The organism is Gloeomargarita sp. SRBZ-1_bins_9 (assembly GCA_039794565.1).
In the GTDB taxonomy this organism is placed as follows: domain Bacteria; phylum Cyanobacteriota; class Cyanobacteriia; order Gloeomargaritales; family Gloeomargaritaceae; genus Gloeomargarita.
Genome location: JAUQVX010000009.1, coordinates 1 through 85,583 on the forward strand (window position 1 = coordinate 1; position 85,583 = coordinate 85,583).

Genomic DNA, 85,583 nt, shown 5'->3' on the forward strand with positions numbered 1-85,583 from the left:
AGTTCATCCGCCAGCTCCTGCAGCACCCGGATCAAAGCCATCCCGGGCCGGTTCGTGGGCGCCGTTGCATCCCCTTCCTCCGGCACCGACACCGTCTGGGCCCAATGGGGATTGCGACTCACCGGCATACTGGCGGCCCGACTAACAGCATTCTGCATCTCCAGCACCCCAATCGGCACATCCCGACTAAACTGGGGTACTCCATCCACCACAATATTAATCTCCGTGTTGTCGTAACCGATATCCACGACCGCCGCCGCCTCCCGTTCTGTAAACGTCTGGCGCAATTGCTCCCGCAGCACCCGCAACAGGGCAAAACTGGTAATCTCGACGCTGCGGACCGTCAAGCCAGCCTTCTGGGCCGCCTCCATATAACTATCAGTCGTTTCTTTACGGGTGGCCGCCAGCAGCACCTCTACCAGCTCCTGGTCATCCTCCGTTCGGGACAACCCCAACCTCTGAAAGTCCAAGTCCGCTTCCTCGCGCGGGTAGGGCAAAAATAACGCCGCCTGCTCGTTCTCCACATTCTCCCGCAACTCCGCATCATCCAGCTCCGCCGGCAACTTCACCAAGCGGGTGACCGTCCGGTGAGCCGGAATCGCCAGAGCCGCCCGTTTCGCCCGCATCTTGTGCTCCTGCAGCAGACTCTTAATCAGCTCCCCCACCCCGTCCGTATCCACAACCAAACCATCTTCCACGTAGCCCTCTGGCATAGGTGCACTAGCCAAAGCCACCAGCTTCAAACCCTGCCGTGACCGCTGCAACTGAGCCACCTGCAACCGTACCGGGGCTATTTCAATCCCTACGCCAGCCGCACTACCCCTGAAAAGAAACGATGTCATACACCCTCAACCATTAACCTAAATTTAACCTGACGTGTGAGGGCAATAACCTAATTACTCAAACCAGGCACCAGACCCGTAAATGCTAGCTCCTAAAAGCTGTAGGGAACGGAAAAACTAGGCTCTATTATTACATAAACCTTGCGGTTGCTGTAAAGTCCCTCGTAGCAAATTCTCACATCCCTTGTGCCGGTCCAGCAACCTGCATGGCGTCGGTGGTTGTGTTAGCTACAATGCTGCCAGTGGTTTCGTCCATGCTGGTCAGTGGCGGTTTTTCACTTACCCCCCGATTGGCCCACCACCCCTGAGGCCGCCCAGGCGTTACAGGCCCAATTGGCTGCCCAAGTACGCACCACCGACGATTTGCCGCCGATTCATACCGTCGCTGGCGTGGATGTGGGGTTTGTGGAGAACAACCAAGTTGCCCGGGCCGCCATCGCCGTCCTCCGTTACCCCGACTTGCAACTGCAAGACCAGGCCATCGCTTATTTGCCGGTGGACTTTCCCTACATTCCCGGGTTGCTGTCCTTTCGGGAAATCCCGGTCATTTTGGCCGCCCTCAACCAACTTACCCACCTGCCCGACCTGCTTTTGTGTGACGGTCAGGGCATCGCCCACCCCCGGCGCTGCGGTATCGCCTGTCACCTGGGGCTGATCACGGACATTCCCGCCATCGGCGTGGCCAAATCCCGTCTGGTGGGCCATCACGCCCCCGTTCCCGACCGCCCCGGCGCCTGGCAACCCCTGATCGACCGCGGGGAAATCATCGGCGCGGCCCTGCGCACCCGCCCCGGCACCAACCCGCTGTACGTTTCCCCCGGTCACCGCATTAGCTTGACCACCAGCATCGCCCACGTCCTGAACTGCACCCGCCGCTACCGCCTGCCGGAAACCACCCGCCTGGCCCATAAACTCGCCTCCCGCCGCCCCACCCAACCCTACCAATGTGAACTTTTGTAACAAAAATGCCGTCAAACCGGCATGCCAGCTTGACGGTTGGGGGATGGGGGGCTAAAGTAGCAATACCCGGGTATGAGTTGACTATGTCAGACAAACACAAGGTAACGGTTTATCTTTCTCCCGAACTCCATCGCCGGTTAAAGATTCAGGCGGCGGTAGTTGCGGAACCGATGTCGGCGATTGTGGAGCAGGCGGTGGCTTTTTACCTGTCCCATCCCCAGGTGGTGGAGGGCCATGGTGGTCAGACCCATGTGGTGCATCACTGTCCGGAGTGTCAAACGCCGGTGGTGTTACGGGAGGGGAATTTGGTGTCGGTCCAGGGTATGAGTGAGGCGGTGTTGCCGGACCCGGTGCCCAGTTTTGTTCCCCGCGAGGTGTTGATTCCCTGTTAAGTTCGCTCAGGCGAGGCGCGTATGTTGGATGAGTTGGTGACGTTGCTGAAGGCGCAGTACCCACTAATCTATGTGGTTACGCCGGAGGAGGAGCGGGCGGAGCAGTGGATTGTACAGGCGGCCCAGGAAACGCGGGCGGTACAGCGGGTTTTTACCTGGACGGTGACCCATGGTTTGTTGGAGTACGGTCACCCCCGCCACGCCAGTCAGCACCACAACACGGTTTCGCCGGAAACGGCTTTGGACTGGGTGATTCGCCACAAGGAACCGGGGGTGTTTATCTTCAAGGATTTGCACCCGTTTTTGGATTCGCCGGCGGTGAATCGGTGGTTGCGGGATGCGGTGGCTAGTTTCCGGGGCACCCGCAAGACGATTATTCTTCTGTCGCCGGTGTTGCAGGTGCCGGTGGAGTTGGAAAAGGAAGTGGCGGTGGTGGATTTTCCCCTGCCGACGCCGGAGCAGTTGGCCGAGGTGTTGAACCAGCAGTTGGTCCAGATGAAGCAGACGCGGCTGGACAAGGCGACGCGGGAGAAATTGATTGCGGCGGCCCAGGGGCTAACGCGGGATGAGGCGGAAAAGGTGTTTCGCAAGGCCCAGGTGGTGGGGGGAGGGCGTCTGACGGAGGCGGAAGTGGGGATTGTGGCGGCGGAGAAGAAGCAGTTGATCCGGCGCAACGGCATTTTGGAGTACTTGGAGGCGGAAACGACGCTGGATCAGGTGGGGGGGTTGGAGGAATTGAAGCGGTGGTTGCGGCAGCGGTCCCAGGCGTTTACGGAGCGGGCGCGGCAGTATGGTTTACCCCAGCCCAAGGGGATGTTGATCCTGGGTGTGCCGGGGTGTGGGAAGTCTTTGATTGCCAAGACCACGGCCCGGTTGTGGGAATTGCCCCTGCTGCGGCTGGACATGGGGCGGGTTTACGACGGTTCGATGGTGGGCCGGTCGGAGGCGAATTTACGCAGCGCCCTGAAGACGGCGGAGTCCATTGCCCCGGTGATTCTGTTTATTGATGAGTTGGACAAGGCCTTTGCCGGGTCGGCGGGGTCAGCGGATAGTGATGGCGGCACTTCTTCCCGGATTTTCGGCACGTTTTTGACCTGGATGCAGGACAAGACGTCACCGGTGTTTGTGATGGCGACAGCCAACCGGGTGGACAGGTTGCCGGGGGAATTCCTGCGTAAGGGGCGTTTTGATGAGATTTTCTTTGTGGATTTGCCCAACCTGGAGGAGCGCCGGGAGATTTTCCGTATCCATCTATCCCAGCGGCGGCGCGATATTGACCGGTTCGATTTGGATCAGTTGGCCCAGGTGACGGAGGGGTTTTCTGGGGCGGAAATCGAGCAGGCGGTGGTTGCGGCGATGTACGAGGCCTTTGCCCAGGACCGGGAGTTTACCCAGTTGGACATTATTGCGGCGGTGAAAGCGACGTTGCCTCTTTCGCGGACGATGATGGAGCAGGTGACGGCCCTCCGGGATTGGGCCAAGCAGCGGGCGCGGCCGGCAGCGGCTTCAGTGGCGGAGTACCAGCGACTGGAGTTTTGACAGGCTTTTGGTCCTTCGGGGCCAGAAGGCTCGCCACAGCGAGCAGTAAACCCAACCAAGATGATCTCAGGAGGATAATCTCATGTCTCACTTCAGCACCTTGCGGACCAAAATCACGGACGCCGAAGTGCTCAAGCAGTCCCTGCGGGACCTGGGCTTCCAGGTGAAGACCAACGCCGACGTGCGGGGCTACAACGGTCAACGGCTGCGGGCGGACATCGTGGCCGTGTTGGAAGGTGAATATGACCTGGGTTGGTCTCGCAACGCCGATGGCACCTTTGACCTGATCGCCGACCTGTGGGGGGTGGCCAAAAAGTACAACCAAACCGAGTTGATCAACTCCATCAACCAAAAGTACGCCATTAACAAGACCCTGGCGGAAGTGAAGCGGCCTGGTCTGCAAAACGCCAACGTGAAGCTGGTGGTGCAAAAGTAACCATCACGGGCGTTCCCAAAGGAAGCGGGTTGGTTTTCCAGGTCCAGCCCGCTTTTCTTTTAGGCACACAAAAACGTCGGGGAACTGGCCTGGATCAGGCTCCAATTAACTATGGGGGCGGGCTAGTCGGTGGTTGCCAACTCCAAGATGCTGGCGGCCCCCACGTGAAACACATGGTCCTAAGCGGCAAACCAGGGATACTCCCAACTTATCCGGCATGAGCAAAATATCGCAGGCATCGAAGTGGAACCATTCCCGGTTGCGCACCACCCGCCGTCCGGTGTAATCGGGTACCCCCGGATGGCTCTTCATCCACTCGTCCACCGGGTCGTAGAGAACTGCTTGGTCCACAACAAACCGGCCAGCGCTTGCCGCATGAGGTTTTTCTAGTCGTCGGGGATGGTGGGGGAGATTACCATATCATAGAGTTCATCCGCTTCCCGGCGGCGCTGGTCAAACAGGGCCGATCCCTGTTCAAGATGGAAGAGTCCCGGCTGGTCCCTCAAGGGCAACAGCACCTGCACCAATCCCTCCGCCAGCACATCCATCGAATAATGCACGCAGGCCTTAGTGCCCATCTGTTCCGGATTCACCGCCCGGCTATCCCCCTTGTAGCGATGAAAGGCATCTTTGACAAAGGGTTGGGGGCTGATCCGCTCGAAGCTGGTTTTGTTCTCGGTAAACGGTCAGTGGCCCCCCGTTGGCGCCGCTAAGTAGTCGGTCTCTAGCAGAGGATGCTCGGCCATCACCGTTTGGTGATTCAGTCCTTTTGAGTCCTTTGATCAGGGGCCGGCGTTGGTCTTGGGCCTCGGGCCAACTCCAGGTGTTGCGGAACCAGAGGGTCGGCATCAGGTGAATAGGCGCCGCTTCAGGACCCCGGTTTTCCGCCCGGATTTTGATCCAGATGTCCCGCGGCCCCGCCTTGACGTACTCCACAAACCCATCAAAATAGCGGTCGTCGTTAAAGATGCTGGTGTCGAGCAGTTCATATTCCGGCTTAGAGGTCGAACGATGCCGGTTGGTGTGCACCAAATCTGCGGAGGGGAAAGGCCGCTGGGGATACTTGTAAAGGAATTTCATGTGGGCATGAGTTCTTAAGTAATACTCCTTGACGTCTTCCCCGTGATTGCCTTCGCCGTTGGTCAAGCCGAATAATTGCTCCATCAAGATGGGGTCTTGCCCGTTCCACAGGGTCAGGGCAAAGCAGAGTAACTGCCGGTTGTCACAGATACCGCCTAACCCATCTGCCCCCCAGCGATAGGCGCGGGAGCGGGCCTGGTCATGGGTGAAATAATCCCAAGCGTTGCCCGTCTCACCGTAATCCTCCCGCACCGTGCCCCACTGCCGTTCTGCTAAGGTCCCCACTATTTCCAGGAGGGTTCTGCTAACCATTGCGCCTCGGCGGTCATGATGGACTGTCCTTTTCTCTTAGGGGATTAGAAATTCCGAGCAGAATATAACCAATTTCCCGCCGAGATGCTGTAAAGAGGAGATTCAGAGTCGTGGGGTCTAGGCCGGGCTATAATGAAGGGGGCCAGCATACATCCTAGTTATGGATTTGGCGCAGATTTTCGGCACGGCCCACCCGGTCATTGGCGTGGTTCACCTGCTGCCGCTACCGACATCGCCCCGCTGGGGGGGGAGCCTACAGGCGGTGATCGAACGGGCGGAACAGGAGGCCAGTGCCTTGGCCGCGGGGGGGGCTGACGGTATTATCATTGAGAACTTTTTTGACGCCCCCTTTACCCAGCACCAGGTGGACCCAGCGGTGGTCAGCGCCATGAGTTTGATTGCTCAACGGGTGCGGGCGCTGGTGGATTTGCCCTTAGGGATCAATGTGCTGCGCAACGATGCCCTGAGCGCCATGGCCATTGCCACCAACGTAGGGGCGCAATTTATCCGGGTGAATGTGCTCACGGGGGTGATGGCGACGGACCAAGGGTTGATCGAAGGGTGCGCCCATCGCCTATTGCGCTACCGGCGGGAGCTAGACAGTTCGGTAAAGATTTTTGCCGATGTCCTGGTGAAACACGCCCGTCCCTTGGGGACCCCCAATTTGACGACGGCGGTGCAGGAGACGATTCACCGGGGGTTGGCGGATGGGATTATTCTGTCGGGCTGGGCAACGGGGCATCCCCCCACCCGGGAAGACTTGGAACTGGCCCGAGCAGCTGCAGGTGCGGTGCCGGTTTTAGTTGGGAGTGGCGCCAACCCGGATAATGTGGCCCATTTGTTGGCGGCGGCCGATGGGGTGATTGTGGCCAGTTGTCTCAAACGCAAGGGCCAAATCGATCAGCCCATTGACCCCCAACGGGTGAGTCGTTTTGTCCAGGCGGTGCGGCGCTGTCTGGAACCGCTCGATTCGCTGTCCAGTCATGCTTCCTCAGACCCCTCATTTACCCACACCTATGAGCAAGTTACGCAACCGTCGCCGTAGTACCCCCTGGTGGCAACGCCATTCCCATCCCATGATGGGCATCCTTGCCAGTATTGGGGCGGTAGAAACGGCCTATATCACCATCACCCACTGGTTGGGCGGCAGCGTGATTTGCCCGACCACTGGCTGCGACCAGGTGCTCAAGAGTGCCTACGCCCAGTTGTTCGGCATTCCCCTGTCCCTGGTGGGCTTTGTGTTTTACGGGGCCGTGGCGGTGATTGCCTTTTTTTTGGCGCCGAAACAGGATGAGGATTTCCCCTGGGCCTGGGCCTTATTTGCTCTGACCACGGCCATGCTGGTCTCCAGTGGTTATTTCGTGTATTTGATGGCCTTCCCCATCGGCGCTTGGTGTGTCTACTGCGTGACGTCGGCCATTTTGAGTGTTTTGCTGTGGTTTTTGGCCACCTTTGGTCGCACCTGGCGGGATGTCGGGCAATTGTTGACCACGGCGTTGGTGGTTGGAGTGGTCGCCCTGCTGGGCATCCTGGCTGCTTACAATGGTGTGGAGGCGTCTCCTGGTCAGGTCGGTCAAGCGCCGCCGCCGGTAACCACACGCTCAGGACCAGCGGAGATCGCCCTGGCCGAACACCTACGCAGGGTGGGGGCGCGGGAATACGGGGCCTACTGGTGTCCCCACTGCCATCAGCAGAAGCAACTGTTTGGCAAGGAGGCGGCGGCCAAAATTGATTACGTCGAGTGCGACCCCAGGGGTGTTAATAGCCAGGCGCAACTGTGCCAGGAAAAGGGCATCCGGGGCTATCCCACCTGGGAGATCAACGGTAAGTTGTACCCCGGTGTCAAACTGCTGGACCAACTGGCGGATTTGACGGGCTATCGCGGGCCGCGCAATTTTATCAACCAACCGGTGCTGTTGCGGTAAGGTACCCTATGACCAATAGCGAATTAGGCGGTATTAACGGGCGGCTGGATAGGTCGGAAACGGATGTCCGGGACCTGCAGCTGGAACTGAGAGCCGACCGGAAGAGCCTCAACGGCATGGTGCCTACGGGAGACTGACTGTCCGGTAACCTGAACCCATGGTTTCATCCTTTCCCCAAATCAGCCTGGGCCTGGTGTTGATCCTGACACTGGCGGGTTGTGCCGGCACGAACTGGGAGCGTTCCCTGGCGCCCGACCCCCGCCTCACCCCTACCCCCAGCCCTTCGCCAGTTGTTGAACCGAGTCCCTCACCGTCGCCGGAACCGGTGGCCCTCGCTGGTCTAGACCGCATTCCGGCAGCCCTGCAACCTTTGGTGCAAGATGTGATCAACCTGGGGGTCATTCCCGCCGGTGAGGTGCAGCTCGACCAGCCGGCGACCCGCCGCCAGTTTGCCCGCTGGTTGATGGCCGTGCAGCAGCGCCTGTACCGGGACCAGATCGAACGCCAAGTGCGCCCTGCCACTTTTGGCACCACACCGGTGTTTGCCGACGTGCCCCGTTCCGACCCCGATTTCACCCTCATCCAGGGGCTGGCCGAAGCCGGCATTATCCCCAGTCGTTTGACCGGAGGCAGTAGCGGACCCCTGCGGTTTGAACCGGACCGGTTCCTCACCCGGGAAACCCTGATCACCTGGAAGGTGAGTTTGGATATTCCCGGCAAATTGCCCACGGGCACGGTACAGGCCGTCACGGAAACCTGGGGTTTTGGGGATGCGGCGCAGATTTCTCCCCTGGCCCTGGGGGCGTTGGTGGTGGATTACCGCCGGGAGCCAAGCACTGTGCGTCAGGTCTGGGGCCGCACCCGTTTGTTTCTGCCCGATAAACCCGTCAGTCAAGCCCAGGCCCTGGCCGCCCTGTGGTTTTGTGGCACCGGTGATGCCCTGGTGACCGCCCGGGAGGCCCTCAAATAACGCCGCGAATTTCCTGCACTACCCCATCCCGCAGCACCACCTCCACCTGCATTTTTTCGATCAGGTTCTCCCCGACTTTCACCGTGAAATAGCCGTCTAGTTGACCTTGTAAAACCTCCTGTTCCATCTCCAGGGTTTGCACCTGGGTTAATTGGGTGAGAATTTGATTTTTTTGGTCCAGGAGCTTGCTCTTTTCGTCATTGGCCTGGAACTGAATGGAATTGATCTGTTCAGTCAACTGGGGACTGGCGGGTTGTTTTTTCAATTCGGTGATGGCCCGTTGCACCTGCATATCAATCTGTTGGGTGCGGGCGTCAATTTGATTGATTTGGGACTGGAGAATTTGCAAGGTTTCCTCTTTCCAGCGGGGGGTCACGATTACCTTAATGTTGACTGACCGTTTGAGAATCAACTCTTGTCCGTCTGCCATCGTTCGACCTAATCATGGGAACACCTGCCATCTTACCCCGAAGTGAGCAAGCCCGGAAATTGCAACCGGTAGAGGTGGGCATAGAGTCCCTGGCGCGCCAGCAATTCTTCGTGGGAACCGGACTCGATGATCTGGCCGGCCTTGAGCACCAGAATGCGGTCCACCGCCCGAACGGTCGCCAGCCGATGGGCAATCATCACCACCGTCCGCCCCTGGGTCAGGGATTGCAGGGCCTGCTGGAGCAGGGATTCGGTAGCCACATCCAAACTGGCCGTCGCCTCGTCAAGCACCAAAATGCGCGGTTGGCGGATGGCAATGCGGGCAAAGGCAATCAGTTGTTTTTGGCCGGTGGAAAGATTACTGCCCCGTTGGCGTACTGGTGTGTGGTAGCCCTGGGGCAAGCTGGTAATCCAGTCGTGAATCCCCAACTGCCGGGCCACCGTTTCCACCTGCGCCGGGGTATAGGTTTCCCCCAGGACGATATTGCTGTAGATATCGCCGCTGAACAGAAACGGCTCCTGGAGGATCACCCCCACATAGCGCCGCAAATCCCGCTGGGCCAAACAGCGAATATCCACCCCATCAATCAGAATCCGACCCACCTGGGGTTCATACAAACGACACAGCAAACGGATGACCGAACTTTTGCCTGCCCCCGTCGGCCCCACCAGCGCCACTTTTTCCCCCGGGTGGATCACCAAGTCCACATTTTTTAATGCCCATTCACCGGGTTTGTAGCCAAAAGAAACCTGTTCAAACCGGATTTCCCCTCGGCCATCCGGGGGCAAGGTCAACGGTTGGGCCGGGTCTTGAATACTGATGGGTTGTTCCCGGATTTCTTGAATGCGTTCAACCGCAATAAACCCCGCCTGGATCAGCGTAAACTTTTCCGCCAGTTCCCGCAGGGGGTCAAACAACCGCTGGGCAAACAGGATAAAACTAGCCAGCACCCCAAAGGTGAGCTTATTCCCCAGCACCAGCCCCCCCCCTGCCAACAATACCCCGGCAATGGCCACCAGAGCTATCCACTCCAAAGTCGCGGAAATGGCCGCATCGTGAAAGATGGTTTTATCCACCTCGCGGATATAGCGGCGGTTCACTTGGCGAAACAGCCGAGCATTGTAGGATTCCCGGCCAAACAATTGTACGATGCTAATGCCCTGGATGTTTTCTTGAATCAGGCTATTCAGGCGGGATAATTCCTCGCGAGACTGATAATTAGCTCGGCGAAATTGGGTCTGGAAATAGGTAATCAAGCCCGCCACCGGCACCAGCAAGGTCAGCAGCAACAGCGCCAGAAACCACTGCTGTTGAAACATCATGACCCCTAGGGCCATCAGGGTCAAGACATCAATCAAAATCCCCACGGCACCGGTGGCAAACACATCCCCAAGGGCCTCCACATCACTGGTTAAACGGGTGATCAGTTTGCCGACGGGTGTGCGGTCAAAATAGGCCATCGGTAAAGCTAGCACATGGTCAAATAAGTCCTGGCGAATTTGGGCGGTGATGTGCTGACCAATTTTTTGCACCAAGTAGCTCTGGACCCCCTGTAAACCTAGGCGCAAAGCAATGGTGATAAACAAAACAACCAGCAGCAGTTGTAAACCCTGCTCAAGGGGCAATTGGGCCAGAAAGGGGGGGAGCGGTTCCTGACGAATCAGGGAGATGACTTGTCCGATGAGGACCGGCTGCACGGCTCCGGCAAAGGAAAGGGGCAAAAGTAAAAAAATAGCTAGCGTCAGCCAACGCCGGTAATGGCCCGCATAACGACCGATTTGCTGCAATAATTGCCAGTCATGACGCCGCCGCCCGACCTCCTTCACCATTGACGTAATCCCAGATGCACCCTTTTCTAGTATGGGACAGACGCCCGAATCCTGGCCGGAAACAGATTTGTTAAACTAGCGGTCAGGTTGGGACTCCTGATAGGGGTGTGGGGTGATGGTGACTTCCTGGCGCTGGCGACGACGACCACCCACCAACTTGTGGTTATACGGGGGACTTTCCTTGCTATTGCACAGTGCAGTCCTGCTGGCCCTGCGGTGGGTGGAGGCGCCGACCGAAACTGCCCCTGTCGCCGAGTTGCCCCCCATCGAAATTGTGGAAGCGCCCCCGGTGGTCCAAGAAGCTCCCTCTCCACCTGACACGGCCAACCGCGCCGCCCAAAACCTGGTGGACCAGGGGAGCGCGCGCCCGGATTTGCCCCTAAGTGCAGAAATGACCCGTCGCGGCCCCGACCGCCCGGCCAGTCAACCGACACCGGCGGCATCCGACCACCAGGAGACCGTTTCGCAACCTGCACCCTTGGTCCCGACAGAACCTTCACCGCAGCCAAGGCCCGTCCTTCCCCTATCTCCCCCGCCTGAACCGCTGGCCCAAGAAACGCCTGCGCCCCAGCCGACGCCTAGCCCGGTGGTTCGCCAGCAACCTGCCGTGGCGCCAGAACCTGTTGCCCGACCCGCGGTTACGCCGGCCCCGACCCCACCCGTGGCACCTACATCTGATCCCCGGCGTGTCGCCCGCGCGTCCGAACCGGCATCGCCAGCATCGTCTCCGCGCCCGGCCCCACCACCCAAGGGCAATGCGGGTCTCCTGGGGGGACCGATCCATCGCGGTGGTTCCCAGGCTTGGTTTGACCAGGAGGCCAATAGCACCCGCAATGCCCCCGGTCCGACGCAACTGGCTGCACGGCAGGATGTGGACTTGGGACCCTATCTGGCCAACCTGCGCCGCCGGGTGCAGCAAAACTGGCGTCCCCGCACACCCGACCGGCAACGGCAAACGGTGGTGGGTTTTACCATTGACCGCAGTGGTCAGATTGGCAATTTGCGTGTGTTGCGTTCGTCGGGTTCCCCCCAGACGGATGCGGAGACCCTGGAGGCTATTCAGCGGGCGGCGCCCTTTGGTCCCTTGCCGGAAAACTTTGCCTACAACCAACTGGAAATCGAATTCACCTTCAACATCTATGTCAATAACGTGGTGATTCAACAGCCCCGGAGTTGGTATGGTTTTTAGGGGGGAAGGAGGCAGAGCATGGAAGTGGTCCGTCGTCTGTTTGCCGCCGGTGGGGTCGTCATGTGGCCGTTGCTGGGGTTTTCCATCTTGGCCCTGGCGCTGGTGCTGGAACGCCTGGTGTTTTGGGTGCGGGTGATGACAACGCAACCCCAGATCGTCCAGGAAACCTTGTCCCTTTACGAGCGCAGCCCCCGCTCGGCCATGATCTTGCTCAAACAAAACAGCCATCTACCCCTAGCGCGGATTTTTTTGGCTGCCCTGGAGCTGGAGGACCCCACGCCGGAGGAGTTTCGTTTGGCTTTGGAAACGGCCGCCCAGGCGGAATTACCCCTGATCAAGCGCTTCAATACGGTGTTTGAGACGATCATCAGCCTATCGCCGCTGCTGGGGTTGCTGGGGACGGTGCTGGGATTGATTACCAGCTTGGCCAATTTGCGTCTGGGGGAGGCGGGGGGCACGCAAGCGGTGGCGGTGACCTCAGGCATCAGTGAAGCGTTGATTTCGACGGCGGCGGGCCTGGTGGTGGCGATGATTACGTTGCTGTTTGCCAATATGTTTCGGGGGCTATACCAGCGCCAGATTGCTTTAATCCAGGAGTACGGGGGGCAGTTGGAGTTGCTGTATCGCCATTACTACGAAAAAGGAGGGGTCCATGCGGCTGCCCGAGGAGAGTGAACCCCAGGCGCACATCAACATCGTACCCATGATTGATGTGATTTTTGCCATCCTGGTGTACTTTATGGTCAGTACGCTTTCCCTGACGCGCCTGGAAAGTTTGCCGGTGAATCTGCCGGGGGCGACGACGGGTCAGGTGCAAAATGCGCCGCCGATCACGGTGAGCCTAGACCGCCAGGGGCGGGTGGCTGTCAATCGGCAGGTGGTACCTTTAGAGCAGGTAAAACCGCGGGTGCAGGCACTGGCGCCCCCAGGGAAAAGTACGGTGGTGGTGATTTCGGCTGACCGGGATGCGAGTTATGGACAAGTGGTGGCGCTCATGGACCAATTGCGGCAAATTCCGGGGGTGCGCCTTGCGGTGGCCACTCAGCGTCCTTAGCGCCTTGGTGGTGGGGGCGGTGACGGAGATGGCCTGGGCGCAGGAGCGGAAACCGGGGGCGGCGGATTTACCTACCCGGGCGCGCACCACCGGTCAGGTGACCTTTGGGACGGGGGGACCGATTCCGTTGGAACTGCGGCAGACGCGACCCCGTTGGCCCTTGCCTTTTGAGATTCAGGTGGGGCCAGGACTCAGCGGGGGCGATCCGGGGGCGGGACCGGCGGCCTACGGGGCGGATGCTATTCAGGTGGAAATCGTCGTGCCGGTGAACTAAAGTGGTGGCTATGGGCAAGGTGGTGTTGCCGGTGATTTTGGGGACAGTGCGCCAGGGACGCCTGAGCGAGCAGGTGGCCCGCTGGCTCGTTGCTCAAATCCAGGCGCAATACCCGGATGTGGTGACGGAGTTGATCGACATTCGCACGTTGCCGATCCGCACGGATGACGCGGGACCGGCGATTAAGTACCCCCCGTTTGCGGCCAAGGTGCAGGCTGCCGACGGTCTGATCCTGGTGGTGCCGGAGTATAACCATGGCTATCCGGGAATGCTCAAGCATGTCCTAGACAGCAATTACCCGGAGTATCGGTTCAAGGCGGTGGGGTTGTGTGGGGTGTCGGTGGGGGGCTTTGGCGGCACACGGGTCATCGAAGCGCTGATTCCAGTGATGCGGGCCTACGGTTTGTGCATGACCCCCATTGATTTGCAGTTCAGCTATGTGGACCGCCTGTTTGATGCCCAGGGCCAGTTTTTGGCGGCTGAGGAGTATCAACCGCGCTTGACCCGGTTTATGGATGAGTTGTTGTGGCTGGCGCGCACGTTGCAATGGGGACGTACGACGATACCCTTGCCCTAGGGAATGAGCGTTTTTGCACCCAGACGGGGCTGCCGGTGCCGACGTTGAGCCGGGGACAGGTAGAACGCTGGTGGCGTCTGGTGCAGCAGGCGGGTTTGACGCTGGAGGCCCTGGTGGAAACGGCAGGGCGCAGTGCGGCCATGTTGACCCTGGGATGGCTGGGGGAGAACTGGGACACGGGTCGGGTGGTGGTGCTGGCCGGGTCAGGGGTCACGGCAGCTGTTGCTTTGGGGGCGGCTCGCCACATGGCCAACCGGGGGGCGAATGTGCGGCTATGGCCCCAGTCCCTGGAGTTGCCCATTGTGCAAACCCAGTACCGGCTCTACCGGCAAACCGGGGCGCAGGTAGTAGATGCCAGCGAACTAGTGGGCGAAGGGGCGGCTGTGGTCTTAGCCGGTAGTGAAACGCCGCTAACGGCGGAGCAGCAACAGTGGATTGCCACCAGCGGGGCAGAGGTGGTGCGCATTGGGGAAACCCTTGATGCGGTGACGGCGGCGGCGACGTTGGTGCTGGGGCTACCGGTGGCGGAGGCCTGCTACACGGGCCAAGTCTATTTGGCGGATGTGGGGGTGCCCCTGGCGGTGTATGAACAGGTGGGGCTATATCACCGCTTTGTCTTCGGTCAGCAATACATCATTCCCCTGTACCCGCGCTAGCCCATATCGCCAATGCGCAGCGCCCCCGTGTACACCGTCCCCCGCGCTACATCCAGAGTAATGATGGCCCCGTCGCGAATGATTTGGGTGGCGTTTTTGACCCCCACAATCACCGGCACCCCCAGGCGCAGCCCGATGACGGCGGCGTGACCCGTTAAACTTTCGTCTTCGGTAACGATACCGGCGGCCCGGCGCATGGGTTCGACTAAAGACGCATCGGTCTGCTGGACCACCAAAATCTCGCCGGTCTGGAAATCCGTCAGCCGTTCCTGGGGACGCAGGACCCTGGCCCGGCCACTGACCAAACCTTGGCCGACCCCCACCCCCTGGGCAATCTGGGCGCTGACCATCCCCACTTTAATCAAATCGGTGGAACCGGCTACTCCCGGCAAGGTGCCTGCGGTCATTACCACCAGGTCCCCTTCCTTGAGCCAACCCCGCTCCTGGGCCATGGCCATCGCCACCTGAAACGTCTGCCCGGCAGTGGGCAACTCCAGTACCAGCAGCGGTCGCACCCCCCACACCAACTGCAACTGGCGGGCCACTTCGATGTGGGGCGTCACAGCAATAATGGGCGTGCGGGGCCGGAACTTGGAGACATTGCGGGCGGTGGCCCCGGTTTTGGTCAGGGTCAAGATGGCGCCGGCGGCCAATTCACTGGCTACATCGCTGACGGCCTTGCTAATGGCATTGGCAATCGGTTGCCCCCCCGGCTGGAACGGGCGCGAATAGACCCCCTGCATCCCCGGCTGTAAACACTCCTGCTCCATATGCCGGGCGATTTTATCCAGGGTCTGCACTGCCAGCACCGGATATTTCCCCGTCGCCGTCTCGTTGGAGAGCATAACGGCATCGGTCCCATCTAGGATGGCATTGGCCACATCAGAGACCTCGGCGCGGGTGGGGCGGGGGGAATGAACCATGCTATCGAGCATCTGGGTGGCGGTGATCACCGGAATCCCCAGCCGATTGGCCGTGGCAATCAGGCGCTTTTGCAACAGGGGCACCTCTTGAGCCGGCATTTCCACCCCCAGGTCTCCCCGGGCCACCATCACCCCATCGCACACCGACAGCACCGCCTCCATTTGGGCAATGGCCTCGTGTTTTTCGATCTTGGCGATCACCGGCACCCGGCAGCCCCGCTGGGCAATGATTTCCTTGAGTTCCAGGACATCTTCGGGACTGCGCACAAAGCTCAGGGCCACCCAATCCACCCCCTGCTCCAGACCGAAGAACAAATCCTGCCGATCCTTTTCCGTTAGGGGTTTCACCGACAAAGACACACCCGGGAAATTCACCCCCTTGTGGTTGGAGAGCACTCCCCCGACCGTCACCCGGCAGTACAACTCCTTCCGGTCCCGCCGCACCTCCTCCACCACCATCTCCACCCGGCCATCGTCCAGGAGAATGGTTGCACCAATGGGCACCTCCTCCGCCAAGCGCTCATAGCTGACATAACCCCGCTCCGTCGTACAGGGCACCGGCTCGCTGGTGAGAATGTAGGTACTGCTGGTGGGCACCACCACACTCCCTTCAGGAAACGTACCCAAGCGAATTTTTGGCCCCTGCAAATCCTGGAGAATGCCGATGGGTCGGTTCAGTTCAAAAGACAACTGGCGGATCAGGCGGATATGGCGTTGGTGGTCGGCGTGGGTACCGTGGGAAAAATTCAGGCGAAAAGTATTCACCCCCGCTTCAATCATCGCCCGCAGGACTTCCGGTGTGTTACAGGCAGGACCCACAGTGGCGACGATCTTGGTGCGGCGAAACGGGACCTCCATACCCACCCCAGACGGATACACGCAAGGGATTGTAGGCAATTGTAAACGGAAATTTACCCTCAAGGCACCAGGAAACGGCGGGTTAAATCCTGGTAGCTATCAATACGCCGGTCCCGCCAAAAAGGCCACCCCTGCCGCTGGGTTTCGATGTGGTCTAGGGATAGGGTTACCGTCAAGACCGCCGCCTGGTCTACTGGTCCCCGCACCAGCACCTGACCATCCGGCCCGCAGACAAAACTTTGCCCCCAAAAGACAATCCCCTCCCCTTGACCATGGGGGGTCGGTTCCCAGCCCGCTCGGTTGACCGCCACCACAAAACAGCCGTTGGCGATAGCATGACCGCGCTGGATAGTTTCCCAGGCCTGGTGCTGCGTCGTTCCCAGCGTATCCCGTTCCGCCGGATGCCAACCAATGGCCGTGGGATAAAACAGGATGTCCGCCCCCTGCATGGCCGTCAGGCGCGCCGCCTCCGGATACCACTGGTCCCAGCACACCAGCGTCCCGACCCGCCCGTAGGTGGTGGCAAACACCTGGTAACCCAAATCCCCCGGCGTGAAATAGAACTTTTCGTAATACAGGGGGTCGTCGGGGATATGCATCTTGCGGTACTTGCCCAAGTAACCCTGGCGCCCGTCAAGCACCACCGCCGTATTGTGGTAAAGTCCCGGCGCCCGCCGTTCAAACAAACTGGCAATAATGACAATATCCAACCGCTGGGCCAAGGCCTGCAACCACGCCGTTGTCGGACCCGGCACCAGTTCGGCCAGGGCAAACGCCCCGTAATCCTCCGTCTGGCAAAAGTAACGACTGCGAAAAAGCTCCGGCAGACAGACAATCTGCGCCCCCTGGGCCGCCGCCTGCTCGATCATCGCCCGCGCTTGGGCATCGTTCACTTGGGGGTCGGCGTCACACACCATCTGCACCAACCCCACCGTCACCCGTCCCATCGAGCTACTCCCGGTTGCCTACCCCCCCAATGCGGAACCCGAGACTCGAACTCGGAAGCCTTGCGGCACTAGAACCTGAATCTAGCGCGTCTACCAATTCCGCCAGTTCCGCACGACCTGCAATCTTTAATTATCCCCTCTCTATTTTAGAGCGTCAAGTTCGTAACCGAACAGGCGCGGGTCCACCTCCGTCAGCGCCAAATCCGCCAGGCCGTATTCTGCCCAGCGCCGGGTCACCCGAGCGGCAATCTCCGGGTCCGACGTCAGGGGGGGACTCCAGGGGCGGTCCGTCTCCGGCGGGATTTTGGTCGTCGCGTCAATCCCCATGCGGCTGCCCAACCCCACCTTGGGACAGGCAAAGTCCAAGCTATCAAAGGGCGTCTCCGGCAGGATGAACACATCCCGCTGCGGGTCCACTTTGGAACTGAGCGCCCAGACTACTTGCCGGGGGTCGCGGATATTGATGTCCTTATCCACCACAATCACAAATTTGGTGTAGGTGAACTGGGGCAGGGCACTCCAAAAGGCCAGGGCTGCCCGCCGCGCCTGACCCGGATAGGCCTTATCAATGGCCAGAATCGCCACCTTGTAGCTCAGGCCCTCCATGGGCAGGAAAAAGTCCACGATCTCCGGCACCTGTTTGCGCAGGATGGGGGTGTAGATCCGGTTTAGAGCAATAGCAATGAGCGCCTCTTCCTTAGGGGGCCGCCCACTAAACGTCGTGGCGTAGATGGGGTGATGGCGGTGGGTGACACAGTGGATGCGAATCAACGGCGATTCCTCCACCCCCCCGTAGTAGCCCATGTGGTCGCCAAAGGGGCCATCGGGAACCGTCTCCCCCGGCGTAATCGTTCCTTCCAAGACAATCTCCGCGTGGTCCGGCACCTCCAGGTTCAGGGTTTTACAGCGGGCCAGATGCACCCCACTGCCGCCGTACAGCCCAGCAAACAGCCACTCCGACAACTCCACCGGAATTGGGGTTGCCGCCGCCAAAACCAGCAAGGGGTCCACCCCCAGGGCAATGGCCACCTCTAATTTTTGCCCCCGTTGGGCCGCCTTGCGCAAATGCCGCGCTCCACCCCGCACCGATAACCAGTGGACCGACAGGGTGTTGCGGGACTGCAACTGCAACCGGTAAATCCCCACATTGGGCGTACCCGTCTCACAGTCTTTGGTGATCACCAGCCCCAGGGTGATAACCTTGCTCGCATCCCCCGGATAGGGTCGGATCAAAGGCAGTTGGGTCAAATCCACCTCATCTCCCCGTTTGACCACTTGCTGGCAGACTGGGAAAAAGCTGGTCACCGGTTTGGCCTTGACCACGTCCCACAGCAACTGGCCGAACGCCAAAAATTCCCCTGGCGTTTTTGGGGGTTTGGGCTGCTGCAACTGGCTGAGTTTTTCACCCAGGGCTTCTAACTCCTGGGGATGCTCTAGGTGCATAGCCCAGCAGACCCGCTCCAGCGTCCCCAGCAAATTAATCGCCACCGGGATAGACGACCCCTGGACATTCTCAAACAATAGGGCCGGCCCTCCCGCCTGCAACACCCGCTGGGCAATTTCGGCCAATTCTAAATCTGGGTCCACCGGGGCCTTGATGCGCCGCAATTGCCCCCGCCGCTCCAAAAGCTGCAAAAAGCCCCGCAAATCCCGCGCCATAGTTCCATTGTAGTGGGCGGTTACTGGCCCGGCGACCAGGCCCCCCGACGGGTGACCACCCATTCCCGCCGCCCCGTCAGTTGGTGATACACCGCCGCCAGGGACACCAAATTTTTGAACAGCCCATAGACCGGCAGCGCCACACAGTACAGCAACGAATCCCAGGCGTTCCAAGGGGAAAGGGCGCTGCGTCCCTGGTAGGCCACAAACACCTGGTAGGGGCCGCTCACCAACAGCAGGGCCGTAATCCAACTCAGCCATTGCACTGCCGGCGCCGGTAGGGAATCCCAATTCACCAGCTCCTGCACCAGCACCAGGGGGTAGTAAAGAATCGTAAAGTGCAGGGCAATGCCCCCCACCAGCATGCAAAGTAAATAGATTTTTTGTCCCAATCCCAGGTAGGGCGACCGGAGAATCGGCCAGGCATATTTCAGGCCCACCTGCAGCCACCCCTGCGCCCAGCGGCGGCGTTGGCACCAAAGCGCTCGTCCATCCACCGGCGCCAATTCCGTAGCTATTACATCCCGGTCGTGGATGATGCGGTAGCCCTGCAGCAGCAACTTCACCGTCACGTCAATATCTTCCGTGAGCATTTTGGGGTTAAAGCGCACCCGCCGCAGCACCTCGGTACGCCAGTAGCCGTTGGAGCCGCCAAAAATCCCCAAATCCGCCAGCAGGGACCGGGCCGGATGACTCACCCCGTACAGATGCTCAAACTCCACTGCCACCACCCGGGTTAAGAGATTATCGCGGGCGTTGCGGATGATGTTGCGCCCCTGCACCACGTCGTACTGTCCCCCCGCCAGCCAGCGCCAGGCCCGCCGCACGCTCTCCGGCAGGGGTTTCAAGTCGGCGTCTAATATTAATGTCATTTCCCCCGTCACCCAACAGACCGCCGCATTGAGATTTTCTGCCTTGGATCGGCTCCCTTCCACGTGCAACAGCTTGAGTTCCGGGTAGGCCTGGGCCAGGGCTTGCAATTGGGTTTCGATGGGCAGGGGTTGGGGGCGGTTATAAGCCAGGATGATTTCCAGGCCCTCCTTGGGGCGGGGTAGGGTGGTGAGCAAATGGGTGAGCGTATCCAGAATAATCCCCTGCTCATTGGGCAAATAGGCCACCACGATCACCGAATAGCGGGGCAGTTCGGCATAACGGCAGCGGGGTTGCCGGCGCAGACGGTAATAGGTGATGGTGCGGTAACCTAACCAGGTGGCAGTGGCTTCGACAATACCTAAAAGGGCGGCCAGGAGAAACAGGATGGTGGTGACCCACGCTAGGCCGGACATAACCTCCTCCCCCTTGGCCCACCGTCCTTATGCCGACCGTCCATGCCCTATGGCTCCGTTTCACGTCCTCACATCCGTATTTACCTTAACAGATTGCCTTTCCGGTGCATACCGGGATAGGATGAACGGCGGGCTGACCCTGTGGTTATGTCATCGCCATTACTGGAGCTGGCACGTTTATTTGGGGTGTTGGGCACAGTGGCCTTTGGTGGTCCGGCCGCCCACATTGCCCTGATCCAAAAGGAAGTGGTCGAGCGGCGGCAATGGCTCACAGGGGAAGAATTTTTGGACATGATGGGGGCGGTCAATCTCATCCCCGGACCCAACTCTACGGAAATAGTCCTTTTGGTGGGGTTGCGACGAGCGGGTTGGGCAGGTCTGTTGGTGGCAGGCACGGCGTTTATCCTACCGGCGGCCTTGATCACTACTTTTTTCGCTTGGGTTTATCGGGAATGGGGAACGTTGCCGCAGCTGGCACCGGTGCTGGCGGGGATGCAGCCGGTGGTGGTGGTGTTGATTGCCCATGCTGGGTGGCGCCTAGGGAAAAAGGCGGTGAAAAGTGCCTGGTTGCTGGCGGTGGGCTTGGTGACAGCGGGGTTATCGGTGCTGGGGGTGGGGGAATTGCCGGCGTTGTTGATTGGGGGTTTGCTGGGAATACTGGGGCGACGACGGTCGGCGGGGGTTTTGGCCTGGTGGCCCCCACTGCCCCTGATGACCACAGCACCACCCGCGCCGGCACCCGGCTTGTGGTCCTTGGCCCTGTTTTTTCTCAAGGTGGGGGCGGTGCTATTCGGCGGGGGGTACCTGCTGATCGCCTTCATTGAAAGGGACCTGGTGGAGCGCTATGGCTGGCTGACGCAACAACAGTTACTCGATGCGATTGCAGTCGGGCAATTTACACCCGGTCCAGTGCTATCTACTGCTAGTTTTGTGGGGTTTTTGATTGCCGATTGGCCGGGGGCACTGGTGGCAACGGTGGCTATTTTTTTGCCGTCTTTTGGCTTTGTAGCTCTGCTGAATCCGCTAATTAGCTGGTTGCGGCGTAACACCTGGACGGGGGCTTTTTTGGATGGCCTAAATGTGGCGGCAGTGGCCTTGATTGGGGTGGTGGCGGTGCGGTTGGGCTGGCGCTTAGGGACGGCGGCTTTGGGAACCTCCTGGGGGTATGGGCTGCGGATGATGGGGATTGCCCTGGTAGCGGCCGTCCTGATGGGGTGGCAAAAGGTGCCAGCGCCCTGGTTGGTTGGATTAGGGGCAGTAGTAGCCGGCGCGGTGAGCTATAGGGTCGGGATGATCCCGGAGCTACAAGGCCAAATCCAGGGGTAAGTTGCGACCAATACATACCACCTGGGTACGGCGGGGTTCGTCGGGACGCCAAGGTCGGTCGTAGTAGGTTTGCAGGCGCGTGCCCACTCCCTGCACCACCAAACGCATGGGTTTCCCCGCAACAACTGCCCACCCTTTGGCCCGGTAAATCTCGTACTGCTGAACCAGGGCCGTCAGGCGCTGCACCAGCCACTCCGGGTGGGGAATGTCGTCAGCCGTAAGCACTACTGCTCTCAGGCTGGGGTCGTGGTCCTCTTCGTCGTGGTCCTGGTCGTGGTGACTGGGGCGCTCGGCCAGGTGGTCTTCCACCGCCATCCCCAAATCCAGCAGCACGGACACCGGCACTTGGCCGTACTGGCAGGGGAGGATGCTCACCCCCGGTCGCACCTGGGTTTTGAGCCAGGCCATGAGCTGGGTTTGTTGCTCCGGCGTCAGGGTGTCCACTTTGTTGAGCAATACCAGGTCGGCGCAGGCCAGTTGGTCCGCCAGTAGCTCCCCTAGGGGGGTGTCGTGCTCAGTCAGGGGAACACCCTCCCGGTAATAGCGGGCGAGCTGACCAGTGTGCAGACTTTCCCCATCCACTACCGTGATCACCCCGTCGACTGTCGTGCGGGTGCGTATCCCCGGCCAGGTAAAGGCCTGCACCAGGGGCTTGGGCAACGCTAGTCCTGACGTTTCGATGACAATGGCGGTGGGGGGTGTTGGGCGGTTGAGCAGCATCTGCATAGTGGGCAAAAACTCCTCCTGCACCGTGCAGCACAGACAACCGTTGGTAAGCTCCACCACCGGCGTATCGCAACAGTTCGACAGCAGGGAGCCGTCAATGCCCACTTCGCCAAATTCGTTCACCAGCACCGCCAGTCCTTGGCTTTGAGGGGATTGCAGGAGGTGGCGCACCAGGGTGGTCTTCCCGGCCCCCAGAAAGCCCGTAATCACCGTCACCGGAATTTTCCGCATCGGCTAACCTCCTGTCGTCACCGGCGGCACCCGACCCAGCACCCGGTCTTTGAGCAGTTCCGGGCGTTCGGCGTAGGGGATAAATCCATCTTCCTTTTGCTGGTGCAGTTGGGTGAATGCCACTAGGGCCTGTACCGTGGCGGGGCGCTGGTCTCGGGCGGGCAGTTGCCCCAGGATGTAGGCAAATTTCCCCGGCGCGGTAATGGCCACGGCACAGGGATTCACACAGGCGCTGAGACATTTCACCGGTTGGATTTGCGCCCCCGTCTCCGCCAGAGCTGACTGCAAATCCTGCAGCAAAAATTCCCCGGCGCTGGTGCCCACCCGCTGGCCGTTTTCCCAGGTGCTCCCACAGGTCGTACACACAAATAACGTCGAGTGAACCGTCATCGGATTGTTCCTGCTTGCTTTTGTGCAGCTAAACGTAAAACGCAATGAGAATAGCTCGTGACAGGCAAGGGGCCACGATTTTGCCTATCGAGCATGGGCTGGCACGCAAACTTAGGGTGGTGGCCCTGGGGCATGTTGACGCATACGCTCTGTACCTCGCAGAGACTGGGACTACACCGGCGGGCATCCTGACTGAGCCATCTCCAAAGGATGGGCATCACAGTTGCGGGACAGCGGTGGATTCGCACCACACTTTCCCCGTTACCTGGCTGGGCTGGTCCCCCAACCAACCGGCTGTGTCCGTTATAGCATGGAGGACGACCAGTGGCAGTGATAGACCGGCTATGAAGTTTTCCATCGTCACGCCCTGCTACAATGCGGTGGCCCTTCTACCGGAAACGGTGGCCTCCGTCCTCGGGCAAAGGGCTGTGCAATCGGGCCAGGTGGAGTTGGAGTACTGGATTTGCGATGGGGGTTCCACGGATGGGACGCTGGAATGGCTGCGCCGTCACCCCCACCCGGCGGTGCGGGTCATCTCGGAACCCGACCAAGGGATGTACGACGCCCTGGCGAAAGGGTTGTCCCGGGCGACCGGGGATGTGGTGGCCTATCTCAATGCCGGTGATATTTACTACCCCCAGGCGTTTGGGGTGGTGGCCGAAATCATGGCGACAGGACAGGTGGATTGGCTCACGGGCTACCGGGTGATTTACAACCAACATTCCCAGGTGATTCAGGTGGATTTGCCTTACCCCTATCGCCGGGAATTGTTCGCCTTCGGTCTTTACAACCGGGCCTGGTGTCGGGTGCAGCAGGAATCCACCTTCTGGACCCAAAAGGTCCACCAAACCCTGGACCTCCGGCAGCTAAAGACCTGGCGCTATGCGGGGGATTATTTTTTGTGGATGCAGTTGGCCCAGGTGACGGATTTGCAGGTGGTGCAGAGTTATCTGGGGGGGTTCAAACGCCACCCGGGACAGCTGTCGCAACAGCGGGAGGCCTATAACCGGGAGGTGGCCCAGATGACCCAACCGGTGCCCCTGTGGGCCAAGGGTGCCCAGGTCTGGGACTGGTGGCAATGGCGTTGGCGTCGAACCTACCCTGGCGTCTGGCGGTTTGACCCTAAGATAAATAAATGGCGTCGCTGGTAGGGGTCCATGAGTCGGGGAACGTTGTTTGATAAGGTCTGGGCGGAACATGAAGTGGCGGTGCTGCCCTCGGGACAAACGCAACTGTTTATCGCCCTGCATTTGATTCACGAGGTGACCAGCCCCCAGGCGTTTGCCATGCTGCGGGAGCGGGGATTGCCGGTGCTGTTTCCCCAGCGCACCATCGCCACCGTGGACCATATTGTGCCGACCGACCAGCGCCAACGCCCCTTGGCTGACCCCCTGGCCGAAGAAATGATCGCCACTTTGGAAAAAAACTGTCAAGAGTTCGGCATCAAGCTGTACAACTTGGGGTCGGGGCACCAGGGGATTGTTCATGTAATCGCGCCGGAGTTGGGCCTGACGCGCCCAGGTATGACCATCGCCTGCGGGGATAGCCATACCTCCACCCACGGGGCCTTTGGCACGATTGCCTTTGGAATCGGCACGTCCCAGGTGCGGGATGTGCTGGCAACCCAAACCCTGGCGGTTAACAAACTCAAGGTGCGCCAGATTCGGGTGGATGGGCTGCTATCACCGGGGGTCTATGCCAAGGACGTGATTTTGCACATCATCCGCACGCTGGGGGTCAAAGCGGGGGTGGGCTATGCCTACGAGTACGCCGGTAGCACCATCCAGGCCATGAATATGGAAGAGCGCATGACGATTTGCAATATGTCTATCGAAGGGGGGGCGCGCTGTGGCTATGTCAACCCCGACCCGGTGACCTATGCCTATTTGCGGGAACGACCCCTGCGCCCGGTGGATTGGGAAGCGGCGGTGACCTATTGGCAGCAGTTCGTCAGCGACCCAGATGCGGAATACGACGATGTGGTGCAGTTTGACGCCACCCAAATTGCGCCGATGGTGACCTGGGGTATTACGCCGGGCCAAGGGATTGGGGTGGACGAGCGCATCCCCAAGCTGGAGGACCTGCCGCCGTCGGAACGGGAACTGGCCCAGGAAGCCTACGCCTACATGGGAGTGGAACCGGGACAACCCATTGCCGGGATGCCGGTGGAGGTGTGTTTTATCGGCAGTTGCACCAACGGACGGATTACGGATTTGCGGGAGGCGGCCAAGGTGGTCCAAGGGCGACGGGTGCAACCGGGGGTGAAGGCCTTTGTGGTGCCGGGTTCGGAGGCGGTCAAACGTCAGGCGGAAGCGGAAGGACTGCACGAGATTTTCTTGGCGGCGGGGTTTGAGTGGCGCTCGCCGGGGTGTTCGATGTGTTTGGCCATGAACCCGGATAGGTTGCAGGGGCGGCAAATCTGTGCGTCCTCGTCCAATCGCAATTTCAAGGGTCGGCAGGGGTCAGCCACTGGGCGCACCTTGCTGATGAGTCCGGCGATGGTGGCGGCAGCAGCGGTGACAGGCCGGGTGACGGATGTGCGGGAACTGCTATGAATTCCCTGTATGAAGCGGACTTTTATGCCTGGACCCAGGCGCAAGCCCAAGCCCTGGCCCAACGGGATGTGACCAAGCTGGACTGGCCCCATTTGCAGGAGGAGATTGCAGCGTTGGGCCGGCAGGAGTATCGGGAACTGGTGAGCTGCCTGACGGTGTTGATTGGCCATTTACTGAAGTGGGACTATCAACCGGATCGGCGCTCCCGCCGTTGGTTTTTGACGATTCGCGAGCAGCGGCGGGCCATGCGGCGTCATCTGCGGCGCAATCTCAGTCTCCAAGCGTTAGCCGATGCCGCCATGACGGATGCCTACGAAGCGGGGGTGGACCTGGCCCTGCGGGAAACGGATATACCTTTGCGCATGTTTCCTGAAACCTGCCCCTACAGCTTCGCCCAAGCCCTGGCGGATGATTTCCTGTGCGACACCAGCGGCGATTGGTCCGGTAACGCTTCTTTTCGGCCGAGGGCTTGTTGTATGTGGACCAGTGCCGACTTGGCCTTGCTCCCGGACAAGGGCAAGCGCTATGAGATCGTGGATGGGAAGCTGTTGGTGACACCCGCACCCCACTGGAAACATCAGAAGGTCTTGGCGACTCTGCGGTCGGTTGTTTGCGCTACTGGACGCCTGGTCCGACGGGGTGCGGCCAAGCCGGCCTCGGCACCAGTTCGGTTCTGGGTGAGTAGGATGACGTGATCCCGGATGTGGTGTGGGTCAGCCAGGAACGATACCGTTGGCTCCTGGATGAGATGGGCCATCTCCGGGGAGCACCAGAGCTGGTCAAAGACGTGACTGGCAGGTCAAACGCAAACTCTACTCGGCGCAGGGTGTCCTGGAGTATTGGCTGGTGAATTGGATTTTGCCTGCCTGGTTCAGCACGTCTTTGCCTATACCGGCCTATAACCCCGCCTTGGTGTGATGTTGCCCATCAATGCCCATTGGCCGGCGCCGGTATTGGGGTTTGTGCCCTGGCGGGATATAATAAAAACCATCGTCAAAGCCCTATGCCGTCTATCACGCACTGCGCATTGAGCGTTTGTACTGCACCTGCGTTGGTCCTGCTGGTGGCGGGGGCAGGCTGGCAGCAGATGAATCATCTATTGGGGCAGTGGGCGCAGGAGGTGTTTCGGGGGGAACGTCTGCCCGTGTTGCCCACACCGGTGCCGGAATAGCTGCGCTCAGGAACCAGTCACCGGGAGAGGCTCCATGAGTACGCTTTTGAACCTGGGGACAGCAGAGACGACGGAATGGCGGGCAAGGACGACCTTTCGCCATCTGCCGCTGGTGGAATCCTTGCTGGAGTCGGTCCTGCGGGAAGAAGGTGGCCAGCACCTGGTGGATTTGCTGCGCCAGTTGCAGTCGGTATGCCTACTTGAAGGTAAAGCCCAAAGCGTCGCCAGTGCCGAAGCCGCAGCCTTGGTGGAACAACTGGATTTGCAGGCGGCCATCCGGGCAACCCGGGCCTTTGCTCTGTATTTTCAACTTATCAACATCGTGGAGCAGTACCACGAGCAGTGTGAGAAAAAGCGGCGGCAGTCCCTGCACAGCACGTTGGATAATGGCCATGCGCTGTCCTACTGGGAACTGGGGGAGGCCGTTGGCAGCCTGCGGTGGCTGTTCCCCTACTTGAAACGCTTGAATGTGCCACCGGGACGGATTCAAAAAGTGATTGACCAGATGGAAATCCGCCTGGTGTTTACGGCCCACCCCACAGAAATCGTGCGCCATACGATTCGGGACCGGCAGCGGCGGATTGGTCACCTGCTGGCGAAATTGGACTGGGCGGAGGCGGGCCTGACAACGGGGGTGACGGCGCCCTGGGAGGTGGAGGCCATCCGGGGGGAATTGCTGGAGGAAATCCGACTCTGGTGGCGCACGGATGAACTACACCAAATCAAGCCCACGGTCCTGGATGAGGTGGATTACACGCTGCACTACTTCCAAGAGGTGCTGTTTGACGCTGTACCGCTGCTGTATGAACGGTTTTGCCAGGCGTTGCACAGTGCGTTTCCCCTGTTGCGGCCGCCCAAGTGGGACTTTTGCCAGTTTGGCTCCTGGGTGGGGGCGGACCGGGATGGCAACCCGTCGGTGACGCCGGAGGTGACCTGGCAGACAGCGCTGTTCCAACGGGAAATGGTCCTGAAAAAGTACTTGCAATCGGTGGAAAAACTCATTAGCCTGCTGAGCCTGTCACTGCACTGGAGTAATGTGCTGCCGGAGTTGCTGGAGTCCCTGGAGCAGGACAAGTTGCAGATGCCGGAGGTCTATGACCAGTACGCGGTGCGCTATCGCCACGAACCCTATCGGCTGAAATTGGCCTATATGCGCCAACGGTTGCAAAACACGCTGCAGCGCAACCGCCAGTTGACCCATCCCGACTGTACGGTGCCGGCAGAAGGGGCCTATTACGCCACAGGGGCGGAGTTTTTGGCGGAGTTGGATCTGCTGCGCCGTAGCCTGCAGGCCAGTGGCCTATCCTGCCGAGCGCTGGACCATTTGCTGATCCAGGTGGCGACGTTTGGGTTCATCCTGGCGCGGTTGGATATTCGCCAAGAAAGCACCCGCCATGAACAGGCCTTGGCGGAAATCGCTGACTATGTGCAGGCGTTGCCCCGCAGTTACCTGGAGTTGTCAGAGGAGGAGCGGGTTGCCTGGTTGCTGAGCGAGTTGCAGACGCGGCGGCCCTTGATCCCGCCCCGCTTGCCCCTATCAGAAGAAACGCGGGAAACGGTGGCCACCGTCCAGATGCTGGCCCGGTTACAGCAGGAATTTGGGGTGGAGATTTGCCAGACGTACATCATTAGCATGAGCCATTGCCTGAGTGACCTGCTGGAGGTATGGCTGCTGCTAAAAGAGGCGCAAATCTATGACCCGGTGACCCATCGCAGTACGGTGCAGGTGGTGCCTCTGTTTGAAACGGTGGAGGACCTGCAACGCTCACCCCAGGTGATGGAGGCCCTGTTTCGCCTGCCCTGGTATCAAGATTACCTGCGCCAGAGCACGGATTCGCTCCAGGAGGTGATGCTGGGCTATTCCGACAGCAATAAGGATTCAGGGTTTCTCAGCAGCAACTGGGAGATTTACAAGGCGCAGCGGGCGTTGCAACAGGTGGCGGCCCGTTACGGGGTAACGTTGCGGTTTTTCCACGGGCGCGGCGGGTCGGTCGGGCGGGGGGGTGGCCCCACCTACGAAGCCATCCTGGCCCAACCAGGAGATACGGTCAACGGCCGCATCAAGATCACTGAGCAGGGGGAAGTGCTGGCATCCAAGTACTCCCTGCCGGAGTTGTGTTTGTTCAATTTGGAGAATGTGAGCACGGCGGTGTTGCAGGCCAGCGCGCTCAAGCAGGGCTTTGATGAAATCCTGCCCTGGCATGAGATCATGGACGATTTGGCCCAGCGCTCCCGCCGCCATTACCGCCAGTTGATCTACGAGCAGCCGGATTTTTTGGACTTTTTCCATCAGGTGACGCCCATTGAGGAGATCAGCCAATTGCAGATCAGTTCGCGACCAGCGCGGCGCAAGGGCAAGCGGGATTTTGCCAGTCTGCGGGCGATTCCCTGGGTGTTTAGCTGGACGCAGATGCGCCTGTTGCTGCCGGCTTGGTACGGACTAGGGAAAGCTTTGGAGGAGTTCGTGGCCGAAAACCCCACCGAACATCTGAAGCTACTTTGCTGTTTTTATACCAAATGGCCCTTTTTCCGCATGGTGATTTCCAAGGCGGAAATGACGCTGGCGAAGGTGGACCTGAAAATGGCCCGCCACTATCTGGACCAACTGGCGCAACCAGAAGATAAGACCCGGTTTGAACCCCTGTTTGAGCAGATCGTGGCCGAGTACCACCGCACCCGGGCAATGGTGCTGACGATTACCGGGCACGAGCAGTTGCTGGCGGGGGATGTGGGTTTGCAGCAGTCGGTGCAGTTGCGCAATCAAACGATTGTGCCCCTGGGGTTTTTGCAGGTGTCGTTGCTCAAGCGGCTACGCCAGACGCAAACCAACGGCCTGACCTCCCGCTATAGCAAGAGCGAGTTATTGCGGGGGGCGCTTTTGACCATCAACGGTATTGCGGCCGGGATGCGCAACACGGGCTAGGTCACCCGCGGGCAAAATGGCATCGGTCAGGTCGGCTCCGTCGGTGAGCACCTCGACCCAGTAGGCCTGGTAAAAGTTAGCGCCCTGGAGATTGGCCCCGCTCAAATCCGTGCCCAGCAACCGCGCACCTTGGCAGTGGCTCTGGCGCAAATCTGCTCCCTGCAGGTTGGCTCCCGTCAAATCCGCTTCCACCAATTGCGCCCCCCCGAATTCCGCCCCGATGGCCACACACTCCCGTAAATTGGTGCCGAAGCAGCGCGCTTGATGCAGCAGTGCCCCGGTTAAATCGGCGCCCTGGAGACAGGCTGCTGCCAAATCGGCTTCCGGCAAACGCGCCCCCCCCAACTGGGCCTCTGTCAAATCCGCCCGCACCAGGTCCGCTTGGTCCAACGCCGCCCCCGTCAAATTCGCCTGCCGGAGATAGGCCCCACTCAAATTGGCCCGCCGCAACTTGGCCCCCCCCAGGTTCGCCCCCTGCAAATTCGCCCCCACCAAAATCCCGTCGCTCAGGTCAATTCCTCGCAAATCCTGGCCCGTCAAATCGGCAAAGCTGAGATTGAGACCGGTAAAGTGGCGTTGTCCGGTTTCGTAGGCCAGCAACAGGTCCATGACATTCATATCGCCAAAATAGCCTGGTTATCGCCGGGGGGGCGGTCGCTGCAGGCCTCAAAAAATTCCCGCACCGGCGACGGCAAATCCGGGAACTCGAAGTAGGCATCCCCCCAGGCGATGTCCGGCCAGAAGTGGGCCAAGCGGGGCGCCAGAGCTGCGGCTTGATCCGGCGGCAGGTTCAAGGGCGGGTGCGTCAGCAACTGGGCGATAAATTGGGGGGAACGGCGTTCCATCCAGGCCCGGGCATCCGCCAGCAGGTGGGGCGCTTGGGGCAGGGCCGTCACCCGTTCGGTGGTGATGTGCATCGCCCCTTCCTCCCAGGTTACCAGGCGGTAGGCGTGGGGATAGGCCGCCAGCGAACCCGTCGTCACATCAAAAAACCCCTCCTCTTCGGCAATGTCCTGGATGTGCAAATGTCCCGTAAACACCACCCGAATCCCGTGCCGCAACAGCAACCGGCGCAACGCCTGACGGTTCTCCAGCAAATAGCGCCGCCCCAACAGACTGCGGGCCTGGTTGGGAATGTGCTCACACACATTGTGATGCACCATGACCAGCGTATGCCGCCAGGGGGACTCCCGCAGCACTTGCTCCAGCCACTGCCACTGCTGGGGGTCAATGCAACCAAGCAGTTCCCCCTGGGCATCGAACTGGTTGGAGTTCAAACCGATCAACCCCACCCCCGGCAGGATTTCCTGGGCGTAGTAGAGCCGGTCTGTGTGGCGATAGCCCTGTTGCCGGTAGTACTCGGGAAATTCCGCCGGGGCAATGGCGCCGGGGTCAGGGGGAATGTCGTGGTTCCCCGGAATCACATAACAGGGAAAGGGCAATTGACTCAACCGCTTAGAAAGCCAGGTATGGTTAGCCGGTTCCCCGTGTTGGGTCAGATCGCCGGGGATGAGCAAAAAGTCCAACTCGTAACCGCTCAGGCGCGCCAGGACCGTTTCCAGCACCGGAATACTGTACTCCAGGCGGTGCAGGCGATGGGGGTAGTAGCGAAACGTCTCCGGCGTGGTGACGTGGGGGTCACTTAAAACGGCAAAACGACAGATGGGCCTGGTCATGGGGACGGCTAAACCTGGGTCACTTCTACTGTAACCGTTGGCGTCACGGGTAACAAACAGCGCGGCTCGCCACCGCTCAAGTCCTGGTAGTGGTGGTTGCGAATCGCCGTCAGTTCCGTCTGGATTTGCTGCGGGGGTACCCCCAGGTCCGCCAACAGATGACTGCACAAGCCCAAACTGGCCTCAAAGTCCGGATGAATCACCCGCGTCGCGCCCAACCGGTAGAGACACTCAATATGTTCCTTGCGGGGGGCGCACACCAGCACCGGCAACCGCGGAGCCAACTGCAACGCTCGCTGCAAACACAACCGAATACTCACCAAATCCGGCAGGGTAATGACCAGCGCCCGCGCCTGGGGTAAATTCACCCGCTGCAAAATGGCCCACGCCGTCCCATCTCCCCATATGTAAGGAAAATTCCGCTGGCGTGCCTGGGCCACCGCCCGTTCCGACTGGTCCACCACCACCAACGGACAGCGGTGCGCCGCCAACACTTGAGCCACATCCTGCCCGATTTGCCCATAGCCGCAGATCACCACATGATCCCGCCAGGAAGACTCAGCATCCCCCACAAGCAACGGTCTTTCTTTTTCTCGCCCCTCCCACCAGCGCACCGCCCAGGGCAGCAGCACCGGACTCACCAGTAAAGTCATCGCCGTCGTACTCACCACCAACAAGTAGTGGTAGCGGTCGATCAGGCCCCACTCCTGGGCCGCCGTCGCCAGGATGAACGAAAACTCCCCAATCTGGCTCAGCCCACACCCTATCAGCACCGCCGTCGGCCAGCCATAGCCAAACAAGCGGGTCACCGGCGCCGCCACCAAAAACTTCCCCCCCATTACCAACAACACCGCCCCAGCAATCCAGGGCGCTTGTTCCCAGAGAAACCCCGGGTCCATCAACATACCGATACTGGCAAAAAACAGCGCCCCAAACACATCCCGCAGGGGTTCGACATAATCCAGCGCCTGGTCCGCGTAGTCCACCTCCGCCATCATCAACCCCGCCACAAACGCCCCCATTTCGCTCGACAGCCCCAGCCGTTCCGTCAGCAAGGCGATCCCCACACATAGGCACACCACCCCCAGCAAAAACAACTCCCGGCTTTCCCGCTGCGCCAGAAACCGCAGTAAGCGAGGCATCCCCCAGCGACCCAAAGCCACCGCCCCCCCACTAAACAGCAACAACTTCAGCAGGGACTCCCCCAGAGCCGGGCCAACCGCTTCCCCCCTAGACGCCAGCGCCGGCAACACCGCCAAGATCAACCCCACCGCCAAATCCTGGACGATCAAAATCCCCAGCATCGCCTTACCCGCCAGGCTATCCGTCTGCCCCGTAGCCGCCAGGGACTTCAGGGCCACCGCCGTCGAAGACAAGGCCACCGTTGCCCCCAACACCACCCCCGCTTTAGGGGACAACCACCCACTCGCCGCCACCCCATAGGCCGTCACAGCCATCGTCAGCCCCATTTGCAGCAGGCCACCCCCCAGGGCAAAGGTCCCCACCTGCCGCAGCTTGGCAAAGGAAAACTCCACCCCCAAGGAAAACAACAGCAACGTCACCCCCAATTGGGCCAGGGTCTCCACCTGCACCACCTCCCGGATCCCCCCCAGGCCCGCCGGTCCCACCAGCACCCCCGCCAGGATGTAGCCCAGCAACGGTGGTTGCTTGAGCAGCGCCGCCAGCGTTCCCCCCGCCAAAGCCGCCGCCAGCACCAGCACCAAATCAACGATCAAACGCCCATCCGCCTGCATGGTCCACCCTGCCGATTGACTTTTCCACCATAGCGATTTTTACCCTTCCGCCGGATGAAAGTAGCGGTAAATCTGCTCAGCCAAACGGGGTCCAATTCCCGGTGCCTGGGCCAGTTGTTCCACCGTTGCCGCCTGGATTACCTCCAGGGAATGGAAATGGGCCAGCAACTGCCGCTGCCGCCGTTCCCCCAACCCGGGGATTTGCGCCAGGGTGGAGTAACGATAGCGCCGCATTCGTTGCTGCCGGTGAAATTTCACCGCAAACCGGTGAGCCTCATCCCGCAACCGCCGCAACAACTGCATTCCCGGGCGTTCCGGGTCCGCCACCAACGGTTCACGCTGCCCCGGCAGGTACACCTCCTCCTGCCGTTTGGCCAAGGCCATCACCGTCAGCTCCCCTCTCTCCCACCAGGGTTGCAGCACCTCCAGCACCGCCGACAACTGCCCCTTGCCCCCATCAATCAACACCACATCCGGCCAATCCAGGTCCCCCACCGTCGGTCGTTCCGGGTTTTCTCGCCAGGGGGCAAACCGCCGGGCCATCACCTCCGCCAAACTGGCAAAGTCATCGCTGTGGCCGGGGCGCACCTGGGGGCTGTGGATGTGGTAGTGCCGGTAGTGCTGCTTCGCCGGTTGCCCCCCGATAAACACCGCCCGCGCCGCCACCGCATTCGTCCCCTGCAGATGGGAAATGTCGTAGCCCTCCAGGCGCTGGGGTATATCCGGCAACTGCAACAGCTCCGCCAGGTCCGTCAGCGCCAGCAGGTGGGATTCCCTGGCCCGTTGTCGCCGCTGTAGCTCCAACTGGGCATTGCGCATCACCAGGTGGAGCAGTTCCGCCTTTTGGGCGCGCTGGGGTGTGTGAATCCTCACCTTTCCCCCCCGCTTTTCACTCAAAAAATGACTCAACCATTCCCCATCGGGCAGCTCATGTTGCACCAGGATCAAAGGCGGAATTTCCACCCCCTCCACCTGGGTGTAATGTTCCTCCAGTACCCGCTGCACAATCGCCCCCGGTTCATCCCCCTGCCGTTGGGTAAAAAAGCCCAATTGCCCCACCAAGCGCCCCGCCCGCATCTGAAACAGTTGAATACACACATCCCGTTCATCCATCGCCAGGGCCACCGCATCCAGCACCGCCTGGTCATCCGGCAGATTCACTTTAGGTTGTTCCCCCAAACTCTGCAACCGGCGGATTTGGTCCCGCACCTGGGCCGCCGCCTCAAACTGCATCGCCTCCGCCAACTGATGCATTCTCTGGGTGAGTTTAGCAATCAGCTCCTCCGTGCGCCCCTGGAAAATCATCGCCACCTGGGCCACCGTCTGCCGGTACTCCTCCGGGGAGATCAGCCGCTGGCACACCCCTGGACAGCGCCCAATCTGATAGTTCAAACAGGGCCGGTCGGGAAACAGGGGCCTAGGCCGCTGGCGCAAAGGAAACAACCGGTAAATCAGCCCCAGGGTTTGCCGCAGTTGCCACGCATCCACATAGGGGCCGTAATAGCGGTCCTTGGGGTTCGCCAGCCCCCGTTTCCGGGTGATGAAAATCCGTGGGTACTCCTCCGACCAGGTGATGCAGACATAGGGATAGGTCTTGTCATCCTTAAGCAGAATGTTGTAGTAGGGCTGGTGCTGCTTGATGAGATTAGCCTCCAACACCAGGGCCTCCGTTTCCGTGTCAGTGACGATGAAAGCAATATCGGCCACCTGCTGCACCATCAGGGCCATCCGGGGACTCAAACGGGCGTCGGCCCGGAAATAGGACTGCACCCGGCTGCGCAACCGCTTGGACTTGCCAATATACAAAATGTTGTCCTGCCGGTCCTTGAAAAAATACACCCCCGGCTCTAAAGGCAACTCCGCCAAGCGCTGCTGTAACTTCTCCGGCTGCTGGAGCAACGGACCATCCATCCCCATATACCCATCCCGCCTAGGCAAGGATCGTAGCAACCCCCACCCAAACCCTTCGTCAAACAGCTTAACAAATCTTTACATTTGTTTATCTCATGTCGGGTAAGGCCGATGGGGTCTAGAAAAACGGGGGTTATGGTTCTAGGCGCAGTCATGATTCGTAATTCTGATTACAGCCATAAGTGGGGTGGGGTGCTATGGTAGAGGCGAAAAGGTCGGGTTTTAGTAAGCAAATGATGAGCCAGATTCTTGATCCCCCACCAGTGGAAGCCACGGACTGCCTTATTTGTTGTTATGTTAATGCCACCAGTCAGATTCAGGTGGTACGGATTACAAATGTGCCAAATTGGTATTACGAGCGGGTGGTTTTTCCGGGTCAACGGTTAATTTTCTCGGCGCCGCAGACTGCTCATTTGCAGGTGTATGCCGGGAGTATGGGGGAGTTGGATGAGGTGATTCCCTGCCAGGAGTTACAGGTATTGGCGGGTGCCCCGGAGCCGGCGTTGGTTTCGTCCTGAAGGCCCCATTAACCATTGCCCTAAAATAGAAGCTAGCGGCTGGGCAAGCAATGGCAGGGGAATGGTCACACTACCATGGCGCCAGGGGGCACCCCTAATTCTCGTGGTAGATGATGACCGTTCCATTCGTGAGTTGCTCCAAGGGGAGATGGAGCGAGAGGGCTACCGCACTTTAACCGCCAGCAACGGGATCGAGGCGATTGAGATTTGTCAAAAAACGCTACCGGATATTGTGTTGCTGGATGCGGTCATGCCCCAGATGGATGGGTTTCGCTGTTGTGCGGAGATTCGCCGCTGGCCGGCCTGTGAGAATTTGCCGGTATTGATGATCACCAGCTTGGATGATGAAGAATCGGTGGCGGAGGCCTTTGCCGCGGGGGCGACGGATTACATTATTAAACCGGCCAGACAGATTCACTGGAGCGTTCTGCGGCAGCGGGTGCGGCGGTTACTGGAAGCCTACGCGGCCATGCGGGAACTCCAGCAGCGCAGTGACCAAGACCGCAAGTTGACGCAAATCACGGCCCAGGTGCGGCGGTCACTGAATCTACAGACCATCCTGCAGACGACGGTTCAGGAAGTACGGGACTTGTTACAAGTGGATCAGGTGGCCATTGGTGAGCGGTATGAACCCGCCGGTTGCCGATTTACGGCCGAATCCACTGCCCCCGGTTGGCCCTCGGTGATCCAGGCGTCCATTCCAGTCCCCCCCTCGACAACCTGTAGCGCCGATTGGTTAGTGCAGGTGAACGATAGTGACACCGTTGACCCGGCGACCTGGTATGGTCAAGTGATGGGGCGCTGGGGCATGCAGGCGTTTTTAGCGGTGCCGGTGCTTTTGGGGGAAGCGGTCTGGGGGTTGTTGACGGCGCACCACTATTCCGCCCCTCGGCTCTGGTCGCCCCACGAAGTCAACATGCTGCAACAGTTAACGATGCAACTGGCCAGTGCTATTCAGCAGGCCCAGTTATACCAGCAGTTGCAGGCGGCCAACCGGGAGTTGCAGCGGCTGGCGGCGTTTGATGGGCTAACCCAGGTGGCCAACCGGCGGCGATTTGATGAGTACCTGGCCCAGCAGTGGCAACAATTGGCTGCCGAGGGGGCTAGTCTCTCGCTGATCCTGGCCGATATTGATTTTTTCAAGCGTTACAATGATACCTATGGCCATCTGGCGGGGGATGACTGCCTGCGGCGGGTCGCCCAAACGATCGTGCAGGTGGTGAACCGGCCAGACGATTTGGTGGCCCGCTACGGGGGGGAGGAGTTCGCCGTGATCTTGCCCAGGACTATCCTGTCAGGTGCCGTGATGGTGGCGGAACGGATACGGGCAGCGGTGGAGCAGTTACGGATTCCCCATCCCTGTTCAACTGTTCACGACTGGGTGACGTTGAGTTTAGGGGTCACGACGATGGTGCCGACGACCCTCAATAGCCCTGCCGAACTGGTTGCCGCGGCGGACCATGCCCTGTACCAGGCGAAACAACAGGGCCGCAACTGTGTCGTTCCTTACTGAGGTCCTATGGTGTGGCGGTGGTGGGGGCGACCCCGGTGTGTGGCCAAGGTGGAAATTAACGGGGTTATCAACGGCGCAGTGCGCAAGCGGGTGCTAAAGGCCCTGCAGGTGGTGAAAGCCAAGAAGTATCCAGCTCTGTTGGTGCGCATTGATAGCCCTGGCGGCACGGTAGGAGATTCCCAGGAGATTTACAGCGCCCTGTGTGATTTGCAATCCCGCACCCAAATTGTGGCCAGTTTTGGCAATATCGCCGCGTCGGGGGGAGTGTATATCGGCATGGGCGCACCCCACATTATGGCCAATCCCGGCACGGTCACCGGCAGCATCGGTGTGATCCTGCGGGGGAATAATCTAGAGGAGCTGCTGAAAAAAATCGGTGTGTCCTTCAAGGTGGTCAAGTCCGGGCCGTACAAGGACATCCTGGCCTTTGACCGGGAACTGACCCCTGAGGAGCACCAAATTTTACAACAGCTCATTGATGTCAGCTACCACCAGTTCATTACTACGGTGGCAACGGCCCGGCGTTTACCCCTGGAGCGGGTGCGGGAGTTTGCCGATGGCCGGATTTTCACGGGTGAACAGGCCCTGGCTTTGGGGGTAGTAGACCGCCTGGGCACGGAAGAGGACGCCCGCCGCTGGGCCTGTGAGTTAGCCGGTCTTGACCCGGAACGCACCCCGGTCCGTACCATTGCCGGTCGGCCCCGTTCTCTCCTAGCGCGTCTGAGCCAGCAAGCCCTCCTGTGGGACTACGCCGGCATTCCCCTGTGGCTGTACAGCCCATGAAAAAACCAGCCGCGAAGGCTGGCCCTGACTGCTGTGTTGAGAGGAGAAAAGATCATCCAGTGCTGACCTTTGCTCTGTAAACAAATGTAAAGCAATGGCGACCGAAAAACAAGCCCTAGGGGTAGAGACGGTTGAGGGCTTGCCAACTCCGGCGGGCCAGTTCCGGCAGGAACTCTTCATCGGCGCTATAGGCCGGGTCGTCCCCAAACACCACCAGGATAAAGGCCATACGACCGTCGCTGCGGCGGATGATCACCCCGTCATGGCGACAGGTACTGGTGTGGCCCTCTTTGCCGAGCACCTGGGCATCGGGCGGCAAGTTGGCCCCCAAAAAACCCGGCAGGGGAGAGGTCCGGGTGATCCAGTCCTGGATTTTTTGACTGGCTGTCGGCGACACGGCTTGCAGGGTGTAGATTTCGTAGAGCAGGCGCGCCGTTTGCCAGGTGGTCAACCGGTTACGGCTGGGTTGTTGGTCACCCCCCCGCAGTTGCCATTCCCGACCCCAGGGTTCCTCATAGCCATAGATAGGAAAATTTTTATGCATCAGGTTGAGGTAACCGTAGCCCGCCCCCCGAAAAAAGTGGTTGATCTGTTCCCGTTTTTGTTTCCACTGGGCAAACTCTGCCGGCCCTAGGGCTTCCCCCGATTCCGTTCCCGTAAGGGCATCCACCACCCGGCTGGCCGCATCGTTGCTAGACAGTTGCATCATCGCGGTCAACTCGGCAATCGGCACCGCCTCCCCGGTCAATAAACCCGCCTGTTGATAGGCCAAAAACATCACCAGCCAAAACAACTTCACCACGCTGGCGGGATAGCGCAACTCCTGTTGCTGATACCCGGCAATTTGCGGCGTTTCGGGACGACTGACATCCATCAACGTGATAGACAGCGCCGCCGTGGGCAAACCCCGAGCTTGCACCCAGGCCACCATCTGCTGCACCACCGCTTGCAGATCCGGGTTGTACACCGTAGGGGGCGCCGTACGGACATTGTAGATCAGGGGCGAGGCGACTTCCGCTTGATCCTCCTGTTCATCGGTAGTTGCAACCCATTCAGAATTTGAATTTAAGGTCTGGGGTTGTGCCCACCGTAGCGCCAGCCACCCGCCTGCCAAAAAACCGAGGCTACCGGCCCCCACAAACAGTAGCAGACCCAGCCTAGGCCATCCCTGCACCCGCCATGCCTGCTTGCGTCCCGGCACCCATTCCTCACACCGAGCTATGTCCGACTAGTATATCAGTATCGGCAAAGAAGATAGGCCCCGTTATCCTACAAAAAAAAACCATCAGCCAAACCATGACTGACGGGCTTACCTGTCCTCAAGGATCATCGGAACGAATTCCAGTATAGCACGAACGGCCCTCTGGTGGGTGAGGCCGATCACATATCCTGGGTAGCCGCCGCCAGGAGACGAAACAGTTCCGGGTCGAGCTGGTACCCCAGCACTGCCGCCATCTGGGTCAATTTCCCCTCCCAGGCCCAGCCCCGCTGCCGCAGCCAGCGATACAGGTAAAACACCCGCCCCATGAGGAAGATATCCAGCGCCTCCGGGTTGAATTGAATTCCCTCCCGGGGACTGAACTGGTGCGGTACCAGCATGGCTACATAGCGGGCCAACTCCTGCTGCCAGTCTAAAAACAACGGCAACCAGGGGTAATGGGTATCTAGCCAGAGGAACCACAGGCGCACCTCCGGCACCTCCGAGAGTTCCCGGGGGTCGGTGGGGTCGCGGGGGAAATCAATGGCAAACTGCACCTGCAAGTCCGGCGATGGCAGTTGCTCCAGCGGCAGCACCCGTTGCACTGGTCGCAAATCCAGGCGTTCGATCACCGGTCGCGACACCGCAATGGTCACCAACCCCATTGCTCTAGAAATTCCGGTCCGTGAGAATCTCGTACCCCGTCGCCGTCACCAACACCGTGTGTTCGTACTGGGCCGACAGCTTGTTATCCACCGTCACCGCCGTCCACCGGTCCCGTAGGATACGGGTTTTGGCCGACCCCTGGTTAACGATTGGTTCAATCGCCAGCGTCATCCCTGCCCGCAACTTCACATTGGGCAACTGGTTAGTGCGGTAGTTAAACACCGACGGTTCCTCATGCAGATGGCGCCCCACCCCGTGGCCCGTAAAATCCTCCACCACCCGGTAGCCCTGGGCGCGCACGTAATCCTCAATCGCCCCAGCAATATCCATCAAGGTATTGCCCTCTTTCACCTGCTCGATGCCCTTGTAGAGAGCCGTTTCCGCCACCTGCATCAGCCGTTGGGCCTCCGGCGACACCTGCCCCACGGCAATCGTGATACAGGAATCCCCGTGAAACCCCTGGTAGTAGGCCCCCGTATCCACCTTGAGAATATCCCCTGGTTTGAGCACCTTTTTGGCGCTGGGGATGCCGTGCACCACTTCGTGATTGACGCTAGCGCAAATCGAGGCCGGAAAGCCGTGATACCCCTTAAAGCTAGGCGTAGCTCCCAGTTCCCGAATCCGCTGCTCGGCGTACTGGTCCAGTTCGAGGGTCGTCATACCCGGTTTGACCATCTCGCTGATTTCCCGCAACACCGTCGCCACAATCCGCGCCGCCACCCGCATAATTTCAATCTCCCGGGGGGATTTGATGGTGATCGGGCGTTGCTGGGGACGAGTCGCTTCCGCAGCCGGACGGCGTAGGGGAACCGTTAAGGAACTGAGTACATTCATGCCAGCGCCACTTTAGAAAGTGCAAAGTTTCTCAATCTATGGTAGGACAGTCACCCCCCCCCTGCCAAATTAGCACTCTCCCCGGCCGAGTGCTAAAGGATGTTACTATAGGCGATGGAGTGATTGGGGCAGAGCGTATGGTAAAGCTAGTCAGTTTTGATGAAGCAGCGCGCCAGTCCCTAGAGCGGGGGGTCAATGCCGTCGCTGACGCCGTGCGGGTGACCTTGGGGCCCCGTGGTCGCAACGTGGTTTTAGAGAAAAAATTTGGGGTGCCGGAGGTGGTCAACGATGGGGCCACCATTGCTAAGGAAATCGAACTGAGCCATCCCATGGAAAACACCGGCGCCCAACTGCTCAAGGAGGTGGCGGAAAAAACAGCCGATGTCGCTGGGGACGGCACCACCACCGCCTGTTTACTGGCCCAGGCCATGATTCTCGAGGGGATGAAAAACGTCTCCGCCGGCAGCAACCCCATCAATCTCAAACGGGGCATAGACCGGGCCGTGCAGTATCTGGTGGAAAAAATCAAGGAAGTCAGTCGGCCCGTCGAAGGGGAAATGGTCAAGCAGGTGGCCACCATTTCTGCCGGCAACGACGCCGAAGTGGGCCAGATGATTTATGAGGCGATGGAAAAAGTCACCAAAGACGGGGTGATCACGGTCGAGGAATCCAAATCCCTGCAAACTGAGCTGGAAGTCGTAGAGGGGATGGAAATTGACCGGGGTTACATTTCCCCCTACCTGGTGACCGACCAGGAAAACATGGTGGCCGAGTACGAAAACGTGCGGCTGTTGATTACCGACAAAAAAATCAGTGCGGTGGCCGACCTCATCCCCCTACTGGAGAAAATCAGCCGTTTGGGGCAGCCCCTGTTGATTATTGCCGAGGATGTGGAGGGGGAAGCCCTCGCCACCCTGGTGGTCAACAAGATGCGGGGCGTGTTGAATGTCTGCGCCATCAAGGCCCCTTCCTTTGGCGACCGGCGCAAGGCCATGCTGGAGGACATCGCCATCCTCACCAACGGTCAGTTCCTGTCGGAGGATTTGGGCTTTAAGTTGGACCAGGTGCAGCCGGATATGCTGGGGACGGCCCGCCGGGTTACTGTCAGCAAAGACCGCACCGTGATCGTGGCCGGTCAAGACACCCAGCGGCAGGTCCAGGCCCGGATTGCCCAACTGAAACAAGAACTGGCGGAAACCGACTCGGAATTTGACCGGGAAAAGCTACAGGAGCGGATTGCCAAATTGGCCGGCGGCGTGGCAGTGATCAAAGTGGGGGCCGCCACTGAAACTGAACTTAAGGAAAAGAAATTGCGCATAGAAGATGCCCTCCATGCCACCCGGGCTGCCGTAGAAGAAGGCATCATTCCCGGGGGCGGTGCCACGCTGGTGCATGTAGCCAAGGGATTGCCCGATCTGGCCGCTTCCCTACCTGACGCGGAAATGCGCACGGGGGTGGACATTGTCGCCCGCGCCGTGACCTATCCCCTGCGGCAAATCGCCGACAACAGCGGTGTCAACGGGGCCATTGTAGTGGAAAAGGTGCGGCAACTGGACTTACCCATGGGCTACAACGCCGTGACCGGCAACTACGAGGACCTGATCGCCGCCGGCATCATTGACCCGGCCAAGGTCACCCGGACCGCCCTGGAAAACGCGGCCTCCATCGCCGGCATGTTCTTGACCACGGAAGCCCTGGTGGTGGAAAAGCCCGAACCCAAGCCGGCCCGCAAACCTGGTCCAGGGGGGGATGACGACTTCTAAGCTCAGGAGCTAGGATAGTCCTTTGGGACGGTGGGTGACTGGCGCAACGGTAGCGCAACGGACTCTTAATCCGCTGGTTCAGGGTTCGAATCCCTGGTCACCCATCAGCAATGGGGGCGGTAGGGTCAGGTATGGACTACGACCCAGGACCCAACGCTCCACCACCAGGCTAGAGCCAAATGTAAACTTGTGTTTGCCAGTCAGGGGGAGAGTACTGCCAGCAGACCATAGTTATGAATTACTATCAGCCCTTGCTCATGGGGTGCCTACGCTTCACGACAATCCGCGCATTGGCATTCTAACTATGCACTGGAATTGGTGATGGGTGGGGGCAAATTCTTCTGACACCCTCGACTACCGCTTGAGGAAATACCAACCGTTTACAAACTAGCCGGTAAGGGTCTACGGATGGACACCTACCAAGTGCAACTGGGAATTCCCAGAATCCTGCCTATCAAGGCTAGTTCAACTTGGAAAGCGCGTCTAGCTACTTTACTATCCAGGGTCACTTGGAAGCAGAAGCATTTGGTGCCGTAAGGCCCATCACCCAGATGCTTGCTCTACCATAGGAACAACGGTCTGTTGCAGGAGTGACTTGTGGTTTCCCTGGCCGGTATTCGCCCGGAGATTCAAGCTCTGCAACCACGGTTGGTAGAGTGGCGGCGGGCGTTTCACCGACGACCGGAACTGGGTTTTCGGGAAATCGAAACGGCGGCGCGGGTTACGCGACTGCTGCGCCAGTGGGGCTACCAACCCCAAAGCGGGATTGCCCAAACAGGGGTCGTGGCGGTTTTGCCAGGGGGACGACCGGGACCGGTACTGGCCCTGCGGGCAGATATGGATGCCCTGCCGATTCAGGAACTCAACGAGGTCCCCTATCGCTCGGAAATTGATGGGGTGATGCACGCCTGCGGCCACGACGGGCACACGGCTATCCTGCTGGGGGTGGCGCATTACCTGGCCCAACATCAGCACGACTGGCAGGGAACGGTGAAGTTGATTTTTCAACCGGCGGAAGAAGGGCCGGGGGGCGCTAAACCCATGATCGAGGCGGGGGTGCTGGATCATCCCCGGGTGGAAGCCATCTTTGGCCTGCACTTGTGGAATGATTTGCCGGCTGGGACGGTGGGGGTGCGCGCTGGTCCCCTGATGGCGGCGTCGGATTTTTTCCGGTGCCGGATTCAAGGACGAGGGGGCCATGGGGCCAAACCGGAACAGACGATTGATGCGCTGGTGATTGGGGCGCAGATTGTGGTAGCTTTGCAAACGGTGGTGGCGCGCCAAGTCAGTCCTCTGGAACCGGCGGTGGTCACGGTGGGGGAGTTTCATGCGGGTTCGGCGCGGAATGTGATTGCCGACCAGGCTTATTTCGGTGGTACGGTGCGCTATTTCCACCCGGATTTGGCGCCGGTGTTGCCCCAGAAGTTGGAGGCGATAGTGGCGGGGATTTGCCATGCTTATGGTGCGCGCTACGAGTGGAGCTATGAGTATCTTTATCCGCCTTTGGTCAATGACCCGGCAATGGCAGAATTAGTGCGCTCGGTGGCCCAGCAGGTGGTAGAACCGGACCTGGGGGTGGTGCCGAATTGTCAAACCCTGGGGGGCGAAGATATGGCTTTTTTCCTGCAGGAGGTGCCGGGGTGCTATTTCTTTTTGGGGTCGGCTAATCCTGCTAAAGGACTGGACTTTCCCCACCACCATCCCCGCTTTGACTTTGATGAAACGGTGCTCAGTTTGGGCGTAGAATTGTTAGTGCGTTGCCTGGAGCAGTACCCCGGACGATGAAACTGGCTAAAAGTACGCTGCTGATTCTGGCACTGGCGCTGGGATTGGGGACTGGTGTGGCCCTGTGGGAGGGGGTCTTCAAGCCGCAACGTCAACAGGAGGCTACCCGCCGGGCGCGTTTGTTTAATTTCACGGAAAAGGACGCCACGGCCATCACCATCCGCCAGCCGAACCAAACGCTGCAGTTTGAACGGGTGAAGGCGGGGGAGTGGCGGATGCGGCAACCGGAGAGTAAACCGGCTAATGAGGCGCCGATTGCCTTTTTACTCAGCCAAATGACGACGGCCCAACGGGTGCAGGACCAGGACATCACCATTGCGGCCAAGGAGAAAGGGAAATTCGGCCTGGATAAACCCCTGGCGACGATTGAGGTGACGTTGGCCAATGGCAACCGGCATCGGCTGGTCCTGGGGAATGCGGATTTTACCGGGGTGGCTCTCTATGCCCTGATTGACCCACCGGTGGAGGGGGAGACGTTGCGGGTGGCACTGGTGCCCGTGGATTTGCGTAATGCGGTGGACCGGAATTTGTCCGAATGGCAGGCGGCACCCCCCAAGGAAGCTAAACCCAGCTCGCAACCGTGACGTTGTGGCTCATCGGTGGGACGCGGGAAAGTGCTGAGCTGGCCGCACGGTTGGGGACGGATGTTCCCTGTGTGATTACGGTGGCCAGCGAACGGGCCAGGCGACTCTACAACTGTCTTGCGGCACCGGTGGTGGTGGGGCGTCTCACGCCGGAGCAGCTGGACGCTTTTGTGCGAGCCTACCAGGTCACCCACATTCTGGATATGTCCCATCCCCACGCGGTTCAGATTTCCCAACTGGCGATAACCTGCGCCGAACGGTATCGTTTGCCCTACTTGCGCTACGAACGTCCCCAGATACACAACCCGTCGCCCTCCTGTTTCTACTGGCAGGAGGTGGAGGAGTTGTTTACGCGCTATCCCCTGGGTCGGGAGCGGATTCTGGTCACGGTGGGGTATCGGCAATTGCCCCGTCTGCGGCCCTATTGGGGCGAACATACCTGGTTTGTGCGGATTCTGCCGGACCCCGTGGCCCTGAATACGGCTTTGACGGTGGGATTTGCGCCGGAAAACATCGTGGCTATCTGGCCGCCGGTGAGTTATGCCCTGGAACGGGCGCTGTGGCAACAGTGGCGCATTACCCAGGTGATTGCGAAAGCGTCGGGGGTGCCGGGGGGGGAAGACGTAAAACAGACTTTGGCCCAAGAGTTGGGGGTGGTGTTGCACCTGCTGCACCGTCCGGCTATCGCTTATCCCCGGCAGACGGCTGATTTACAGGTGGCGCTGACGTTCGCTCAGCAAGGGCAGCTTCCACCAGCGCCTGGACCACCGTCTGCAACTGCTGGGCCAACCACCCTGGGCGACGGCGATGAAACAGCTCAGCCAAGCGCTGGTAATACCACAGGGTGCCCGTTTTACCGCCGCTAAAGCGCTCCCATAGTTGCTCCCCTCGCTGTTGGTAGTCGCGCCAGATGGCCTGGGCATTGTGCAGTTTGTCGGCATTGGCGACGAGCAAAACGTCTGCATCAACCTGCTCTAGGTGCTGCAAATAGTGCTCTTTGCGGGTCCGCCAGTCGCGGGTTTCTTGGTGTTCCCGGTCGGTACAGCCCTCAACAATGCGCAGGACGCGCTCGCCAAAGCGAGTAGCAATGTCGGCGGTGATTTGGTCCCGGGTGTAGGGACTATAGCGGGGGCCGTCTTCTAAGCTGTCGTGTAACAGCGCAGCAATGGCTTGGTCCTCATCGCCGCCGTTTTCCAGCACCAGGGCACTCACCGCCAACAGATGGCTGAGGTAGGGAATAGCTGTGCCCTTGCGCACCTGGGATTGGTGTAGTTGGTGGGCGTAGGCTAAGGCTTGGGCAAAACGTTCGCTCAACATCATGACATCAGTCCGCGATGGCCGGTGTTTGTTTGGCTGGCAAAGGCACCACCTGGTCCCCGGCGGCCCACAGCTTGCGCAGGTCCCGGAAGACACAGCGGGTTTTCAATGGGGGGGCAAAGACAACCGCCGCTGCTGCCAGATCATCGCTCCACCACCCAACCGTGCAAGCCATGACAAGGTTTACTCGGGAACCCAATCTTAAATATTTTATTTATGGATTTATGGCTTTGGTTCCACCTACGAACAGTTATTCCCCGGCAGCCAGCCCCATACCGCCGAAACCCTGGCGACCGCCACCCAATATGTCCAGCAACTGAAGGCCAACCTGGGGGGCACCAAAATCTATCCGGTTTGGGAGCAGACCATCCAACAGGTCAGCCATTGGAGCAGGTCCTAAAGCTGGCGCAGGGCCATCGCAGTCGGGTGCGTGATGCAGCAGTTTGCCCGCATCGCCGTACCCCACGCTGAACGGGTGCATCTCGATGGGGGTGGTTTGCCCGGGTGTTGCCCCCTCTATTCCACGACCAGCGGTGGACCCTAAGTTGGGGTGGCAGCGTAAGCGCCTGGAAACAGTGGTGGCGGCAGGTTGTTTAAACCCCACCTACCACGGCGCAACCGTAGACTTCGACTTCGTGTTTCCAACAAATCCGATTACCCACCGGAATTGGCAAGCCCCATTGGGGTAGAGCGCCTGCCTGACAAGCAGGATGTCGCTGGTTCGATTCCAGTATCGCCCATTACCAATTAAAGTGACTGATAGCCCAGCGGGTTAATTCCGTGCGGTTATTCAGGCCTACCTTGCTCAAGATATTGCTCACATGGCTTTCCACAGTGCGCCGCGACACCTTCAATTCATCGGCCACCTGTTGATTGGTCAACCCCTGGGCCACCAGCCGCAACACGCGCCGCTCGGTAGGTGTGAGATAGACATCGGGTGACGCCTGGGTCAAGGACCCCCCCTGGGCCATCCACCCCAACCGCGCCAGGGAAGCCCGAATTTGGGCCAATAATTCCTCCGGTTCAAAGGGTTTGACCAAATAGACATCCCCCCCGGCGTTCAACCCCACAATCCGGTCGCTGACATCCCCTTTGGCCGACAGAAAAATCAAAGGAATCGAGCGCAGACGGGGATGTTGCCGTAGCCGTTGGACAAATTCATAACCGTCCATCACCGGCATCATCACATCGCAAATAATTAAATGGGGATGCACTTGCTCAAGCAGCTCCCACGCCTCCTGTCCGTTGGCCGCCGTCAAAACGGTGTACCCCCCCTCCATCTCCAGATATTCCTTGGTCAAAAACCGGAGCTGGTCATCGTCATCTATGAGGACAATAATGGGTGTATCGGCCGTCATTGTAAACTCCTAAATGCAAAACGGCGATCCCTAGTAAACGTAGTTTATCCCATCCCCACCAGCTTAGTGGTTAGTCAAATATCAGAAAGGTCCGGCGGTAGGGCTATGGTGGGACGGCGACTTCCCCGTAGAGGTCATAGACATCGGCTCGGGTGATTTTGACCGGGACAATGGTGCCCAGGCTGGCCGAGCCGGTCACATAAACCTGACCATCCACTTCCGGTGAAAAACGGGCAGCCCGCCCAATTTTGACCCCTGTTTCCGGGTTTTCCTGCTCCAGCAACACGTCCACCACCCGACCGATGTACTGCTGGTGCTTGGCCAGGGAAATGGGTTGCTGGCGCTGCATCAAGGCCCGCTGGCGACGACGTTTGGTCCGCTCCGGTACTTGATTGGGCAGGCGGGCTGCCGGCGTCCCCTCCTCCGGGGAAAACGTAAACACCCCCACATGATCGAACTGGTGATGTTCCACAAACCGGCACAGGTGGGCAAAGTGTGCGGACGTTTCCCCAGGAAAACCCACGATAAACGTGGTACGAATCACGGCCTCCGGTAAGGTCTCCCGGATGGTTGCCAGCAAGCGGTCGTTCACCTCGGGCTGCCAGGGGCGGTTCATGGCCCGCAGGATGTCCGGGTGGGAGTGCTGCAGGGGCAGGTCAATGTAGGGCAACACGTTGGGCACATCCCGAAACGCCCGCAAAACCTCCGGCGTCAGACCAGTGGGATAGCCGTAATGCACCCGAATCCAAGGAATGGGCACGTCCCCCAGAGCATACAGCAAGTCGGCTAGGCGGGGTCTGCCGTACAAATCCAGGCCGTAGTTGGTGGTGATTTGGGAAATCAGGATCAGCTCCTGCACCCCCTGGTCGGCCAACTCCCGCGCCTCAGCTACGATGGATTCAATAGAGCGGGAACGCTGGTCCCCCCGCAACCGGGGAATGATGCAAAAACTGCAGCGGTAGTCACACCCCTCCGCGATGCGCAAATAGGCCACCGGTGCACAGGTGGTGCGATAGCGGGGAACCGTTTCATCGGCCAGGTAGGTAGGTTTATCGCTCACTTGCAGAACCCGATCGCCCCGCTCGACTCGCTCAATTATCTGGGCAATGTGCTGATAATCGCCGGTCCCCACCACCGCCACCGCTTCAGGAATCACCTCCAGGAGTTCCGCCCGAAACTGCTGCGCCAAACAGCCAGTAATAATCACCTTCTTGTCCGCCTCGGCCAATTCCACCAATGTCCGTACCGATTCCCGGCGAGCCGCTTCGATAAAACTACAGGTGTTGACCACCACATAATCGGCCTGTGCAGGGTCGCTATCTACCCGGTATCCCGCCGCCGCCAGCAACCCCAGCATGTGTTCCGTGTCAATACGATTCTTTTCGCACCCCAGATGGGTAAAAGCAATTCGCGGCCGCACCCCTGTTAGCTGGTCTCACTGCGTACCCCAGTATAGCTTAGGCCTCCGCCTGCCAGCACCGCTCTAGCCAAGCTGCCTGAGCTGCCCTTGTACTGGTCACCTGGCGCACCACACTCCACACCAACAGGGCCGCCTGGGGTGTATCCACCTCAATCTCTAACGGTCCATAGGCCCCACAGCGACAAGGAACCCCCAACTCCTGCAACCGCCGATAAATGAGCCACCGCTGCGGCTCTATTCCCCCCTGCGCCGGCCTTTCCATATACTGCCGCTGACCCTCCGCGTCCTTTGCTGACAATTATAGTCAATAAGGAGATTTTTGAAAATAGATAGCAACAATTAATTGTCCGACTAAAGGGATAACCCGGACGGGGGGTGGCTCGTTGCACCGTATCACTTTGGGTTACGATGGAGGTCGTAGTCGTGGGGCCTGGTATTTATGGCGCAAGTAGCCATTGTTTACTTTTCTGGGATGGGGCATACGCACCTGATGGCCGAGGCCGTGGCTGCTGGTGCCCAGCAGGTACCCGGAACCACGGTGGAACTGTTGCGGATTACGGGGGAGCAGATTCACCAGGGGCGTTGGCAGGACGAAACCTACCTGGAGCGACTCCACCGAGCGGATGCCATTGTATTTGGCTCGCCGACCTATATGGGGGGGGTAGCTGCCCAATTCAAGGCGTTTTTAGATGCCACCAGTGGGATTTGGTTCCAACAGCGCTGGAAGGATAAGCTGGCGGGGGGATTCACCCATTCCAGTTCCCCCAGCGGCGATAAACAGGGCACGCTGCTGTACTTGGTCGTCCATGCGGCCCAGCACGGCATGGTCTGGGTGGGAGCAGCCGATTTACCCGACGCCACAGGGGTCAATCGGTTAGGGTCATTTTTGGGGGTGATGGGGCAAAGTCCCATGCCGATGGATGGTCAACCCACCCTGGACCCCGGCGACCGGGAAACAGCCGTGCGTTATGGCCAGCGCATCGCTCAGTTGGCCCGGCGATGGACTAAGGCTGTGTAGAACGAAACCCTGTCGCTTTTGCGCGCCCCAGGGAGGCCAAGGCATGGCCCAACTCCATGGGGAAGGCTACTGGCCAGGCCGTTTCCGCTATGAGTTTCGCAGCCTCCACCGTCAGCCCCCAGTGGCGCACCTTTTCCCCCACGATAGCGGCAATTTGCTCCTGGATTTTCTCCCGCTCCGAGAGCAGTTCATCCACAGGGAAGAGGCCCCCACCACGGGCGGATTGGGCGTACAGAGACGTGGCAAAGCGGTAGTCCTGCCCCCGAGTCACCGCCGGCGCCGTCAATTACCACCGGCACATTGTCCCGGCTGATGGCCCGCTGGCGGGGAGTGTTGAGTACCTGTACCCGCAGTCCACAAACCCCACGGTTTCCAGAATGGGTGGGACATAGAACACCCCCAGCCCCCGTACCTCGCTCAAGCGCCCAAAGAATTACCCCCTTTACTCGCACCCCAGCGACCCATGCCCACCAACGCTGTCACCGGCCAGGGCGTCCGTTCGGGAATTTTGGGTGTTCTCCAGGCCAGCAGCAACAATAGGTCGTCCCAGGGGTGGGCATACAGCCGCGCACCCTCTCGCTCCTGAATGATTGTCGGTACCTCTGTGGCAGTTACCATGAGAAGTCGCTAAGACCCGGAATAGCGGGACCCGCGCCACTGTAATTTACTGCTTTTGCTGTCCTTTCCTGTGCCGGCCTCTCGGGATTGCCGCTGATGGGGGAGCTCAAGCGGGAGGTTCGCTGGCGCAAATAGGGGTGGTTTGGCGGCCAGAGAGCGCGGCAGGGGGGCGTAATGACTCACAAGGGTCAGTAACTGCTCCGGGGTAAAGGGTTTAAGCAGGATGTCGGTCACCGTCGGCGAGGAAATTTGCTGGTCCATCGTATCCTCAACGGGGGCCATGAGAATGAGGGGGGTTTCCTGGCAGACCGGCGTTTTCCGCAAAAAATTACACAGCTCCTGGCTGTTGACCGTCGCCAGCCCCTTGTCAATCAAAATGACATCGGGGTTGGCCTCCAGCAGCGCCGTGATTTGCAGCATGGGGTCGGCAATGGCCAGGACGCGATAACCCGCTTGCACCAGTACCGTTTCTAGGTACTTGAGCATCACCGGGCTGGCATCCAAGCAGGCCACGACGGGTTGCCGGGTTGAGGTTTCTAGGTCTGTAAAGGTCGTGACCGGCGCGCTCTGCCCCATCACCGGACTGGGTAAATCCGGCAATAGTTGCAACTCCACCCAGCCCCGTTGCACCCACTGTACCACCGGTCCTACTGTGGCCTTGAGGGGTTTGCGGGTCAGATTCATGATGTCCCACAGGGTGTACTGGCCGCTGAGCAGCATGGGCCACTCTGGACTGGGGATCTGGTGGGTGCGCTGGGCCACTGGTGTCCAGTCGGGGGAAAGTTGCGCGCCGTTCGACAGTTGCCGGACACCGGTGGCCTGCCATTGCTCCCGCAACTGCTGGGCCTCCTGCACCACCTGTTCCACCTGTAAAAGGGCAATCTGGCGCTCCAGGCTCTGCCCCATCTGCAATTGAACCGTGACCTCATCGGCGGCCAAGACGGCAAATAACACCTCTAAAACACTACTGAGAATAACCGCCTTCGCCTGGGTGGGGGTCAAACGGCCCTGGATTGTGCCCTGCACCAGCGCCCAATACTCCCACGGCTGGGTGGCTTCTAAGGCCGACCAATCCGGTTGAAATTGGGGGCAATGGGTTTCTACCGCCCGATACCAGCGGCGCACCCGATGGCTCCCCCCAGTGGCGTACAACAACCGCCCCATAAAAAAATACAGCCACCAGTGCTGTTGCCCGGACTCAACCACTAACGTCCCCGTCACCTGTTGCTGATGCAAAGCCGTCAGCTCACGCCGTATGTCATGGGTGATATTGCTCATGTACCTTCCCCTAGCCTAACCCCCACTGTCGGTGTATGATGGTGTATGATAGCGACCCCCAGACTTCGTAAGTGTTCTTTTTGTAACAGTTCGTAAATGTTCGGGAACTCCTAGACAGCAGCCAATCTAGGTATCGACCACTTGGGGTAGGACAGCACCGGTCAAGTTGGCCCCCTCTAAATGGGTCTGTTCCATCTGGGCTTGCCAAAGGTTAGCGCCAGTAAGGTTGGCCCGTTCCAGGTTGGCCCGATGCAAAACTGCTCCGTGAAGGTTGGTAGCGTACAGGTTGGTTTGCCACAAATCAGCACCGGTGAAATTAGCACCGGCAGCCAGGGCTTCACTCAAATTGGCCCCCCGTAGCCGGCTCTGGGAGAAGTTGGCGGAGCTAAGATTACTGTTGACCAATTGGGCGTTACTGAGGTTGGCCTGGCTGAGGTTGGCCCCGATCAGATTGGCGCCGCTGAGGTTGGCTTCCCGCAAATTAGTTTTGACCAATTCGGCACCCATCAAATTAGCACCCGTCAGCTTGGCACCGGTCAGCAAACAACCGCTTAAGTTCGCCAGCATCAGCTCTGCGCGACAGAGATTGATACCTTCTAGGTTGGCCCCCTGCAGGTTACAGCCAACTAGGCGCATCCCACTGAAATCCCGCTCACCCGCAGCGTAGCGTTCCAGCAGTTGCCGGGCCTGGACATCCGGGTCCTCCAGATGGTCCTCCACCTGTTCCGGGTCCGGGGGGGCTGCAGGGATAGGTTCAAGGGGGATACCAACCTCCCTAGTCATCGGCCGGTGCAAGGGGGCGTAACGACCGACCAATTGCAATAATTCCTCGGGATTCAGCGGCTTTTTGAGGATTTCCGTAACCCCAGCCAAGCGGGCGCGGGTGCGGTTGACAATGCCCTCATGGGCCGTGATCAGAAAAATCGGCGTATCCCGAAAAGTGGATGTTTTGCGTAGTAAAGCACACAGTTCATAGCCGTTGACATGGGGCATCACCCAGTCCATGAGGATGACATCCGGTTTCGCCTCCAGCAGGGCGGCCATCTGGGTCATCGGTTCCGCCAGCGTCATCACCCGATAACCGGCGCGGGCCAGGGTGCCTTCCACAACTTTGAGCATCACCGGGCTGTCGTCCAGACAAGCAATCAGGGGCTGGTCAGGGTTGTCTGGGGTGCGGACAGAGCTAGATTCCTGCACTGGGGCCGGCAAATCCGGTATCACCTGCAGTTCCACCCACCCCTGTTGTACCCACCGCACAATCGGCCCGACGGTCTGCAGCACTGACTTGCGGGTTAACCCAACCAAATCCCAGAGGGTCTGTTGGCCCCTAAGCCAAGCCACCCACTGTTGATCAGGGATACTGTCCGGCCGGCAGGCTATGGGAGCCAAATCAGGGGATAAGTGTTTGGCCACATGCTGCAACTGCCCCCAGCCTGCCGCTTGCCATTGGTGCTGCAACTGGGCGACCTCCTCGAGCACCCGTTCCACCTGCAACAGGGCAATTTGACTGCCCAAACCCTGGCCTGCCTGGAAACGATAGGTCACCTGGTCCTGGGCAAGGATGGTAAACAACACCTCCAAAACGCTATTCCAGATGACGGCTTTGGCCTGAGCCGGCGTCAAACGTCCCTGCTTGGTTCCCTGCACCAACGCCCAATACTCCCACGGCTGGGTGGCTTCTAAAGCCGACCAATCCGGTTGAAATTGGGGACAGTGAGCCTTCAGGCTACGATACCAGCGCCGCACCCGGTGGCTCCCCCCGGTGGCGTACAGCAAGCGGCCTAGGAAGAAATACAACCACCATCGCTGTCCCCCCGCTTGCACATGCAGGGTGCCCGTTGCTTGCCGTTGCTGACAGGCCAGGAGTTCCTGCTTGAAATCTTGGTTCACACCAACCATCCCACCTTGAGGCCCTCTCCCTTCTTAGCGTAACGGTTTTCTAAACCGGTTTACTATGTCCCAGTTCCTGGGCAGAGTGCGCACGGGCCGCCCGGGGCAACTCCAAAACCAACCCCTGGTCCAACAACAACCGCCCCTGGATGCGCTCCACCAGCATCTGGGTGATGGCCAGTCCCATACTGGGTCGCGTCGGCCCCAAGGGATACCACAATTCCCCCAGCTCTAACTCCGGTACACCAATCTGCAAACCACTGCCATCGCGCCAGGAACGCACCTGCACCTGGGCTTGCCCTGGGGTGTGGGTCAAGGCATAGTCCAACACCTGCACCAGAACCGGCACAAGCAACTTCGGGTCCGTCCACACCGGCGGTACATCCTGAATGCGCCATACCACCCGTTCGCCACCCTGCCGTCCCTCCAACTCCTGCATGACCTCCGGCACCAAATCCGCCAGGTACACGGGCCGGAAATGCCCCGGCGTCATCTGCCAGCGGGCCACCTGCAACACCGTCTCGATCAAATTGGTCAACTGCTGCACCTGCCCCTGCACAATTTCCAGAAAGTGACGGATTTGCTCCCGGCTCAAGCGGTCCTGGGCCTGCAACAAGGTTTCGACAAAACCCTTGATGCTGGTCAGGGGGGTGCGCAATTCGTGGCTGACGGTGGCCATGAATTCCTCCTGGGACTGCTCCAAATCCCGACTGTGCTCCGGAATAAAACTCCACACCAACCCGGTGAGGTTCGGCTGGGTGAGGGGCCGCACCGTGACCCGCATCACCAACCAATTGTCCTGCTGGCCTAAACGCACCCGCCCCCCGGCGTCGCGCCAGCGTAAATAGGGCGTCAATTCCGGCCAAAACTCAGTAATGCCATGGCCCTGGAGGCGCTGGGGATCAAAGCAAAACCAATCGGCCATGGCCCAATTGCAGTGCTCAATCCGCCCCTGCTCTGTGGTCAACACCACCCCAATCGGTAGACAATTGATAAGGTCGGCAGCCAAGGTCATCGCTGGGGGACAAGGAGATTAAATCTAGTCTAACGATCCCCGGAAAACCCCCAGAAATTATCATCGGAAAAACTTAATGGCTGCGAAGGAATAGTTAAGGACTTTCTGTTGAGTAAATATACCGATGGCCTTGCCCAAAACAGGTTGCCCGGACCACCCGCCCTTGGCTAAAGGGGCTGACCGGCACAACCTGTCGTCAAGGGAAATACCCCCCGCCGCCCTAGCAGGGACAACCGGCGTGACCACAACCCGACCCCTGGGGATGCCCCTGGGCACAGGCCTCGCTGCAATAGACCTTATCCCCTACCCGGATGGCCGTCGCCGGGTCCACCTGGCACACACACCGCTCACAGTCGCACTTGACCATCACCCAACCTCCACAAGCGAGTCATAAACATACTATACACATACTATATATGAACATACGTTCATGTGCAAAGGGGGGGCGGGTAAAGCTGTAGTTGGTCTTAAGGAGCGGGGGCGACCCGGTTGGCCTAGGCACAATGGAGTAAGGAGATGCAGGAGGGCAGTTTATGGATGCGACCAATCCCCTGTTAGAGATTCCCAAGTACGGGCAGAGCATTTGGATGGACAATTTGAGTCGCAATCTCATTGTCTCCGGCGAGTTGCAGCGGTTAATCAGCAGTCGTGGCATTCGTGGGATTACGTCCAACCCGGCGATTTTCCAGAAGGCGATTGCCGGGAATGTCATTTACGACGCCGATATTGTGGCGGGGGTCAAAGCCGGTTTATCGGTGATGCAAATCTACGAATCCCTGGTGTTCAAGGATGTTCAGGATGCCTGTGACATCTTCCGTCCCATTTATGAGTCCAGCAACGGTGTTGATGGGTATGTGAGTATCGAAGTCCCTCCCCAGTTGGCCCGGGATACGGAGGGTACGGTGCGGGAGGCGTTGCGTTACTTCCAGGCCATCGATCGCCCCAATGTAATGATCAAAATTCCGGGGACACCGGAGGGTTTGGTGGCGGTCGAGCGGGTGATTGCGGCGGGTGTGAATGTCAACGTCACTCTCCTTTTTAGCGTGCAGAGCTATGTGGAAACGGCCTGGGCCTATATTCGCGGATTAGAGGCGCGGGTAGCACGGGGCGAACCCCTTGACCGGATTGCCTCGGTGGCCAGCTTTTTCCTCAGCCGGATTGACACCAAAGTGGACAAACTCCTGGAGGCTATCGGCACGCCGGAGGCCAAAGCGCTCCTGGGGAAAACGGCCATCGCCAATGCCAAGGTGGCCTACGAGCGGTTCCAGGAAATCCTGGCCCATCCCCGTTGGCAAGCCCTGGCCGCCAAGGGAGCAAAAATCCAGCGGTTGCTCTGGGCCAGCACCAGCACCAAAAATCCCCAGTACAGCGATGTGATGTATGTCGAGGAGCTGGTGGGGCCTAATACGGTCAACACCCTGCCGCCGGAGACCATCGAGGCCTGTGCGGACCACTGCCAAATCAGCGACCACCTGCGGGATGGCTTCGACCAGGCAGAGGCGGTCTTGGCCCAGGTGCAAGCGCTGGGGATTGACCTGGACAAGGTGATGGCGGAACTCCTGGAAGAGGGTATTCAGAAGTTCATTGAGCCGTTTGAATCCCTGCTGAATTCCCTGCGGGAGAAGGTGGCGCAATTGACACCAGCCTAGTGCCCAGCCACGAAGACTGGATGCGACTGGCGCTGCAACTGGCCGTCCGAGCCGGGCAGGGGGGGGATGTGCCGGTGGGCGCGGTGATTGTGGATGAGCGGGGGGTGTGTATCGCCCAAGGGGAAAACCTGCGGGAGCGCACCCATGACCCCACCGCCCACGCCGAAATCGTGGCTCTCCGTCAGGCGGGGCAAGCCCTGGGCACCTGGTATCTCACTGGCTGTACGTTGTACGTAACGCTAGAACCCTGTTCCATGTGCGCCGGTGCCCTGGTGAACGCCCGGATCGGCCGGTTGGTGTACGGTGCGCCGGACCCCAAAGCCGGGGCAATTGACAGTGTGATTCAGATCCCCACTAGTCAGGCCTCGAACCATCGGTTTCCGGTGGTGGGGGGCGTTTTGGAGGCGGAGTGCCGGGAAGTGCTGCAAACCTGGTTTCGCCAGCGCCGGGGGCAGCGCCCAGAAAATATGGCATAATAGGCTATGCGCCGTTCAGGGGCTATAGCTCAGTTGGTAGAGCACCTCAATGGCATTGAGGGGGTCAGCGGTTCGAGTCCGCTTAGCTCCATAGGGAAAAGGGGGGAAATAAAAGGGGACTCCAGATTGTTCCTGCTTTCCTGATTGCCAAGTGTTTCCCCAGGGAGAGTCATGTCCGTTTGCCAGTGCCCCTCGTTGAATTCTGTAGGCAAGCGGAAACACGAACCACACTGCCCTAGCTTGGAATCCTAACTGGCTGGCGGCTAGGACACAACCTATCCTAGAGCTGGCCCTTCCGGTCACGTCCATGGGCAGATGACCCACACCGACCCTGACACCGCTGAGCCGTTAGGGTGGTCAAATCGGGTCGACCCGTGAGGGTTAGACGATGTTTGGCCCACCAACCGTACAGGCGGTCCGCCAGGGGTTTTATTAGGGGCCAGCCCGTCCAGGCATACAGCCACCCCAGCCCGAGGACCTCATAAACCCGGCGAAACACCTCCATATCCCGCAGCACGGTTCCGTCAGGCAAGATGGCATGGATCCGGCTCATGGCGGTGGCAAAGTCAATCCCGGCATGGGCCTGGGGGTCGTAGTCCGGCGCGGTAATGTCCACAAAGGCCACCCACCCCCGACCGGCATCCTGGCGCCGTAAAAAGGCCACTTCCCGCAGACACAGGGGGCAATCGCCGTCATAGAGCAACTTGATCTTCCAGGTGGGTTCCATAGCTGTTGGTGTTACACCCGCTTCCATCCTAGCGTTCCCTCGGAGACCCCTGCTGATTTAATATAAATACCTGATATATTCGGGCGGAGACCGAGATGGTGGCTTGGCGGGTACCGGCGGCGATCGGCTTGGGGGCCGTGGCGGGGGCGCTTAGCCGTTATGGAGTGGATGGGTTGGCCGACCAGCTGGGGTGGGGTGTGGCGGTGGCCACGTTTCTGGTGAATATCACCGGCTGTGGGGCGATTGGGCTGATAGCCACCCTGTGCGAGCAACCAGAATGGGCCAGGTATCCCGAGCGGCGGCTAGTTTTGGTCACAGGGTTTCTCGGCTCCTATACCACCTTCGCCAGTTATGAGTTGGACAGCGCCCGGCTATGGGCGGACCACCACTGGGGAGCGGATTTGCTCTACTGGGCCGGCAGTTGTCTGGCAGGGTGGGCGTGTTTGGAACTGGGGGTATGGTTAGCTCGGCGTTGGACCTCCTGAGTCATCCGGCCTGGGTGCCCCTGTGGGTGGCGATGGGAGCTATCCCCGGTGCTCTGGCGCGGCATTATATCCTGACCTGGTGCAACCGTCAGTGGGAGGGGGCCTTCCCCTGGAGCACCCTGGGGGTGAATTGCTCCGGTTCGGTGCTGCTGGGCTATTGCGCTGCTGTGGTGCATCCCCACCTGCCGGGGTTAAATGCCCTGCTGGCGATGGGATTTATTTCCTCCTACACTACGTTTTCCACCTACGCCCTGGAGCTGTCGTTACTGCGCCGGCAAAGGCGGTATCTGACCCTGCTGCTTTACGGGTTGGGGAGTCCCCTGGCGGGGTTCCTGGGGGTGGAAGGGGGAATCGCCCTGGGTGGTGGCCTAGTCTCCCACGGCTAGTCGCTCGCAAACGGGTAGGGTAACGGCTTCCACCGTCGGCAGGGTGCCCAACCACCGTTGCGCTAGGCGTTGAAAATGACCTGGGTCGCCGCTGACCCCTAACCGGACTTCACCCGCCGGTCCGTGGTGCCGTAACCCCAGAGCATCCAGTTCTTGGGCCGCCGCCTGCACCAGGGCCACTGCCGGGTCCACCCGCTGCACATGGGCCGGCACCAGTTCCGCCACCAGGTCGTCCAACAGGGGGTAGTGGGTACAGCCATAAACCAACGTATCCACCCCCACGCTCACTAGGGGGGCTAAGTAACGCCGCAAAAGCTGGCGCATTTCCGGGGTGTGACTGTGACCTTGCTCAATCAGGGGCACCAACTGGGGACAGGGGACTTGCCACACACCCGCTTGGGGACAGGCTTCCCGAATGGCCCGGGGATAGGCCCCACTGGCTACCGTTGCCGGCGTCGCCAACACACCGATACGCCGTCCCTGGGCCACCGCCGCCCGCGCCCCTGGTAGGATTAGCCCCAAAATAGGCCAGGGGAATTCCCGCTGCAACTGATCCAACACCAGCGCCGAACTGGTATTACAGGCCACCAGCACCATCTTGACCCCCTGCTGCCCCATCCAGGTGAGGATTTCCCGGCCAAAGGTGAGCAATTCCGCCGCCGAGCGCGTTCCGTAGGGCACCCGGGCCGTATCCCCCAAATACAGCACCGGTTCCTGGGGCAACTGTTGCCGCAAGGCCCGCAGGACGGTTAACCCCCCCAGCCCGCTGTCATAGATGCCGATGGCGGTCATGGCCGTACCCGCAGATAGCGCAGGATGCCCTGGGCAATCCCCTGAGCCATGGCCCGCCGCCCCTGGGGTGAAGATAAAAAGGCCGCATCCCTGGCCCCCGTTACAAACCCCACCTCCAGCAGGACCGAAGGCATCGTCGGCGGCGTATGGCGAATTACGTAAAACCGTGCCCGCCGGACCCCCCGGTCTGCCAAGCCGCTGGCCTGCAACATGGACCGGTGCAATTCCACTGCCAGGGCATAACTACCGGGATGGAAGTAGTAGGTTTCAATGCCGTTGACATCCGGGCGACTTAGGCTGATGGCGTTGGCGTGAATACTGACGAATATCGTGGCATTCACCCGTCGCGCCAGGGCCACCCGGGGTTCCAGGTCCACCTCCACATCCGCCGTGCGGGTCATGACCACCTGAACCCCCTGTTGCTCTAGTAAGGCGGCTACTTGGCGGGAAATGTCCAATACCAGTTCCGACTCCCGCAGGCCGCCAATACCGATGGCGCCAGGGTCCCGACCCCCATGACCGGGGTCCAAGACCACCACCAGTCGTCCGGGCGTCGGTTGCGGAGGATTCACCGGTGGCGGACTGGGCTGAGGAACCGTGGCAGTGGGCGGTTGGGGACGCCGACTTAACCAGCGTGCTAGGGCCGATAGGGGGGGTTGGTCTGCCGTCCCCACCGGTAACAGTTGCACGGCCAGCACCTGGGGCGCCAGTTCCTGAATCCCAAGCAAGCGCATCTGCTGGGAAGGCCGCCAGAGGAGGGTCAGTTGGTTCCCCGGTCCGGATTCAACGGCGACGGTCAAACCGGGAATCCCCTTGAGGGCCTGTTCTGCCCGTGGCGACAACCGCACCCCCTCCAAAATCATACGCAACGAGGCAAAATTCAAGCCCGGTTCCCGTTCCCAGCTCTGTCTGTAACTGAAGGGTCGGTTGGCCCGCAACACTATCTGCTGGTGGGTGCGGTCCCACTCCACGTTATCAATCACCGGTATCAGGGAGGGCAACAAAGGACGTAACCGTTGTACGGGGGGAGCAACGGCTGCTGCTTCTGGGCCGTAGCGTTGAGCTTTAGGGGAAAGCACCAACCCCTGACCCTGGGTTATCACCTGCCAGTCGGGGCTATTTTCGTCCACCTGGAGCGTCAGGCGGGTGATGGGGGGTTGGTTCTGGACCTGTTGCACCTGAAAGCGTAGGACCCCCAATGACGCTAAATTCAGAGCCTCCGTCTGCCAACGGGCCGCCAGGGCCGCCGGAATGTCCACCCAAATTTCTTGCCGGTTGGGGGAACGCCGCACCTGAGCTTGGGGGATCTGACCCCGCAGGCGCACCAGCAAACCCCCATCGGTAACTTGCACCCCTTCAATCAGGATGGGTGGGGGTTCCTCGACCGGGGGACGGGTCACAGGACTGCGGGCGAGCTGCCGAGGCAAGGTCAATACCCATTGGTTGACCCCCAAGGACTGAACCTGTACCGCCTCCGGGGTAATGCTGTATTCCGGGTACAACTCGAGCACCAGGCGGACCGTTTGTGGGTCAAATTGGCCTAAACGCACCTGCCGCACGGGGGATTCGCGGCCCAACAACGGTAAAATATCCCGGCTTTCCGGGGGCCGCCCCAAAACGGTGCCCGGCAAATCCACCACAACGCGGGGGGGGTCCCTTAACACCTGCACCTGGGGTTGGGTGGGCAGCGCCGTACCGAACTCCAAGCGCTGACCTGTGCGGTCATAGCGCCAGTTGGTCAGGGTATTAGCCCAAGCCGGTACTGCTACCAAACAACAGCCGATTGCCCCCGCCAACCATACCGTCTGTCCTCGCACCATCCCTCACACCCCAGGTCGCTGCCTCAGATTTTAACCAAAAAAGAGTTGGTTGCTAATGGCTCAACCGCAAATGGGGGAGCACCTGTTGCCAAAGTTTTTCCCCATCCAGGGGCGGTCGTAACCGTGTACGCAATGACTGCCAAATCCCCGGCGTCAGTTCCCGTGGGGGTGTCTTTTGCAAATTTTCGACAAACGTTTCCCCGGCCAGATGGGTGACATAAGCGGCGCTCAGGGCCTGCACAGCTCCCCCCAACCCATAGGTTAGCCAATGGGATTTCAGCCATGTACCCGCCCACTGGGTCACCCACTCAATGGTCCCCATTTGCACCAGCACCCGCCCCAGGGCCATCACCAGGTCCTTAGCTTGGGACAAGGTTAGGGGCCGCCGATACACCTGGGCCAAATCCACCAGCATCTGGGCGTTGATGGCTCCCGTCGCCCACAAATCTAAACTCGGCACCGGATTCACACCGGCGGTCACGGCGGCCCACAACCGGTATTTGTGGATGATCCGCTGGGCTTGCTGGGCACGAAATGCCTGCCGCCGTTGCTCTAGGGTGGCCTGAAACGCTTTTCCGCGCCGGATCACCGCCCGATACTGCCAATGGGGTTCCTGCCGCCGCTGGGCTAACCACTGCACCAGTTCATCTAGGACCGGTGGTGGGATTTCCCATGATTCTTCCCATGTCCCATCCCCTTGCAGTCGCCGCACCCAAACCGCCGGGGGTTGCGGGGTGATACTGAGTAAAGGCTGAGTATAGCCGATGTGCTGGAGTTGGGCTTGCACCTCCTGCCGCAGGGTGGGCGGTTGCCAGGGGGCGGTTTGCCAAACCACCTGGACCGGTTGTTCTTGCTGCCGGTAGCGGGTTAGGGTTTCGAGTTGGGCCGTCGCCAGCCGGTCCTGCACCCCATAGATCACCCAGGCCGGATGAGCGTCCGTGACGGCAACAGGGGCATTCAGGGTGGGTAAGGTGGTCCAGGTGCCGGCCCAGGCGATGGACAAGGGTGTATCCAGGGCCTGGTGGAGCGCCTGCCAGTCCTGCTGTAAGTCCGGTTGGGGTTCGCCTAGTTCCTGTTCCAGGTCGGCCAGCTCCTGGCCCAGTTGCGCTAGGTAGGTCTCGACCTCAGGGCGGGTCAGTCTCGGGCTAGCGGGTGCTCCCGCCGGAGTCTTGGCCACCAGGCACCGCCGTCCCCATAACCAAGCCAATGCCAGTCCCCCGACGCCCAAGGTCAGTCCCGCTTCCCAGCCGTGACCCATAACCCACAAACCGGCGCCGACCATCCCCAAACCGATCAACGGGTAACGCCGCAGTCGTCCCCACCACCCGAACATGGCTGCTGCACCGAGAATTGTTCCTTTAATCTACCAGGTTAGTTCAGGGAATCCAAATACCCCCGCATCCGGTTCCGCCGCTTGGGTTGCCGCAGTTTCTGCATGGCCTTGGATTCGATTTGCCGCACCCGCTCCCGGGATAAATTCAACGCCCGCCCGATTTCCGCCAGGGAGTACACATGCCCATCCTGTAACCCGTAGCGCATGCGGATCACATCCCGCTCCCGCGGGGTTAAGTCGTTCATCAGCTCCTGCAAATCCTGTTGCAACGCTTCACTGATGAGTCGTTCCTCGGGGGATAGTTCTACCGCCTCCAACAATTCCCCCAGTTCCGTATCCTGATCACGCCCCACCCGCGTCTCCAGGGACACCGCCCGGGGAATACAGGCCAATAATTCCCGCACCTGTTCCGGCCTCATGTCCATCGCCCGGGCAATGTCCCGCAAACTGGGGGTATGCCCCTGCGCCTGGGCCACCTGCCGCTGGACCTTTTTCAATTTATTGAGTTTTTCGATCACGTGCACCGGCAGGCGAATGGTGCGGGACTGGGTGGCAATGGCCCGGGTGATGCCCTGGCGAATCCACCAGTAGGCGTAGGTGCTGAACCGATAGCCCTTGGTGGGGTCAAATTTTTCGACCGCCCGTTCTAGGCCGAGGGTGCCCTCCTGCACTAGGTCCAGGAGTTCCAGTCCTCGGTTTTGATACTTTTTGGCCACCGAGACCACCAGGCGCAGGTTGGCCTCGATCATGTGTCTTTTGGCCCGCAGCCCGTCCTGCTCGATTTGGTTCAAGGTTTCCACCGACATCCCTGCCAGTTCCGCCCAGACCGCCCGCCCTTGGCTGATCACCTGTTTCAGGGTGGTGGCCGATAAACCGGCGGCTTGCGCCCATTGCTGGGGGGTGGGCCGGTGACCGCACTGGGCCGTCAGTTGGTCCCGCAACTGCACCAAATCGAGATACCGTTGCAGCACGGCTTGTTGCGCAGGGGAGGCTGGGGTCTTTCCTTGGGCCACCGCCTGGGCCAACTCCAGTAACCGCAGGTAGCGCTGCACCCGCTGGGCTTCGGCGACCTCCTCATCCCGCCCCAGCAGTTCCACCCGGCCAATCTCCTGGAGATAAAGGCGCACCAAGTCCTGGGGGTTACCGGTCTCCGGCATTTCCAGCCCTGGCCTCTGTTCTCGATCCATAACTGCGTCCCGGCACTGACATCAAACTACCCCGGTTTTAGCAAAAGTGCGGTGCCCCAGGTTACCAGAAAACCACCTTTCTCACAACCAACGACCATTTTTAACAAAATCCTCAGATTTGCCCGTTGCCGCGACGCCCTCAAGATTAAGATAAAAATAAGAAAACCTCAGCGCGAATATACCAACCATGCTGATGAACATCGTTACCTACTTTGGTCTGTTGGCTGCCCTGGTGGCCCTGGCGGTGGGCGGTAAATTTTTCTTGCAAAAAGTAAAGTTGCTGTAATCATGGGTGGAATGGGGCTGTACCTGTCGCCGGGGGTTGGAGGCGGGTGTACCTATAGCCTAAAAAACTTCATAAAGGTTGCGCTGGTTCTGGCTCCCTGACCTGCTGGTCACCATGAGTCGTTTTCAGGAATTACAGGCTTATCTGCGCCGGCATTGGCAGGAACTGGAGGCAGCAGCAACTATTTTGGTGGTGCCTTCCTTGAGTTTGGACCAGCAGGAGATGCGCAAAATTCCCGGCAGCCATCACTACGAGGAGCGTCTCCTGTTTTCCCTGATTCGCCTGCGGAACCCCCGCGCCCGTCTAGTCTATGTCACGTCCCAGCCCCTGCACCCCAGCATCATTGACTACTACCTGGAGCTACTGCCGGGGATGCCAGCGTCCCACGCCCGCGAACGGCTGTTGTTGCTGTCCACCTACGATGGGTCGAACCGCCCCCTGACGGAAAAAATCCTGGAACGCCCCCGCCTATTGGCCCGGTTACGTCAGGCGCTGCCCCCTGGTCGCTCCTTTATGGTGTGTTTTAACTCCACCCCCCGGGAGCGGGACTTGTCGGTGGCGCTGGATATTCCCCTGTGGGGCCTCGACCCAGATCTGCTCTACTGGGGGACCAAGGCCGGCAGCCGAGAAATTTTTGCCGAAAGCGGCGTGCCCCATCCCGACGGCACCAAATTGGTCTTTAGCGCCCGAGACCTGGTGGAGCAGGCCGCTGAATTGTGGGCACGCCAACCAACTGCCCGCCGCCTAGTGGTGAAACTTAACGAGGGGTTTTCCGGCGAAGGGAATGCCCTGCTGAATTTGCCCCAACCGCCTGGGGAGACCCACGCCGAGCGGGTTCGACAGATTCAAGAGCAACTGCCCCGCCTGCGCTTCCAGTGCGAGACGGAGACCTGGGAGAACTTTGCCCGGCGGATCGAGGAGCTAGGGACCATTGCCGAGGTGTTTATCGAGGGGGAGAACAAGCGATCCCCCAGCGTCCAGGGGCAAATCACCCCCGCCGGTACGGTGGAAATCCTCTCCACCCACGACCAGATTCTCGGCGGTCCTGATGGTCAGATTTATCTCGGCTGCCGGTTCCCCGCCGACCCGGCCTACCAAGCCCAACTGCAAACCTGGGGGCGCAGGATTGGCCAAACCCTGGCGGCCAAGGGAGCGCTGGAGCGCTACGGGGTGGACTTTGTCGCCCGGGAGTTGCCCGACGGCACCTGGGACGTGCAGGCCATTGAAATCAACCTACGCAAGGGCGGCACCACCCACCCCTTCATGACCCTGAAATTTCTCACCAACGGCACCTTTGATCCCGCCAGTGGTCTCTTCCTAACCCCGCGCCAGCACCCCAAGTACTACATCGCCACCGACAACCTGCAACGCCCCCACTACCGGGGTCTGCTCCCCAACGACCTCTTGGACATTATTGTTTACAACAGCCTGCATTTTGACTCCACCACCGAAACCGGCGTGGTGTTCCATCTTATGGGCTGTTTGTCCGAGTACGGCAAGCTGGGGTTGACCTGTATTGGCGATTCGCCCACCGCGGCCCAGCACCTGTTCGACCAGGTAGTGCGGATTCTGGATGAGGAAACTATCGCCACCCCAGCGTTAGGCTGTCCTGGGCCAGGAAGTGATCCAAGTGGGCGGCCCGTTCTTCCGTCTTGAGCAGGATCTGCTCGTAGAGGTAGCGGGTGGCCCGGTCGCCTAGACTTTCGGCTTGCGCCGCCTGCTGCCGCAACAGAGTTATGATTGCCTGCTCCGCCTGCAGGTCGTGGGTGAGCATTTGCCGGCAGGTAAACATCCCATCCGGCTCCGGCGTAAACACGCACAACTCCGCCAGGCGGGCAAAACTGGCCACCGGGATGCCCCCCAAATTGTTCAACCGCTCCCCCAGGTCGTGGGTGTGGCCCGCCACCTGCTCATAACTTTCCTGAAAATACTGGTGGAGCATATAAAACTCTGACCCCTCCACCACAAAATGATGCTTTTGATACTGCAAATACAGGGCCTGGAAACTGGCCAGCAGGCGATTCATCCCTTCGCAGATAGGCGTCGTCACCTGCAACTCCAACCCCAGGGCATTTGGCGCCATCTCCCCAAACGCCCGTACCAACGTTGCCGTCATGGTCTAACCTCCCGGGCAATGACTAAAAAAACCTATCCGTTGCCTTATTCCCAGAGTAACAGCAGATAGGGGAATTGTCAACAATTTTGGCTAGATGAAAGTTGACCGGGAACCCCCTAAAAAAGGTGCTAAATGAACATAAAGTGCAATTGTTTTTGGTCTGTGTGGCTCTGGATGGGAAAAAAGGGAGGCACATCAAGCAGATACTTCTGAATCTATGGCAGCAAGTGGGGTACGCGCAATTGTTATTCGCAATTCATTGGCAACAATTAGGGTAGAGTCCGTGTCGGCAGTGGTCGGAATCCTGACTGCCTGGGGAGAATAGCCTCGAATCAGCCCTAGGGAATGGCTACCCCTGGCCTTGTTCAGGAACCGGAGAGGCCAGCTGTATTGGCTTACTAGTTCAACACCAGCACCTTTTGGGCCGTCAGCCGCTGTAGGGTGTAGAACACCAGCAAATCCAAAGTCACTTTGCGCTCGTCAATCATGAAGGATTCCACCGTGCTGGGGGGTGCGCCGTAACTGCTGTAGGTAAAGGTCTTCAGGCCCTGCAACGTGCCCTGGGTAAAGGTAATGGCAAATTCATGGTTGTCCCAGGTCCCCCGCACCTGGTTCTGCTCCGGCAACCACTGCAACTGCACATCCGCCAGGCCCTTAGCCGCCAACGCTGCCTTGAGGGCCGGGAAAAAATGCTCCTGGACAAACTCCGACAGAGGCTTGGCTTCGAGGGGGGGCGCCTTAGCCGCTGCTTTCTCCTTGGCCCTCTGCGCCTCGGTCACGGGCTGTTCCGCCTCGCTCATGGATTAACCCCCTGCAATCGCCGGTACAATACTCACCTCATCCCCATCCCGCAACGGCGTCTCTTGCCCCTGGAGAAAGCGGATATCCTCGCTGTTGACAAAGATATTCACAAACCGGCGGATCTGCCCCGATTCATCGCACAGGCGATTTTTCATCCCCGGCCATTGCCGCTCCAGGGACTCCACTAATTCTGCCACGGAGGTGGCCTCGCACTCCACCACTTCCCGGTCCTGGGTCAGTTTTTGTAAAGGTGTGGGAATCAACACCCGCACTGCCATCGGCGCTGCTCCTACTCTATTGCCCCGTGCTTGCCCTATCTTACCGCCTGCCATTAGACCTTGGCAACCATCTTTCCCGGCAGGGAGGGTTCCGCCAGGCGCAGTTGATCGGCCACGCTTTTGATCGAACCGGCCACCGGCACGGCGATAAACACCCCCAGTAAGCCGGCCAACTTCGCCCCCAGTAGCAACGACAGGATGATCCACACCGGATTCAAACCCACCACGTTGCCCAAGATGCGCGGCGCGATCAAATGCTCATTCAACTGGGCCAAGAGAATCGCCACCACAAACACCCGCAGGCCCAGCCACGCATTTTGCAGGGCAATCAGTAGGCTAATGACCCCAATCGAAACAGCCCCTCCAAAGGGCACCAGGCTGGCCAACCCCACGATCAACCCAAACAACAGGGCCAAGGGTACCTGCAATAGGACAAAGGCCAGGGTCATCAAACTGCCCAGCACCACCCCAATCGTCGCCTGCCCGAGAAAGTAGTTGTAAAAGTTGCTGTGCAGCGACCGGCGCACCAGGGACCCCAACCGCTCGGGAAACCAGGAGAATATCCCCGTCCAGAGCCGTTCCCCAAACAGCACCAAATACAGCGTCAGCACCAGGGTCACCAGCACCTCCACCACCCAACTGACCGTGTCCACCGCCAGCCCCAGCACCCGCGTGGTCAGGGTCTTCAACTGCCGGGAAAGGCTGGTGGCCAACTGGTCTGCTAGCCCACTCAAATCCAGATTCAGCCGGTGGACCTGCGCCCAGCGCTCCAGACTCTCCAGCTGGTCTGCCCCCGAGGCCAACCAGTTTGGTAAACGCACCACCAATTCGTTCACCTGCTTGACCACCACCGGTCCTAGGGTCACCCCGGCGATGGTTACCCCCGTCAGGGCCGTCAACAGGACCAGCAACACCGCCCAGGAGCGGCGCATCCCCCAGGACTGCAACAGGTTGATGGGATAGTCCAGCAAAAATGACAGCACCGTGGCAATCACCAGGATATTCACCAGGGGCTGTAAATACTTCACCGTGATCAACAGCAGCCAGCCGTTGAGGACCACCAGGGGCAGGACCAAGCCCCAAGTCAGCCAGGGGGGCAACGAGCCAGTTATGCGCATCGGGGCCATGCCTGGGCGTCCAGCCGTTCCAACGTGCGGTCAATCAAAGCCAAGCCTTCCTCTAGGGTCGCCAAGCAGCTGGCCGCTTCCCGAAACTGGGCCGCCCCCGGAAACCCCCGCCCATACCAGGCCAAATGTTTACGCGCCTGCCGCAACCCCGTCTCCCCCTTGTACGCCCATAGGGCCAGCAAATGTTCCCGGGCACAGAGCAACCGTTGGCTGGGCGTAGGGGGGGGCAACACCTCACCGGTGCGGAAAAAGTGGTCAATTTCCCCCACCAAAAACGGATACCCTAAGGTCCCCCGGGAGCACATCACCCCATCGGCGCCCGTCATCTCCAGGCAACGCACCGCCGCCGCGATGGAAAAAATATCGCCATTGGCAATCACCGGAATAGACACCGCCGCCTTGACCCGGCCAATCCATTCCCAGCGAGCAGGGCCATTGTACCCCTGGGCGCGGGTCCGGGCATGGACTGTAATCAACTGGGCGCCTGCCTGCTCCATCCGCTGGGCAAATTCCACAATGTTGATTTCTTGGTCATTCCAGCCCAGACGAGTTTTGACCGTCACCGGCACCGGCGCCACCGCTTGTACCACTGAACGAACAATGGTTTCTGCCAGGTCCGGTTGTCGCAGCAGGGACGAGCCACCGCCGTTTTTGGTGATCTTATTCACCGGGCAGCCCATGTTGATGTCCACCACATCCGCCCCTTCCGCCACCGCCCGTTCTGCGGCAGCCGCCAAAAAATCCGGGCGACAGTCAAACAGTTGAATCCCCACCGGGTGCTCGCCGGGGTCCAATTCCATAATCCGGGGCAATTGACGCATGTAGTGCAAACCGGTGGCGCTCACCATTTCCGTGTACATGAGGGAGTAGGGAGCAAAACGGCGCACCAGCCGACGAAACACCAAATCCGTCACGCCCGCCAGGGGGGATTGGAACACCCGGCTGTGGACCACCAGAGAGCCAATTTGCAGCGGACGCCGCATCCGCTCCTGCAAGGCCGGACTGAGCACCAACATAGGTTTTGCACAGGCGTTGGTGTCTCCCATTATAGGCATTCAGTGAAAGCGCAACTGGAGCAGGCACAGGTCATCGGGCCAGCGCTCTTGTCCACGGGGGATATGGGACAGCAGGGTAGTCGGGGGTTCACCGCTGGCGAGCAGTTGCACCAGGGCCTCCCGTCCCCACAGCCGTCCCGTCGGCGGTATCGGAATTTCGTAGGCGCCATCGCTAAACACATACAACCGGGCATCAGGGGCCAAAACCTGCTGATGCTCCTGATAGGTCACCTCGGGAAACATCCCCACCGCTAAACCCTTCCCCGGTAGGGTGGTCACCTGTCCTGCAGGTTCCCACAGCACCGCTGCCGGGTGGCCGGCGTTGGCGTAGGTTAATTGGCGCGTCTGGCGGTCATAAACGCCGTACCAAGCCGTAAAATATTTGTCCTTGTGCTGCTCCATAGGGAAAAAGCGATTGAGCAGGGCCAGCACCGTTGCCGGTTGGTGTAGCACCTCCCTCAGGGAGCCGGAGCGCAACAAATTCAGCACCGATACCGATAGCAGGGCAGCACCCACCCCATGGCCGGCCACATCTAGGACATAAACCACCAAATGCCGGTCGTCCAGGTCGAAGTAGTCGAAACAATCGCCCCCCAGTTCGGTGGAGGGGAAGTAAACCCAATCGGCGGTGATCTCGCCCTGGCGACGGGGGGCCGGCAGCAGGGAACGGACGTAAGCAGCAGCTTCCGCCAGTTCGTCCTCTAGGCGTTTTTTTTGGTCTTGCAAATCCCGGTTCAACTGGTACAAGCGCAACCCCGCCCGCACCCGCGCTTGCAGTTCGCTGGCGTCAATGGGTTTGACCAGAAAATCATCGGCGCCGCTATCTAAGCCCTGCACTCGGTCGGCCACCTGATCCCGGGATGTGAGCAGGATAAAAAAAGTAGTGGCTAAGGCGGGTGTTTGTCGTAGCCGTTGACAGACCTCCAGCCCGTTGAGTCCCGGCATCATCCAATCGCAGATCACCAGGGCCGGTTGCCAACTCTGGGCCAGTTCCCACCCTTGCAATCCGTCGGCTGCCACAGCCACTTCGTAGCCTTGCTGCTGGAGGTTGCGTTGCAGCACCAGGCGCATGGTGGGGTCGTCATCAATGACCAAAACTTTTGCCATACAATCAAAGATAACGGAATGGGTAGGTTTGCTTGACTGCCGGAATCCCTGAAGAAAAGTCGGTTGCTGGAGCGCTGCGGTGCGACCGGATCGTCGTTAATTCGGATATCCAGGCTTTGACCCAAATTTTGGACTGGTTTGCCCAGTTTAATCAACCTCCCCTGACCTACGAGACTTGGTGGTTTTGCCAGTTGGTCCTGGATGAGGGGTTTACCAACGCCGTGCGTCATGCCCACCGGGATTTACCGGCCAGCACGCCCATTACGGTGGAGGTAGCGGTTTTCCCGGACACCATTGAGATACGCATTTGGGACCAGGGACCGTTTTTTGACCTGCAGGCGAAGTTGGCCAAGCTGGAATATACCCCCCGCGACCCTGAACCGGAAGGGGGCATGGGCTTGATTTTTTTGACCCGCTTTGCCGATGTGGTGGAATACCAACGATACCCAGGGGGCAATTGCCTGTTCTTGCGCAAGCGATTCCCCCCGGTTTCCACTTCCTAGGACCGACCGGTGGCATCCGCAGGAGCCAAATCCTGGGGGTTAAAGGTCACCAGCTTGTCCCAGTTGCCCCCTTCAAATAACACCGCTACTTTACCGTCACTGAGGCGTTGCACCTGGCCTTGGAAACCGTAGTACACATCGCCTGGGTTGATAACCCGCACCGGTGCACCCGGGACAATGGCTGTTGCCTTGGGTTGACTCACGGCCCTCGGTTCTCCTTAACTAGCTTTACTTCCACTGTAGGGAGGATGGGGTGGGTTGACAAGTCAGGTCGGCGGAAATGGCGTATCATGTTTGTATCATGTTTTAAAGGCGGACCTTGCTACTCCCACCAGAGGCCATGGGGCGATTTTGGGAAACATTGGTGGCAGATTTTCAGATCATTTTTGAGCGGGACCCGGCGGCGCGTAACCCTCTGGAGGTAATCCTGTGTTATCCGGGGTGGCATGCGGTGTTGATGTACCGGCTGGCCCATGTCCTGTATCGGTGGGGTATCCCCCTCATCCCCCGCTTGATTTCCCATATCGCCCGGTTTTTGACGGGGATCGAAATCCATCCGGGTGCCCAGATCGGCAAGGGGTTTTTTATTGACCACGGTATGGGGGTGGTGATCGGGGAAACGACGGTCATCGGCGATTATTGCTTGCTCTATCAGGGGGTGACTTTGGGGGGGACCGGGAAGGAGAAGGGTAAGCGTCATCCGACCCTAGGGGACCATGTGATTGTGGGGGCGGGGGCGAAGGTGCTGGGCAATATCACTATCGGCAACCATGTGCGGGTGGGGGCGGGTTCGGTGGTCCTGCGTTCGGTGCCCTCCTATTGCACGGTGGTGGGGGTGCCGGGGCGATTGATCTGTAAAGATGCGACGGTTGAACCCCTGGAGCACGGGCGCTTACCGGATTCGGAGGCTCAGGCGATTCGGGTGTTGGCGGACCGGATTGAGGAACTGGAGCGCCAGGTGCAGGCTTTGCGCCAGGGACAGACGTCCCCCGAACCGCCAGCCCCAACGACGACAGCCCAGCACAAGGCCCTGGAGGAGTTCCTGGACGGGGCGGGGATTTAGAGAAAGTCGGTCCGCCGGGGGGGTGGGCCAAAGAGGGCCTCGATGCGTTTAAGGGCGGTGCGGGCGTTGGGAAACCGTTGTTGCCAGTCGGGGTGGAGTAGGGAGGCCAGAATTTCCCGGAGGGCATCGCTGACTTGCACTTGTCCCTGCCAATCTAGGGTGCGGGTCCGGGGTAGGTGGGGGAGGTTTTGGGGTGACTGACCGGTCAGGGCTTCGATGGCAATCACCCCCAGGGCGTAGAGGTCGCTGGTAAAGTTGGGTTGTCCCCAGGCCTGTTCAGGCGCCATGTAGCCGGGTTTGCCCACCACCACTGTGCGGGATTCGCCACCGAGGACCGACGGCAGCACCTTGACGGAGCCGAAGTCAATGAGCACTAGCTTGCGGTCGCTCTCCCGGCGCAGGATGTTATCGGGGGTGATGTCCCGGTGAATCACCTTGTGTTTCTGCACAAAGTCCAAGATGGCAAGCAGCTCCCACAGCAACCAGACCACGTCTATTTCATCCCAGCGCTGTTGGGGTCCTAGCTCCTGGCTCAGGGGGTGGCCGGCAATGAAGTCCTGCACCAAGTAAAAGTCCTCCTCCTGTTCCAGGTAGGCCAGCAGGCGGGGAATCTGGTCATGGTGCCCTAGGGTTTCCAGGGTAGCGGCTTCCGTGGCAAATAGGCGGCGGGCAGTTGCCAGGGTGTCCGGGTCGGGATTGTCTAGGCGCAGGCGTTTGATGACGCAGAGGGGTTCACCGGGCCGTTGTTGGTCTCGTCCCAGGTAGGTTTCGCAAAATCCGCCACTGGCCAGGCGCCGCTCTACCCGGTAGCGTCCCCCCAGCAGGTGCGTGTCTGACGGCTGACCCGCTGGTTGCCCCACCAGCAGTAAACCCGCTAGGCCGGCATCGGGGGGTAACGGTCGCAGGGTCATACTGCAGGGATGCCACCGCTCATCCCCGACTCGCAAGCGCAAGGATAGTTGGGTCGCCAGGGTCTGGCTTTGCAAAAGGGCCTGGGTTTGGGCATTCACCAACGCCTGCCGGTCCTCGGGATGGACAAATTCCAAAAAATCCCGTCCCAGCACCTGGGGTAAGGTCTGTCCCCACCAACGGGCCAGGGCCGGATTCTGGTAATAGATCACCCCCTCGGGACTGAGGACGGCCACCAAATCCCGCACCAGGGGTTCCAGCACCCGGTCGAGTTGCAGTTCCGACGGCACCTGCGCCAGGGGTTGGGGGGGCATGGGCGCAACAACGGTGGTCTCCTCCTCCGGCAGCGCGGCGGCGGGGGCCAGTTCTGGGGGCAAAACAGCAGTGCGGCGGAAGCGAATGACATCGGGGGGATGACGGTCAAAGGCGCACCCTAGGCTAATTTCTCCTGCGGTGGGCAGACGCACCTCCTCCCCCCGCACATGGAGCACCTGTTCCGGATCGCCCCAGCGGATGAACGTCCCGTTGCGGCTGTCGTCCCGCAGGTAGAAGTCGGGGGGACGGTACTCAATGTGGGCGTGGTAGCGGGAAGCAAAGGTGTTGTCCACCATCAAGTCGCTGGTGGGATGTCGCCCTAAAAGGGCATGGGGACGCATGGGGCCAAGCCACAAATCCCGACCATTGCTGCCCAGATGGAGATGGAGAAAAGTCGCGGCAGGGGTTCCCGTCACTGTCTGTTTTCACAACAGGACTGTTTTCAATTTAACCCGATTGCAGGGTGGGCTAGGGCAAGCCATGACGGACATCGGCTAGCAAATCCCCCAGCATGGGGTTGAACCTGTTATGATCAGGGCGATTAGCCGGCATGATTGCCATGACGACCAAGCAAAAAATCGGCCTAGGGATGCTAGTCTTTCTCCCCCTTTCGTGGCTGGCGGCGGCCTGGAACGGGAGTGAATTATTGATCGGTGCGACGGCCGGATTGGCCATTATCCCCCTGGCCATCTGGTTGAGTACGGCGACGGAAGAACTGGCCCTGGTAACGGGACCGACAATCGGGGGGTTGTTGAATGCGGTTTTTGGCAACGCTACGGAATTGATCCTGGCGTTGGTTACGCTGCGGGCGGGGTTGGTTGAGGTGGTCAAGGCCAGTATCACCGGCACCATCATTGCCAATCTATTGCTGGTGCTGGGATTGGCGATGTTTTTGGGGGGATTGAAACACAAGGAGCAACAGTTCCAAGCCATTGTTCCCCAGGTGAATGCCCCCTCGATGACTCTGGCGGTGATTGCCATCTTTTTGCCGACATTACTGGCCAATACCACTGAGGGCCGCGGGATAGCGCCTGGGGCCATTGAGCACCTGTCTGTTTTGGTGGCGGTTGTATTGATGGCCGTTTATGGACTCACCCTGCTGTTTTCCCTCAAAACCCACAGTTACCTTTATGAGGTGGGGGTGGTGGAGTTGGGGGAAACCCATCCCAAACCCCAAGCGTGGCTGTGGTTGGTGCTCCTGGCGGCGGCGACGGTGGGGGTGGCCCTGGAGTCGGAGTTGTTCGTGGGGGTGATCGAGGAGGTAACGGCACAATTGGGTCTGACGCCTTTGTTTACCGGGGTGATTATGTTGCCCCTGTTGGGGGGAGCGGCGGAGTATGTTACGGCGGTGAATGTGGCGATGAAAAACAATATGGACTTGGCAGTTTCGGTGGCCATGGGGTCGAGCACCCTGGTGGCCCTGTTTGTCACCCCCGTGCTGGTGCTGGTCGGTGCCCTGTGGGGCCAACCCATGGACCTGAGTTTTAACCTGTTCGAGGTGGTGGCTGTGGCCCTCGCGGTAACCGTAGTCAATATGATTAGTCTGGATGGTCGTTCGAATTGGTTAGAGGGCAGCCTGTTGTTGGCCAGTTATGTGGTAATGGGGGTGGCGTTCTACTACCATCCGGCTTGACACGGGGAGTAGGCGTGGATTTTACTGAAGGCGAGGCCGGCTGTTGGCAAAAACATGTTTAGGCGCCTGTGGTGTGGGGTTGCGGTCGTGGGGGGGTTGTTAGGGTTAGGCAACGCGCCCATGCCAGCCCAAATGCCGCCTCTGGATTTGCGTCAAGAAGTTGTGGTGGAAGCCCTGGAGGTGGTGGGCAGTACGGTTTTGAGTGCTGAAGACATTACTCTTTTCACCCAACCGGTGCTGGGGCGGCGAGTACCCCTGCAGCAGGTACAAGATGTAGCGGATAATATCACCCGCTTTTATGTGGACCGGGGATTTACCACGTCGCGCGCCGTCATTGCGCCAGATACGGTCCCGACGGGGCGTTTGCGCATCGAAGTAATTGAAGGACGTTTAGCCGACATCCAGATCAGCGGTAATCGCCGCCTTTTGACCAGCTACCTCCGCGACCGGTTGCAGTTGGTGGCCAAACCCCCTTTGAACACCAACGCCCTGGAGGATCAACTGCGCCTGCTGCGGGCATCGCCGTTTATCGCCAATGTGGAGGCTAGCCTGCGGCCGGGGGAAAAGGTCGGGGAAAGCATCCTGGTAGTGCGCATTGAGGAGGACCCCCAGCCGTTGGTCCTATCCTTTGGCCTGGACAATTACGTGCCGCCGAGTATTGCTCCCCAGCGGGCTTTTGTTTCCCTGGGCTATCAGAACCTGAGTGGCCGGGGGGATGAAATTTTTGGTTCCTACGCGGTAGGGCTCAATTTCAGCGACTGGCAGCGGGCGGCTCTGAATGAATACACGTTGACCTACCGAGTACCCCTCAACGCCAGGGACGGCACGCTGCAATTCCGCGCGGTGGTGACAAACAATCGCATCACTGAGCGTCCGTTTGCCGGGTTCAACATCACGGGGGAGTCCCAGCTCTATGAAGTGAGTTTTCGACAGCCCTTAGTGCGCAGCATCCGACAAGAACTGGCTTTGTCGGGGGCCTTGGCCTGGCAGCAGTCGCAAATTTTTGTCCTAGACGTTGTGAGCACTACCAACCGCAGCAGCGTGTTGCAGTTGGGGGTGGATTACCTGCGCCGGGACCGTAAAGGGGCCTGGCTGGCTCTAGGACGGTTCAACTGGGGATTGCCCATCTTGGGGGCGACGGATATTCCCGATGGCCCTGGCGGTCTGGTCACGCCGGACGGTCGCTTTTTTAGCTTCCAGGCCCAGGGACAACGGGTGCTCAATTTCGGCAATGACCTGCTGCTGCTCCTGCGGGCGGATGCGCAAATAGCGGCCAAACCGTTGCTGCCCCAGCATCAGTTCGTCATCGGCGGCGCCCAATCGGTGCGGGGTTACCGGCAAAACGCCCGGGCGGGGGACAACGGTTTCCGTCTTTCGGTGGAATCCCGTATCCCCGCTGCGCGCGACAGCGGTGGACGGCTGGTGTTTCAAGTGGCGCCTTTTATCGAATTTGGGCGGGTGTGGAACAAGCGCAACAATCCTAACCCTCCCTTACCACCCCAAACGCTGGCGGGGCTGGGCACCGGGCTGCTGTGGAGTCCTGTGCCGGGTTTGGACCTTCGCCTGGATGCCGCCCTGCCTTTGGTGTACAACCGGGACCGGGGCCGCGACGCCCAGGACTATGGCCTCTATTTCCAGGTCAACTACCGGGCTTTCTAGTCACCCCAGCGCCAGGCTCTGCAATAACCAAAACCCTTCCAGGCGTTCGGCTTCCGGGTGGGACTGCACCGCCAGAAAATGCACCCCCCGAGCCTGCTGCTGCTGCCGGGTAAAGGCCTCCACCCCGGGGACCTGCCTGGCAAATAACCAGCGCTCCTCCAGACCGACCAGCCAACAGACGGTGTCGTCTTGCCCCTGGATTTCTGCCAGCTCCAGGCCACTGAGCCAGGCCGCTAAGGTTGCTGCGCGCCCGGAATAGACTACCAGCCCAGGAATCGGCGTCTCCGGCGCCAGGTCAATGTATCGCCAGGGCAACAACTCCCCAAAATCCGCCCACTCCACCGCCCCTTGCCGAATGTCTCCCCACCCCAAGGTCGCCCAGGTCCACCGCTGTCCCCGCAGGGGTTCCGGCAAGGGCTGGAGTGCCGGGGCCACCTTCGCCGCCGGGGGTGGGGTTGCCAAAGGTTGAAAACCGGGCATCTGCCGATAGACTGTCTGCCAACGCTCCTGCAGCCAATGGGCCAGGACCACCACCCGCCGACTAGGAAGCACCGTCACCTGTAGGGGTTCGCAGGCCCGCTGGAGCATGGGCAACATGGGCGCCCGAAAACTGCGCAGATGGGTGATGCCGTACTGCTGCACCAAGGGGGCCAGCGTTTCCTGGAGCCACCGGCTATTCACCTGCTCCGGGGGGCAGACTTGGGCGATACGGACCTCCCCCTGCCGGTCACACAGCAGCAACTCCCACAGCTTTTTGCCCTGCCCATCCACCACCGGGCGGCTGTAGAAATCCACCTCCCAAATTACCCGCGCCATGACCCACTCACGGCCAATTCCCGGTTGGGGGCGTAAATGTGCTGGATATAGTCCTGCACCATCCGGTCAGTATTAAAGCGGGGGATGTTGGTGCGCATGGACGCCTTCATCCGTTGAATCCAGCGCCGGGGCAACCCGTCGGCATCCCGCTCATAGTACATGGGCACAATTTCCGTCTCCAGCAGGTGGTACAGGGATTCACTATCCCGCTGGTCCTGCAATTCCTGGTTGCTGGTGTGCAGGTCCTCGCCGATGGCCCAGCCATTGACCCCCGGCACATAGCCCTCACACCACCAGCCGTCCAACACGCTAAAGTTAATACCCCCGTTGAAACACACCTTTTGGCCACTGGTGCCCGAGGCCTCCAAGGGGCGGCGGGGATTGTTCAACCACAGGTCCACCCCCTGCACCAAACAGCGGGCCGTGTGCATATCGTAGTCCTCGATAAAAGCCACCCGCATCTGTAGGTCTGGGTCGCGGCACCACTCCAACAACCGCTGGATAATGCGTTTCCCTTCCTCATCCGCCGGGTGGGCCTTCCCCGCAAAGACGAATTGCACTGGGTACGCCGGGTTCGTCAGGATACGCTTGGCCCGCTCTGGGTCGCGAATCAACAAATAGGCCCGCTTGTAGGCGCTAAAGCGACGGGCAAAGCCCACCGTCAAGACCTGGGGGTCCAGGCAACGGGCAGCGGCCTCCACGTGTTCCGGGGGTTCCCCCCGCTGCTGGCGACTAGCGACCAGACGGCTACGGGTGTAACTAATCAGCCGTTGCTTGAGCAACTGGTGGCGCTGCCACAGCTCCCCATCGGGAATCTGCTCCACCTGCTCCCACAACTCCGCTTCCATCACCCGCGCCTCCCACTCCGGGTGCACATAGGTGCGAAACAGTTCCCCCAACAGAGGGGCGGTCCAGGTCGGCGCATGCACCCCGTTGGTAATCGCCCCAATGGGCACCTGGTCCACCGGCCGGTCCGGGTACAAAATGGACCACATCTGCCGCGACACCTCCCCGTGCAATTGGCTCACCCCATTGGCCGCCCGGGTCAAACGCAGCGCCAGCACCGTCATATTAAACGGCTCCCAGGGGTCCCCCAGCCGCCGCGCCCCCAGGGCCAAAAACTGCTCCCGCGTCAGGTGCAACTGGGGCCAGTAGGTCCCAAAAAACGAATCCATCAAATCCGGGGAAAAGGCGTCGTGACCAGCGGGCACCGGCGTATGGGTGGTAAACACACACCGTTGCCGCACCCGCTCCTCCACCGCATAAAACGACTGCCCCGTGCGCTGCATCTCCAGCCGGGCCAACTCCAGCAGGGCAAAGGCCGCATGGCCCTCGTTCAGGTGATACACCGCCGGCTGCAACCCCAACTTATCCAGCAGGCGCACTCCCCCAATCCCCAGCAAAATCTCCTGGCCAATGCGCGTCTCCTGATTGCCCCCGTACAGGTGCGCCGTCAACCAGCGGTCAATGGGGTCATTCACCGGCACATCCGAATCCATCAGGTACAAATCCGAGCGGCCCACCCGCACCCGCCAGACCTGAGCCACCACCTGCCGTCCCCGCACCTCCACCATCACCGTTAAGGGGCGTCCATCCGCCTCCCGCACCAACTCCAGGGGCATCTCATGGAACGGGTTGTCCACGTAATAATCCTCCTGCCAGCCCTGGCGGTTCAGCCGCTGCCGGAAATAACCCTGACGATAGAGCAACCCAATCCCCACCATCGGCAGCCCCATATCCGACGCCGACTTCAGGTGGTCCCCTGCCAACACCCCCAGACCCCCCGCATAGATCGGCAACGACTCGTGGATGCCAAACTCCGCGCAGAAATAGGCCACCGGTTGCTGGGGTGTAATGTGGGGCGCCAGGGCACAGACCCGGGGCTGCACGTACTCGGCAAACCGCGCCGCCAAACCCTGCACCAACTGCACATAATCCGGGTCCGTAGCCGCCACATCCAACCGTTCCTGGTCCACCCTGAGCAAAAAGGCCACCGGGTTATGGTGACAGTCCTCCCACAACTGCTGGTCTAAAGGGGCAAACAGGCGCAACTGCTGACCCGACCACGTCCACCAATAGTTAAACGCCAGCGTCGCCAAAGGCTGCAAAACACTCGGCAAACGGTCCCGCACCGCCGTCAGCGCGTCAAACGGTTTCATGGTCACCCACCCGATGGCTACACAGATAAATATATACCCCAGCGGATGGGTGCACCGCTTTCTATGCCCAACCGGCTCGGTCCGTAATTCTCAGGGCCAGTTCGTTATTGCGACCAAAGACACTAGCGTTGATGGGGTCCTGCTTGAACGTGCCGAAACTGGCCAGCACCGGGTCAATGGGCACCCCCGGCACGGCTGGGTATTCATTGTTCCCCCGGGCCAGCACGTCCTGGGCCTCCCGCGTTGCCAAAAACTCCAAAAACCGCACCGCATTGCGGGCATGGGGCGCCGTGACAATCACCCCCGCCCCACTGATATTGACGTGGGTGCCAAAGGAGTTTTGGTTGGGGAAAATAATGCCCATCTTTTGTCCCACCTCCCGGTCGGCGGGATTGGGGGACTTCAGCAGGCGAATTAAGTAATACGTATTACTAATGGCCAAAGCGCCCACGCCTGCTGCTGCCGCCCGGATTTGGTCCGTATCGCCCCCTTGAGGTGGCCGCGCCAAGTTCTCCACCAGACCCCTGGCCCAGCGCTCCGTCCGGGCTTCCCCCAGGTGCCGGATCAAGGCCCCCACCAACGACTGGTTGTAAACATTGCGGGACGAACGGACCAATACCTGCCCCCGCCATTTCGGGTCCGCTAACTCCTCGTAGGTACTAATATCGCCAGGTTTGACCCGGTCCTTGTTATACATAATCACCCGCGCCCGTCGGGTAAACCCAAACCAGTGATTGCGCGGTTCCCGCAGCGACGCCGGAATGGAGCGGGTCAAAAGGGGGGAATCCACGGGCCGAAATAGCCCTGCCTGCTGCGCCCGCCACAGACGCCCCGCATCCACTGTAAACAACACATCCGCCGGGGAATTGCGCCCCTCGCTGCGAATGCGCTCAATCAGTTCATCGTCTTTCCCCTCCAGCACATTCACCTGAATCCCCGTTGCCTGGGTAAACCGCCGAAACAGCTCTCTGTCGCTGTCGTAGTGCCGGGAGGAATAGACATTCACCACTCCCCGCTGGGCCAAGGCCGGCTTGTAGGCCGTCAACCGTCCGATGGTGGTCACCGTCACCAGGGAAACCCCTCCCAACAACACCTCTCGCCGCGAAATCCCCATAGTTGCTATAAATTCCTAACAAACAGAACTTGTCGTGCTATTTTAGAGCTAATGAGACTTAATAGCAATAGCTAGGGTAGTCTGGGCGCGGGGGTTGGATAGGCAACCAGGGGCTATCTAACGCTGAAACGCTGATGATGGCGAGGGGACGGGTGCGATAAGATCAACGGCGATAGAGGTTTGGGAGAGAGGCAGCGGTGACGGTACGGGTGCGGATTGCCCCCAGCCCGACGGGGAATTTGCATATTGGGACAGCGCGGACGGCCCTGTTTAACTGGTTGTTTGCCCGGCATCATGGGGGGGAATTTATCCTGCGGATGGAAGACACGGACCGGGAGCGCTCCCGCCCTGAATTTGCCGAAAACATCCTCAGTGGGTTGCGCTGGTTGGGATTGGACTGGGACATTGGCCCGATTTGGCAAACCCAGCGGCTGCACCGGTATCAGGAGGTGATCGAGCAGTTACTGGCGCGGAAGCTGGCCTACCGCAGCTATGAAACCGAGGAGGAACTGGCAGCGATGCGGGCCGCCCAGGAGGCGCAAAAACAGGCACCCCGATACAACAACCAGCACCGGAACTTAACGCCGGAGCAGGAGGCGGCTTTTCGTGCCCAGGGTCGCCAGCCGGTGATTCGCTTCAAGATTGACGACGACCGGGAAATTATCTGGCATGACCTGATTCGGGGGGAAATGCGCTGGCGGGGGGCCGATTTGGGGGGCGATATGGTGATTGCCCGGGCCGATGGCCTACCCCTGTACAACTTCGCCGTGGTGGTGGATGACATGGACATGCAAATCACCCATGTGATCCGGGGGGAGGACCACCTGGCCAATACCGCCAAGCAAATTTTGCTTTACGAAGCCCTGGGAGCGCCCCTTCCCGCCTTTGCCCACACCCCCTTGATTCTCAACCCCGACGGGCGTAAGTTGTCTAAACGAGACGGAGTGACGGCCATCTCCGATTTCCGGCAGATGGGGTATGTGGCGCCGGCGCTGGTAAATTACATGGCGCTTTTGGGTTGGTCACCCCCGGAGGGCAAGGAGCTGTTGACTCTCGAAGAAATGGTGCCCCTGTTTTCCCTGGAGCGGGTCAACAAGGCTGGGAGTAAATTCGACTGGGACAAGCTGAATTGGATTAACAGTCACTATTTGCACCAGATGTTGCCGGCCCAGTTAACCCAGGAACTGCTGCCCTTTTGGCGGGAGGCGGGCTATGACCTGGACCCGGAGCGGGACCGGCCTTGGTTGGAGCAGGTGGCGGCGTTGATTGGCCCCAGTTTGGTGACGTTGAAAGATGGGGTACACCTAGCCCGTTTCTACATGAGTGAGCAGGTGACCTACGACGACGAAGCCCGGCACCAGTTGCAACAGCCCCCCAGCCGAGAAATTCTCCAGCAATTTTTGGCTGCCGGTGACCCCCGTGACCTGGATGCGGCCCAATCCCTGGTGCAGAGCGTGGTGCAGACCTGCGGGGTGAAAAAGGGCCAGGCGATGAAGACCCTGCGGGCGGCGTTGATGGGCACTCTGCACGGGCCGGACTTGCTCCAATCGTGGCTTATCCTGGCACACCGGGGCTTTGTACAACGGCGACTTCAGGCGGCGCTGGAATTGGCTGCTGACGGGGGTTAACCGATGGTTTCTGTGGAGGTCAAACAGGAGCTGGCCTATGCCCGGTGGGAGTCAGCGACGTGGGCAGATTATCAGCGCCTGCGGGATGACCCTACGATTGAGCGGGTGCAGTTATTTTTTGCCCATAACCGGCTCCTGGTGGAAAACATGGGATGGGAAGGCATCTTGCATTCAGAAATCCGGGAGTTGCTGTCGGCTGTGTTGACCCTGTGGCTACTGCGCCATCCCGACATGAAGTCCAAACTGCTTGGCAGTTGTCTGATGGAAAGGGAGGGGCTACAGGCGGCGGCACCGGATATTGCGTTGTATATGGGGGAGTGTTTGCCCCAGTACCAGGCGTCACGCCGGGTTGACCTGAATCAGTGCCCCCCGCCGGCGTTGGTGGTGGAGGTGGCCGATACGACTCTGGATTCGGATTTGGACCAGAAGAAGCATTTGTATGCGGCGCTGGGGGTGCCGGAGTATTGGGTGATTGATGCCCAAGGGGGACGGGTATTTATGTTTACCTTGGCAGAGGGGAGCTATCAACGGGTGGAAAGCTCTGCCACGTTGCCGGGTGTGACGGCGGCGCTGCTGGAGGCGACCATCGCCCAGGCCCAGTCGGGAACCAACATCGCTGCCGCTGCTTGGTTTGCTCAGCAGTTGTCCTGAAAGGTTTTCCTGGGAAATCGGCCTATACCTGTCTATACTGGAGATCGAGTCGCCTGCGAGGTGCCGCCATGTCCATGATCGAAACCCGCACTGAACCCATGGTGGTCAATTTCGGGCCGCATCACCCTTCCATGCACGGGGTTTTGCGGTTGATGGTCACCTTGGACGGGGAAAATGTGATTGATTGCGAGCCGGTTTTGGGCTACCTGCATCGTTCGATGGAGAAAATTGCCGAAAACCGGACGGTGGTGCAGTACCTGCCCTATGTCACCCGCTGGGATTATCTGGCGACGATGTTTACGGAAGCGATCACGGTGAATGCGCCGGAAAAACTGGCGGATATTCCGGTGCCCAAGCGGGCCAGCTACATCCGGGTAATCATGCTGGAGTTGAGCCGGATTGCGTCGCATTTGTTGTGGCTGGGGCCGTTTTTGGCAGACATTGGGGCGCAGACGCCGTTTTTCTACATCTTCCGCGAGCGGGAAATGATCTATGACCTGTTTGAGGCGGCCACCGGCATGCGCATGATGCATAACTATTTCCGCATCGGGGGGGTGGCGGCGGATTTGCCCTACGGCTGGGTGGATAAGTGTGAGGATTTTTGCCACTACTTCCTGAAGAAGGTGGATGAGTACGAGCGGCTGATTACCGACAACCCCATCTTCCGTAAGCGGGTGCAGGGGGTCGGGGTGCTGTCCCGGGAGGATGCCATCAACTGGGGGATGTCGGGACCGATGCTGCGGGCGTCAGGGGTGAAGTGGGACCTGCGCAAGGTGGACCACTACGAGTGCTACGACGATTTTGATTGGGAGGTGCAGTGGGCCACGGACGGGGACTGCTTTGCCCGCTATATGGTGCGCGTAGGGGAAATGCGGGAATCGGCCAAGATCATCCTGCAGGCGCTCAAGGGGTTGCCGGGGGGGCCCTACGAAAATTTGGAGGCCAGACGGATGGCAGAGGGTCCCAAGTCGGAATGGAATGGATTTGACTATCAATTTGTCAGCAAGAAGCCGTCGCCCACGTTTAAGATTCCCAAAGGGGAACACTATGTGCGGGTAGAGGCGCCCAAGGGGGAGTTGGGGGTGTATATTATCGGCGATGATAGCCCGTTCCCCTGGCGTTGGAAGATTCGGCCGCCAGGATTTGTCAACCTGCAGGTGCTGCCCCAGTTGGTGCGGGGGATGAAGGTGGCGGATATTATGGCCATCCTGGGCAGTGTGGACATCATCATGGGTGAGGTGGACCGCTAATGAGTACGGGGATGGATTTGCAGCAGTCGTTTGTGCAGTGGTTGGAGGGGTTGGGGTTGACGCCAGGGGTGGCTAAGACGTTGTGGATGCCCTTGCCCATGGTCGCAGTGTTGACCTTTGCCACGCTCTGGGCGTTGGTGGCTACTTGGTTGGAGCGGAAAATTTCGGCGGCGGTGCAGCAACGGATTGGGCCGGAGTACGCAGGGCCGTTGGGGATGCTGATTCCCCTGGCGGATGTGGTGAAGTTGTTAGCGAAGGAGAATGTACGCCCGGGGAAGGCGGACCGCTGGCTGTTTACCCTGGGGCCGGTGGTGGTGGTAATGTCGGTGTTGTTGGCCTACATCATCGTGCCGTTTGGGCAGCATTTGGTGATTACGGACCTGGGGGTGGGCATTTTCCTGTGGATTGCCTTGTCGAGTATTGCGCCGATCGGCCTGTTGATGGCAGGGTATGGCTCTAATAATAAATACTCGCTGCTGGGGGGCTTGCGGGCGGCGGCCCAGTCCATTAGTTATGAGGTGCCCCTGGCGCTGGCGGTGTTGGCGGTGGCCATGATGTCCAACAGTTTGAGTACGGTGGACATTGTGGAGCAGCAGACGGGCTACGGGATTTTGGGCTGGAATGTGTGGCGGCAACCGGTGGGGTTTGTGATCTTTTGGATTGCGGCCCTGGCGGAGTGCGAACGGTTGCCCTTTGACCTGCCGGAGGCGGAGGAGGAATTGGTGGCGGGTTACCAGACGGAATATTCAGCGGTGAATTTCATGCTGTTTTATGCGGCGTCCTACCTCAATCTGGTGCTGTCTTGTCTGCTGGTGGCGGTGTTGTATTTGGGGGGGTGGGAGTCGCCGATTTCCATTGAGGCGTTGGCGGCTTGGCTGAACCTGAGTCTGGACAACCCCTTGGTGCAGGTCATCGCGGCGGCCATTGGCATCACGATGGTGTTGATCAAGGCCTACTTCATGTTGTTTCTGGCCATCCTGTTGCGCTGGACGGTGCCCCGGGTGCGGATTGACCAGTTGTTGGATTTGGGGTGGAAGTTTTTGTTGCCGGTGGGGTTGGCCAATTTGCTGATTACGGCGGCGTTAAAGTTGGCGTTTCCTGCTGTCTTTGGTGGTTGATTCAGGAGGGTCACGATGGCCGAGGGGACAACGACGCAAGGACGGGGTATCATGATTACGCCGGCGGCGATGCGGCACCTACAAAACCTGCGGGCGCAAAGGGGGGAAGACCTGTGCTTGCGGGTGGGGGTGCGCCAGGGGGGCTGTTCTGGCATGTCCTACATGATGGATTTTGAGCGTCCGGAAAATATCCGCCCGGAGGATGAGGTGTTTGACCAGGACGGTCTGAAGATTGTCTGTGACCGGCGGAGTTTGCTGTACTTGTATGGGCTGGCACTGGACTATAGCGATGCACTCATCGGCGGCGGGTTTCAGTTCATTAATCCCAATGCCACGCAAACCTGCGGTTGCGGCAAGTCCTTTAGCGTTTAGTCCTGATGGCCTTGGTCTTTGGAGAAAGTGGCGACCGGTTGACGTGGGAGGTCCCCCCATCAAAAAGATGGAATTGATCGTTCGCCGGGATTGGGTGACCGTCAACTGGCAGGGGGAAAGCTGGCCGTATGTCGAGTGGGTCTGTCCTTGGACGTTCCTGTAACCACGACCGGGAGGGCCAATAACACTGGACCTATATAGTGTGGCGACGTTGCAGCGGTGGCCCGGGGGGATTGGATAACGGGTGGGGCTTCTCTACGGCAGTGCGGGGCGTTGGGTTGAACCAGCGCTACGCCGACACTTGGCGAGAAAGCTGTTGCCTCGGGTACGTATCCCCGGTCTCGCCATTCTAGGGCCTTCTAGGGGTCAGTGGTGAAGTTTTCTGGTGTCAGGTAAAATCACACAGCCC

86 protein-coding genes, 3 tRNA genes, 1 pseudogene and 1 riboswitch are annotated in these 85,583 nt (G+C 59.8%); of the genes and pseudogenes, 43 read left to right on the forward strand and 47 right to left on the reverse strand.

The window, feature by feature from the left end:
- Positions 1-842, reverse strand: an 842-nt coding sequence (gene pilM, locus Q6L55_08575; GenBank protein MEN9258764.1) for a type IV pilus assembly protein PilM, incomplete at its 3' end; no start/stop codon positions are given.
- Positions 843-1,106: 264 nt separating this feature from the next.
- Between pilM and nfi the strand changes: the two genes are divergently transcribed.
- The 4 genes from nfi (at position 1,107) to Q6L55_08595 (ending at position 4,169) form a co-directional block, all read left to right on the forward strand.
- Positions 1,107-1,802 carry a deoxyribonuclease V gene (nfi, locus tag Q6L55_08580; GenBank protein ID MEN9258765.1) on the forward strand — a complete coding sequence of 232 codons (696 nt, stop codon included), beginning with the start codon at positions 1,107-1,109 and terminating at the stop codon, positions 1,800-1,802.
- A gap of 83 nt (positions 1,803-1,885) precedes the next feature.
- Positions 1,886-2,194 carry a hypothetical protein gene (locus Q6L55_08585; protein ID MEN9258766.1) on the forward strand — a complete coding sequence of 103 codons (309 nt, stop codon included), beginning with the start codon at positions 1,886-1,888 and terminating at the stop codon, positions 2,192-2,194.
- A 21-nt stretch (positions 2,195-2,215) separates the two neighbouring features.
- Complete coding sequence (locus Q6L55_08590) at positions 2,216-3,733, forward strand: AAA family ATPase (protein MEN9258767.1); 1,518 nt, start codon at positions 2,216-2,218, stop codon at positions 3,731-3,733.
- 82 nt (positions 3,734-3,815) lie between these two features.
- Positions 3,816-4,169, forward strand: coding sequence for a DUF1257 domain-containing protein (locus Q6L55_08595; GenBank protein ID MEN9258768.1), 354 nt, complete (start codon positions 3,816-3,818; stop codon positions 4,167-4,169).
- 105 nt (positions 4,170-4,274) lie between these two features.
- On the opposite strand, the gene Q6L55_08600 is transcribed toward Q6L55_08595, so the two are convergent.
- From Q6L55_08600 to Q6L55_08610, 3 genes are read right to left on the reverse strand one after another with little or no spacing between them, the layout of a single operon-like run.
- Positions 4,275-4,520 carry a hypothetical protein gene (locus Q6L55_08600; protein MEN9258769.1) on the reverse strand — a complete coding sequence of 82 codons (246 nt, stop codon included), beginning with the start codon at positions 4,518-4,520 and terminating at the stop codon, positions 4,275-4,277.
- Between the two features lie 35 nt (positions 4,521-4,555).
- Positions 4,556-4,762, reverse strand: a complete 207-nt coding sequence (locus tag Q6L55_08605) for a hypothetical protein (GenBank protein ID MEN9258770.1) — start codon at positions 4,760-4,762, stop codon at positions 4,556-4,558.
- 7 nt (positions 4,763-4,769) lie between these two features.
- The gene (locus Q6L55_08610; protein ID MEN9258771.1) at positions 4,770-5,561 is read right to left on the reverse strand and encodes a hypothetical protein; all 792 of its coding nucleotides are present in this window, start codon (positions 5,559-5,561) and stop codon (positions 4,770-4,772) included.
- A gap of 160 nt (positions 5,562-5,721) precedes the next feature.
- Between Q6L55_08610 and Q6L55_08615 the strand changes: the two genes are divergently transcribed.
- The 3 genes from Q6L55_08615 to Q6L55_08625 all read left to right on the forward strand — a co-directional run bounded on the left by Q6L55_08615 (position 5,722) and on the right by Q6L55_08625 (position 8,456).
- Complete coding sequence (locus Q6L55_08615) at positions 5,722-6,606, forward strand: BtpA/SgcQ family protein (GenBank protein ID MEN9258772.1); 885 nt, start codon at positions 5,722-5,724, stop codon at positions 6,604-6,606.
- Entirely contained in the window at positions 6,578-7,486 is a 909-nt protein-coding gene (locus Q6L55_08620; protein MEN9258773.1) for a vitamin K epoxide reductase family protein, read from the forward strand. The genes Q6L55_08615 and Q6L55_08620 overlap by 29 nt, the downstream gene beginning before the upstream one ends.
- Before the next feature lie 157 nt (positions 7,487-7,643).
- Positions 7,644-8,456, forward strand: a complete 813-nt coding sequence (locus Q6L55_08625; GenBank protein MEN9258774.1) for an S-layer homology domain-containing protein — start codon at positions 7,644-7,646, stop codon at positions 8,454-8,456.
- Here the strand turns inward: Q6L55_08625 and Q6L55_08630 are convergent.
- Positions 8,449-8,886, reverse strand: coding sequence for a YlqD family protein (locus Q6L55_08630; GenBank protein ID MEN9258775.1), 438 nt, complete (start codon positions 8,884-8,886; stop codon positions 8,449-8,451). The two genes, Q6L55_08625 and Q6L55_08630, sit on opposite strands and share 8 nt — an antisense overlap.
- Positions 8,887-8,918: 32 nt before the next feature.
- Complete coding sequence (locus Q6L55_08635; GenBank protein MEN9258776.1) at positions 8,919-10,715, reverse strand: ABC transporter ATP-binding protein; 1,797 nt, start codon at positions 10,713-10,715, stop codon at positions 8,919-8,921.
- A 115-nt stretch (positions 10,716-10,830) separates the two neighbouring features.
- Here Q6L55_08635 and Q6L55_08640 point away from each other — a divergent pair, with 115 nt between their 5' ends.
- Genes Q6L55_08640 through Q6L55_08665 form a run of 6 tightly spaced genes read left to right on the forward strand, consistent with a single transcriptional unit; the run spans position 10,831 to position 14,465 of the window.
- Positions 10,831-11,904, forward strand: a complete 1,074-nt coding sequence (locus Q6L55_08640) for a TonB family protein (GenBank protein ID MEN9258777.1) — start codon at positions 10,831-10,833, stop codon at positions 11,902-11,904.
- Positions 11,905-11,922: 18 nt separating this feature from the next.
- Positions 11,923-12,579 (forward strand): MotA/TolQ/ExbB proton channel family protein, encoded by a 657-nt coding sequence (locus Q6L55_08645; protein MEN9258778.1) that lies wholly within the window; start codon positions 11,923-11,925, stop codon positions 12,577-12,579.
- Positions 12,557-12,958: a biopolymer transporter ExbD gene (locus Q6L55_08650; protein ID MEN9258779.1), complete on the forward strand. Its 402-nt coding sequence runs from the start codon at positions 12,557-12,559 to the stop codon at positions 12,956-12,958. Before Q6L55_08645 ends, Q6L55_08650 begins: the two co-directional genes overlap by 23 nt.
- A gap of 4 nt (positions 12,959-12,962) precedes the next feature.
- The gene (locus Q6L55_08655) at positions 12,963-13,232 is read left to right on the forward strand and encodes a hypothetical protein (protein MEN9258780.1); all 270 of its coding nucleotides are present in this window, start codon (positions 12,963-12,965) and stop codon (positions 13,230-13,232) included.
- 10 nt (positions 13,233-13,242) lie between these two features.
- On the forward strand, positions 13,243-13,809 hold the full coding sequence (locus tag Q6L55_08660; protein ID MEN9258781.1) for an NADPH-dependent FMN reductase: 567 nt from the start codon (positions 13,243-13,245) through the stop codon (positions 13,807-13,809).
- Positions 13,779-14,465 carry an NAD(P)H-hydrate epimerase gene (locus tag Q6L55_08665; GenBank protein MEN9258782.1) on the forward strand — a complete coding sequence of 229 codons (687 nt, stop codon included), beginning with the start codon at positions 13,779-13,781 and terminating at the stop codon, positions 14,463-14,465. Before Q6L55_08660 ends, Q6L55_08665 begins: the two co-directional genes overlap by 31 nt.
- On the opposite strand, the gene pyk is transcribed toward Q6L55_08665, so the two are convergent.
- From pyk to Q6L55_08690, 5 genes are all read right to left on the reverse strand, one after another.
- Positions 14,462-16,246, reverse strand: coding sequence for a pyruvate kinase (gene pyk, locus Q6L55_08670; GenBank protein ID MEN9258783.1), 1,785 nt, complete (start codon positions 16,244-16,246; stop codon positions 14,462-14,464). The genes Q6L55_08665 and pyk overlap by 4 nt on opposite strands.
- A gap of 59 nt (positions 16,247-16,305) precedes the next feature.
- Positions 16,306-17,193 carry a carbon-nitrogen hydrolase gene (locus tag Q6L55_08675; GenBank protein MEN9258784.1) on the reverse strand — a complete coding sequence of 296 codons (888 nt, stop codon included), beginning with the start codon at positions 17,191-17,193 and terminating at the stop codon, positions 16,306-16,308.
- Between the two features lie 30 nt (positions 17,194-17,223).
- Positions 17,224-17,305 (reverse strand) — tRNA-Leu (locus Q6L55_08680).
- A 29-nt stretch (positions 17,306-17,334) separates the two neighbouring features.
- Positions 17,335-18,852, reverse strand: a complete 1,518-nt coding sequence (locus Q6L55_08685; GenBank protein MEN9258785.1) for a UbiD family decarboxylase — start codon at positions 18,850-18,852, stop codon at positions 17,335-17,337.
- 20 nt (positions 18,853-18,872) lie between these two features.
- The gene (locus Q6L55_08690; GenBank protein MEN9258786.1) at positions 18,873-20,138 is read right to left on the reverse strand and encodes a glycosyltransferase family 2 protein; all 1,266 of its coding nucleotides are present in this window, start codon (positions 20,136-20,138) and stop codon (positions 18,873-18,875) included.
- 147 nt (positions 20,139-20,285) lie between these two features.
- On the opposite strand from Q6L55_08690, the gene chrA reads away from it, so the two are divergent.
- Positions 20,286-21,464, forward strand: coding sequence for a chromate efflux transporter (gene chrA / locus Q6L55_08695; GenBank protein ID MEN9258787.1), 1,179 nt, complete (start codon positions 20,286-20,288; stop codon positions 21,462-21,464).
- Here the strand turns inward: chrA and cobW are convergent.
- Both cobW and Q6L55_08705 read right to left on the reverse strand, forming a co-directional pair.
- The gene (gene cobW / locus Q6L55_08700) at positions 21,441-22,421 is read right to left on the reverse strand and encodes a cobalamin biosynthesis protein CobW (GenBank protein MEN9258788.1); all 981 of its coding nucleotides are present in this window, start codon (positions 22,419-22,421) and stop codon (positions 21,441-21,443) included. The genes chrA and cobW overlap by 24 nt on opposite strands.
- A gap of 3 nt (positions 22,422-22,424) precedes the next feature.
- Positions 22,425-22,811, reverse strand: a complete 387-nt coding sequence (locus tag Q6L55_08705) for a DUF1636 domain-containing protein (protein ID MEN9258789.1) — start codon at positions 22,809-22,811, stop codon at positions 22,425-22,427.
- A gap of 160 nt (positions 22,812-22,971) precedes the next feature.
- Positions 22,972-23,121: riboswitch (cobalamin riboswitch) on the reverse strand.
- A gap of 34 nt (positions 23,122-23,155) precedes the next feature.
- Between Q6L55_08705 and Q6L55_08710 the strand changes: the two genes are divergently transcribed.
- The 5 genes from Q6L55_08710 to ppc all read left to right on the forward strand — a co-directional run bounded on the left by Q6L55_08710 (position 23,156) and on the right by ppc (position 29,460).
- Positions 23,156-23,962 (forward strand): glycosyltransferase family 2 protein, encoded by an 807-nt coding sequence (locus Q6L55_08710; GenBank protein ID MEN9258790.1) that lies wholly within the window; start codon positions 23,156-23,158, stop codon positions 23,960-23,962.
- 6 nt (positions 23,963-23,968) lie between these two features.
- Positions 23,969-25,366 carry a 3-isopropylmalate dehydratase large subunit gene (leuC, locus tag Q6L55_08715; protein MEN9258791.1) on the forward strand — a complete coding sequence of 466 codons (1,398 nt, stop codon included), beginning with the start codon at positions 23,969-23,971 and terminating at the stop codon, positions 25,364-25,366.
- Positions 25,363-26,061 (forward strand): DUF29 family protein, encoded by a 699-nt coding sequence (locus Q6L55_08720; protein ID MEN9258792.1) that lies wholly within the window; start codon positions 25,363-25,365, stop codon positions 26,059-26,061. Before leuC ends, Q6L55_08720 begins: the two co-directional genes overlap by 4 nt.
- Positions 26,062-26,369: 308 nt before the next feature.
- Positions 26,370-26,537 carry a hypothetical protein gene (locus tag Q6L55_08725; protein ID MEN9258793.1) on the forward strand — a complete coding sequence of 56 codons (168 nt, stop codon included), beginning with the start codon at positions 26,370-26,372 and terminating at the stop codon, positions 26,535-26,537.
- 34 nt (positions 26,538-26,571) lie between these two features.
- Positions 26,572-29,460, forward strand: coding sequence for a phosphoenolpyruvate carboxylase (gene ppc / locus Q6L55_08730; GenBank protein ID MEN9258794.1), 2,889 nt, complete (start codon positions 26,572-26,574; stop codon positions 29,458-29,460).
- Here ppc and Q6L55_08735 read toward each other — a convergent pair.
- The 4 genes from Q6L55_08735 to uvrC are packed head-to-tail and all read right to left on the reverse strand — an operon-like array spanning position 29,398 to position 34,801.
- Positions 29,398-30,078 (reverse strand): pentapeptide repeat-containing protein, encoded by a 681-nt coding sequence (locus Q6L55_08735; protein MEN9258795.1) that lies wholly within the window; start codon positions 30,076-30,078, stop codon positions 29,398-29,400. The two genes, ppc and Q6L55_08735, sit on opposite strands and share 63 nt — an antisense overlap.
- The gene (locus Q6L55_08740; protein ID MEN9258796.1) at positions 30,075-31,136 is read right to left on the reverse strand and encodes a metallophosphoesterase; all 1,062 of its coding nucleotides are present in this window, start codon (positions 31,134-31,136) and stop codon (positions 30,075-30,077) included. The genes Q6L55_08735 and Q6L55_08740 overlap by 4 nt, the downstream gene beginning before the upstream one ends.
- Positions 31,137-31,144: 8 nt before the next feature.
- Entirely contained in the window at positions 31,145-32,890 is a 1,746-nt protein-coding gene (locus tag Q6L55_08745) for a cation:proton antiporter (GenBank protein MEN9258797.1), read from the reverse strand.
- A gap of 39 nt (positions 32,891-32,929) precedes the next feature.
- Entirely contained in the window at positions 32,930-34,801 is a 1,872-nt protein-coding gene (gene uvrC, locus Q6L55_08750; protein ID MEN9258798.1) for an excinuclease ABC subunit UvrC, read from the reverse strand.
- Positions 34,802-35,037: 236 nt separating this feature from the next.
- Here uvrC and Q6L55_08755 point away from each other — a divergent pair, with 236 nt between their 5' ends.
- The 3 genes from Q6L55_08755 to sppA all read left to right on the forward strand — a co-directional run bounded on the left by Q6L55_08755 (position 35,038) and on the right by sppA (position 37,615).
- On the forward strand, positions 35,038-35,319 hold the full coding sequence (locus Q6L55_08755) for a DUF1830 domain-containing protein (GenBank protein ID MEN9258799.1): 282 nt from the start codon (positions 35,038-35,040) through the stop codon (positions 35,317-35,319).
- A 61-nt stretch (positions 35,320-35,380) separates the two neighbouring features.
- Positions 35,381-36,832 carry a diguanylate cyclase gene (locus Q6L55_08760; GenBank protein ID MEN9258800.1) on the forward strand — a complete coding sequence of 484 codons (1,452 nt, stop codon included), beginning with the start codon at positions 35,381-35,383 and terminating at the stop codon, positions 36,830-36,832.
- 6 nt (positions 36,833-36,838) lie between these two features.
- Complete coding sequence (gene sppA / locus Q6L55_08765; protein ID MEN9258801.1) at positions 36,839-37,615, forward strand: signal peptide peptidase SppA; 777 nt, start codon at positions 36,839-36,841, stop codon at positions 37,613-37,615.
- Positions 37,616-37,730: 115 nt separating this feature from the next.
- Here the strand turns inward: sppA and Q6L55_08770 are convergent, their stop codons facing one another.
- The 3 genes from Q6L55_08770 to map all read right to left on the reverse strand — a co-directional run bounded on the left by Q6L55_08770 (position 37,731) and on the right by map (position 40,313).
- Positions 37,731-38,816, reverse strand: a complete 1,086-nt coding sequence (locus Q6L55_08770; protein ID MEN9258802.1) for a serine hydrolase — start codon at positions 38,814-38,816, stop codon at positions 37,731-37,733.
- A 179-nt stretch (positions 38,817-38,995) separates the two neighbouring features.
- Positions 38,996-39,478 carry a CRR6 family NdhI maturation factor gene (locus Q6L55_08775; protein MEN9258803.1) on the reverse strand — a complete coding sequence of 161 codons (483 nt, stop codon included), beginning with the start codon at positions 39,476-39,478 and terminating at the stop codon, positions 38,996-38,998.
- A gap of 4 nt (positions 39,479-39,482) precedes the next feature.
- Positions 39,483-40,313, reverse strand: a complete 831-nt coding sequence (gene map / locus Q6L55_08780) for a type I methionyl aminopeptidase (GenBank protein MEN9258804.1) — start codon at positions 40,311-40,313, stop codon at positions 39,483-39,485.
- Between the two features lie 137 nt (positions 40,314-40,450).
- On the opposite strand from map, the gene groL reads away from it, so the two are divergent.
- From groL to cobK, 5 genes and pseudogenes are all read left to right on the forward strand, one after another.
- Complete coding sequence (gene groL / locus Q6L55_08785) at positions 40,451-42,076, forward strand: chaperonin GroEL (GenBank protein MEN9258805.1); 1,626 nt, start codon at positions 40,451-40,453, stop codon at positions 42,074-42,076.
- A 32-nt stretch (positions 42,077-42,108) separates the two neighbouring features.
- A tRNA-Lys gene (locus Q6L55_08790) sits at positions 42,109-42,180 on the forward strand.
- A gap of 493 nt (positions 42,181-42,673) precedes the next feature.
- On the forward strand, positions 42,674-43,861 hold the full coding sequence (locus Q6L55_08795) for a M20 family metallopeptidase (GenBank protein ID MEN9258806.1): 1,188 nt from the start codon (positions 42,674-42,676) through the stop codon (positions 43,859-43,861).
- Positions 43,858-44,445 carry a DUF4340 domain-containing protein gene (locus tag Q6L55_08800; protein MEN9258807.1) on the forward strand — a complete coding sequence of 196 codons (588 nt, stop codon included), beginning with the start codon at positions 43,858-43,860 and terminating at the stop codon, positions 44,443-44,445. The genes Q6L55_08795 and Q6L55_08800 overlap by 4 nt, the downstream gene beginning before the upstream one ends.
- Positions 44,442-45,116, forward strand: a pseudogene (cobK, locus tag Q6L55_08805) (precorrin-6A reductase). Before Q6L55_08800 ends, cobK begins: the two are co-directional and overlap by 4 nt.
- Positions 45,117-45,126: 10 nt before the next feature.
- Here the strand turns inward: cobK and Q6L55_08810 are convergent.
- The 5 genes from Q6L55_08810 to Q6L55_08830 all read right to left on the reverse strand — a co-directional run bounded on the left by Q6L55_08810 (position 45,127) and on the right by Q6L55_08830 (position 48,802).
- Positions 45,127-45,765, reverse strand: coding sequence for an HD domain-containing protein (locus tag Q6L55_08810; GenBank protein MEN9258808.1), 639 nt, complete (start codon positions 45,763-45,765; stop codon positions 45,127-45,129).
- A 4-nt stretch (positions 45,766-45,769) separates the two neighbouring features.
- A complete protein-coding gene (locus Q6L55_08815; GenBank protein MEN9258809.1) occupies positions 45,770-45,937 on the reverse strand; it encodes a hypothetical protein in 168 nt (55 codons plus the stop codon).
- A 565-nt stretch (positions 45,938-46,502) separates the two neighbouring features.
- On the reverse strand, positions 46,503-47,120 hold the full coding sequence (locus Q6L55_08820) for a response regulator transcription factor (GenBank protein MEN9258810.1): 618 nt from the start codon (positions 47,118-47,120) through the stop codon (positions 46,503-46,505).
- Positions 47,121-47,223: 103 nt separating this feature from the next.
- On the reverse strand, positions 47,224-48,540 hold the full coding sequence (gene rimO / locus Q6L55_08825) for a 30S ribosomal protein S12 methylthiotransferase RimO (GenBank protein ID MEN9258811.1): 1,317 nt from the start codon (positions 48,538-48,540) through the stop codon (positions 47,224-47,226).
- Positions 48,541-48,577: 37 nt separating this feature from the next.
- Positions 48,578-48,802 carry a hypothetical protein gene (locus tag Q6L55_08830; protein MEN9258812.1) on the reverse strand — a complete coding sequence of 75 codons (225 nt, stop codon included), beginning with the start codon at positions 48,800-48,802 and terminating at the stop codon, positions 48,578-48,580.
- A 177-nt stretch (positions 48,803-48,979) separates the two neighbouring features.
- Between Q6L55_08830 and Q6L55_08835 the strand changes: the two genes are divergently transcribed.
- Entirely contained in the window at positions 48,980-49,558 is a 579-nt protein-coding gene (locus Q6L55_08835) for a flavodoxin family protein (protein MEN9258813.1), read from the forward strand.
- On the opposite strand, the gene Q6L55_08840 is transcribed toward Q6L55_08835, so the two are convergent.
- From Q6L55_08840 to Q6L55_08865, 6 genes are all read right to left on the reverse strand, one after another.
- On the reverse strand, positions 49,545-49,844 hold the full coding sequence (locus tag Q6L55_08840; protein ID MEN9258814.1) for a hypothetical protein: 300 nt from the start codon (positions 49,842-49,844) through the stop codon (positions 49,545-49,547). The genes Q6L55_08835 and Q6L55_08840 overlap by 14 nt on opposite strands.
- A 131-nt stretch (positions 49,845-49,975) precedes the next feature.
- On the reverse strand, positions 49,976-50,176 hold the full coding sequence (locus tag Q6L55_08845; protein MEN9258815.1) for a hypothetical protein: 201 nt from the start codon (positions 50,174-50,176) through the stop codon (positions 49,976-49,978).
- A 9-nt stretch (positions 50,177-50,185) separates the two neighbouring features.
- Positions 50,186-51,454, reverse strand: a complete 1,269-nt coding sequence (locus Q6L55_08850; GenBank protein MEN9258816.1) for a response regulator — start codon at positions 51,452-51,454, stop codon at positions 50,186-50,188.
- A 126-nt stretch (positions 51,455-51,580) separates the two neighbouring features.
- Entirely contained in the window at positions 51,581-53,353 is a 1,773-nt protein-coding gene (locus tag Q6L55_08855) for a pentapeptide repeat-containing protein (protein MEN9258817.1), read from the reverse strand.
- Between the two features lie 40 nt (positions 53,354-53,393).
- On the reverse strand, positions 53,394-54,359 hold the full coding sequence (locus tag Q6L55_08860; protein MEN9258818.1) for a histidine kinase dimerization/phospho-acceptor domain-containing protein: 966 nt from the start codon (positions 54,357-54,359) through the stop codon (positions 53,394-53,396).
- Positions 54,360-54,579: 220 nt separating this feature from the next.
- Complete coding sequence (locus Q6L55_08865) at positions 54,580-54,726, reverse strand: metallothionein (protein MEN9258819.1); 147 nt, start codon at positions 54,724-54,726, stop codon at positions 54,580-54,582.
- A 166-nt stretch (positions 54,727-54,892) separates the two neighbouring features.
- Between Q6L55_08865 and tal the strand changes: the two genes are divergently transcribed.
- The 3 genes from tal to Q6L55_08880 all read left to right on the forward strand — a co-directional run bounded on the left by tal (position 54,893) and on the right by Q6L55_08880 (position 56,575).
- The gene (gene tal / locus Q6L55_08870) at positions 54,893-56,008 is read left to right on the forward strand and encodes a transaldolase (protein MEN9258820.1); all 1,116 of its coding nucleotides are present in this window, start codon (positions 54,893-54,895) and stop codon (positions 56,006-56,008) included.
- Positions 56,008-56,484 carry a tRNA adenosine(34) deaminase TadA gene (tadA, locus tag Q6L55_08875; protein ID MEN9258821.1) on the forward strand — a complete coding sequence of 159 codons (477 nt, stop codon included), beginning with the start codon at positions 56,008-56,010 and terminating at the stop codon, positions 56,482-56,484. The genes tal and tadA overlap by 1 nt, the downstream gene beginning before the upstream one ends.
- Positions 56,485-56,502: 18 nt before the next feature.
- Positions 56,503-56,575, forward strand: a tRNA-Ala gene (locus tag Q6L55_08880).
- A 189-nt stretch (positions 56,576-56,764) separates the two neighbouring features.
- Here Q6L55_08880 and Q6L55_08885 read toward each other — a convergent pair.
- Positions 56,765-57,211 (reverse strand): DUF393 domain-containing protein, encoded by a 447-nt coding sequence (locus tag Q6L55_08885; GenBank protein ID MEN9258822.1) that lies wholly within the window; start codon positions 57,209-57,211, stop codon positions 56,765-56,767.
- 95 nt (positions 57,212-57,306) lie between these two features.
- Between Q6L55_08885 and Q6L55_08890 the strand changes: the two genes are divergently transcribed.
- Positions 57,307-57,696, forward strand: coding sequence for a CrcB family protein (locus Q6L55_08890; protein ID MEN9258823.1), 390 nt, complete (start codon positions 57,307-57,309; stop codon positions 57,694-57,696).
- Complete coding sequence (locus Q6L55_08895) at positions 57,669-58,082, forward strand: CrcB family protein (GenBank protein ID MEN9258824.1); 414 nt, start codon at positions 57,669-57,671, stop codon at positions 58,080-58,082. The genes Q6L55_08890 and Q6L55_08895 overlap by 28 nt, the downstream gene beginning before the upstream one ends.
- Here Q6L55_08895 and murI read toward each other — a convergent pair.
- From murI to sigC, 4 genes are read right to left on the reverse strand one after another with little or no spacing between them, the layout of a single operon-like run.
- Positions 58,065-58,874: a glutamate racemase gene (gene murI / locus Q6L55_08900; GenBank protein MEN9258825.1), complete on the reverse strand. Its 810-nt coding sequence runs from the start codon at positions 58,872-58,874 to the stop codon at positions 58,065-58,067. The genes Q6L55_08895 and murI overlap by 18 nt on opposite strands.
- Positions 58,871-60,694: an N-acetylmuramoyl-L-alanine amidase gene (locus Q6L55_08905; protein ID MEN9258826.1), complete on the reverse strand. Its 1,824-nt coding sequence runs from the start codon at positions 60,692-60,694 to the stop codon at positions 58,871-58,873. The genes murI and Q6L55_08905 overlap by 4 nt, the downstream gene beginning before the upstream one ends.
- A gap of 52 nt (positions 60,695-60,746) precedes the next feature.
- Positions 60,747-62,027, reverse strand: a complete 1,281-nt coding sequence (locus Q6L55_08910; protein ID MEN9258827.1) for a YcjF family protein — start codon at positions 62,025-62,027, stop codon at positions 60,747-60,749.
- A 38-nt stretch (positions 62,028-62,065) separates the two neighbouring features.
- Positions 62,066-63,214, reverse strand: coding sequence for an RNA polymerase sigma factor SigC (sigC, locus tag Q6L55_08915; GenBank protein ID MEN9258828.1), 1,149 nt, complete (start codon positions 63,212-63,214; stop codon positions 62,066-62,068).
- Positions 63,215-63,578: 364 nt separating this feature from the next.
- On the opposite strand from sigC, the gene Q6L55_08920 reads away from it, so the two are divergent.
- Positions 63,579-65,156 (forward strand): peptide ligase PGM1-related protein, encoded by a 1,578-nt coding sequence (locus Q6L55_08920; protein ID MEN9258829.1) that lies wholly within the window; start codon positions 63,579-63,581, stop codon positions 65,154-65,156.
- On the opposite strand, the gene Q6L55_08925 is transcribed toward Q6L55_08920, so the two are convergent.
- The 6 genes from Q6L55_08925 to Q6L55_08950 all read right to left on the reverse strand — a co-directional run bounded on the left by Q6L55_08925 (position 65,083) and on the right by Q6L55_08950 (position 69,984).
- Positions 65,083-65,616: a ferritin-like domain-containing protein gene (locus Q6L55_08925; GenBank protein MEN9258830.1), complete on the reverse strand. Its 534-nt coding sequence runs from the start codon at positions 65,614-65,616 to the stop codon at positions 65,083-65,085. The genes Q6L55_08920 and Q6L55_08925 overlap by 74 nt on opposite strands.
- A gap of 398 nt (positions 65,617-66,014) precedes the next feature.
- The gene (locus Q6L55_08930; GenBank protein MEN9258831.1) at positions 66,015-66,416 is read right to left on the reverse strand and encodes a DUF2996 domain-containing protein; all 402 of its coding nucleotides are present in this window, start codon (positions 66,414-66,416) and stop codon (positions 66,015-66,017) included.
- Positions 66,417-66,419: 3 nt separating this feature from the next.
- On the reverse strand, positions 66,420-66,695 hold the full coding sequence (locus tag Q6L55_08935) for a MoaD/ThiS family protein (GenBank protein ID MEN9258832.1): 276 nt from the start codon (positions 66,693-66,695) through the stop codon (positions 66,420-66,422).
- Positions 66,696-66,748: 53 nt separating this feature from the next.
- Positions 66,749-67,813, reverse strand: a complete 1,065-nt coding sequence (locus Q6L55_08940; protein ID MEN9258833.1) for an AI-2E family transporter — start codon at positions 67,811-67,813, stop codon at positions 66,749-66,751.
- Complete coding sequence (gene dusB, locus Q6L55_08945; protein MEN9258834.1) at positions 67,804-68,838, reverse strand: tRNA dihydrouridine synthase DusB; 1,035 nt, start codon at positions 68,836-68,838, stop codon at positions 67,804-67,806. The genes Q6L55_08940 and dusB overlap by 10 nt, the downstream gene beginning before the upstream one ends.
- A 39-nt stretch (positions 68,839-68,877) precedes the next feature.
- On the reverse strand, positions 68,878-69,984 hold the full coding sequence (locus Q6L55_08950; GenBank protein ID MEN9258835.1) for a SpoIIE family protein phosphatase: 1,107 nt from the start codon (positions 69,982-69,984) through the stop codon (positions 68,878-68,880).
- Between the two features lie 32 nt (positions 69,985-70,016).
- On the opposite strand from Q6L55_08950, the gene Q6L55_08955 reads away from it, so the two are divergent.
- Positions 70,017-70,487, forward strand: a complete 471-nt coding sequence (locus Q6L55_08955) for an anti-sigma regulatory factor (protein MEN9258836.1) — start codon at positions 70,017-70,019, stop codon at positions 70,485-70,487.
- Here Q6L55_08955 and Q6L55_08960 read toward each other — a convergent pair.
- Positions 70,484-70,690, reverse strand: coding sequence for an NAD(P)H dehydrogenase subunit NdhS (locus tag Q6L55_08960; GenBank protein MEN9258837.1), 207 nt, complete (start codon positions 70,688-70,690; stop codon positions 70,484-70,486). The two genes, Q6L55_08955 and Q6L55_08960, sit on opposite strands and share 4 nt — an antisense overlap.
- Before the next feature lie 137 nt (positions 70,691-70,827).
- Between Q6L55_08960 and cysE the strand changes: the two genes are divergently transcribed.
- Positions 70,828-71,550 carry a serine O-acetyltransferase gene (cysE, locus tag Q6L55_08965; GenBank protein ID MEN9258838.1) on the forward strand — a complete coding sequence of 241 codons (723 nt, stop codon included), beginning with the start codon at positions 70,828-70,830 and terminating at the stop codon, positions 71,548-71,550.
- On the opposite strand, the gene Q6L55_08970 is transcribed toward cysE, so the two are convergent.
- Positions 71,547-73,190, reverse strand: a complete 1,644-nt coding sequence (locus tag Q6L55_08970) for a protein kinase (GenBank protein ID MEN9258839.1) — start codon at positions 73,188-73,190, stop codon at positions 71,547-71,549. The two genes, cysE and Q6L55_08970, sit on opposite strands and share 4 nt — an antisense overlap.
- Before the next feature lie 143 nt (positions 73,191-73,333).
- On the opposite strand from Q6L55_08970, the gene cax reads away from it, so the two are divergent.
- Both cax and Q6L55_08980 read left to right on the forward strand, forming a co-directional pair.
- A complete protein-coding gene (cax, locus tag Q6L55_08975) occupies positions 73,334-74,407 on the forward strand; it encodes a calcium/proton exchanger (GenBank protein MEN9258840.1) in 1,074 nt (357 codons plus the stop codon).
- 54 nt (positions 74,408-74,461) lie between these two features.
- Positions 74,462-76,066 (forward strand): ShlB/FhaC/HecB family hemolysin secretion/activation protein, encoded by a 1,605-nt coding sequence (locus Q6L55_08980; protein ID MEN9258841.1) that lies wholly within the window; start codon positions 74,462-74,464, stop codon positions 76,064-76,066.
- Here the strand turns inward: Q6L55_08980 and Q6L55_08985 are convergent, their stop codons facing one another.
- From Q6L55_08985 to Q6L55_08995, 3 genes are all read right to left on the reverse strand, one after another.
- Positions 76,067-76,882: a Tab2/Atab2 family RNA-binding protein gene (locus Q6L55_08985; protein ID MEN9258842.1), complete on the reverse strand. Its 816-nt coding sequence runs from the start codon at positions 76,880-76,882 to the stop codon at positions 76,067-76,069.
- On the reverse strand, positions 76,870-79,041 hold the full coding sequence (gene glgP / locus Q6L55_08990; protein MEN9258843.1) for an alpha-glucan family phosphorylase: 2,172 nt from the start codon (positions 79,039-79,041) through the stop codon (positions 76,870-76,872). Before glgP ends, Q6L55_08985 begins: the two co-directional genes overlap by 13 nt.
- 61 nt (positions 79,042-79,102) lie before the next feature.
- Positions 79,103-80,155: a Fe(3+) ABC transporter substrate-binding protein gene (locus Q6L55_08995; protein MEN9258844.1), complete on the reverse strand. Its 1,053-nt coding sequence runs from the start codon at positions 80,153-80,155 to the stop codon at positions 79,103-79,105.
- Between the two features lie 197 nt (positions 80,156-80,352).
- Between Q6L55_08995 and gltX the strand changes: the two genes are divergently transcribed.
- From gltX to Q6L55_09020, 5 genes are all read left to right on the forward strand, one after another.
- The gene (gltX, locus tag Q6L55_09000; GenBank protein ID MEN9258845.1) at positions 80,353-81,783 is read left to right on the forward strand and encodes a glutamate--tRNA ligase; all 1,431 of its coding nucleotides are present in this window, start codon (positions 80,353-80,355) and stop codon (positions 81,781-81,783) included.
- Between the two features lie 3 nt (positions 81,784-81,786).
- Positions 81,787-82,434 (forward strand): Uma2 family endonuclease, encoded by a 648-nt coding sequence (locus Q6L55_09005; GenBank protein ID MEN9258846.1) that lies wholly within the window; start codon positions 81,787-81,789, stop codon positions 82,432-82,434.
- A 68-nt stretch (positions 82,435-82,502) separates the two neighbouring features.
- Positions 82,503-83,684 carry an NAD(P)H-quinone oxidoreductase subunit H gene (locus Q6L55_09010; GenBank protein MEN9258847.1) on the forward strand — a complete coding sequence of 394 codons (1,182 nt, stop codon included), beginning with the start codon at positions 82,503-82,505 and terminating at the stop codon, positions 83,682-83,684.
- Complete coding sequence (gene nuoH / locus Q6L55_09015; GenBank protein ID MEN9258848.1) at positions 83,684-84,802, forward strand: NADH-quinone oxidoreductase subunit NuoH; 1,119 nt, start codon at positions 83,684-83,686, stop codon at positions 84,800-84,802. Before Q6L55_09010 ends, nuoH begins: the two co-directional genes overlap by 1 nt.
- Before the next feature lie 15 nt (positions 84,803-84,817).
- The gene (locus Q6L55_09020) at positions 84,818-85,174 is read left to right on the forward strand and encodes an iron-sulfur cluster assembly accessory protein (GenBank protein ID MEN9258849.1); all 357 of its coding nucleotides are present in this window, start codon (positions 84,818-84,820) and stop codon (positions 85,172-85,174) included.
- Positions 85,175-85,583: the final 409 nt, after the last annotated feature.

Bases quoted from the DNA above. Each gene is read 5' to 3' on its own strand.
- Q6L55_08835 (MEN9258813.1), top strand. From the start codon at position 48,980: ATGGCGCAAGTAGCCATTGTTTACTTTTCTGGGATGGGGCATACGCAC.
- Q6L55_08735 (MEN9258795.1), bottom strand. From the start codon at position 30,078: ATGAATGTCATGGACCTGTTGCTGGCCTACGAAACCGGACAACGCCAC.
- Q6L55_08660 (MEN9258781.1), top strand. From the start codon at position 13,243: ATGGGCAAGGTGGTGTTGCCGGTGATTTTGGGGACAGTGCGCCAGGGA.
- Q6L55_09020 (MEN9258849.1), top strand. From the start codon at position 84,818: ATGGCCGAGGGGACAACGACGCAAGGACGGGGTATCATGATTACGCCG.
- Q6L55_08850 (MEN9258816.1), bottom strand. From the start codon at position 51,454: ATGAGCAATATCACCCATGACATACGGCGTGAGCTGACGGCTTTGCAT.
- Q6L55_08630 (MEN9258775.1), bottom strand. From the start codon at position 8,886: ATGGCAGACGGACAAGAGTTGATTCTCAAACGGTCAGTCAACATTAAG.
- Q6L55_08585 (MEN9258766.1), top strand. From the start codon at position 1,886: ATGTCAGACAAACACAAGGTAACGGTTTATCTTTCTCCCGAACTCCAT.
- Q6L55_08625 (MEN9258774.1), top strand. From the start codon at position 7,644: ATGGTTTCATCCTTTCCCCAAATCAGCCTGGGCCTGGTGTTGATCCTG.
- pyk (MEN9258783.1), bottom strand. From the start codon at position 16,246: ATGGAGGTCCCGTTTCGCCGCACCAAGATCGTCGCCACTGTGGGTCCT.
- Q6L55_08815 (MEN9258809.1), bottom strand. From the start codon at position 45,937: ATGGCTTGCACGGTTGGGTGGTGGAGCGATGATCTGGCAGCAGCGGCG.
- ppc (MEN9258794.1), top strand. From the start codon at position 26,572: ATGAGTACGCTTTTGAACCTGGGGACAGCAGAGACGACGGAATGGCGG.
- cax (MEN9258840.1), top strand. From the start codon at position 73,334: ATGACGACCAAGCAAAAAATCGGCCTAGGGATGCTAGTCTTTCTCCCC.
- map (MEN9258804.1), bottom strand. From the start codon at position 40,313: ATGAATGTACTCAGTTCCTTAACGGTTCCCCTACGCCGTCCGGCTGCG.
- Q6L55_08640 (MEN9258777.1), top strand. From the start codon at position 10,831: ATGGTGACTTCCTGGCGCTGGCGACGACGACCACCCACCAACTTGTGG.
- Q6L55_08635 (MEN9258776.1), bottom strand. From the start codon at position 10,715: ATGGTGAAGGAGGTCGGGCGGCGGCGTCATGACTGGCAATTATTGCAG.
- groL (MEN9258805.1), top strand. From the start codon at position 40,451: ATGGTAAAGCTAGTCAGTTTTGATGAAGCAGCGCGCCAGTCCCTAGAG.
- Q6L55_08755 (MEN9258799.1), top strand. From the start codon at position 35,038: ATGAGCCAGATTCTTGATCCCCCACCAGTGGAAGCCACGGACTGCCTT.
- Q6L55_08985 (MEN9258842.1), bottom strand. From the start codon at position 76,882: ATGGCGCGGGTAATTTGGGAGGTGGATTTCTACAGCCGCCCGGTGGTG.
- Q6L55_08845 (MEN9258815.1), bottom strand. From the start codon at position 50,176: ATGGTAACTGCCACAGAGGTACCGACAATCATTCAGGAGCGAGAGGGT.
- Q6L55_08890 (MEN9258823.1), top strand. From the start codon at position 57,307: ATGGTGGCTTGGCGGGTACCGGCGGCGATCGGCTTGGGGGCCGTGGCG.
- murI (MEN9258825.1), bottom strand. From the start codon at position 58,874: ATGACCGCCATCGGCATCTATGACAGCGGGCTGGGGGGGTTAACCGTC.
- Q6L55_08830 (MEN9258812.1), bottom strand. From the start codon at position 48,802: ATGGAAAGGCCGGCGCAGGGGGGAATAGAGCCGCAGCGGTGGCTCATT.
- uvrC (MEN9258798.1), bottom strand. From the start codon at position 34,801: ATGGATGGTCCGTTGCTCCAGCAGCCGGAGAAGTTACAGCAGCGCTTG.
- cobW (MEN9258788.1), bottom strand. From the start codon at position 22,421: ATGCGGAAAATTCCGGTGACGGTGATTACGGGCTTTCTGGGGGCCGGG.
- Q6L55_08645 (MEN9258778.1), top strand. From the start codon at position 11,923: ATGGAAGTGGTCCGTCGTCTGTTTGCCGCCGGTGGGGTCGTCATGTGG.
- Q6L55_08775 (MEN9258803.1), bottom strand. From the start codon at position 39,478: ATGGGGTTGGTGACCATTGCGGTGTCGCGACCGGTGATCGAACGCCTG.
- Q6L55_08865 (MEN9258819.1), bottom strand. From the start codon at position 54,726: ATGGTCAAGTGCGACTGTGAGCGGTGTGTGTGCCAGGTGGACCCGGCG.
- Q6L55_08745 (MEN9258797.1), bottom strand. From the start codon at position 32,890: ATGCAGGCGGATGGGCGTTTGATCGTTGATTTGGTGCTGGTGCTGGCG.
- Q6L55_08905 (MEN9258826.1), bottom strand. From the start codon at position 60,694: ATGGTGCGAGGACAGACGGTATGGTTGGCGGGGGCAATCGGCTGTTGT.
- Q6L55_08760 (MEN9258800.1), top strand. From the start codon at position 35,381: ATGGTCACACTACCATGGCGCCAGGGGGCACCCCTAATTCTCGTGGTA.
- Q6L55_08665 (MEN9258782.1), top strand. From the start codon at position 13,779: ATGGGGACGTACGACGATACCCTTGCCCTAGGGAATGAGCGTTTTTGC.
- Q6L55_08860 (MEN9258818.1), bottom strand. From the start codon at position 54,359: ATGACCTTGGCTGCCGACCTTATCAATTGTCTACCGATTGGGGTGGTG.
- Q6L55_08820 (MEN9258810.1), bottom strand. From the start codon at position 47,120: ATGACGGCCGATACACCCATTATTGTCCTCATAGATGACGATGACCAG.
- Q6L55_08595 (MEN9258768.1), top strand. From the start codon at position 3,816: ATGTCTCACTTCAGCACCTTGCGGACCAAAATCACGGACGCCGAAGTG.
- nuoH (MEN9258848.1), top strand. From the start codon at position 83,684: ATGAGTACGGGGATGGATTTGCAGCAGTCGTTTGTGCAGTGGTTGGAG.
- Q6L55_08885 (MEN9258822.1), bottom strand. From the start codon at position 57,211: ATGGAACCCACCTGGAAGATCAAGTTGCTCTATGACGGCGATTGCCCC.
- Q6L55_08690 (MEN9258786.1), bottom strand. From the start codon at position 20,138: ATGTCCGGCCTAGCGTGGGTCACCACCATCCTGTTTCTCCTGGCCGCC.
- cysE (MEN9258838.1), top strand. From the start codon at position 70,828: ATGGGGCGATTTTGGGAAACATTGGTGGCAGATTTTCAGATCATTTTT.
- Q6L55_08725 (MEN9258793.1), top strand. From the start codon at position 26,370: ATGCCGTCTATCACGCACTGCGCATTGAGCGTTTGTACTGCACCTGCG.
- Q6L55_08950 (MEN9258835.1), bottom strand. From the start codon at position 69,984: ATGGCAAAAGTTTTGGTCATTGATGACGACCCCACCATGCGCCTGGTG.
- Q6L55_08930 (MEN9258831.1), bottom strand. From the start codon at position 66,416: ATGAGCGAGGCGGAACAGCCCGTGACCGAGGCGCAGAGGGCCAAGGAG.
- sigC (MEN9258828.1), bottom strand. From the start codon at position 63,214: ATGGATCGAGAACAGAGGCCAGGGCTGGAAATGCCGGAGACCGGTAAC.
- Q6L55_08940 (MEN9258833.1), bottom strand. From the start codon at position 67,813: ATGCGCATAACTGGCTCGTTGCCCCCCTGGCTGACTTGGGGCTTGGTC.
- Q6L55_08720 (MEN9258792.1), top strand. From the start codon at position 25,363: ATGAATTCCCTGTATGAAGCGGACTTTTATGCCTGGACCCAGGCGCAA.
- Q6L55_08740 (MEN9258796.1), bottom strand. From the start codon at position 31,136: ATGACCAGGCCCATCTGTCGTTTTGCCGTTTTAAGTGACCCCCACGTC.
- Q6L55_08650 (MEN9258779.1), top strand. From the start codon at position 12,557: ATGCGGCTGCCCGAGGAGAGTGAACCCCAGGCGCACATCAACATCGTA.
- chrA (MEN9258787.1), top strand. From the start codon at position 20,286: ATGTCATCGCCATTACTGGAGCTGGCACGTTTATTTGGGGTGTTGGGC.
- Q6L55_08935 (MEN9258832.1), bottom strand. From the start codon at position 66,695: ATGGCAGTGCGGGTGTTGATTCCCACACCTTTACAAAAACTGACCCAG.
- Q6L55_08925 (MEN9258830.1), bottom strand. From the start codon at position 65,616: ATGACGGCAACGTTGGTACGGGCGTTTGGGGAGATGGCGCCAAATGCC.
- Q6L55_08610 (MEN9258771.1), bottom strand. From the start codon at position 5,561: ATGGTTAGCAGAACCCTCCTGGAAATAGTGGGGACCTTAGCAGAACGG.
- Q6L55_08910 (MEN9258827.1), bottom strand. From the start codon at position 62,027: ATGTTCGGGTGGTGGGGACGACTGCGGCGTTACCCGTTGATCGGTTTG.
- Q6L55_09005 (MEN9258846.1), top strand. From the start codon at position 81,787: ATGGTTTCTGTGGAGGTCAAACAGGAGCTGGCCTATGCCCGGTGGGAG.
- Q6L55_08980 (MEN9258841.1), top strand. From the start codon at position 74,462: ATGTTTAGGCGCCTGTGGTGTGGGGTTGCGGTCGTGGGGGGGTTGTTA.
- Q6L55_08615 (MEN9258772.1), top strand. From the start codon at position 5,722: ATGGATTTGGCGCAGATTTTCGGCACGGCCCACCCGGTCATTGGCGTG.
- Q6L55_08705 (MEN9258789.1), bottom strand. From the start codon at position 22,811: ATGACGGTTCACTCGACGTTATTTGTGTGTACGACCTGTGGGAGCACC.
- Q6L55_08620 (MEN9258773.1), top strand. From the start codon at position 6,578: ATGAGCAAGTTACGCAACCGTCGCCGTAGTACCCCCTGGTGGCAACGC.
- dusB (MEN9258834.1), bottom strand. From the start codon at position 68,838: ATGTTGGTGCTCAGTCCGGCCTTGCAGGAGCGGATGCGGCGTCCGCTG.
- Q6L55_08855 (MEN9258817.1), bottom strand. From the start codon at position 53,353: ATGGTTGGTGTGAACCAAGATTTCAAGCAGGAACTCCTGGCCTGTCAG.
- Q6L55_08710 (MEN9258790.1), top strand. From the start codon at position 23,156: ATGAAGTTTTCCATCGTCACGCCCTGCTACAATGCGGTGGCCCTTCTA.
- leuC (MEN9258791.1), top strand. From the start codon at position 23,969: ATGAGTCGGGGAACGTTGTTTGATAAGGTCTGGGCGGAACATGAAGTG.
- Q6L55_08685 (MEN9258785.1), bottom strand. From the start codon at position 18,852: ATGGCGCGGGATTTGCGGGGCTTTTTGCAGCTTTTGGAGCGGCGGGGG.
- glgP (MEN9258843.1), bottom strand. From the start codon at position 79,041: ATGAAACCGTTTGACGCGCTGACGGCGGTGCGGGACCGTTTGCCGAGT.
- Q6L55_09010 (MEN9258847.1), top strand. From the start codon at position 82,503: ATGTCCATGATCGAAACCCGCACTGAACCCATGGTGGTCAATTTCGGG.
- tal (MEN9258820.1), top strand. From the start codon at position 54,893: ATGGATGCGACCAATCCCCTGTTAGAGATTCCCAAGTACGGGCAGAGC.
- Q6L55_08675 (MEN9258784.1), bottom strand. From the start codon at position 17,193: ATGGGACGGGTGACGGTGGGGTTGGTGCAGATGGTGTGTGACGCCGAC.
- Q6L55_08995 (MEN9258844.1), bottom strand. From the start codon at position 80,155: ATGGGGATTTCGCGGCGAGAGGTGTTGTTGGGAGGGGTTTCCCTGGTG.
- Q6L55_08590 (MEN9258767.1), top strand. From the start codon at position 2,216: ATGTTGGATGAGTTGGTGACGTTGCTGAAGGCGCAGTACCCACTAATC.
- Q6L55_08800 (MEN9258807.1), top strand. From the start codon at position 43,858: ATGAAACTGGCTAAAAGTACGCTGCTGATTCTGGCACTGGCGCTGGGA.
- Q6L55_08810 (MEN9258808.1), bottom strand. From the start codon at position 45,765: ATGATGTTGAGCGAACGTTTTGCCCAAGCCTTAGCCTACGCCCACCAA.
- Q6L55_08895 (MEN9258824.1), top strand. From the start codon at position 57,669: ATGGTTAGCTCGGCGTTGGACCTCCTGAGTCATCCGGCCTGGGTGCCC.
- sppA (MEN9258801.1), top strand. From the start codon at position 36,839: ATGGTGTGGCGGTGGTGGGGGCGACCCCGGTGTGTGGCCAAGGTGGAA.